This is a genomic window from Lelliottia jeotgali (assembly GCF_977070485.1).
In genome coordinates this window covers 56,568-171,910 of record NZ_CDRVFO010000010.1, presented here as the reverse complement: position 1 = coordinate 171,910, position 115,343 = coordinate 56,568, and the positions used below count along the sequence as shown (strand labels likewise).

Sequence of the window (115,343 nt, the reverse complement as noted above, 5' to 3'; positions counted from 1 at the left end):
GTTGTACATGCAATAGAGCAGCTCACCCACGCGACGCCGAAAGTCTTGGGGTTCTACGGCAAAGCGCTCGGAATGCAGCAACGCACTGAGAAAAGCGAAGAACTCTTCGCTGCCTTGTTCTTGAGCAAGCGCCTGCCAATACCTGCGTCGCGGCGCGGCTTCCCGCTCGGTCAGCCCTTCGAGCCACGGAGCGCTGCCCTCCTCCCCCTGCTGGATGGCTGCTACAGGCTCGACGGCAACCCGCTCGAGTGCAGCCGGTGAAAGTGGGTTGCCCTGCAAGCGCGCGCAGGCGGGGTTGGCGCGTAGCCAGCCGGCCTGCGCTTCACTGATGTCGACAATGCGATTGTTACGCAGATCGAGCTGCTCCAGTTGCTCTAGGGCGCTGGTATCAGGTATCGAGATCAGCCGGTTGGACGACAAGTCCAGGCGCCGTACATTGGGGAAACGGGAGAGCCAGCCCTCGCTGAGCGCCGTCAGATGAAGATTGCGCAGTACCAGTGAAGTCACATGGTCGAAGTGAACGCGTTCAGGCAGTTCGGGCAGGCTGCCCAAGGCAGATCCCTCCAGTATCAACGCAGGATGGCCGTCACCGTCGCGAGCGCGTCTTTGCCAGGCATGACGAATCCGCCGAGCCATGCGTGCTCGCCGGATCAACTGAATCGGCCCCGACGATTGCCGACGCCACAACCCCAAAGCCTGATCAAGCGTGCGCAGCTCTTCACACAGGCGCAGGTAGTGATTCCAAGGTGTCAGCCCAAGCGTGCGGGCGTTCTGCGTAAACTGCTCCATCGCGTTTTCGTCGGAATCGGGGAACAGCCGTTGGATACCCCGACGCAACGCGCGATTGCTGCTTTCACCACGGCCACTCAAGGGGTAACCCAGGCGCCCGTCGCCCAGCCGTACCGGCGGCCTGAAACCAAGGCCGACTGGCGCCATGCGCAAAATTGAAGCGGAGAGCTCGCGCTCTTCGCTGGCCCACTGCGACATGGCCTCAGCCAGTGCTTCGGGGGAATCGCTGGCATCGCCCAACATCCTTTTCTGCCAGGGATCGAGCTGCTGCAACAGGGCCTGGAACAGGCTGTCATCAGCTCTGGCCAACGGCAACGGGTTTGCGCGCGCATCCAGCGCCTGATAACCCTGGGCAGTTCGAAGCACGGTGAGTACCTCGCTGGCCGCTTGCGTTCCGGCCCACGCAGTCATTTCACCCGACAGCGTGTCACCGCGCAGCTCGATGCGCACCCCTCGCCAGGGCGCGCGCTCGGCGATCAGGCCCAATGCCAGTTGCTCGGTGTCACGATTGATTGCTGCGGCTTGAAGCAGGCCCGCACAGGCGCGGTCCAGGCGGGTATCGCGCACGTACCACCGCGCCTGCTCGGCCAAGGCCAACGGCACACGCTGGTGCGCAAGCATATGCTCCACCTGGTCCTCGGGCGCATGTTCGATGATCTCACGCGCGCCCATTACCGAGAGGCCGGGAAAGTCCCGGCGAAGCAGGGTTTGCGCTTCGCCGGGCAGGGGCTGCTGAGCCTGTAGCTGTCGCTCGAAGTCCACCCCTTTCAGCTCGGGCCGCCGAGCGTGCAACTGCTGCCTCTGCACCGCATCGCGCAAGCGCGCCGGAGCCTGTGCCTGGTCTACGTGCAAGCGGCGCAGTTGATCTTGGTTGAACCCCGTTGCCCGCATCACCGCGTGTATGGCCTGTTCATCGAGGTGCGCCCAGCCCGCATCGAGGTCCTGAAACAACTCAGCGCTGCCCTGCCATTCGTGGGGCGTCTCCAGTTCATGCTGCCAGCCAGCGCCCTCACTGCCCTCAAGCAGCGGTGCATAACCGTTGGGACGCACGGGATGGCGGATGCGACGCTGCTGTGTTTGAGCCTCCAAGTAGGTCAAATGGCTGGCCAAGGGTGTACGCACATATTCTGTGCCTTGCAGGCTGATCAGCTCGCCGACGGCTCCTCGGTCTTGGACGGCATAGCCTGGCAGCCTGGGGTCGCACAATTTCACGGTGTGCTCATCCGTGTACACCGGCACCAGGTCTTCGACGCGAGCGCCCTCCATCAGGTGGTGCGATGCCGCGCCTGCACCGACATTGACGGCCGTCATGCCCACGGTTTGCGCTACGGAGTACATGTGCTCCAGCGCACCCTGCCGGTCCCCCAGGCGCCAATCGGCATAGCCCTCGTAAACATCGTCAGCCACCTGCAACGCGGTGATTCCCAGCAATGGCAAGGCAAGTGCAGGTAGCGCAAAGCTCGCCAGGCCCAACGCATCCAGGCCAAAGCTGAGGTAGAAATGCAGGCGCCTGTCGCGTTGCTGCGCGTCCACTTCGGCGGTGGGTATGGCGTGCACTTTGGCGTTGTCCAGCAGCGTGTCGATCAGTTGCCGGCGCAGGTATTCGAACAACGGCTGCTCGATTGGTGCGTAACGCCCATCGAGCTGGACCGGCACATCCTCGCCAGTATCGTTCAGCGCTTCGGTCAAGGCACGGGTGTAGGCAGCCCGGTCGCGTTCACCGATAAAGCGCTGGAAGAATTCGACGTAGCCGGGCAAACGGAACTGTTTACCCACCGTCAGGAACAGCGATGCCCACGAGGTATACCAGGTCAGCGGGCCTTGAGGATCATCAGGGATCCAGCACAATATCCCCTCGAACACGTCACCGGTCGTACGCTGATGGGTTATCTCGAACGCCACTGCGCCTCGCACAAGCCGACCGAACACACGCAATTGCATTGGCCGCAGCCCAGGGATCGATGGAGGTGTAACAGAGATCAGATCAATCAGCGGGGCACAATGTTCATAGGCATGCCTTGGTATTTCACCATTGACCAGTGCCAGCCGCAGCGTCGCCTCAAGGCTCGCGCGATAGCCTGCCTCGATCAGCGTGCCCAGTTGTTTTCCCGCTTCACCGCCGGGTGCCAGCTGCGCGCGCAGGTACGCCTGGTAACGCCCCCCCAGGTCGAGCGAGCGGCACAGGGTAAAGAATGCCTTGGCCGAGAGCGCGTACGCATTCCCTGCTGCATCCAGCACCGCAGAGCCCTGCATGATGCTGGTGGCGAATGTTTCACCCTCGGTAAAGTTATGCAACGCCGATTGCAGCAGGCTGTGCTGGTAAATCTGCTCCTTGATCCCATCCGGCACCTGCGCAACATGCGAGGGATATCGCTGCAGGGTCCTGCGCCGTAGCGTGGCCCGGCGCACATCGATGGTAAGTTGATGCTCCGCCTGCAGAGCTTGTTGCAGCAGCGGTTCGGCAAATGCATCGAGTGGAGTGATCCGCGCCAGCCATTCGTGCAACTGATGCTGTAGCTGCTGCTGTCGCTGCTGGCTCTCGTGCAAGCTGTGGAGGGTGTCGGACGGAAGTTCGGTCAGCCAGGCGGGCAAGCGGCTGGCAATCAAGGCGTTGGTGGAGTCATCGGTGAACGGCTGACTTGGCATCGCGGGCTCCTGGGGCGTAAAACCGCGATTGCACCACCGCGTAACGAGGTTTTTGCGTTAACTATTGCAACCTGCCGCCATGACAGAAGTTCACGTTTGCACAAGCGCTGCCGATAACAGTTACATCTGATGACCAGAAAGGAAGCTGGCGATGAGCCCGATTACCTCAGTGGTGCGCCTGACCTCCGTCGCACACATCACCCACCGTGCGCCTCAGGTACCCACCACCCTGTCGGCAGACGCGCCGATGACATCACCGAGCACGGTGGTAAGCCTTGGCCAGCAAGAAAGCCGCGTCGATACCCAGACCTACACGGTCAAAGGTACCCTCGGTGAAGCGCAGACCCGGTATGTGTGGGAGCAGGACGGCATCGATAAACTCAGCATGTACATGCTGAGTGCCATTCAGGCCTCCTCCCCGGCAGCGCGCTTCCAGGGGCTCGGTGCTGCCCTGCTGGAGCAACTGGCAGCCAGCGGTGGCCAACGTATTTCGCAATCCGGGCTGGCGATCGATGATGGCGCGACAAACGACCCGTTGTTGCTGGCCATGCAGCAGGCCAGGCTGCGCGAACACGCAACCAGCAGCGTCAGCTTCAATCTCACTACCGGCTCAGGCGCCACCGTGACGGTGGGCCTCTACAGCAGCACCAACGGCCTGGCGGTGGATGCCGACGTGCAAGGCGGTACGTTGACCAGTGAGGAACTCAAAGGCTTGGCAGCGCTTGCGAACAGCTTCCAGGCTGCCCTCAACGGGCTGACCCAGGAACCACCCAGCCTGCAGCTGGGCGCACTGGTAAAGCTCGACCCGGCGCTGTTCACCGGTTTGCAGTTGAATGCCAAATTGCAGACCGCTAGCGGCGAACAGCAAACCTTCGACCTGCAGCTGAACGAAGATTCCCGCAAACTCACGCTGCAAGGCGCCAACGGCACGGTCAAGATGAACCTCGACACCCAGGACGGTGCGCTGCTGGGCAGCCAGGCTCAGCGTCAGGCAGCCGTGGCCAACTACCTGCTCCAGTTCGACGCTGCACAAAAGCGCGGCCATGGTGACGTGCAACTGATGGCACTGTTCAAAGATGCCTTCAGCCAGCTCAACAGCGTGGACGATACCAGCAAGCGCCCTGCAGGCCATGACCTGGCGCAGAGCACGGCCAGCCGCCTGCTGTTGAGCGGCCTTGCCGACTTCGATGCCTCGATCACGCAGACCGAACAGAAGATCAATCCGATGCGGCCTGAAGAAGTGGACCACTTCGACTACAAGGTTTCGCAATCGACCACTCTGCAAGGCCCGGCAGCGGACCTGGCCGTGGAGCAGGAGCAACGGGCAAGCATGAAAGCCGCCTGGCATGAAGGCCTCAATCCGCTCGTCGGCCTGACCCTAACCCGCGACAACAAAACGCAGAACTACAGCTATCACACGATCGACGACCAATCGCGCAGCAGCACTCGCCTGGCGTTCTCCAACAACGCCCTGGTCGAGGCGACCGCGACTCAAGAGGCCAGCCAGAAAGAGCGCGTGCGCACCTATCAGGAGGGCGTGCTGCAGGACGATACGACCAATAGCGCAGCGGCCGCCCAAGCTCGCGAACTGCTGGACGTGCTTGACGAGCTGCTCAGCCAGGATCGGGCTGTGCGGCGCGCAGGGCTGGCCTCTACGCTGCAAGAGCAACTGGCGGGGTTGAGCCATCAGTGGTTGCTGCAGTCGGCGCCAGGACAAATTGCAACGTGAACCAAAGGTAGCCAGGTTTTTTACAGCACCTGAATCACAAGCCAACGGATGACTCGTGATTTCAGGTCAAAAGACCTTGGCACTGTCCCGTCTTAATCAAAGCCTGCAAAACCCCCACACTGCTCCCCATTCGAACGAGGTCGGCAGCAGGGCACCTAAGCTCTGGTTCAACCTCAGTCACTCAGCAGGAGCAGCCCCATGAGCATTCCATCTTTCGGCCTTGGCACCTACCGCCTCACCGGCCAGGCCGTCATCGACTCGGTCAAGTCCGCCCTGGCGCTGGGCTACCGCGTCATCGACACCGCGCAGATCTACAAGAACGAAGCCGACGTAGGCCAAGCCATTGCCGAAAGCGGCGTACCGCGTAGCGAACTGTTCATCACCACCAAGATCTGGGTCGACAACCATGGCGCTGACAAACTGGTCCCCAGCTTGCGCGAGAGCCTGGCCAAGCTGCGCACTGACCACGTCGACCTGCTGCTGATCCACTGGCCAGCCCCAGGCAAGGGCATCGAACTGGCCGAGTACATGACAGCTTTGGCCGAAGCCAAAAAACTCGGCCTGACCCGTCAGATCGGCGTGTCAAACTTCAACATCGAACTCACACGCCAAGCCATCGAGGTGGTCGGCAAAGGCGAAATCGCCACCAACCAGGTCGAGCTCAGTCCCTACCTGCAAAACGCCAAACTGGCTGCCTACCTCAAGGACCAGGGCATCACCGTCACCTCGTACATGACCCTGGCCTACGGCAAAGTGCTGAAGGACCCGGTGCTGGTCGAGATCGCCGCCAAGCACAAGGCCACGGTCGCCCAGGTGGCCCTGGCCTGGGCCATGCAGCTGGGTTACGCAGTGATCCCCTCCTCCACCAAGCGCGAAAACCTGGCCAGCAACCTGCTCGCCTGCAGCCTGAGACTGGATGCCGACGACATGGCGCGCATCGCCTCGCTCGAGCGCAATGGCCGTGAAGTCAGCCCGGATGGCCTGGCGCCCGCCTGGGACTGATTACCCACTGCATGTCGGTACCGGCTTGTTCGTGGCCGGTATCACTGCTCATTGACCTTTGAACCGGAGCTCCTGATGAGCACGCTTTCCCCAAAACGGGTTCTGTTTGCCCTGGCTATCGGCGCCTTCGGCATCGGCACCACCGAATTCACACCGATGGGTCTGCTGCCGGTGATCGCACAAGGCGTCGATGTCAGCATCCCCAGCGCGGGCATGCTGATCACCGCCTATGCCATCGGCGTAATGGTCGGCGCACCGATCATGACCCTGCTATTCAGCCGCTTTGGCAAACGCGCCGCACTGATGGCGCTGATGGCCATCTTTACCCTCGGCAACCTGCTCTCGGCACTCTCGCCGGACTACTACACATTGCTCGCCTCGCGGCTGGTCACCAGCCTCAACCACGGTGCCTTCTTCGGCCTGGGCGCAGTGGTCGCAGCCAGCGTGGTCCCCAAGGACAAACAAGCCAGTGCCGTGGCAACGATGTTCATGGGCCTGACCATCGCCAATATCGGCGGCGTACCTGCGGCGACCTGGGTCGGCCAGCAGGTCGGCTGGCGCATGGCCTTTGCCGGTACTGCGGCACTCGGGCTGCTGGCCATGGCCGCCCTGTGGTACGCGCTGCCCAAAGGTGAGCGTGGCAGCGTGCCCCACGTGCGCAAAGAGCTGGCGGTCATCGCCCGCCCCAACGTGCTGCTGGCGATGGCTACCACCGTGCTTGGCGCCGGCGCCATGTTCACCCTGTACACCTACGTAGCACCGGTACTGGCTGAACTGACCGGCGCTTCAGACAGCTTCATCACCCTCGGCCTGGTGCTGATCGGTGTCGGTTTCACCCTGGGCAACAGCCTGGGTGGGCGCCTGGCCGACTGGTCGCTGGACGGCGCTGCGCGCATCTTCCTCGGTACACTGGCGCTGATCATGTTGCTGATGCCGCTGGTACTGGGCAGCCACATTGGTGCGGCCATCGCGCTGCTGGTCTGGGGCGTGTTCACCTTCGCCGTCGTGCCGCCCTTGCAGATGCGCGTCATGACTGCCGCCATCGAGGCACCAGGGCTTGCATCGTCGATCAATGTCGGCGCATTCAACCTTGGCAATGCCGTTGGCGCGGCACTGGGTGGCACGGTAATCAGCCTGGACTTGGGCTATGCCGCAGTGCCCATGGCCGGCGGCGTGCTGGCGGCGACGGCCCTGGTGCTGGTATGGCTGGGCGGGCGCGGCAAGGCTGTCGACAAGGCCTTGGGCGCCGCGGTTTAGGCACTGGCGTAAGCGCTGCACTCTTGCAACGGGCGCAATTATGAAGGGCCCGTTGCAGCCATTCCCCCCAATGCCGCTGCAGCAGTACTCTCCTCTACGCTAACCACCGCCAAGGAGTCCCCCATGTCCCGCCCTCCATTGCCTCCCTTTACCCGCGAAAGCGCCATCGAAAAAGTCCGCCTGGCCGAGGATGGCTGGAACAGCCGTGACGCGGCCAAGGTATCGCTGGCATACACACCCGATACCGTATGGCGTAACCGTGTCGAGTTCCCCCGGGGGCGTGCCGAGGTTCACGCCTTTCTGACCCGCAAGTGGAACCATGAACTGGAGTACCGACTGATCAAGGAGCTGTGGGCATTCACCGACAACCGCATTGCGGTGCGCTATGCCTACGAGTACCACGACGACAGCGGCCAGTGGTTCCGCGCCTATGGCAACGAAAACTGGGAGTTCGCCGCCGATGGTTTGATGCACAATCGCCACTCGAGCATCAACGAGCACCCTATTGCCGAAGCGGACCGCAAGTTCCGCTGGCCTTTGGGTCGTCGCCCGGACGACCATCCCGGCCTCAGCGAACTGGGGCTCTGACCCCGGGAAGGCCCAAGCGGCCGGTAGCCTGAGTGTGGCCTGAAGGCCAGACAAAAAACGCAGGCACCGGCCAGATCGCGCAGGCTTTTACGTTCCACCCTGGTATGTAACATTCAGTTTCATGTTGCCCGCGGAGAGTAGCCACACCACGTACTCCTCAGAGGCCTCTGCCGTGCTGCAACGTCTGTTCTGCTCCCTGTCCCTGCTCACACTCGCAATCTCCGCCGCCCACGCCGCCGATGCGCTCGATACGCCGCACCTGGCTGGCATTGACAATTTCCGCGACATCGCCGGCACCACATCGGCCTACGGCACAAGCCACGACGGGGTGATGCGCACCGGTGTGTTCTATCGTACCAATGCCCTGACCCCGACTGCCGCCGACCTTGCCGTGCTCAACGGCCTTGGCATAAGCGATGTATACGACCTGCGCACCGCAAGCGAAATCGCCGCCACGCCCGATACCCTGCCCGCCGGCGCCAGCTATACCAACATCGACATCATCGGCAGCACCACCTCGGGCTCGAACATCACCGACATCTCGTTCACCAGCGCTGCCCAGGCACGCGCCATGATGCAGGAGACCAACCGCGCCTTCGTCAGCGATGCCGGCATGCGTGGGCAATTCTCGGTGCTGTTCAACGAACTGGCCAGTGCCGACGGCGCCGCATTGTTCCACTGCACCGCCGGCAAGGACCGTACGGGCTGGACCGCCGCCGTGTTACTGAGCATCGCCGGTGTAGACGACGCGACAATCATGAACAACTACCTGGCCACCAATGAGTACACCGCCGCCCGTGTGGCCGCCACATTGGCAGCCATGCCGGCCAGCATGGCCGAAGTCTACGCCCCACTGCTGGGCGTAGAGGCCAGTTACCTGCAGGCCGGCCTGGATGAAGTTACGGCCGCATATGGCAGCATGGACAACTACCTCAAGCAAGGCCTGGGGCTTACCCAGGAAACGATCTATGTGCTGCGCGGCAAAATGGTGCGTTACGGCACGCTACCCGGTGAAGCTGGCCTGGTCGGTAACGCCGCAGCAGGCGCGCAACTGCTGCGCCAACTGCAGGACACGTCGCTGTCAGGCACCTACAGCGCCTACAACTACTACCTGCAGTCGGCCATCGATGCCGGCACGCTGGGCGGCGTGGAGTCCACTGTGGGTGGCCAGGTTCATGCCGATGCCGCCAGCTACCTGCTGCGCCTGGGCGTCATGATCGACAGCGCCGCAGCACCTTTCGCCGACGGTACCGACCTGAAGGTTGGCCAGTCGCGCCTGTGGAGCAGCACCCTGGCCGGTTATCTGGGCACCGACGGCTCGTCCAGTGTCGCCAGCAGCAACGAACACAGCCAAGGCCTGATGATCGGCATGACACAGCGTTTCTCCGAGCAGCTCAGCGCCCACGCAGGTTTCGGCTACAGCAGCGGTAACGTTGGCGGCGCAGGCGGCGAGGTTGACACGGACCTGACGTTCCTGAGCCTGGGCGCCCGTTTCGCTCCGGGCGGCCTGGAACAAGGCCTGTTCATCGACACAGATGCCAGCGCCGGCTACCTCGACTATTCCAGCAGGCGTGATCTGACAGGTGGCCTGGGTACGGCCAAGGGCGACAGCCACGGTACCCTGGCCGGTGCCAGCCTGGCCATGGGCTATCGCCTGAACACAAACCGCGTGGTGCTGGAACCGAGCCTGGGTGTACGCATAAGTCGCGTGGACGTGGCCGGGTTTACCGAAAAAGGCAGCGAACTGGCGCTAGAGGTGGACAACCTGCAGCAGACGCGCCGTAGCGCGACCGCCAATTTCAAGGCGTCTTTCGTGCCGTTTGCCATGGGCCGTTGGCAACTGGTACCCAGCGTGCAAGTGGGCTATGAGCATGCACTGGGCGACCACGAGGTGGAAAGCGAGGGCCACTTGCTGGGGCTGGACATCGAACAGCGAGCCGCCTTCGACGATCGTGACCAGTTCAACGCTGGCGTGAGCCTGATGGCCAACCTTGGCGCGCTGAGTGTTGGCGCCGATCTGTCAGCATTGGGCGGTGGTGACAGCCACGGGGCTAGTGGCAGCCTCAAGGCCAGCTACGCGTTCTGACAGTTACCGGCGCTGCTGTGCGGGCCCCATTGCTGCATTTTGCTCCCGCCTATGCTTCACAGCACTGACGGCTTTGCAGCATGTTTTTCAACCACAGCGGCACCGCCCCGATCCTTGATGACAAGTGCCAAGGCCCCCTCCATATTGAGCCGTGCATACACCTCTGCCTCGCTGCCTGCTGCCAACGCGTGCTCGGCGGGTGTGAGCGCAGAGGTCAGATCAATACCCCGGCGTTGCGCTTCATCTCGGGCCGCCAGCGGCAAGGCGCTTCTGCGCAACAGTGCCCGTATCTGCCTGGGCTCCAGCGCAGGATCTACCGCCAGCATGGCGGCCACCGTACCGGTCACCAACGCAGCGGCATAGGAAGTACCACAGGCCCCCCTGCCTTCTGTACGGCTGCGGCTCGTAGGGCGTTGGGGGCATGCGGCGGCGGTGATATCGACGCGCTGCCCGATATTGGAGGAATCACGCATAGTCACGAAGCGCGGTTCACGTATGTTTGCATCCTGCCTGGTACGTTGGTGCGCGCCGACAACCAGCAGCTGTTGCGATTGCAAACCTGCTGGCAAATGCTCATCGGTGGTAGAAAAACTGTTACCGGAAGAGTTGACGACCACAACATTGGGGTGGTTGCGTTCGAGCCACCTGAAGAATCGCGTCAACAACTGCTCATAGCCTTTGAAGGCCAAGTCAGACCGCACATTGGTTTCGACACGCTCACCTCGCAGATTGGTCGTACCCATGCGGTGGATGCCCCAACTCCAATTGAGCACGTGCGCGCCATCCTCCACCATGTTGACCGATGCCGCTACACGACCTGTCACGCCGGCGAGTGAGCCGCGGTCCACAATGATTTTGAAGCGTCCACCTGCGTCCCCCAACTGGCTCAGAAAGCCCAGATGGTCGACTGGCTGCCGGCCTGCTGCCAGCAGCCCAGTGACCAATGTTCCATGCCTTGCTTGTGGGCTGTGCCGCGCATAAAGGCAAGTCTGCTCCATGCTGCATGGCCTGAGGTAGCTTACGAAGTCGGGGGTATCGAAATTGACTGCCTTCTCCACCACCCCTATTACCACGGCACCCGGATTCGGGTTTGAAGACGCGCTAGCAACGTACTGCCGATACAAGTCGACAGCCGGGAAGAACCGGTTGGCGACCCAACCGTCCTCATCTGCAGGTTCCACCACCCGATCGGGGTCTCGTGGCACTTCAGGGTTGTCATCCTCCACGACCACACCAACAATCACAGGGTCGGTCTTCAATGCAGCCACCAGGGCATCCCGTGCGGCCAGATCACTGACGGGTAGGCGCACCTGGAAGACGTTTAACGGCGCAATCGCACCGACGATTTCCACGCCGTACTGGCGGGCCATCCGCTGCGCTTGTGCCGCGCCGTCGACCCCTTCATGAAAGATCAGGCTGACCAGATCCAGAGCTGTCACCACGCGGTCAGAGAGCCGGACTTGATGCTCGCGGCTCACGGACTGCACGCGGCTTGGCCGCAAGGTAAGCCAGACAGCATTGCTGCTACGCCGTCCTTGAGACACCCAAACCGGACCACTGACCTTTTGCCCCTGCGCGAGGTTAAAACGCAGCGTCGCCCCTTGCCGACTGACTGCGCTGGTGGGCAGGACACTGCCATTGAACACGACCCTGACAGGGTGTCCCTTCATGCCGCTGACCTGCATGCACCATGTTTGCGGCTCGCCGCCGGACCAGCTTTCGCAAGGTGCCAGGCTTTCAATGTGTAACGCGCTTGCAGGCTCGGCAGCCATGAACCACGGTATGACCAACAACGCAAACAGACGCTTCTTGAACGTGCCCATATCCATGTTCCCGTTTCGCCAACATCAGCCACTAGTTGCGCAGGCTTTGAGCCCGTCCGTGCTGACGCATTGACAATGAAACAAGACCCTAAAGGCTGAGCTTCAATGTGCCTACTGGCAAAAATGCCAGGTCATTCAATAGCGATAATGTCGAACAGCTACTGCCAAAAATGACAGTTTTCCGCTTCTGACCCTTCTATTACGCTTCTCCGCGCAGTACTTCCCACCACAAAAGGACAGCGCTCATGGAAAAGCGAGCAATCATCACGTTAGTTGCCGGACTCTTTATTGCAGTACCCCACGCGCCGGCCGCCGAACTGCCTGGGCGTATTGAAGCCGTCGAACATCACACCGCACTGTGTCATGCAACTGACACCGCCGTAGACTGCGATGTATCAGCGGTGGTCAAAGCCGATGGAAAACTGGTTTTCGCCAACGATAAAGGCTTGCCAGCCATTGGCGACCCGGCCATTTTTACATTTGATTTTGCCGGGGGAACTATCAGTGGTAACCCCGAAGTTCTCAAAGGTAGTGTGCTGGAAAAAGCAGATAAATACGAAGCCATGACCACGACGCTGGATGGCCAATACATTATCGCCAGCACCGCCTTCAATAAGGTCGGCACCGAGCAGGATCCAAGTAAAGACGCACTCAACACCCTTGTTTACTGGCCGGTAAATGACCCGAATACCGCAAAAGTCCTGGCGCAATCGACACGAGGCGGGATCAAAAGCTCGATCATGTTGCGTAAACAGATTGGTGAAGTCATAGGGTCCCCCTACTTTCAAGTCGAAGGCATCACCATGGCCCCAAGCGAACCGGGGCGGGAGAAAGATACAGACGGCCAGTTGATCGTCGGCATCAGCAAGCATGGGAATAGCAGTGCGACTTCTAACCCTGCTTTTCTGCTCATCTCGGCGCATGTGAAGTTCAACGATGCACGGATGGAGCTCGTGGACGGGTTCAAGTCGATTCAGAACTTCAACCTGGAAGCACAAGGGCACCCACTTGCGCTAACTGGCATCGAATATGACCGTTTCAATAAAGACCGGCTGTATGCGGTCACCAGCTTTGAGACGCCATCCGCTGAGGGTGAGGGCAACAAAGGTATCGAAACGGGCGGGGTTCTTTGGGCAATACCTTTCACGGCAGGTAAACCGGGCACCCCACAGCTGGTGAACCGAAAGGATGGCAGCCCCCTGTTGTTCAGCAACCAGCCCGGCGGCGTAGAAGTGCTGGGAGCCAAACAAATTCTGGTGGTTCACGACGATGACCGCGTTGAGGTGAAAACCTCCGAAGCAGGTATCAAGCGAGGTAAAAACGAATTTGCCTACAGCAAGATCACGCTCCCCTAAGCGCATCCATGGCATCCACCACATTATCTGATTCGCAGGTAGGCCCCTTACCGCAGGTCATGCGTCATGCCTACGCCTGACCTGTGCCGGGCGCAGCCCAAACGCCTCTTGAAAATACTGGGCAAACCGCCCGGCATTGGTGAAACCGAAACGTAACGCCACCTGTTCCACCGAAGCACCCTGCTCGCTTGCCAGCACCTGACGCGCCTGCTCCAGCCGCACCTGCCGCTGATACCCGACTATCGAAATGCCCGCAAACCGGCGAAAGCCCTCCTGTAACGCCCGCACGCTGACATTGGCCAAGCCCGCCAACTCACTGCTACTGCTAAGGCTTGCGGGATTTTCACGGATATAGGCCATGGCCAGTTTCACATGGCGCGGTGCAAGCAAGGGGGCTGGCCTGTGCAGCGCTTCGCGGTAATTGTGCGGCCAGGTTTCCAGCAACGCGTCGACCAGCATTTCCTGCAACCGCAGCGGCATCAACAGGCCCGTATTGATCAATTGATCGAACTCAGTGCCCGTGGCCAGCTCGAGCAAGGCACGGATGCCCTGGAAACCTGGCGCGTTGAGGTCCACTACCGGCGCAAAACGAATGGGGGCCACCAAGGGCCGCTCCAGCAGTGCCGACAGGCGCTCGGCGAATACGCCCCGGCGAATCGACATGCCACACTGGGCATGACCATCGGCAATGCGTACCGAGCGTATCTCGAGCTTGTCGACAGCCAGCCCGACCTGCGCGCCGCCGATCGACTCGCCGCGATGGTCGAAGATGATCTTGCCCGCAGTAGGTAGCACAAAAGTGATCTCGTCCTGCGGGGTGGGCAGGACGATGCGAAAGTCGCCGTGGTAGTGCAGGCGCCTTACGCTCATGCTCTCGAAGCGGCCATATACACCGCCGATGGAAATACACTCGCCCAGTGGCGCCATGTCGGCATACAGGTTGCCGTAGAACTGCGTGAACAAGGCGCCGAAATCGTCGCTGTGCATGTCGGCGCTACGGAGCAAGAAGGGCTTGCGAGGCGTGGCGGGGTGCACCTGATGGCTCTCCTTTTGCTGCGGGGGGACCGGCACGCTAGCAGTCATTCATTACACAGGTATGACGCCCGCTTTCGCCACACCGACGCCCCCGAACATCCCCCGGCAATCCCCAGGATCCGGACTATGCTTGAACCAGCCCGGTAGCGAGGATCAACCCAGCCACCGGCTATGGACAATTGCATCGGTGTCGCCGCTTTCCATTCATATGCACGGGCAAGCCACAGCCCCGACCTCTTCACCCGCCACTGCCCCCTGTGCACATCAGGGGGCACTCGAAAAACATTGACCCAGAGCGGTGCAGGCAGTGTCAAACACTGATAGAACGAGGCCAGAGCGCAATTGCAAGAGGGGGGCAACAGCCCATGAACTTAACAAGGCTCAATCTCATTAACTCTTATCGGCTCCAGCCAAACGCTATTAATTATCATTACTAAAATTACAATCTGTTACCACCCACAAGAAACATAATTGACAAAACCAGGCCCAATCCCCGAATTTCAGGGCTTTCAGCCAGTTACGAGCGTGTTTTGTTCTTAATCCTACGAATAAATTTGCGACAGAAATTTTACTTGCACCGGGTTTACCCATAAAATCAGCGCGATTGATTCAGCTGCGACATTTGGTCACTGCACCTGCGACACCACGTCGCCGCTCTACTTATTTCAGACTGCAGAGCTGGGTCTCTGTATAAGGATCTCTAGCATGTCCGATTCGGCAGGACTCATCGCCCACAACTGGGGCTTTGCCATCTTCCTCCTGGGTGTCGTCGGCCTGTGCGCCTTCATGCTCGGCCTGTCCAGCCTGCTCGGTAGCAAGGCCTGGGGCCGCGCCAAGAACGAACCCTTCGAATCCGGCATGCTGCCCGTCGGCAGCGCCCGCCTGCGCCTTTCCGCCAAATTCTATCTGGTCGCGATGCTGTTCGTGATCTTCGATATCGAAGCCCTCTTTCTCTTTGCATGGTCTGTGTCCGTCCGCGAAAGCGGCTGGACCGGATTCGTCGAAGCGCTCGTTTTCATAGCAATTCTGTTGGCAGGTCTTGTCTACCTTTGGCGCGTCGGGGCACTTGATTGGGCTCCCGAAGGTCGTCGCAAGCGGCAAGCGAAGCTGAAACAATGAGGCTTTGGCAATGCAATACAATCTCACCAGAATCGATCCGGATGCGCCCAACGAGCAGTACCCGGTCGGCGAACGGGAAACCGTTACCGATCAACTGCTAGAGGACCAGGTCCACAAGAACATCTACATGGGGAAACTCGAAGATGTGCTGCGTGGTGCGGTCAACTGGGGGCGCAAGAACTCCCTCTGGCCGTACAACTTCGGCCTGTCCTGCTGCTACGTGGAAATGACCACGGCCTTCACGGCGCCCCACGACATCGCCCGCTTCGGCGCCGAAGTCATCCGGGCCTCGCCGCGTCAGGCCGACTTCATGGTCATCGCCGGTACCTGCTTCATCAAGATGGCGCCGATCATCCAGCGTCTGTATGAGCAGATGCTCGAACCCAAATGGGTCATTTCCATGGGCTCGTGCGCCAACTCCGGTGGCATGTACGACATCTACTCGGTCGTTCAGGGGGTCGACAAGTTCCTCCCCGTGGACGTCTATGTGCCTGGCTGCCCGCCACGCCCTGAAGCTTTCCTGCAAGGCTTGATGCTGTTGCAGGAGTCGATCGGCCAAGAACGACGCCCGCTTTCCTGGGTTGTTGGTGATCAAGGTATTTACCGTGCCGAGATGCCAGCCCAGAAAGACCTGCGTCGCGAGCAGCGCATTGCAGTAACCAACCTGCGCAGCCCCGACGAAGTCTGATCCAGCGACCTGCCGCCCGCTCCCCAAGGAGCCGGCGGCCTGGCTTCATTCTTAACGTTGACCCAAAGCGACCGAGACCATGACAGCGGACAACGCTATTTTCATTCCGCCTTACAAGGCTGACGACCAGGATGTGGTCGTCGAACTGCACAACCGTTTTGGCGCCGAAGCATTCGTCGCCCAGGAAACCCGCACCGGCATGCCCGTGCTGTGGGTCAAGCGCGCCCAGCTCAAAGAGGTGCTCAGCTTCCTGCGCGGTGTTTCCAAGCCTTACAGCATGCTGTACGACCTGCACGGTGTCGATGAACGCCTGCGCACCCAGCGCCGCGGCCTGCCTGCCGCCGATTTCAGTGTGTTCTACCACCTGCTGTCGGTCGAGCGTAACAGCGACGTGATGATCAAGGTGTCGCTCAGCGAAGGCGACCTGAACCTGCCGACCGTGACCGGCATCTGGCCAAACGCCAACTGGTACGAGCGCGAAGTCTGGGACATGTTCGGCATCGACTTTGCCGGCCACCCGCATCTGAGCCGCATCATGATGCCGCCCACCTGGGAAGGCCACCCGCTGCGCAAGGACTACCCGGCCCGCGCCACCGAGTTCGATCCCTACAGCCTGACACTGGCCAAGCAGCAGCTTGAAGAGGAATCGGCACGCTTCAACCCGGAAGCCTGGGGCATGAAGCGTCAGGGTGCCAACGAGGACTACATGTTCCTCAACCTGGGCCCCAACCACCCTTCGGCGCACGGTGCGTTCCGTATCGTCCTGCAGCTGGACGGCGAAGAGATCGTCGACTGCGTACCGGACATCGGCTACCACCACCGTGGTGCCGAGAAGATGGCCGAGCGCCAGTCCTGGCACAGCTTCATCCCCTACACCGACCGTATCGACTACCTTGGCGGGGTGATGAACAACCTGCCGTATGTCCTGGCGGTAGAAAAGCTGGCCGGTATTCAGGTGCCGCAGAAGGTCGACGTGATTCGCATCATGCTCGCCGAGTTCTTCCGCATTACCAGCCACCTGCTGTTCCTGGGTACTTACATCCAGGACGTGGGCGCCATGACTCCGGTGTTCTTCACCTTCACCGACCGCCAGCGCGCCTACACCGTGATCGAAGCGATCACCGGTTTCCGCCTGCATCCGGCCTGGTACCGCATCGGCGGCGTCGCCCACGACCTGCCTCGTGGCTGGGAAAAGTTGGTCAAGGACTTCGTCGAGTGGCTGCCCAAGCGCCTGGACGAATACACCAAGGCCGCCCTGCAGAACAGCATCCTCAAGGGCCGTACCATCGGCGTGGCTGCATACAACACCAAAGAAGCGCTGGAATGGGGCACCACCGGTGCCGGCCTGCGTGCCACCGGCTGCGACTTCGACCTGCGCAAAGCGCGCCCCTACTCCGGCTACGAGAACTTCGAGTTCGAAGTCCCGCTGGCCCACAACGGTGATGCCTACGATCGCTGCATGGTGCGTGTCGAGGAGATGCGCCAGAGTATCCGCATCATCGATCAGTGCCTGCGCAACATGCCGGAAGGCCCGTACAAGGCGGACCACCCGCTGACCACGCCGCCGCCGAAAGAGCGCACTCTGCAGCACATCGAAACCTTGATCACGCACTTCCTGCAAGTCTCGTGGGGCCCGGTCATGCCGGCCAACGAGTCGTTCCAGATGATCGAAGCGACCAAGGGCATCAACAGTTACTACCTGACGAGCGATGGCGGCACCATGAGCTACCGCACCCGGATCCGCACCCCGAGCTACCCGCACCTGCAGCAGATCCCTTCGGTGATCAAAGGCAGCATGGTCGCCGACCTCATTGCGTACCTGGGCAGTATCGACTTCGTTATGGCTGACGTGGACCGCTAAGCATGAACAGCACGCTTATCCAGACAGACCGTTTCGCCCTGAGCGAAACCGAGCGCTCGGCCATCGAGCACGAGATGCACCACTACGAGGACCCGCGCGCGGCGTCCATCGAAGCCTTGAAGATCGTTCAGAAGGAACGCGGCTGGGTGCCGGACGGCGCCATCTACGCCATCGGCGAAGTACTGGGCATCCCTGCCAGCGACGTCGAGGGCGTGGCCACCTTCTACAGCCAGATTTTCCGCCAGCCTGTCGGCCGCCACATCATTCGTGTGTGCGACAGCATGGTCTGCTACATCGGCGGCCACGAGTCGGTGGTCAGCCAGATCCAGAGCGAACTGGGCATCGGCCTGGGCCAGACCACTGCGGACGGGCGTTTCACCCTGCTGCCGGTATGCTGCCTGGGCAACTGCGACAAGGCCCCGGCGCTGATGATCGATGACGATACCTTTGGCGACGTGCAGCCTGCTGGCGTTTCCAAGCTGCTGGAGGGTTACGTATGACCATCACTTCCTTCGGCCCGGCCAACCGCATCGCGCGTTCGGCCGAAACTCACCCGCTGACCTGGCGCCTGCGTGACGACGGCGAGCCGGTGTGGCTCGACGAGTACCAGGCCAAGAACGGCTACGCTGCCGCCCGCAAGGCACTGGCAGAAATGTCCGCCGACGACATCGTGCAGAGCGTCAAGGACTCCGGCCTCAAGGGCCGTGGCGGCGCGGGCTTCCCCACTGGCGTGAAGTGGGGCCTGATGCCCAAAGACGAATCCATGAACATCCGCTACCTGCTGTGCAACGCGGACGAAATGGAGCCCAACACCTGGAAGGACCGCATGCTGATGGAGCAACAGCCCCATCTGCTGGTCGAGGGCATGCTGATCAGCGCCCGCGCCCTGAAGGCCTACCGCGGCTACATCTTCCTGCGTGGCGAGTACACCACTGCGGCGAAAAACCTCAACCGCGCCATCGATGAAGCCAAGGCTGCCGGCCTGCTGGGCAAGAACATCCTCGGCTCGGGCTTCGACTTCGAACTGTTCGTGCACACCGGTGCCGGGCGCTACATCTGCGGTGAAGAAACCGCACTGATCAACTCGCTGGAAGGCCGCCGCGCCAACCCGCGCTCCAAGCCGCCCTTCCCTGCCGCCGTGGGTGTGTGGGGCAAGCCGACGTGCGTAAACAACGTCGAGACCCTGTGCAACGTGCCGGCCATCGTCGCCAATGGCAACGACTGGTACAAGTCGCTGGCCCGCGAAGGCAGCGAGGACCACGGCACCAAGCTGATGGGCTTCTCCGGCAAGGTCAAGAACCCGGGGCTGTGGGAGCTGCCGTTCGGCGTGACCGCCCGTGAGCTGTTCGAAGACTACGCCGGCGGCATGCGCGACGGCTTCAAGCTCAAGTGCTGGCAGCCAGGTGGCGCCGGTACCGGTTTCCTGCTGCCCGAGCACCTCGACGCGCAGATGTACGCCGGCGGCATCGCCAAGGTCGGTACCCGCATGGGTACGGGCCTTGCCATGGCGGTCGACGACAGCGTCAACATGGTTTCGCTGCTACGCAACATGGAAGAGTTCTTCGCCCGCGAATCGTGCGGCTGGTGCACGCCCTGCCGGGACGGCCTGCCGTGGAGCGTGAAAATGTTGCGTTCCCTGGAAAATGGCCAGGGCCGTGCCGAAGACATCGAGACCCTGCTGGGTCTGGTCAACTTCCTCGGCCCAGGCCGTACCTTCTGCGCTCACGCACCCGGTGCCGTCGAGCCGCTGGGCAGTGCCATCAAGTACTTCCGCTCGGAGTTCGAGGCCGGTGTAGCGCCTGAAAGCGCTGGCACCCTGCGCCCGAACCTGGCGAAGCCAATCCAGGCCGGGCCGATTGTAGTCGGCGCATAAAAAGATAGAACGCGGGTGGTCCGTGCCATCCGCCAGCCTGCAGGCCGGCCCGAACGATTCGCGGCGGGCCGCAGGCTTACAGATTTCCATTAGCCACGCCCGCTCACGCGGGCCAACGAAGAACTTTGAACAATGGCCACTATCCACGTAGACGGCAAAGCGCTCGAAGTCAACGGTGCAGACAACCTGTTACAGGCGTGTCTGTCGCTCGGCCTCGACATCCCCTATTTCTGCTGGCACCCGGCGCTTGGAAGCGTTGGCGCCTGTCGGCAGTGTGCGGTCAAGCAGTACACCGACGAGAACGACACCCGTGGTCGTATCGTCATGTCCTGCATGACCCCTGCCTCCGACGGCACCTGGATTTCCATCGACGATGACGAATCCAAGGCGTTTCGCGCCAGCGTCGTCGAATGGCTGATGACCAACCACCCGCACGACTGCCCGGTGTGCGAGGAAGGCGGCCACTGCCACCTGCAGGACATGACGGTAATGACCGGCCACAACGAGCGCCGCTACCGTTTCACCAAGCGTACCCACCAGAACCAGGACCTCGGCCCGTTCATCGCTCACGAGATGAACCGCTGCATCGCCTGCTATCGCTGCGTGCGCTACTACAAGGACTACGCAGGCGGTACCGACCTGGGTGTCTATGGCGCCCACGACAACGTGTACTTCGGCCGCGTTGAAGACGGCGTGCTGGAAAGCGAGTTCTCCGGCAACCTGACCGAGGTCTGCCCGACCGGCGTGTTCACCGACAAGACCCACTCCGAGCGCTACAACCGCAAGTGGGACATGCAGTTCGCCCCGAGCATCTGCCACGGCTGCTCCAGCGGCTGTAACATCAGCCCGGGCGAGCGCTACGGCGAGCTGCGCCGGATCGAAAACCGTTTCAACGGCTCGGTCAACCAGTACTTCCTGTGCGACCGTGGCCGCTTCGGTTATGGCTACGTAAACCGCACCGACCGCCCACGCCAGCCACGCCTGGCCGATGGCACCAAGCTGGGCCTGGACGCTGCCCTGGACAAGGCCGCCGACCTGCTGCGCGGCCGTACCATCGTAGGTATCGGCTCGCCCCGCGCCAGCTTGGAAAGCAACTACGGCCTGCGCGAGCTGGTCGGTGCCGACTACTTTTACTCGGGTATGGAAGCCGGTGAGCTGGCCCGCGTACGTCTGGCCCTGGACGTGCTGAACAACAGCCCGCTGCCGGTGCCGACCCTGCGCGACATCGAAGACCACGACGCAGTGTTCGTGCTCGGCGAAGACCTGACCCAGACCGCCGCCCGCGTTGCCCTGGCCGTGCGCCAGGCCACTAAAGGCAAGGCAGAAGCCATGGCCGAGGCCATGAAAGTGCAGCCTTGGCTCGACGCTGCAGTGAAGAACATCGGCCAGCACGCGCTGTACCCGCTGTTCATCGCCAGCCTGGCTGAAACCAAGCTGGACGACGTCGCCGAAGAATGCGTGCACGCCGCCCCCGCCGACCTTGCGCGCATCGGCTTCGCCGTGGCCCACGCCATCGACCCGAGCGCCCCGGCCGTTGCAGGTCTGGACGACGAAGCCCTGGCCCTGGCCAAGCGCATCGCCGACGCCCTGGTCGCCGCCAAGCGCCCGCTGGTGGTGGCCGGTACTTCGCTGGCCGACCCTGCGCTGATCGAAGCTGCCGCGAACATCGCCAAGGCCCTGAAGCTGCGCGAGAAAAACGGCTCGCTGAGCCTGGTCGTACCTGAGGCCAACAGCCTTGGCCTAGCCATGCTCGGTGGCGAGTCCGCCGATGCCGCGCTGGATGCGGTCATCAGCGGCAAAGCCGACGCCATCGTGGTGCTGGAAAACGACCTGTACACCCGCGTACCGGCCGCCAAGGTCGATGCCGCCCTGGCAGCTGCGAAGGTCGTCATCGTCGCCGACCATTCCAACACTGCCACCCTGGAGCGTGCCCATCTGGTGCTGCCGGCGGCCTCGTTCGCCGAAGGCGACGGTACCCTGGTCAGCCAGGAAGGCCGTGCCCAGCGCTTCTTCCAGGTGTTCGACCCGCAGTACCTGGACAGCAGCATCCTGGTTCACGAAGGCTGGCGCTGGATGCACGCCCTGCGTGCCACCCTGCTGAACAAGCCGGTCGACTGGACCCAGCTGGACCACGTCACCAGCGCCTGCGCCGAAGCCGCCCCGCAACTGGCCGGCATCGTCAACGCGGCACCTTCGGCGGCGTTCCGCATCAAGGGCATGAAGCTGGCCCGTGAGCCGCTGCGCTACTCCGGCCGTACCGCGATGCGCGCCAACATCAGCGTGCACGAGCCACGCACCCCGCAGGACAAGGACACCGCGTTCGCATTCTCCATGGAAGGCTACTCGGGCTCCGCCGAACCGCGCCAGCAGGTGCCGTTCGCCTGGTCGCCGGGTTGGAACTCGCCGCAAGCCTGGAACAAGTTCCAGGACGAGGTCGGCGGCCACCTGCGCGCCGGTGACCCAGGCGTACGCCTGATCGAATCGCAAGGCGACCGCCTGAACTGGTTCGACGCCATTCCGGGCGCCTTCAACCCGGCACGTGGTACCTGGACCGCAGTACCGTTCTTCCACCTGTTCGGCAGCGAAGAAAGCTCCTCGCGCGCTGCACCGGTTCAAGAGCGCATCCCTGCCGCCTACGTGGCACTGGCCAAGTCCGAGGCCGACCGCCTGGGCGTCAACGAAGGGACTCTGCTGAGCCTGAACGTGGCCGGTGTGGCCCTGCGCCTGCCGCTGCGCATCAATGAAGAACTGGGCGCTGGCCTGGTCGCGCTGCCCAAAGGCCTGGCCGGCATCCCGCCGGCCATCTTCGGTGCATCCGTCGAAGGTCTGCAGGAGGCAGCACAATGAGCTGGTTCACCCCCGAAGTGATCGATGTGATCATCCAGGTCGTCAAGGCTATCGTGGTGCTGCTGGCCGTAGTGGTCTGCGGCGCACTGCTCAGCTTTGTCGAGCGCCGCCTGCTGGGCTGGTGGCAGGACCGTTACGGCCCGAACCGTGTCGGCCCGTTCGGCATGTTCCAGATCGCCGCCGACATGCTGAAGATGTTCTTCAAGGAAGACTGGAACCCGCCCTTCGTCGACAAGATGATTTTCACCCTGGCGCCGGTCGTGGCCATGAGCGCGCTGCTGATCGGTTTCTCGATCATCCCGATCACACCGGGCTGGGGCGTTGCCGACCTGAACATCGGCCTGCTGTTCTTCTTTGCCATGGCCGGCCTGTCGGTCTACGCGGTGCTGTTCGCCGGCTGGTCGTCGAACAACAAGTACGCCCTGCTGGGCAGCTTGCGTGCGTCGGCACAGACCGTGTCGTACGAAGTGTTCCTGGGCCTGGCGCTGATGGGCGTGGTGGTGCAGGTGGGCTCGTTCAACATGCGTGACATCGTTGAATACCAGGCCCAGAACCTGTGGTTCATCATTCCGCAGTTCTTCGGCTTCTGCACCTTCTTCATCGCCGGCGTCGCCGTGACTCACCGTCACCCGTTCGACCAGCCGGAAGCGGAACAGGAACTGGCCGACGGCTACCACATCGAGTATGCCGGCATGAAATGGGGCATGTTCTTCGTCGGTGAGTACATCGGCATCATCCTCATCTCGGCGCTGCTGGTGACCCTGTTCTTCGGTGGCTGGCACGGCCCGTTCGGCATCCTGCCGCAAGTGCCGTTCCTGTGGTTCGCGCTGAAAACCGCGTTCTTCATCATGCTGTTCATCCTGCTGCGCGCTTCGATCCCGCGCCCACGCTATGACCAGGTGATGGACTTCAGCTGGAAGTTCTGCCTGCCGCTGACCCTGATCAATTTGCTGGTGACCGCTGCGATCGTGCTTTACAACACGCCAGCCGTCGCGGCCCAGTGAGGATTTGACCCATGTTCAAATATATCGGCGACATCGTTAAGGGCACCGGCACTCAGCTGCGCAGCCTGGCAATGGTGTTCTCCCACGGGTTCCGCAAGCGCGACACCCTGCAGTACCCCGAAGAACCCGTGTACCTGCCGCCGCGCTATCGCGGGCGCATCGTCCTTACCCGCGACCCCGACGGCGAGGAGCGCTGCGTAGCGTGCAACCTCTGCGCGGTGGCCTGCCCGGTCGGCTGCATCTCGCTGCAGAAGGCCGAGACCGAGGACGGCCGCTGGTACCCGGAGTTCTTCCGCATCAACTTCTCGCGCTGCATTTTCTGCGGCCTGTGCGAGGAAGCGTGCCCGACCACCGCGATCCAGCTGACTCCGGATTTCGAAATGGCCGAGTTCAAGCGTCAGGACCTGGTGTACGAGAAAGAAGATCTGCTGATCTCCGGCCCCGGCAAGAACCCTGACTACAACTTCTACCGTGTTGCGGGTATGGCGATCGCTGGCAAGCCGAAAGGCTCTGCACAGAACGAAGCCGAGCCGATCAACGTGAAGAGCTTGCTCCCATAAGGACAGAAAGATGGAATTCGCTTTCTACTTCGCATCCGGGATCGCCGTGGTTTCCACCCTTCGGGTGGTGACCGGCACCAACCCCGTGCACGCCCTGCTCTACCTGATCATTTCGCTGATTTCCGTGGCAATGATCTTCTTCGCCCTGGGTGCGCCGTTCGCCGGCGCCCTGGAAGTGATCGCCTACGCCGGCGCCATCATGGTGCTGTTCGTCTTCGTGGTGATGATGCTCAACCTGGGGCCGGCCTCGGTCGCCCAGGAACGCGGCTGGCTCAAACCCGGCATCTGGGCAGGGCCGGTGATACTCGGCACCCTGCTGCTGCTGGAGCTGCTGTACGTGCTGTTCGTCACCCCGAGCGGTGCCGGCATCAGCGGCACCACCGTGGGCCCGAAAGAAGTGGGTATCAGCCTGTTCGGCCCGTACCTGCTGGTGGTCGAACTGGCCTCGATGCTGCTGCTCGCCGCAGCCGTCACCGCCTTCCACCTGGGCCGCAATGAGGCGAAGGAGTAAATCATGGGTGCTATCCCTCTCGAGCATGGTCTGGCCGTCGCCGGCATCCTGTTCTGCTTAGGTCTGGTTGGCCTGATGGTCCGCCGCAACATCCTCTTCGTGCTCATGAGCCTGGAAGTCATGATGAACGCCTCTGCCCTGGCGTTCATCGTCGCCGGTGCCCGTTGGGTCCAGCCCGACGGCCAGGTGATGTTCATTCTGGTGATCAGCCTGGCAGCCGCCGAGGCCAGTATCGGCCTGGCGATCCTGCTGCAGCTGTATCGCCGCTTCCACACTCTCGACATCGATGCTGCCAGTGAGATGCGCGGATGAACCTTCTCTTCCTGACTTTCGTCTTCCCCCTGATCGGCTTTTTGCTGCTGTCGTTCTCGCGCGGGCGGTTCTCGGAGAACCTGTCCGCCCTGATCGGCGTCGGCTCGGTCGGCCTCTCGGCCGCCGTGGCGGCTTACGTCATCTGGCAATTCAATGTCGCCCCGCCTGAAGGCGGCGCGTACAGCCAGCTGTTGTGGCAGTGGATGTCGGTGGACGGCTTCGCGCCGAACTTCACCCTGTACCTGGACGGCCTGTCGGTCACCATGCTCGGCGTGGTCACCGGCGTGGGCTTCCTGATCCACCTGTTCGCCTCTTGGTACATGCGTGGCGAAGCCGGTTACTCGCGCTTCTTCTCGTACACCAACCTGTTCATCGCCAGCATGCTGTTCCTGATCCTGGGCGATAACCTGCTGTTCATCTACTTCGGCTGGGAAGGCGTGGGCCTGTGCTCTTACCTGTTGATCGGTTTCTACTACAGCAACCGCAACAACGGTAATGCAGCACTCAAGGCTTTCATCGTTACCCGTATCGGCGACGTGTTCCTGGCCATCGGCCTGTTCATCCTGTTCGTCCAGCTGGGTACCTTGAATGTGCAGGAACTGCTGGTGTTGGCACCGCAGAAGTTCCAGGCGGGCGACACCTGGATGGTCCTGGCAACGCTGATGCTGCTGGGTGGCGCGGTCGGTAAGTCGGCCCAACTGCCGCTGCAGACCTGGCTGGCCGATGCGATGGCAGGCCCGACCCCGGTTTCGGCACTGATCCACGCCGCCACCATGGTGACCGCAGGCGTGTACCTGATCGCCCGTACCAACGGCCTGTTCCTGTTGGCCCCGGACATCCTGCACCTGGTCGGTGTGGTCGGTGGTGTGACCCTGGTGCTGGCCGGTTTCGCCGCGCTGGTGCAGACCGACATCAAGCGTATCCTCGCCTACTCGACCATGAGCCAGATCGGCTACATGTTCCTGGCGCTGGGCGTGGGTGCCTGGGACGCGGCAATCTTCCACCTGATGACCCACGCCTTCTTCAAGGCCCTGCTGTTCCTTGCTTCGGGTGCGGTGATCGTTGCCTGCCACCACGAGCAGAACATCTTCAAGATGGGTGGCCTGTGGAAGAAACTGCCGCTGGCCTACGCCAGCTTCGTGGTCGGTGGTGCCGCCCTGGCCGCCCTGCCGATCCTGACCGTAGGCTTCTACTCCAAGGATGAGATCCTCTGGGAAGCCTTCGCCAGCGGTAATACCGGCCTGCTGTACGCCGGCCTGGTCGGTGCGTTCATGACCTCGCTGTACACCTTCCGCCTGATCTTCATCGCCTTCCACGGCGAAGCCAAGACCGAGGCCCACGCCGGCCACGGCATCAGCCACTGGCTGCCGCTGGGCGTGCTGATCGTGCTGTCGACCTTCGTCGGCGCCTGGATCCACCCGCCGCTGGCAGGCGTGCTGCCTGAAAGCGCAGGCCATGCCGGCGGTGAAGCCAAGCACTCGCTGGAGATCGCCTCAGGCGCCATCGCCATCGCCGGTATCCTGCTGTCGGCCCTGCTGTTCCTGGGCAAGCGCCGCTTCGTCAGCGCCGTCGCCAACAGCAGCATCGGCCGCGTCCTTTCGGCCTGGTGGTTCGCCGCCTGGGGCTTCGACTGGATCTACGACAAGCTCTTCGTCAAACCTTACCTGCTGATCAGCCACATCCTGCGCAAGGATCCGGTTGACCGCAGCATCGGCCTGATCCCTCGGATGGCGCGTGGCGGCCACGTCGCCATGAGCAAGACCGAGACCGGCCAACTGCGCTGGTACACCGCCTCGATCGCTGTCGGCGCCGTGCTGGTACTCGGTGCTGTGGTAGTGGCTGCGGTATGACTATGAATCTTGCGACTTTGCCAAAGGAAACCAACCCGTCATGATTTTGCCTTGGCTGATCCTGATCCCTTTCATCGGCGGCTTCCTGTGCTGGCTGGGTGAGCGCTTCGGCTCCACCCTGCCGCGCTGGATCGCGCTGCTGACCATGTCCCTGCTGCTCGGCATCGGCCTGTGGCTGTGGGGCACCGGCGACTACACCCTGGCCCCTGCACCGGGCGCCGAACCTGCCTGGGCACTCGAATACAAGCTCGAGTGGATCAAGCGCTTCGGCATCAGCATCCACCTGGCCCTGGACGGCCTGTCGCTGCTGATGATCCTGCTCACCGGCCTGCTCGGTGTGCTCTCGGTGCTGTGCTCCTGGAAAGAAATCCAGCGCCACGTCGGCTTCTTCCACCTCAACCTGATGTGGATCCTGGGCGGCGTGGTCGGTGTATTCCTGGCCCTGGACCTGTTCCTGTTCTTCTTCTTCTGGGAAATGATGCTGGTGCCGATGTATTTCCTCATCGCGCTCTGGGGTCACAGCTCGGCAGACGGCAAGAAGACCCGGATCTACGCCGCCACCAAGTTCTTCATCTTCACCCAGGCCAGCGGCCTGATCATGCTGGTGGCGATTCTTGGCCTGGTGCTGGTCAACTACAACACCACCGGCGTGCTCACCTTCAACTACAGCGACCTGCTCAAGGCCGAACTGCCGGCTGGCGTCGAATACCTGCTGATGCTGGGCTTCTTCATCGCCTTCGCGGTGAAGCTGCCGGTGGTGCCGTTCCACTCCTGGCTGCCTGATGCGCACGCCCAGGCACCGACCGCAGGTTCCGTAGACCTGGCGGGCATCTTGCTGAAAACAGCGGCCTACGGCCTGCTGCGTTTCGCCCTGCCGCTGTTCCCGAACGCTTCGGCAGAGTTTGCACCGATCGCCATGACCCTGGGCCTGATCGGTATCTTCTACGGTGCCTTCCTGGCCTTCGCGCAAACCGACATCAAGCGCCTGATCGCCTTCTCCAGCGTCTCGCACATGGGCTTCGTACTGATCGGTATCTACTCCGGCAGCCAGCAGGCCCTGCAAGGCGCGGTGATCCAGATGCTGGCCCACGGCCTTTCGGCTGCCGCGCTGTTCATCCTGTCCGGCCAGCTGTACGAGCGCCTGCACACCCGTGACATGCGCCAGATGGGTGGCCTGTGGCACCGCATCGCCTACCTGCCTGCCATCAGCCTGTTCTTCGCTGCTGCATCGCTGGGCCTGCCAGGCACCGGCAACTTCGTTGGCGAGTTCCTGATCCTGATCGGCAGCTTCGCCAGCGTGCCGTGGATCACCGTGATCGCTACCACCGGCCTGGTCTTCGGCTCGGTCTACTCGCTGATCATGATCCACCGTGCCTACTTCGGCCCAAGCAAGAGCGACACCGTGCTGGCCGGCATGGACGGCCGCGAGCTGATCATGGTACTGGGCCTGGCGGTGCTGCTAATCGTGCTTGGTGTGTACCCGCAGCCGTTCCTCGACACTTCTGCCGCCACCATGAGCGGTGTGCAGCAGTGGCTTGGCTCCGCTTTCACTCAACTCGCTTCGGCCCGGTAAGAGCGCTATGGAATTCACCACTCAACACTTCATCGCATTGGCGCCGATGCTGATCACCACCATCACCACGGTGGTGGTGATGCTGGCGATCGCCTGGAAGCGCAATCACTCGCAGACCTTCCTGTTGTCCACCGTGGGCCTGAACCTGGCCCTGTTGTCGATTCTGCCGGCGCTGAAGGTTGCGCCGCTGGCGGTCACCTCGCTAATCACCATCGACAAGTTCGCCTGCCTGTACATGGCCATCGTACTGGTGGCTACGCTGGCCTGCGTCACACTGGCTCACGCCTATCTCGGTGAAGGCTCCAAGGGTTTCCCGGGCAACCGTGAAGAACTTTACCTGCTGCTGTTGATGTCGGCTCTCGGTGGCCTGGTGCTGGTCAGCGCCAACCACTTGGCCGGCCTGTTCATCGGCCTGGAGCTACTGTCGGTACCGGTCTACGGCCTGGTGGCGTACGCCTTCTTCAACAAACGTTCGCTGGAAGCCGGCATCAAGTACATGGTGCTGTCGGCCGCAGGCTCGGCCTTCCTGCTGTTCGGCATGGCCCTGCTGTATGCCGATGCCGGCAGCCTGAGCTTCGACCAGATCGGTAAAAGCCTGGCCGCCACCAGCATGCCAAGCCTGGTGGCCCAACTGGGCCTGGGCATGATGCTGGTCGGCCTGGCCTTCAAACTGTCGCTGGTACCCTTCCACTTGTGGACCCCGGACGTGTACGAAGGCGCCCCGGCACCGGTCGCCGCATTTTTGGCCACCGCGAGCAAGGTCGCAGTGTTCGCCGTGGTCGTACGCCTGTTCATGCTCTCCCCTGCTGCCAGCAGCGGCGTGCTGAGTACTGTTCTGGCGGTGATAGCGGTCGCATCGATCCTGGTGGGTAACCTGCTGGCGCTGACCCAGAGCAACCTCAAGCGTCTGCTCGGTTACTCGTCCATCGCCCACTTCGGTTACCTGCTAATCGCCCTGATCGCCAGCAAGGGCCTGGCCATGGAAGCGATGGGCGTGTACCTGGTCACCTACGTGATCACCAGCCTGGGTGCGTTCGGTGTCATCACCCTGATGTCCTCGCCTTACGGCGGCCGTGATGCCGATGCGCTGTACGAATACCGCGGCCTGTTCTGGCGCCGCCCGTACCTGACTGCAGTACTGACCGTGATGATGCTGTCGCTGGCCGGTATCCCGCTGACCGCTGGCTTCATCGGCAAGTTCTACATCATCGCCACTGGCGTCGAGTCGCACCTGTGGTGGCTGGTCGGTGCCCTGGTGGTCGGTAGCGCCATCGGCGTTTACTACTACCTGCGCGTGATGGTCACCCTGTACCTGGTCGAGCCGAACCTGCGCCGCCACGATGCGCCGCTGAAGTGGGAACAGCGTACTGGCGGCGTGATGCTGCTGGCGATCGCCATTCTCGCTTTCGTACTGGGTGTATACCCGCAGCCATTGCTGGAAATGGTCCAGCAGGCTGGCCTGCAACTGATCGGCTGATCGAACAGGCAATACCAAACACCCCGCTCATGCGGGGTGTTTTTTTATCTGCGCTGCAAGCAGTGCCGGCTACGCTACCGTTCCGCTTGCCTGCCAGACGCAACATCTTCACTGCGGCGCAGTGCCGTCCTGCGTAAATCACTGCTGGCCGATGGCAAGTACACATCCGGATTAGGCATTCCACTGGGTGACAGTTCATGGGTCATTTCGAACTCGGCCCTCACCGACCAGCCACACGCCTCCGTGGTGCATTGCAAATAGGCCACTCTGAGGAAAATGTGGCGCCCTTCGCTGGTGCGTATGCGCATCCGGCTATGGCAGTGGGGACAGACCAGTTTGTAAGTACTCACGGTAGATACCTGTAAAGGCCGAGCAATGGCAAAGGCTGTAAGGTTGATCGTCCGTTTGTGTCAGTATTGTCTACGGTATTAGAAGGGGTTTTCATCAAACTGCTGTTCATGCCGATAAAGTTCCTCATATTGCAGGGTTAATATTCGTAACGAGTAGTTTAAGCCTAGGGAATGTCATTAAACCAGCCATGGATATCTGTCATGAGTAGCCGTTTTTTCGCCTCGGTGCTGGCCCGCCTCAAGCAACTTACCCAGTCAGAAAGCGACGCCCAGCTGGCCAGGGCGCTTGATGTAAGCCCGCAGACACTGAGCAGCTGGAAGGTACGTGACAGCATCCCATACTCATTGTGCGTAGAAATGGCTCGTCAGCATGCTTGCTCGCTGGACTGGCTGCTGATGGGTGAGCGCAAGGGTACCTCGCACACCGGTGAAGACTGGGAAGTTGACATCCTCGAACGCTTGCGCAGCCTTTCATACGCCGATCGCGAGGCAACGCTGCTATACATCAAGGACAAACAGCGCATCCAGGAGCTGGAGAAGAAACTGGATGCACTTGCCTACCGTGTGCAGGATACCTCCGAGGGCTAACTGCGACGGCGCCAACGCTGCACGATTTCTCGAAGGTCCACCGCATCCAGCCACACCATGACCTTGAGGCTGATCGGGACCACCACGACCGCAGCAACGAAAGCAGCCATGCCCCGGGAAAGCATGGGAGCCAAAGCTTGCAACAGCGGCTCGAACAGGTAGCCCACGCCAACGGTGAGAAGAGCCAGCAAGGCTTGCTTGCCCAACGTAAGCCGCTTGCGCGAAATGATGACCAGCCGATCACGTGCCGCGCTCACCAGTAAAGCGCCCAACACTGCACCGAAAAGCACCCGCCCGTCGCGTTCGAGCCACTCCACAACGCTGGACAAGGCACCATCAATCAATGCGACTTCATTCATGAGTGCCTCACTGCTCTGCGAGCATGCCGTAGCGAATGGCCTTGATCACGGCGGCGACGCGCGTTGATACATCGAATTTGCGCAGGATGTTGCCCACATGGAAATTAACCGTCGATTCCTGGCACTGCAGGATCTGACCGATTTCCCACGAACTCTTGCCATAGGCGCACCACAGCAATACCTGCTGCTCTCTCGGGGTCAGGCGAATAGGCGTATCCGCTTGGCTATCTTCGATCTGTTGCGTGTTGGCTTTCATCACCGAACTCCAAAAAATCATCGCCAGTTCACGTCAGCTATCGGGCTGACGCGGTAGGACTCCACCTTACGAATCCCAAAACACGTGTGCCATTCATACGGGTTGTAGATCGCCGTCCTACACAGCCGTCCTAAAATGGCTGCTTTCAATTAACTGAAACTCTCCGTGCTCTGCACGGCGTTTCGCTCGTCACAACGCCGTTGCCTGCCCTTTTCACCTGGAGTTGTACGATGCGCCCCGTGTTGCCCCCCTCACCCTGCATTGGCTTTGTTGCCCTTTTCACTGTCGCCCAGCACGTGTCTGCCGCGCCTGCGGTCGAACTGGGCGAGGTGCTGATCAGTGACGAAGCACAAAGCGAAATGGAAGACGCCCGCGAGCGCCTGCAGGCAGTGCCCGGTGCCAGCAATCTGGTTGACATGCAGCGCGTGGGGCAAGGACGGGTGGCCAGCAACCAGGACGTGCTGGCCTACCAGCCGGGGGTGTTCGCCCAGTCTGCTGGTAACGATGGCATCAAGCTTTCCATCCGCGGATCAGGCATCAACCGTGCGCCAGGAGCCCATGGTTCAGGGGTGTACACGATGTTCGACGGCCTGCCGCTGACTGGTCCGGGCGGTACACCTTACGAGCTGTTCGAGCCGCTGTGGCTGAGCCGCGCCGAAGTGCGGCGAGGGGCCAACGGCTTCGATCAGGGCGCGCTGGCGCTGGGTGGGGCAATCAACTATGTGACGCATACCGGCTACGATGCCGCGCCGTTACAGGTGCGGTACGAGGCCGGCAGCCGCGGTTATCAGCACAGGCACGTCAGCTCGGGTCAGGTGTTGGGCAACCTCGACTACTACGTAGCCCTCACCGACTCGGAATATGACGGCTACCAGACGCATAGCAGCGGCAGCGCCAAAGGCATCGCTGCCAACGCTGGTTATCGCTTCAACCCCAACCTGGAAACGCGCTTCTACCTGCGCTACCGGGAAACCGAGAACGAGCTGGCCGGGCGCCTGACCAAGGACCAGATCAAACACGACCCTCGTGCCGCCAACGCCGCCTACCTGGCGCGCGACGACAGCCGGCCGCAACCGGGCAGCACCTGGGTGGCCAACAAAACCACCTTCTACCTTGAGGACGATGCCCGGGTGGAAGCCGGGCTGGTGTACCACGACTTCCCCATGGACCTGCGCGAAGGCCCGATGCGCCTGAAGGTCGCCTACACGGATGTCAGCGGCACCCTTAACTACGTGCGCCGCGACACCTTGCTGGGCCATCAGAGCAACACCACCGTGGGCTGGCGAACCACCAAGCACCTGCCCAACAGCGGCGCCTCGCAGTTTGCCCGCACCACTGGCGACAACTTCGGCGCACGCAGCCGCGACTTCAGCTATCAGGGGTCGGATACCGTCCTGCATGTCGGCAACGATCTGGAGCTGATCCCGGACCTGTGGCTGACCACTGGCCTGGCGATGATCTATACCCGCCGTGAAAGCGCAGTCACCTATCCGCAGAGCGGTGGAAAGGTCAGCCAGCATGACTGGGACTACGCACCGCGCCTGGGCCTGCGCTACGACATCAACCCGCAACTGCAGGTGTATGGCAACCTGAGCCGGTCCGTCGAGCCACCCCACCCATGGTCACTGATCTGGAGCTCCACGGTCGCCACGCAGCCGATCGAACTGCAAAACCAGACAGCCACCACGCTGGAACTGGGCGCGCGCGGCGATTCGGCGCTGGGCCGCTGGGACCTGGCCTGGTACTACTCGCAAGTGCGCCATGAACTGTTGGCCGTTGAAATCGAGGCAGGGCTCCCGGCCAAGGAGGTCAATGCCAGCGCCACCTTGCACCAGGGCGTCGAAGCCGGCCTGGACAGCACCCTCTGGGAGCACCCTGGCACTGGCAAGCTCAGCTTGCGCCAGGCCTACACGTTCAGTGATTTCCACTACCGGGACGATGACACCTTCGGCGATAACCGCCTACCTGGCATTCCCGTGCATTACTACCAGGCCGAACTGCGCTACGACTGGCCAAGCGGCTTCCATGCCGGAATCAACACGCAGATGGCGTCCAAGGTGCAAGTCGATTACGCCAACAGTTACCACGCCGATGCCTACGCCCTGCTCGGTGCGCGCCTGGGCTGGGACTCGCCGAAACAGGACTGGCAGACCTGGCTGGACCTGCGCAACCTGACCAATAAACGCTATGCGGCGACGGTAACGCCGGGGTACGACGATGCAGGGCAGGACATTGCCCGGTCGACGCCAGGGGAAGGGTTTGGCGTATATGCCGGGGTTTCATACAGTTTCCGTTGAAGCGCTGCCTGGGCTGCGCAACAGTCCCCTATTGAGGCAACTGCACCTGCGGTTTGGTCGCGGCGAAAATGCCCCAGCTCGACATGAACAGCGCCGCGATCAGCGGCCCGATCACAAACCCGTTGAGCCCGAATACGGCCAACCCACCCAAGGTGGACACCAGGATCAGGTAGTCGGGCATCCGCGTATCCTTGCCCACCAGGATCGGCCGCAGCAGGTTGTCCACCAGACCAATCACCAGCACGCCAAACGCGGTCAGGATCACCCCTTGCAAGATCGCCCCGGTCAACAGGAAATACGCCGCCACCGGCGCCCAGATGATCCCCGCGCCCACTGCCGGCAGCAGTGACAGAAACGCCATCATCACCGCCCAGACCAGCGCGCTGGGAATATCCAGCACCCAGAAGATGAAACCACCCAAGGCGCCTTGGGTGATCGCCACCAGCACATTGCCCTTCACCGTAGCGCGCACCACACGGTTGAACTTCAACTGCAGGCGGCGCTTCTGGTGCTCTGGCAGCGGCACGGCCAGGCGTACCCGCCGCGCCACGTCCGCGCCCTCACGCAGAAAGAAGAACAGCAGGTAAAGCATGATGCCGAAACTGATCAGAAACTCGAAGGTGCCCTGGCCGAAACTGAAGGCCTGGGTGGCCAGTATCTGGCTACCCTGGGTAGCCCATTTGGTGATCTTGTCGCGCAACCCTTCCAGGTTGCCCATGCCCATGCTGTCCAGGCTGTGCTGCATGAAAGGCGGCAGCATGTTCATGCCGCGCTCGACATAGCCGGCGATATCCAGTTGCCCGCTCTCGATGCGCTGATAAAGGGTGGCGCCCTCCTGCACCAACAAGGCGCTGGTGATGATCACTGGCAAGATGGCCACCAACAGGCAAATCAGCAAGGTGGTCGCCGCCGCCAGGTTACGCCGCCTGCCAAAGCGCATCAGCAGGTTTCGCTGCAGCGGCGCGAACAGTATGCCGAGGATCACCGCCCAGAAGATGGCGCCATAGTACGGCAGCAGGATCCAGCCGAAGGCAATGGTCACCAGCGCCAGCAATACTGCCAGGGCCTTGTTCTGCAAAGCGGTTTGGTTCATGGCGGTTCCTCGTGAGTGCTGGACATTAGTGCACACCACTTTGGTAAAAGTGCCATGCCCACCTTGATTCAAATCAATACGCGCAACGCAGGCTGGCCTTAGCATCCGCGCCTTTGCCCCGGTGCGCACATGAACATCCCCGCCAAGCCTGAACTGCTGGCCCCTGCCGGCACCCTCAAGACCATGCGTTATGCATTCGCCTACGGCGCCGACGCGGTTTACGCCGGCCAGCCACGCTACAGCCTGCGGGTGCGCAACAACGAATTCGACCATGCCAACCTGGCGCTGGGCATCCAGGAGGCCCATGCACAGGGCAAGCGCTTTTACGTTGTGGTGAACATCGCGCCGCACAATGCCAAGCTCAAGACTTTTCTCAAGGACCTGGCGCCGGTGATCGACATGGCGCCCGATGCGCTGATCATGTCCGACCCCGGCCTGATCATGCTGGTGCGCCAGCACTTCCCGCAGATGCCTGTGCACCTCTCAGTACAGGCCAATACGGTCAACTGGGCCAGCGTGCAGTTCTGGCAGCAACTGGGCTTGAACCGGGTGATCCTGTCGCGGGAGCTGTCACTCGAAGAAATCGACGAAATCCGCCAGCACGTGCCTGACATGGAACTGGAAGTGTTCGTCCACGGCGCCCTGTGCATGGCGTACTCTGGCCGCTGCCTGCTGTCGGGCTACCTCAACAAGCGTGATGCCAATCAGGGCACATGTACCAACGCCTGCCGCTGGAAGTACAGTGCCACCCCAGCTATCGAGAACGCTGCTGGCGACATCGTGCGCGAGGTCGAGCCGACGTTGGGCCAGGGCGCACCGACCGATCAGCTGTTCCTGCTGCACGAAAGCAATCGCCCCGGTACCGAGATGCCCGCCTTCGAAGATGAACACGGCACTTACATAATGAATGCCAAGGACCTGCGCGCCATCCAGCACGTCGAGCGGCTGGCGGCCATGGGTGTGCACTCCTTGAAGATCGAGGGCCGCACCAAGTCGCACTTCTACTGCGCCCGTGCGGTGCAGTCGTACCGCCAGGCCATTGACGATGCCGCTGCCGGGCGCCCCTTTGACAGGGCCCTGATGGACAACCTCGAATCGCTGGCCCAACGAGGCTACACCGAGGGTTTCCTGCGGCGCCATGTGCATGACGAGTACCAGAACTACCAGCGGGGCAATTCGCTGTCCGAGCGCCAGCAGTTCGTCGGCGAACTGACCGGTGCACGGGTGGACGGCCTGGCCGAGGTCAAGGTGAAGAACCGCTTCGCAGTAGGCGATCATCTGGAGCTGATGACCCCGCGCGGCAACTATCATTTCGACCTGCACAACCTGTATGGCCGCCACCAGCAGGCCATCGACGTGGCGCCCGGGGACGGCCATGTGGTCTACCTGCCGATCCCGGAGCAGGTAGCACTGGAATACGGCTTGCTGATGCGCGACCTGTGCCAGGACGAACTGGCTGACAAAGGTGTAATGTCCAGTTCAGCCAGCTGACAGTTGCTGGCCAGTACCCTGCCAGCGCATATCGCGCCTGCAAGCCGCCTGCGCTATCCTGCAGCTCATTCGCATGGCGGGCGGGGCGCCTGCCTACCCACAGGAGTCGTTCGACCATGCTGCATAAACACCTGATCGCGCTCGGCCTGCTGGCCATCACCGGCCTGGCCCAGGCTGCCGAAACCATAGACGTCTACCGCGACCCCAACTGTGGCTGCTGCAAGGCCTGGATCAGCCACCTTCGTGACAACGGCTTTACCGTCAACGACCATGTCGAACCGAACATGAGCGCCGTCAAGCAGCGGCTGGGCGTGGCGCCGCGGCTGGCTTCATGCCACACCGGGGTGATCGACGGCAAGTTCGTCGAAGGCCACGTCCCGGCCGAGCAGGTGCGCCTGCTGGCCAAGCGCAACGACCTCAAGGGCCTGGCCGTGCCTGGCATGCCGGTGGGTTCGCCAGGCATGGAAATGGGTGATCGCAAGGACGCCTATCAAGTCATCGGGGTAACCCGGGATGGCCAGGACACCGTAGTCGCCAACTACTGATGCTGAGCCTCTGGGCGCTGTTTCTCAGCGCCTTTGGCGCCGCCACACTGCTGCCGCTGCAATCGGAGGCGGTACTGGTGGGCCTGCTGCTGCGTCAACCCGACGCCTGGCTGACCCTGTTGCTGGTCGCCACCCTGGGCAACGTCCTCGGTTCGGTGGTCAACTGGTTGCTGGGCCGGGCCATCGAACACCTGCGCGACAAGCGCTGGTTCCCGTTCAGCGCCCGTCAACTCGAACGCGCCCAGCAGCGCTATCAGCGCTGGGGGCAATGGTCGCTGCTGCTGAGCTGGATGCCGGTGATCGGTGACCCGTTGACCCTGATTGCCGGGATCATGCGTGAGCCGTTCTGGCGTTTCGTGCTTCTGGTCACGCTGGCAAAGGGCGGGCGTTACATGGTGGTAGCCGTGATTACCTTGGGCTGGTTTCATGCCTGGTAACACCTTTAACGTTTAAGGTGCTTCTGCGGCTGCTAAAGTCGCCAATTCCTACATGGTCCTACACGGAGTGCCCCCATGCTGCGCGCAACCGCCCTGGCCTTGGCCTGCCTCATCGGCGCCCCCGCCATCGCCGCCGAATCACCCACCTACGGCAAGCAGCTCGAAGGCTTTAGCTACCCGCACCCCCTCAAGCATTTCGACTTCCAGTCCCAAGGGCAGAGCCTGCAGATGGGCTACATGGACGTGCCTGCCAAAGGCCAGGCCAACGGCCGCAGCGTGGTGCTGATGCATGGCAAGAATTTCTGCGCCGCCACCTGGGAAACCACTATCGATGCATTGAGTCAGGCCGGTTACCGAGTCATCGCGCCCGACCAGGTCGGCTTCTGCACTTCAAGCAAGCCAGGGTATTACCAATACAGCTTCCATCAGTTGGCCAGTAACACCCATGCCCTGCTGGAGCAGCTGGGCGTCAAGCAAGCGATCATCCTCGGCCATTCCACCGGCGGCATGCTCGCCACCCGTTACGCGTTGATGTACCCGCAACAGGTCGAGCGCCTGGCCATGGTCAACCCGATCGGCCTGGAAGACTGGAAAGCCCTCGGCGTGCCCTACCGCACTGTGGACCAGTGGTATGCCCGCGAACTCAAGCTCGATGCCGACGGCGTGCGTGAGTACGAGCGCAAGACCTACTACGCCGGGCGCTGGAAACCTGAGTACGAGCGTTGGGTCCAGATGCTGGCCGGGCTGAACAAGGGCCCTGGGCATGAAGCCGTGGCGTGGAACTCGGCGCTGATCTACGACATGATCTTCACCCAGCCGGTGTACCACGAGTTCAAGAACTTGAAGATGCCGACCCTGCTGCTGATAGGCGACCAAGACAGCACAGCCATTGGCAGTGACATCGCACCACCCGAGGTCAAGGCGCGGCTGGGCAAGTACAAGGAGCTGGGGCCGCACGTGGCCAAGCTGATTCCACAAGGCGAGTTGGTGACCTTCGAGGGCATGGGGCACGCGCCGCAGATCGAAGAGCCACGGCGCTTCAACAACACCCTGATCGAGTGGCTTGGGCGCTGAAGCTTTAGTGGGGGGCGCCTTGCGCCCCCTTGGCAAACAAGCGGTGCCGGTCAACCCTTGCCGCTTTTCAACCGGCTGAACGCTCGGGTCAGCTCACGGTTGAACGCCTTGCTGTTGTCGTTTTTGCCATACAACCGTGCCCTCACCTGCGCGGGCGGATAAGTGCCCGGCGCATTGCGAATCTGCGCATCCACCAAGCCGTCCGCAGCCGTGATGGCGTTGGCGTAATGAATGGTATCGGTAATCGGCGCAATCACCTCCGGCCGCATCAGGTAGTCCAGCAGCTTCCAGGCTGCCTGGGGATGCGGGGCATCCTTGGGTACCACCAATGCATCCAGCCAGATAAGCGTCCCTTCCTCAGGGATGCTGTACGCCAGGTTGAACGCCTTGCCCGCCTGCTGCGCCTGGGCTTGGGCGATCGCCACGTTGCCGTTCCACGACATAGCCACGCAGGTCTCTGCGTTGGCCAGGTCGTTGATGTTGCGGTCATTGTCGAAGTAGCGGATATACGGGCGAATCTTGCGCAGCTGCAGCTCTGCAGCCTTGAGGTCCTCCAAGCGTTGCTGGTTGATGTCCAGGCCCATGTAACGCATCACCGCGGCGAACACCTCGTTGGGGTCGTTGAGCAGGCTGACCCCGCAGTCGGCGAATTTGGCCACCACCTGCGGGTCGAACAGCATCGCCCAGCTGCCCACTGGCGCCTCGCCCATGCGCGCCGCCACCGCCTGCTGCTGATAACCCACGCCGGTGGTGCCCCAGGCGTAGGTCCCGGCATACCGGTTGCCAGGGTCATACAGTGCCATGTGCTGGCGAAACTCCTCGCCGACACCCGCCAAGTGCGGTAACTGCGCCTTGTCCAGCGGCTGCAGGGCACCGCTGGCAATCGCCCGGCTCAAGTGCTGCCCGGCACTGAGCACCACGTCGTAGCCACTGCCGCCGGTAAGCAACTTGGTCTCTGCGGTTTCCAGCGAGTCGAAGTGGTCGGCAACCACCCGAATGCCGGTTTCCTTCTCGAAGTTGGTCAACGTGTCCGGGGCAAGGTATTCGCCCCAGATATACAAGTTGACGGTCGGCTGTTGTGCGTCGGCCGCCTGGGCCACCGACGCCACGCAGCCCAAGGCGAGTGCTGCCGCGAGCAGGGTCAGGTTCATCAGCGGCGGCCTCCGGCGTATTGAGGCATGGTGATGCAGGCGACATTGCCGCCACCGAGCAGGATTTCCCGCGAATTGTCGATGCCAATGATACGGTGGCCGGGGAACAGTTCAGCCAGGGTGGCCTGGGCTACGCTGTCGTTGCGGTCACCGAACAGCGGCACGACGATGGCCGTGTTGCCGGCGTAGTAGTTGATGTAGGAGGCACAGATCCGGGTGCCGGCCTCCCGCACGTGCGTGCCTTCGACCTGATCCAGCCCGGCAGCTTCCTCGGCCGTCCACTGCAGCACCTCGGGCTGGGGCAGCTTGTGAACTTTGAGTTCCCGCCCGCGAGCATCGCGGGTGCTGCGCAATATATCGTAAGCCTCCTGGTAGATCTCCCACTGTGGGTCTTCACGGTTGTCGGTCCATTGCAGCACCACTTCACCGGGCCGCGCGAAACACGCCAGGTCGTCGACGTGGCCATCGGTTTCGTCGAACTTGCAACCGCGCGGCAGCCAGATCACCTGGTCGGCACCCAGGTAGTCCTCAAGCCGGCGCGTGACTTCATCCTTGCCCAGGTGGGCATTGCGGTTACGGTTGAGCAGGCACTGTTCGGTGGTCAAGAGGCTGCCCTGGCCGTCGCTCTGGATGCCGCCGAGTTCGGCAATCAATGGCGCACGATAGCGGTCCAAACCTTCGATTTCGAGGATTTTCTGGGCGATCTGGTCGTCCTTGTCCCACGGGTAATAAAGGCCGCCGTCCAGGCCGCCGTAGGCATTGAATTCGAAGTCCACACCGCGCACTTCGCCGCTGCTGTCGTTGACCACGAAGCACGCGCCGCTGTCTCGGAACCAGGTGTCGTTGCAGGTCATTTCCACCACCCGCACCTGCGCTGGCAGCAAGCGCCGGGCATTGGCGTACTGGGCAGCAGACGCGCAAACCGTGACCGGTTCGCTGGACGCGATGGCGGTGGCAATTTCGACCCAGACCTTTTGCGCCGGCTTACCGCCATTGCGCCACACATCTGGCCGCTCGGGCCAACCGAGCCAGCAGCCTGCCTTATGTTCGAATTCGCCAGGCAAGCGGAAACCATCGCCCTTGGGCGTGGTGGTGAGCGAACGTGCCATGGGTCAACCTCATGTCGGTGAGTGATGCCTGCACGCTACGCTGGCCGGCCTGACTCATCCAACGATGAAAACTCAGCGATAGTTGAATTCAATTCAGCTATCACCCAACTGTTCAATGAACCATTCGATGAAGTGCGCCACCGCAGCACGCTCCAGGCGCAACCGCTCGCACACCAGTGCGTATTGCCCCTGCGCGGTGACACTGGCACCGAAAGGCCGCACCAGCCTGCCGCTTTGCAAATCGCTCTGGCAGGTCAGGTTGTCCCCCATGGCCACGCCCTGCCCAAGCAGCGCCGCCTCCAGCGCCAGGGCCGCATGCGGGAAGTACAGCTGGCGAGTGGGCAAGGCATCGTCGGCATGGGTAGCCAGCCAGGTGGTCCAGGTCCGGCCATCCTGATCGTCGTGCAACAGGCAGTGGCGCACCAAGTCGCGCGGGCGCTTCAGGCCGCCCTGGTTGAACAGGCCTGGGCTGCACACCGGGAAGAATTGCAGCAGCGGCAAGGGCCTGACGAAGTGGGTACTGGCGTCGAGTGTGCTGGTGCCATAGGTGATGGCCAGGTCGACATCCAGCGCCGGGGCTCCTGCGGCGATGGGCTGCTCGAGCAGGTGCAGAGTGATGTGCGGGTAACGGCCACTGAAGTCGGCGAGCCGCGCCACCAGCCATTTCTGCGCAAGCTCGGCAGTCACCGCCACCCGCAGCACCGCCTGCGATGCCGGGTCGCGCAGTTCGTCACAGGCCTTGCCGATCAGTTCGAAGGCCTGCTGCAGGTGATGCAACAGCCGCTCGGCCTCGGCGCTGGGCCGCACCTGGCGGCCAATGCGTTCGAACAGCGTGACCCCAAGCTGCTCCTCGAGCTGGCGGATCTGGTGGCTTACCGCGCTGTCGGTGACACACAGTTCGGCGGCGGCACGGCCGAAGTGGCCGTGGCGGGCGGCGCACTCGAACGTGCGCAGGGCAGTCAGGGAAGGCAGGCGGCGCATAGGTAGTCCTGGCAGGTGCGTGGAGACGCTGTACGGCCACCCGATCATATCGCCAACGCGACTCGACTGGCGCGATGAAAATTCCCTGCTAAATTTTCATGAAAATAATCATTAAAAATTTCATGAGACCAAGGCATGTTCAAGCAATCCGCCCAGCACGTCGCCAGTTATTACGCCTGCACCTACCCTGCCAGCATTCCCCTGCGCCCTACCCTGCAAGGCCGGCACGACACCGACGTGATCATCATCGGCGCCGGCTTCAGCGGCCTGCACACTGCCCTGCGCCTGGCCCTGGCCGGCAAGCGTGTGACCCTGCTGGAAGCCAGCAGGGTGGCCTGGGCCGCATCCGGTCGTAACGGTGGCCAGGCGCTACTGGGCTGGTCGTGCGACATGCCGCCCATCGAGAAGGCCTTGGGAGTGGAGCGCAGCCGACGCCTCTGGGACAGCATGTGCTGGGCTGCCGACGAAATGCGTGAATTGCCGCAACGGCACGGCTTCGATATCGATTATCGGGTCGGCAGCCTCTGGACATCGGTGCTGCCACGCCGGGTGAGAATGCTGGAACACGCCCTGCATGATGCCGAACAGAAATGGGGCTACGATGCCCTGCGCCTGATCGGCCGTGACGAGTTGCCCCAGTGGATCGACAGCCCGCGCTACCAGGCTGCCTTGTACGACGCCAGGGGCGCGCACCTCAACCCGCTGAAACTGGCCCAGGGCGTGGCCAGCGTGATCGAGGCTGCCGGCGGGCAGATCTTCGAGCAAAGCCAGGTAATCGGATACCAGCAGAGCGCCAATGGCTATGTTGCCCGCACCGACCATGGCGAAGTGCACGGTGATGTGCTGGTGCTGGCCTGCAACGCCTACATCGACCGCCTTGACCGCAACCTGTCGCGCCGGCTGCTACCGGTCGGTTCCTATCAAGTGGCAACCGCGCCACTGGACGCAGATTTCGCCCGGTCGCTGCTGCCACGCAACAGTTGCGTGATCGACAACCAGTTCGTACCGGACTATTTCCGCCTCACCCCGGACCACCGTCTGCTGTTCGGCGGCGGCTGCACCTACCTGGGCGGCATTCCCAAGGACGTGGCCAGCGCCACCCGCCCGTACCTTGAGCGTGTTTTCCCACAACTGGCGGGCGTTACCATCGACTATGCCTGGGGCGGGCATATCGACTGCAGCATCCAGCGCACCCCGGACATTGGCCGCGACGCCCAGCGCTACTGGCTGCAGGGCTTTTCCGGCCATGGCGTACTGCCAACCCTGGCAGCAGCACGCGCGGTCAGCGACGCGATCCTGGGCGACGACGACCTGCTGGCGTTGTACCAGGGCATCGACAATGGTCGCTTCCCGGGCGGTGACCTGTTGGCTGCCCCGCTGGAGGCCGCGGCCAAAGCCTGGTACCGGATGCGCGATCATGTCTGAAGACGCCCAGGCCCTGGCCCTGCTGATTCGTGGCCTGCGCAAGCACCGCGGGCTGACGCTCGGCGAATTGGCGATCAAGGTCAAGCGCTCGCTGGGCTTTCTCTCCCAGGTCGAACGCGGCCTGTCGCAGCCGACCGTAGCCGACCTCACTGCGATCAGCGAGGCGCTGCACGTACCCACCACCTACTTCTACCAAGCCAGCCAGCCGCGCGAACTCGACTGGGTCACCCGCCCCGGTGAACGGCGCACGATCTACTACGCCGAAGGCATCAGCGATGTGCTGGTCTCGCCGACCCTCAACGGCAGCTTTGCCATGCTCGAAAGCCACCTGGCGCCCGGCGCCAGCAGTGGCGAGGGGCATCTGGACGACAGCGCCGAACAAGGCGGTTTCGTCCTTGAAGGCGCGCTGACCCTATGGCTGGATGGCCACCCGGACGCCGTCACACTCGGCCCCAATGACAGCTTCCAGCTCCCTGCGCACAGTCATTTCCGCTACGCCAACCTGACCGACCAGACGACCCGTGTCCTCTGGGTATTCCGATGAGAGCACAGCATGACAACAACAACGACAGGCTTTGCCGATCTGCTCAGTGAAGTCCGCGCCTTCCGCGCCCGTTACCCCGAAGTACGCCACGTCGACCTGCTGAGCCTGGACATCCCCGGGCATTTCTACGGCAAGCGCTACCCCATCGACATGCTGGAAAAGGTCGCCGCCGGCAGCCCGCTGAAACTGCCGCAGAACTGTGTGCTGCTGGGCGTGCAAGGCGGGCTGTTCCCGATTGGCGACTACTGCTTCAACGACGGCGACCCGGACGCCCTGCGGCGCCTGGTGCCCGGCACACTCAAGCCGGTCAGCTGGGAGCGCGAACCGCTGGGCCAGATGCTGATCAGCTCCGACGGCACCGCCGCGCCCATCGAGTTCGAGCCCAGGGAGGTGCTCGCCCGCGTGCTGCAGCGCTTTGAACGGCGCGGCATTCGCCCGGTGGTGGCGTTCGAGCTGGAGTTCTACCTGTTCGACCGGGCACTCAAGCAGGGGCTGCCGCAGTTCCCCCGCGACCCGTTCAGCGATGACGCGGACGACCAGCCCAACATGCACATCGAACGGCTGTCGCGGTTCAGCGACGTGCTGCGCGACATGGTCGATACCGCCAACGCGCAAGGGGTCGACGCCAACGTCATCACCGCCGAGCTGGGTCCTGGCCAGTTCGAGATCAACTTCGGCCACTGCGACGACGGCCTGCGCGCCGCCGACTGGGCTGCCCTGTTCTGCCGCAGTACCCGCGGCGTGGCACTCAAGCACGGGCTGCGCGCCTCGTTCATGAGCAAACCCTACCTGCAGGCGCCAGGCAGCGGCATGCACGTGCATGTCAGCCTGTACGACAAGGCCGGCAACAACCTGCTGGCGGCCGACCAGCAGCGCCCGCTGCGCCATGCCGTGGCCGGTTGCCTGGCCTTGCTGCCGCACTGCATGCCGATATTCGCCGCCAACCACAATGCCTTTCGCAGGTACGGCGCCATGGTCAATGCCGCCAGCCGCGCCAGCTGGGGCTTTGAAGATCGTGATGCGTGCATCCGCATCCCGGAATCGGATGCGCGCAACGTGCGTATCGAACACCGGCTGGCGGGTGCCGATGCCAATCCCTACCTGGTGCTGGCAGCGATCTTGTGCGGGATGGAGCATGGACTGGATGCCGCGCAAGAGCCGATCGCGCCGCTCAATGAAGATCGCGCCAGCGGGGTCGACTTTCCCAAGGACATGCTTGGCGCAGTCACAGCCATGCGTGGGCACCCGGCCGTGAATGAAGGGCTGGGGGAAGAGTTCGTGATGGTGTATTGCGAGAACAAGCGCCAGGACCATCTCGCGTTCATGCAGGAGGTCAGTGCCCGGGAGTACCGGTGGTTCCTTTGAGACAGATGCCAGTGAAGAGGCCGGTACTGACAACACAGAAAACTCTCCTATTCTGAATAGCTCAATTGGCAATCCCCCTGCACAGAGGAGACGCGACCATGAGCTACGTGACCACGAAGGATGGTGTTCAGATCTTCTACAAGGACTGGGGCCCGCGCGATGCGCAGGTCATCCACTTCCATCACGGCTGGCCGCTCAGTGCCGACGACTGGGATTCACAACTGCTGTTCTTCCTCGCCCAGGGCTTCCGTGTCGTGGCCCATGATCGCCGCGGCCACGGCCGCTCCAGCCAGGTATGGGACGGCCATGACATGGACCACTACGCCGATGACGTGGCCGCCGTGGTCGAGCACCTGGGTATACAGGGTGCGGTGCATGTCGGCCACTCCACCGGAGGCGGCGAAGTGGTGCGCTACATGGCCCGCTACCCAGGCGACAAGGTGGCCAAAGCGGTGCTGATCGCCGCCGTACCGCCCTTGATGGTGCAAACGCCAGACAACCCCGGCGGCTTGCCCAAGTCGGTGTTCGATGGCTTCCAGGCACAGGTGGCGAGTAACCGGGCACAGTTCTACCGCGATGTGCCGACCGGGCCGTTCTATGGCTATAACCGGCCCGGTGCCGAGCCGGCCGAAGGGGTCATTGCCAATTGGTGGCGCCAAGGCATGATCGGCAGCGCCAAAGCGCACTACGACGGAATCGTGGCGTTTTCCCAGACTGACTTCACCGAAGACCTGAAGAAGATCCAGCAACCAGTGCTGGTGATGCATGGCGATGATGACCAGATCGTTCCCTATGAAAATTCCGGCCCGCTGTCGGCCAAGCTGCTGCCCAATGGCACATTGAAGACCTACAAGGGCTTCCCGCACGGCATGCCGACAACCCATGCCGATGTGATCAATGCGGATTTGCTGGCCTTTATCCGAAGCTGACGTGACCTTCCACGCCGGCCTCATCGCCGGCAAGCCGGCCCACAGGACTATCACCGGTCTTGAGCACTGTGCAAAACCTGTGAGGGCGGGCTTGCCAAGCGAAGAGACCGGCACTGGCAACGCATCCCGCCCGGGATTACCATGGTGCCCTTCTAGCGCGGCAGTTTGCCGCACCCTGCCTGCCTCCTGCCTGCCAGACACCCATGCCCTTCGAACTCACCGTAGAACCACTAACCCTGCTGATCCTCGCCCTGGTCGCCTTCGTCGCCGGTTTCATCGACGCCATCGCCGGCGGAGGTGGCCTGCTCACCACCCCGGCACTGCTCACCGCCGGCATGCCGCCACACCTGGTGCTGGGCACCAACAAGCTCAGTTCGACCTTCGGCTCGGCCACCGCAGGCTTCACCTACTACAAGCGCAAGCTGTTCCACCCGGCGCAGTGGCGCCCGGCCTTGTTCGCCACGCTGGTCGGCGCGCTGATCGGGGCGGTCGTCGCCCACTACATGCCGGCCGAATGGCTGAACAAGATGCTGCCGGTGATCGTCTTCGCCTGCGGCATCTACCTGCTGTTCGGGGGTACGCCCAAAGCGCCGCTGGATGCCGATGCGCCGATCAGGAAGAAGTGGCAGTTCCCGCAGGGCTTCACTCTGGGCTTCTACGATGGCGTGGCCGGGCCCGGCACCGGTGCTTTCTGGACCGTGAGCACCCTGCTGCTCTACCCCATCGACCTGGTCCGCGCCAGCGGCGTGGCGCGCAGCATGAACTTCGTCAGTAACATCGCGGCGTTGACGGTGTTCATCATTTCCGGGCAGGTGGATTACGTCGTCGGCCTGTGCATGGGCCTTTCGGTGATGGTCGGCGCGTTCTTCGGCGCACGCACGGCGATCAGTGGCGGCAGCAAGTTCATCCGCCCGGTGTTCATCACCGTGGTGCTGGCGCTGACCGTGCGCCTAGCGTGGCAACACTGGTTCGGGCAGGCCTGAACGTCTGGCGACATACAGATCGATCAGGTACCGGGCGATGGAGCGCCCGGCTGGCAGCGGTGGCAGGTCGTGCACGTTGAACCACCTGGCGTCTTCGATCTCGTCCGGCTGCATGACGATCTCGCCGCCGGCATACTCGGCATGGAAGCCCAGCATCATCGAATGCGGGAACGGCCAGCACTGGCTGCCGACGTACTGGATGTTGGTGACCTCAACCGCCACCTCTTCACGCACTTCCCGCACGAGGCAGTCCTCGGCCGACTCGCCTGGTTCGGCAAAGCCTGCGAGGGTGCTGTAAACGCCAGTGACGAAGCGCGGCGACCGGGCCAGCAGGATTTCGTCGCCACGGGTCACCAGCACGATCATGCTCGGCGAAATGCGTGGGTAGCTGCGCAGGTCGCAGGGCTGGCAGTACATCGCCCGCTCCCAGCGGATCTGCGTCATCGGTTGGCCGCAGCTGCCACAGAAACGGTGCTCACGCGCCCAGGTGCCGATCTGCGCGGCGTAGCCAAGCACTTTATACAGATCGAAATCACCTTCGAGCATGAACGACCGCAGGCCGCGCCAGCCGCAACCGGGCACCTCGGCGGTGCTGCGCAGCTCCAGCAGGAACACCGGCTCGCCGTCGAAATGGCCGATGCCGTGCTCGGCCAGCACATCCAGGTCCTGGCGCTTGAGCCAGTCGCGGGGGAACAGCGCGCCGTTGGCGTCCACCAAAAACCCTTCCGGGCTGCGGGCGACGGCCCAGCCCCCGGTGATCTGCGGGTCGAGTACTGCGCTAGTCCAGCGTGCTGACATTTCGGGGTTCCTCTACTGCGTCCCCCGGCCCGGTCAGTCGGCGAACGTCGGTTTCTGTTTGCTCATGTGCGCCGCCACAGCCACGCGCAAATCTTCGGACTGCAGCATGGCGGCGTTCCAGGTGGCGATGTACTCCAGGCCATCATCGATGCGATGGTCACGCATGTAGCTGAGCATCTCCTTGGTGCCCGCCACAGCGATCGGTGATTTTGCGGCAATCTCGCGGGCAATGGCAAAGACCCCGTCGAGCAATGCAGCCTGATCATCATAGACCCGGTTGACCAGGCCGATGCGCAGCGCCTCATCGGCCGCAACGTTACGCCCGGTGAAGGCCAGCTCGCGCATGATGCCGTCGCCGATGATACGTGGCAAACGTTGCAGGGTGCCGACATCTGCGGCCATGCCCATGTCGATTTCCTTGATCGAGAACTGCGCGTCCGTGCTGCAATAGCGCATGTCGCAGGCCGATACCAGGTCGATGGCTCCACCAATGCAGTAGCCCTGGATGGCCGCCAGCACGGGCTTGCGGCAGTTGTCCACGGCATTGAAGGAGGCCTGCAGACGCAGGATGGTGCGGCGCAGCAGGCGCGCGTTACGGCCAACGTCCTTGCCCATCTGGCCGGCCAGCGAGGCCAGCATCATCAAGTCGATACCCGAGGAAAAATGCTTGCCCGCACCGCTGATGACCACGGCGCGCACCGCATCGGTGTCGTCGATCCACTGGAAGATATCGACGATCTCTTCCCAGAAGGCAGCATTCATGGCGTTGATCTTTTCAGGGCGGTTGATCTGCACATGGGCGATGTTGTCGGTCAGTTCGACCTTGAATGCGCTGTACTCGGTCACGGGCTGCACTCCTGCGGAGAAAAAGGTTCACTGCGAGGATGTTAACTCAGCCTGGTTGCCGTACTTGTGCCAAAAACGGGACTTGCCCGGGTTGCTCGGGTGCGTGTCGATAGAGGTTTGCCCTGCACAAAAAAACCATACAACTTTTGCCCCGCACACGCATCGAAACACAGGTAAGCTCTTCATCCCTTTCCAGGAGGTTTGCCATGGCGATGCGTACAGCCCTGATTGTTTCCTGCATGACACTGGCCCTGGCGGGCTGCGCCGGTTCGAGCGATGAGCATCGCGCGCCACCGACCACACAGCAGGTCGACCTGCAGCGCTACCAAGGTACCTGGTACGAGCAGGCGCGCTTGCCGATGTTCTTCCAGCGCAACTGCGTGCAGTCTGAAGCCAACTATGGCTTGCGCGAAGACGGTCGCATCGATGTGACCAACCGCTGCAAGGAAAAGGACGGCCAGTGGAACGAGGCCAAAGGCATTGCCGAAGCCCAGCAGCCGGGCAAGACCGACAAGCTGTGGGTCACCTTCGACAACTGGTTCAGCCGCCTGGCGCCAAGCTTGACCAAGGGCGAGTACTGGGTGCTGTATCACGACAAGGACTATCGCGTAGCACTGGTCGGGCATCCCAACCGCGAGTACCTGTGGCTGCTGTCGCGCACCCCGGTCATCAACGACCAGACCCGCGAGCAGATGCTGGCCATTGCCCAGAAACAGGGCTATGACACCAGCGAGCTGATCTGGCGGCAGGGCGATGATGCAGTAAAACCCTGATTCATCGACGCCCTGGTTAGTTCGGGCCAGGGTGAGCGCCTAATCAAACTTGGAGTCAGTCATTGGACCTGCTGTTTCTGGGCACCTCGGCCGGGGTGCCCACCAAGGCGCGCAACGTCAGTGCCACCGCCGTGATCGAAGCCAGCGGCAGCCACTGGTACCTGGTCGATTGCGGCGAAGGTACGCAGCATCAACTGCTGCATACCCCATTGTCGGTCCGCGACCTGCGCGCCATTTTCATCACCCATGTACACGGCGACCATTGCTTCGGCCTGCCGGGCCTGCTGGCCAGCGCCGGCATGAGCGGGCGCACGGCGCCGCTGGACCTGGTGCTGCCGGCCGCCTTGCACGACTGGGTGCGCCTGAGCCTGGCCGCCAGTGATTCCTTCCTGCCGTTCGAGCTGCGTTTGCTGGCGGTCGAGCAGCTGGGCGAATGGCGAAGCGATACGCTTGCGGTCAGCACCGTACAGCTGTCGCACCGGGTGCCCAGCGTTGCTTTCGTGTTCACCGAGCTGAACCCCGAGCCGCGCCTTGACGTGCAGCGCCTGGATGCCGAAGGTATCCCGCGTGGCCCGCTGTGGGGCGAGCTTGCCAAGGGCCTGACGGTAGAACACGCGGGGCGAATGCTGCATGGCCGGGACTACCTGCGCGCCTCGCGGCCGGCACGGCGGGTGATCGTCTGCGGCGACAACGACAACCCCGAGCTGTTGGCCGAGGCAGCGAAAGACGTTGATGTGCTGGTGCACGAAGCGACATTCACACAACCGATCATCGCCCGCACAGGTGTCAGCTTCGGCCACAGCAGTGCGGCAGCGGTGGCGCGCTTTGCCGAAACGGCCGGTGTGCGCAACCTGGTGCTGACGCACTTCAGTGCCCGCTATCAGCCGGACCCTCGGCGCAGCCCGTGCATTGACGAGGTAAGGGAAGAGGCGCAGGTCCATTACAGCGGCAACCTGACCCTGGCCCAGGACCTGCAGCGTTACCACATCGGGCGCGATGGGTGCCTGGGCCGCGTCACGGGTATCTAGCAAATCACAATCGACATGATCGTCGTTCTCCATCGGTTTTAGGATTACGGGCCGGTGATGGGACGCTCAGGCATCAAGCCGCCAGCCGCCCGCTGGCGATCGCCTCCGACGCCGCCAGCATGGCCCGCAGCAACACCGCACAGCCCGCGGCCAGGTCTTGCGGGGTGGCGTTCTCGATTTCGTTGTGGCTAATGCCGTTTTCACAAGGCACGAAGATCATCCCCGCCGGCCCCAACTCGGCCAGGAAGATCGCGTCATGCCCTGCCCCGCTGACGATATCCATGTGCGGCAGGCCCAAGGTCTGCGCAGAATCGCGCACGGCATCGACGCAACTGCGGTCGAAGTACAGCGCTGGAAAGTCGGCCGTAGGGATCAGTTCATGGCTCAGCCCGTGCTTGGCACAGGTGGCCTCAATCACTGCCCGCACGTCGGCGATCATCGAGTCCAGCCGCTCACCTTCGAGGTGACGAAAGTCCAGGGTCATGCGCACTTCGCCCGGGATCACGTTGCGTGAGCCGGGGTAGGCCTGCAGGCAACCGACCGTGCCACAGGCATGCGGCTGATGGCCCAGCGCTGCCCGGTTGACCGCCTCCACCACTGCCGCAGCGCCGACCAGTGCATCCTTGCGCAGGTGCATCGGCGTAGGACCGGCATGGGCTTCAACGCCGCGCAGGGTCAGGTCGAACCACTTTTGCCCCAGCGCCCCAAGCACCACACCGATGGTCTTGGCCTGGTCTTCAAGGATCGGTCCCTGCTCGATATGGGCTTCGAAATACGCGCCTACCGGGTGGCCAAGCACTGCCCGCTGGCCGGCGTAGCCGATGGCAGTCAACGCCTCGCCCATGCTCACGCCCTGGGCGTCACGCTTGGCCAAGGTTTCCTCCAGGGTGAATTTGCCGGCAAACACCCCCGAGCCCATCATGCAGGGCGCAAAGCGCGAGCCTTCCTCGTTGGTCCATACCACTACCTCCAGCGGTGCTTCGGTCTCGATGCCCAGGTCATTGAGCGTGCGGATCACCTCAAGGCCCGCCATCACCCCAAAGCAGCCATCGAACTTGCCCCCGGTGGGCTGACTGTCGATGTGGCTGCCGGTCATCACCGGTGGCAGCTTGGGATTGCGGCCTGGGCGGCGGGCAAAGATATTGCCGACGGCATCGACACTGACGCTGCAACCGGCAGCCTCGCACCACTCGACGAACAGGTCGCGGGCCTGGCGGTCGAGGTCGGTCAGCGCCAGGCGGCAGACACCACCCTTGGGTGTGGCACCGAGGCGGGCGAGGTCCATCAGCGATTGCCACAGGCGCTCACTGTTCACGTGCCGTTCAGTCGATAGCAGGGCTTGTTGGGCTGCGGTCATAGGTCAGGCCTCCTCAGGCGTTTTTGTTGTCTGCATTGATCACAGGCTGCACTGGCCCACGCACCGCCAAGCCGCCCAGGGCGTAGTACAGCACCCCGCCAAGCAGCGACCCGGTGAACCAGCCATAGTCGTAGAACCAGCTGAAACTGCTGTTACCAATGGCCATCACGGTCAGTGCCACAGGCAGCGCAAAGGCGGCAAACCCTGCCCAGTTCCAGGCCGGATAGATGTCATCACGGTACAGGCCGGCCAGATCCAGCTTCTGCCGACGGATCAGGAAGTAGTCCACCACCATGATCCCGGCAATCGGCCCAAGCAGGCTGGAGTACCCCAGCAGCCAGTTGGAATAGACGCTCTCCAGGCTGATGTCGGAAACGATCCAGCCGAGTTTTTTCAGCAGCTCGTGGCTCATCAGCGCCAGGCCGATGAAGCCTGTCAGCCACACGGCGCGGCTGCGCCCGATCAGGCGCGGGGCAATGTTCTGGAAGTCGTTGGTCGGCGAAACGATGTTGGCCGCAGTGTTGGTCGACAGCGTGGCGATGACGATCAACGCCATGGCCAGTGCCACCCAGCCCGGGCTCTGGATCTTGCCGATCAGGCTCACCGGGTCGGACACCGTTTCACCTACCAGCGACGCCGAGGCGGCGGTCATCACCACCCCCAGGGAGGCGAACAGGAACATGGTCAGTGGCAGGCCGAAGATCTGCCCGAGAATCTGGTCTTTCTGGCTCTTGGCGTAGCGGCTGAAATCCGGAATGTTCAGTGACAGCGTGGCCCAGAAGCCGACCATCGCAGTCAGCCCGGCGCAGAAATAACTCACTACGCTCGCCCCTTCCGGGCGCTTGGGTGGCTGGGCCAGCAGCTCGGTCATCGACATGTGCGGCAACGCCCAGAACAACAGGCCAAAGCCGACTGCCACCAACAGCGGCGCCGACAAGGTTTCGAGCCATTTGATAGATTCTGCGCCGCGCAACACCACCCACAGGTTAAGGGCCCAGAACACCATGAAGCCGATCACTTCGCCCGTGCCACCCAGCGCTTTCCAGCCATCGAAGATCGAGCCCAGGAACAGGTGAATGGCCAAGCCGCCGAACATCGTCTGGATACCGAACCAGCCACAGGCAACCACCGCGCGTATCAGGCACGGCACGTTGGAGCCGAAGATACCGAACGATGAACGCAGCAACACAGGGAAGGGAATGCCGTACTTGGTGCCTGGGAAGGCGTTGAGGGTGAGCGGGATCAGCACGATGAGGTTGGCCAGCAGGATCGCCAGCAGCGCCTCGCCCACACTGAGGCCAAAGTAGGCCGTGAGCACGCCGCCCAGGGTGTAGGTAGGCACGCAGATGGACATGCCCACCCACAATGCGGTGATGTGCCATTTGTTCCAGGTGCGCTGGTGCACTTTTGTGGGGGCGATGTCGTGGTTGTAGCGCGGGCTGTTGAGCACGTCACTGCCTGCGGACAGCTCGAACAGGCCATCCTGCTCGATCACTTGCGATCTGCTCTGTTGCATGGGGCCTTCTCCAGATTTTTCTAATTGTCTGCTCATCGGGCTAACGCGATGGCCGGAGTACATACACCACCAGTACTGCTCCTGCGGTCCGGCCTGGCGGTTGTGGCCGTACTCAAAATACGTGCCGGGCCGGCCTTCGCCTACCCGGCCGGCCGCCGCCGACCACAGGTAATCAACTGATCTGCAAGGCATTAATCCGCTTGAGGCGATGGCACGGTCTTCCATCGCCTGCCGCTTTCAGCGCCATGGGCCGGCCCTGGCTTCTGCATCAGGTTTCAAACTGGTGCAGCCTGTTTTTTCAGTGGCGCTCCCTGCGCCTCCCAGCCAGGTTTCAAGCAGCTGATTTTGCATGGAAAATCTTGACCAATTTGGCTTCTTGTCAAGTGCGTCAAAATGGTGAAAGGCCTCACCATTTTGGTGATTATTGAAATTAATCTTTAAAAAACAATTACTTATAGACGTTATAAGCTCATAAATTATTTTCTTGAACAATCCACAATGAGCATCTAAATTCCATTCTTGTCAGGTCTGACAGGATTGAAATTCATCCTCCAGCCACTGGCGCATAACAATTGAAGAACCGGCACAGACCGGTCAGCCTGCGAGGAAGACGGCATGTCCCTGTTGATCCGTGGCGCCACCGTGGTCACCCACGACGAGAGCTACCCCGCTGATGTCCTGTGTGTCGATGGCAAGATCAGCGCCATTGGCAAAGACCTCCAAGCCCCTACCGACTGCGAGATCCTCGACGGTAGCGGGCAGTACCTGATGCCCGGCGGCATCGACCCGCACACCCACATGCAGCTGCCCTTCATGGGCACAGTGGCCAGCGAGGACTTCTTCAGCGGCACTGCCGCAGGGCTGGCCGGCGGCACCACTTCGATCATCGACTTCGTCATCCCCAACCCTCAGCAGTCGCTGCTGGAGGCCTTTCACACCTGGCGTGGCTGGGCACAAAAGAGTGCGTCCGATTACGGCTTTCACGTTGCCATCACCTGGTGGAGTGAGCAGGTCGCCGAAGAAATGGGCGAGCTGGTCACCCAACATGGCGTGAACAGCTTCAAGCACTTCATGGCCTACAAGAATGCGATCATGGCGGCCGACGACACCCTGGTCGCCAGCTTCGAGCGCTGCCTGCAACTGGGCGCGGTACCCACCGTGCACGCCGAGAACGGCGAGCTGGTCTACCACCTGCAGCAAAAACTGCTCGCCCAAGGGCTGACAGGCCCCGAGGCGCACCCGTTGTCGCGCCCCTCGCAAGTCGAAGGCGAGGCGGCCAGCCGCGCCATCCGCATCGCCGAAACCATCGGTACGCCGTTGTACGTGGTACACATCTCCAGCCGTGAAGCGCTGGACGAAATCACCTATGCACGGGCCAAGGGCCAACCGGTCTACGGTGAAGTGCTGCCCGGGCACCTGCTGATCGACGACAGCGTCTACCGTGACCCGGACTGGGCCACCGCCGCCGGGTATGTGATGAGCCCTCCCTTCCGCCCGCGCGAGCATCAAGAAGCCCTGTGGCGCGGCCTGCAGTCGGGCAACCTGCACACCACCGCCACCGACCACTGCTGCTTCTGCGCCGAGCAGAAAGCCATGGGCCGCAACGACTTCAGCCGCATCCCCAACGGCACTGCCGGCATCGAAGACCGTATGGCGGTGTTGTGGGACGCTGGCGTCAACAATGGGCGGCTGTCGATGCATGAATTCGTCGCGCTGACCTCCACCAACACCGCGAAGATCTTCAACCTGTTCCCGCGCAAGGGCGCCATCCGCGTCGGCGCCGATGCCGACCTGGTGCTGTGGGACCCACAGGGCACGCGCACCATCTCCGCGCAAACCCACCACCAGCGTGTTGACTTCAACATCTTCGAAGGCCGCACCGTGCGCGGCATTCCCAGCCACACCATCAGCCAGGGCCGCGTGGTCTGGGCCGATGGCGACCTGCGTGCCGAACCTGGCGCGGGGCGTTACGTGGAGCGCCCGGCGTACCCCTCGGTGTACGAGGTACTGGGCCGCCGCGCCGAGCAGCAGCGCCCGATACCCGTCCAGCGCTGAAGCTGTTGGGGCTGCTGCGCAGCCCATCGCCGGCAAGCCAGCTCCTACAGGGGAAGCATCGCTCCCAGGGACATCACTGTACCTGTGGGAGCCGGCTTGCCGGCGATCGGGGCGCATGGTGCCCCCACCTCAAGCCCGATAAAAAAAGAGAGGCTACAACCGTGATCGATGCCCTGAACCACTTGCCGCGCCCCCGGGCCGGCGCCGACCAGTTGGCCGAGCAATTCAGCGACCTCGCGCCGCCCCTCACCGCCCGCCAGGCAGCGGTGGAAAGCGCTCGCTGCCTGTATTGCTACGACGCACCCTGTGTCAATGCATGCCCCAGCGAGATCGACATTCCCTCGTTCATTCACCGCATCAGCGACGAAAACCTGCAAGGTGCCGCCGAGCGCATCCTTTCGGCCAACATCCTGGGCGGCAGCTGCGCCCGCGTGTGCCCCACCGAGATTCTTTGCCAGCAGGCCTGCGTGCGCAACAACGCCCAGGAATGCGCACCGGTATTGATCGGCCAGCTGCAGCGCTATGCCCTGGACAATGCAGGGTTCACAGAGCACCCGTTCAAACGCTCGCCAGCCACCGGCAAGCGTATTGCCGTGGTCGGCGCGGGCCCCGCCGGGCTGTCCTGCGCACATCGCCTGGCCATGCATGGCCACGAGGTAGTGGTGTTCGAGGCCTGCGACAAGGCCGGCGGCCTGAACGAGTACGGCATCGCCCGCTACAAGCTGGTGGACGACTATGCCCAGCGCGAAGTGGAATTCCTGCTCGGTATCGGCGGCATCGAAATGCGCCACGGCCAACGCTTGGGCGACAACCTGAACCTGACAGAGCTGCGCGATCAGTACGACGCGGTATTCCTCGGCCTTGGCCTGAACGCCATACGCCAGCTCGGCCTGCCTGGCGAAGAGGCGCCCGGCATGCTCGCCGCCACCGACTACATCCGTGAGCTACGCCAGGCGGATGATCTTTCGCAACTGCCACTGGCAGAGCGTTGCCTGGTGATCGGAGCCGGCAACACCGCTATCGACATGGCGGTACAGATGAGCCGCCTGGGTGCCCGCGATGTCAACCTGGTATACCGCCGCGGCTACGCCGACATGGGCGCAACCGGCCACGAGCAAGACATCGCCAAGGCCAATCAAGTGCGCCTGCACACCTGGGCCCGCCCCGACGCCGTACTGCTGGACGACGACAACCGCGTGCGGGGCATGCGCTTCGCCCGCACCGAATTGGCTGATGGCCGCCTGCGCGACACCGGTGAGACCTTCGAGCTGGCCGCCGACGCCATCTTCAAAGCCATCGGCCAACGCTTCGACGAACAAAGCCTCAACGACCCGCTAGCGGCGCAACTGGCCCGCGACGGCGAGCGCATTCGCGTCGACGAGGGCATGCGCACCAGCCTGCCGGGCGTCTACGCCGGTGGTGACTGCACCGCCCTGGGCCAGGACCTTACCGTCCAGGCCGTGCAACACGGCAAGCTGGCCGCCGAAGCCATCCATGCCCAACTCATGCTCAATGTGGAGGCTGCATAAATGGCCGACTTGTCTATCGTATTCGCCGGCATCAAGGCACCCAACCCCTTCTGGCTGGCCTCTGCACCACCAACCGACAAGGCCTACAACGTAGTACGCGCCTTCGAGGCCGGCTGGGGCGGCGTGGTCTGGAAGACCTTGGGCGAGGACCCGGCAGCGGTCAACGTGTCGTCGCGCTACTCGGCGCATTACGGCGCCAATCGGCTGGTGCAGGGCATCAACAATATCGAGCTGATTACCGACCGCTCGCTGGAAATCAACCTGCGTGAAATCACCCAGGTGAAGAAAGATTGGCCAGACCGTGCGCTGATCGTCTCGCTGATGGTGCCGTGCATCGAAGAATCATGGAAATTCATCCTGCCGCTGGTGGAAGCCACCGGCGCCGACGGGATCGAACTGAACTTCGGCTGCCCGCATGGCATGCCCGAGCGCGGCATGGGCGCGGCGGTCGGCCAGGTGCCGGAGTACGTGGAAATGGTCACCCGCTGGTGCAAGACGCACTGCGCGTTGCCGGTGATCGTCAAGCTCACGCCCAACATCACCGACATCCGCCAGTCGGCGCGTGCGGCTCATCGCGGTGGCGCCGATGCCGTGTCGCTGATCAACACCATCAACTCCATCACCAGCGTCGACCTGGACCGTATGGTTGCCCACCCGATCGTCGGTGATCAGAGCACCCACGGCGGCTACTGCGGCTCGGCGGTCAAACCCATCGCCCTGAACATGGTCGCCGAGATTGCCCGCGACCCACAAACGCGCGGGCTACCGATCTGTGGCATCGGGGGTATCGGCAACTGGCGTGACGCGGCCGAGTTCATTGCCTTGGGCAGTGGCGCGGTGCAGGTGTGCACTGCGGCGATGCTGCACGGTTTTCGTATTGTCGAGGACATGCAGGACGGTTTGGCGCGCTGGATGGACCAGCACGGGCACCAGAACCTCGAAGCATTCCGCGGCCAGGCCGTGGCGCACACCACCGACTGGAAGTACCTGGACATCAACTACAAATCGGTGGCGCACATCGACCAGGATGCCTGCATCGGTTGCGGGCGCTGCCACATCGCCTGTGAGGACACATCGCACCAGGCCATTGCCAGTACGCTGAAGGCTGACGGGACCCATGCCTATAGCGTGATCGAAGACGAATGTGTGGGCTGCAACCTGTGCCAGATCACCTGCCCGGTGGAAAACTGCATCGACATGGTGGCGCAGGATACCGGCAAGCCATACCTGAACTGGACGCAGGACCCGCGCAACCCCTACCGCGAAGCGAGCTGACGCCTGGGAATCGCTGGGGCCGCTTTGCGGCCCTTTCGCGACACAAGGCCGCTCCTACACGAAACCGCGATGCACTCATCAAGGCTCCAGGCCGATACCGCGCAGGATCACACTCGTCACCGTCTGTACCGCACTCTCGAACGCCAAGTCCGACAACGGCTCACCGCCATTGAGCACAGCCACCTGGTAACCGAAGTCGGCATAGTGCTGGGTCGAAGCCCAGATCATGTACAGCAGCGCCGAAGGCTCCACCGGGAGGATGCGCCCCTCCTCCACCCAGCGGCGAATCTTGTCTACCTTCAGCTTCGCCCAGGGCACCAGGCTGTCATCCAGGCTCACCCCAAGCAGCGGCGCGCCATGCAGCATCTCTTCGGCCCAGATCTTCGAGCCCAGCGGGCGTGAGCGCGAATGGCCCATCTTGGCGCGAATGTAGCTGGTCAGCACCACTCGCGGGTCGTCGAAGTTCTCGAAGCACAGCGCATCCTGTTTCCACACATCCAGCAGGTCCTGCAGCACCGCGCGAAACAGCTCATCCTTGGTGCTGAAATAGTAATGCAGGTTGGAGCGCGGCAGCTCGGCCTGTTCGGCGATATCACCCATGGACGTTGCGCCGTAGCCTTTCTCGGCGAACACCTTTTCTGCGGCCACGAGGATTTTCTCGATATTGCGACGGCGAATTTCGATCTTGTGGTTGGCCATCAGAATTGCGATGCCCTGACTGCCAGCCTATGGCGACGAACGCTCATGCGTATTCCTTGTCGATTGCTCTTGGCACTAGTCTACTCCGGTCATTTCGCTGAATACGAGTAGCCATGCCCTTCAACCACACTGGGCCCGATCCCTTGCCGGGCACTGCGCCCGGTGCAGGTTCAACGCCGTGTTGATGATGCCGATGTGGCTGAACGCCTGGGGGAAGTTGCCCAGCATGCGCTTGCCTGCCGGGTCGTACTGCTCGGCCAGCAGGCCCACGTCATTGCACAGCCCGGTCAGCTTCTCGTACAGCGCCTGCGCCTCACCCTGGCGCCCCAACAGCACATACACATCGGCCAACCAGAAGGAACACACCAGGAAAGTCCCTTCACCCGGCGTCAGGCCGTCACTGCAGCGGTCACTGTCATAGCGCATCAGTAAGCCGTTTTTCAGCAGGCGCTGCTCGATCTGTTCGAGCGTGCGCAGAAATCGCTCATCCTGGGCCGGCAGGAACCCGGTGAGGGCGATCTGCAGCAGGCTGGCGTCCATTTCGCTCGAGCCATAGGCCTGGACGAAATGCAGGCCTTTGGCATCGAGCCCCTGCTCACACACCTCACGGCGGATCTCATCTGCCACCTGCCGGTAATACTGCCCGCGCTCACTGCCCTCCTCGGTGGTCTCAGCCAACCCCGCCGCGCGGTCGAATGCGACCCAGGCCATGACCTTGGAATGCACGAAGTGCTGCCTGCCACCACGCACCTCCCAGATGCCTTCGTCCGGCTCACGCCAGATGCGCTCCAGGTAGGGCATGATCAGGCGGGAAATCGCCGCACTGCGTGGGTGCCTGGGCAATCCGCCCTTTATCGCCTGGGCCATGGCGTCGGCGACCTCGCCGTAGATGTCCAGTTGCCTCTGCTGAGCGGCAGCGTTGCCCACCCGCACCGGCTGCGAGTGCTCATACCCGGCCAGCCACGGCAGGGTGTATTCCTGCAGGTCTCGCTCGCCCGCCAGGCCGTACATGATCTGCATCTGCTCCGGGTTGCCGGCCACCGAACGCAGCAGCCACTCACGCCAGGCCTGCGCTTCGTCGAAGTACCCCAGGTTCATGAACGCCAGCAGGGTCATGGTGGCATCGCGCAGCCAGCAGAAGCGATAGTCCCAGTTGCGCTCATGGCCGATGCTTTCGGGCAGCGAGGTGGTGACGGCCGCAACGATGCCACCGGTAGGGGCATACGTCATGGCCTTGAGGGTGAGCAATGAACGGCGCACGCTCGCGCTGTAGGGGCCGACGTCCGGGCAGCGGGCGGCAAAGGCCTGCCACTGGCTGACGGTGTGCTCCAGGGCATGTTCGATATCGCAGTCGGGTTGTACCGGCAGGTGCGAAGGTTGATGCCGCAGGCTGAACACCTGGCGCTCACCGGCGCACACCCGAAAGCGCGCGACAGTGTGGTGGTCGCGGGCGTGCGAGGCCACCGTGCTGCACAGGATCAGCCGGTCGGGACCGGCGACGGCGCTCAGGGTCAGGGGGTCGAGCTTTTCCACCCAGGGTACGCTGCGGCCGTAGTCGAAGCGCATCACCAGGTCCATTTCAAAGTTGGTTTCGCCGGCAATGCCGTCGACGATGCGCACGACCGAATTGATGTCGTCCAGCGGCATGAAGTCCAGCACACGGGCGCGGCCACTGGCAGTCACCCAGGTGGTTTCCAGCACCATGGTATCTTGCTGGTAGCGCCGGCTGACATGCTCGATGGAGTCGCTGGGGGCCAGGCGCCAGCGACCGTTTTCTTCATTGCCCAGCAGCGCCGCGAACACGGCCGGGGCATCGAAGCGTGGCAGGCACAGCCAGTCGATGGAACCGTCACGGCTGACCAGGGCGGCACTGCGGCAGTTGCCGAGCAGCGCATAGTCTTCGATGTGGGCAGGCATTGGATCTCCTTAATGCAACTGTCTGGCCCACACAGTGGGCCGTGCGATCATCCCAACCGGTGCCACTCGCGCTTGTCACGGGTCAGCAACTCATTGCCAGCCTCTGGCCCATCCTCGCCCGCCGGGTACTCATGCACCTCGCCGTCCTGCGCCCAGGCATCCAGAAACGGCTGCACCGCACGCCAGCCGTTCTCGATGTTGTCGGCACGCTGGAACAAGGTCTGGTCGCCGGTCAGGCAGTCGTAGATCAAGGTCTCGTACCCCGTGGCCGGGGTCATCTTGAAGAAATCCTTGTAGGCGAACCCCAGCTCGACGTTTTCCATCACCAGTTCCGGGCCCGGGCGCTTGGCTTGCAGGTCGAACCACATGCCTTCGTTGGGCTGGATCTGGATCTTCAGGTAATTGGGCTTGGGCCGCTCCAGCTCGGATTCGCGAAACTGAGCATAAGGCGCAGGCTTGAAGCAGATGGCAATCTCGGTATCGCGCACGCTCATGCGTTTGCCGGTTCGCAGGTAGAACGGCACGCCAGCCCAGCGCCAGTTGTCGATCATCACCTTCAAGGCCACGTAGGTTTCGGTCTGGCTGTCGGCCGCCACCCTGTCTTCCTGGCGATACCCGGCCAGGCGCTTGCGGCCCTGCTTGCCCGCGGTGTACTGGCCGCGCACGGAGTTCTTCAGTGCCATCTTCGTCGACCAGGGACGGATAGCGCCGATCACCTTGGCTTTTTCGCCGCGCACGGCATCTGCGCCAAAAGCTGCAGGCGGCTCCATGGCAACCATCGCCAGCAACTGGAACAGGTGGTTGGGCACCATGTCGCGCAAGGCACCGGTGTGGTCATAGAACCCACCGCGAGTCTCGACGCCCACCGTTTCGGCGGCCGTGATCTGCACATGGTCGATGTAGTGGTTGTTCCAGAACGACTCGAACAAGCCATTGGAAAAACGGCTGACCAGGATGTTCTGCACCGTCTCCTTGCCCAGATAATGATCGATGCGGTAGATCTGCCGCTCGCTCATCACTTTGAGCAGGCAGGCATTGAGCGCCTCGGCACTGGCCAGGTCGGTGCCGAAGGGTTTTTCCACCACGACCCGGCGGTAGCCACCACCAGACTCGTCGAGCAAGCCGGCATCACCCAGGCGCTGGGCAACCTCGGGGAAAAAGCGTGGCGAGGTGGCCAGGTAGAAAATGGCGTTGCCATGGCTGGTCTTGTCGATGCGCTTGGCCAGCGCGGTATAGGTGGCCGGGTCCAGGAAGTCGCCGGTCTGGTAGTCCAGGCGCTTGGCCAGGCGCGCCCAAAGTTTTTCGTCCAGGCACTTGGCAGCGCCCTCGCCGCCCTTGTCGCGTTCACGCATGAACGCATGCAGACGCTCGGCGAACTCCTCGGCAGTGGCGGCATTATGGTCCACACCAACGATGCGCAGGTTGCGGTCGAGCAGGCCATCCCGGCCCAGGTTGTACAGCGCCGGCATCAGCAGGCGCTTGACCAGGTCACCGTTGGCACCGAACAGGAACAAGGTACAAGGGCCAGCTGCAGGAGTGGTCTGTTCGGTCATTGGCCTTTCTTCTCGACGTGGCCACCGAAGCCCAGGCGCATGGCCGAGAGGACCTTGTCGCCGTAGGTGCCTTGCTGCTGGCGTGAGCGGAACCGGGCGAACAGCGCGCTTGACAGCACCGGTACCGGCACGGCCTGCTCGACTGCTGCGTCGATCGTCCAGCGGCCTTCGCCACTGTCCGACACCGAGCCGCTGAACTGCGCCAGGTTCGGGTCGGCCACCAGGGCATCGGCGGTGAGGTCGAGCAGCCAGGAGGTGACCACGCTGCCACGGCGCCAGACCTCGGCGATTTCGGCGACGTTCAGGTCGAAGCGCTGTTCTTCCGGTAGCTCATCGCCGCCTTTGCTGCGCAGCAGGTCAAAGCCTTCAGCGTACGCCTGCATCAACCCGTATTCGATGCCGTTGTGCACCATCTTCACGTAGTGCCCGGCGCCGGGCGGGCCTGCATGGATGTAGCCATGTTCTGCGCGGTCGTGCTCACCTTCGCGCCCCTGGGTCCGCGGAATGTCGCCAACGCCCGGCGCCAGCGCCTTGAACAAAGGCTCCAGGCGCTCGAACACGTCTTTCTCACCGCCGATCATCATGCAGTAGCCACGGTCCAGGCCCCACACACCGCCAGACGTACCGACGTCCAGGTAATGCAGCCCTCGCTTGGCCAGTTCGGCGGCGCGTCGCATGTCGTCCTTATAGAAAGTGTTGCCACCGTCGATGATCGCATCGCCCGGCTCCAACAGTTCGGCCAGTTGCGCGATGGTCTGCTCGGTAGGTTCGCCCGCCGGCAGCATTACCCATACCGCCCGCGGTGCCTTGAGCTTCTGCACGAGTGCACCAAGGTCATGAGCACCTTGGGCGCCCTCGCCCTCCAGCCCGACGACTGCATCACGGTTACGGTCGTGCACGACCGTGCGGTGCCCGGCGCGCATCAGCCGCCTTGCAATATTGCCGCCCATGCGGCCCAGCCCGACGATTCCCAGTTGCATGAGCCGATGCTCCCCTTGAAAAAATGAATGACAACACAGTCCAGCGTTTCAGATTAGTCCAGCACACCGCCCGAGGGTTCAGCGACGAACGGCGAGACAACGTTAAACAAAAAAGTTCCAATGAGCAGTGAAAGAATTCAGAATGCCGCCGCGTGAAGCGACTACGCTTTGATTGTCACCAGCCAAAACCGCGAGGTGTTTACATGGGTACCTTGATGCCTGCCACTCCAACCCAGACCCTCTATGTCTCCGTGCGCCGTGATGAGCTGCGTAAATTGAAGGACGAACGCGATCAGCTGCGCCAGCAAGTCGCTCAGTTGCACATGCAACTGGAGCGGGCGCGCTCCGGCGATGAATCTGTAAGCCTCTGATTCATTCTCTCCCCTGGTGGGGGCGTTAACGCTCCCACACTGCTGGCCCCACAGAAAAAAGTTTGAATTGGGAACGATTCGCGTTTATCGTGCGCGCTTTCTCCTTTCACCTGGCCGGGGCGTTGCATGGCAGTGCATGAAACGGATGCGATCATTCCGCTTGAGGTCCTGTATGACGCCCAGCGCGGCTGGCTGCACAGCTGGCTGAAGCGTTCCCTGGGCTGCTCGCAGCAGGCCGCAGACCTGGCCCAGGACACGTTCGTACGCCTGTTGGTGCGCAACCAGCCGATCAGTACCCAGGCGCCCCGCGCTCTGCTGGTACGCATCGCCCGCGGCCTTGTGGTCGACCATTGGCGGCGCGACGCACTGCAGCGCGCCTACCTGCAAACCTTGGCGCAGTTGCCCGAGGCCAGCTACCCCTCCCCGCACCTGCGCCACGAGGCCATGCAGTGCCTCGAGCGCATCGCGCAAATGCTCGATGGCCTCAAACCCACCGTGCGCGACGCCTTCCTGCTATACCAGCTGGGTGGCCTGACCCATGCGCAAATAGCCGAACGGCTAGGGGTTTCCAGCCGCACGGTAGAGCGCCACGTGGCCAACGCGCTGCTGCACTGCTACCGGCTGTGCTTCGAGTGACCGCCGCGCCAGAGCGGCTGCCTGAAGCCATCGTGCGTACGGCCATCGAGTGGCAGATGCGCTTGCGGGCCAGCCCGGGCAATGTCGAGGTGTTCAGCCAGTTCAATGCCTGGCGGCTTTGTGATACACGGCATGAACTGGCCTGGCAGCGCATGCAGCAGGTCAGCGGGCACTTTCACAATGGGCATCTGCCCGATGCCACTTGCACGGCCGCTGTGCTGCGCCAGGCCGACATCGACCTGAGCCGCCGCCGCACCCTCAAGCTGCTGGGCCTGGGCCTGACAGCGGGCGGCGCCACGCTGCTGATCGGCACTGCGCCCCCCGCGTGGCGTAGTGACGTCACCACCGGTGTTGGCGAACAGCGGCAGTTGCGCCTGAACGGCGACCTCCAGTTGCAATTGAACACGGACAGCGCCGTTGACCTGCATGGCAGGGAAATCCGCCTGCGCAGTGGCGAAATGTTGGTCGATGGCGCCGACTGGCGCGTGCGCTGCCAGCAGGGCGTTTGCGACGGCCACCAGGCGCGTGCCGTGCTGCGCGAGCGCGATGGTTACAGCGAGTTGCACGTCGAGCGTGGTGAAGTGCTGGTAACTGCCGCTGCCGGCCGGCAGCGGGTGCAGGCTGGCAGCGGCCTCGCCCTCTACCCCACGCGACTGGCGTCTCTGGACGCCGGCGTTCTTGATCCGTTCGCCTGGAGCCGCGGCCTGCTGATCGTCAACGACATCCCCCTGGCCGACTTCCTCGCCGAGGCAGCTCGCTACCGCCGTGGCTGGCTGCGCTGCGACCCGGCAGTGGCCGACCTGCGCCTGTCGGGGGTGTTCCACCTCGACCAGCCGGGGGCACTGCTGGACAACATCGCCCACTTGCTGCCTGTACGTATCGACCAACGCACACGCTGGTGGGTACGTATTTCAACCCAGGCATGAAAAATCTGTCGGACTTCACGCGCTCATCCGGTTAGGGATGATCACCCCTTGAATGGATCGCTTCATGCTGCCTGCCCGACCGCCCCGCTGCTCCCGAACCTTGTCACGTGCCGTGTACCTTGCGTTGGCCCTGCACGCCGGTGGTGCGCTGGCCGCCACAGCGACCGCGCCGAGCATCCCGGCAGGCCCGCTGGGGCAGGCGCTGAGTGCCTTCGCTGAACGTGCCGGGATCACCCTGTCCTTCTCGCCGGAGGCCGTGCGCGGCCTGAACAGTCCCGGGCTGGCCGGTGGTGGCCCGCTGGAAGACGGGCTAAACCAACTGCTCAGTGGCAGTGGCCTGCAACTGCACAAGTCCAGCGCCGGTTATGTGGTGCTGCCCAGCCAGGGCGACGCCAGCTTGCAACTGGAGCCGATCAGCATCGACGCAACCGCCTCGCAAAGCGCCTTCGCGCCCGTCGAGGGCTACTTCGCCAGCAACGCCAGCAGCGCCACCAAGACCGACCGGCCCATCCTGGAAACCGCGCAGAGCATCAGCGTGGTCACCGCCGAGCAGATCGCCGACCGCAAGGTCGACCGCGTCGAGGATGCCGTGGCCTACACTGCCGGTGTACGGGTAGGAGCATCAGGCCTGGACCCACGTTTCGACATGATCAGCATCCGTGGCTTCGAAACCACCATGGGCGCGGACTTTCTCGATGGCCTGCGCCAACCCGGCAGCGGCTGGTTGTCGCTATACCAGACCGAAGCCTACAACCTGGAGCGCATCGAAGTGCTCAAAGGCCCGTCGTCGGTGATGTACGGGCAGATCAGCCCCGGCGGCATGGTCAACCGGGTCAGCAAACGCCCTGGCCTGCAGGCAAAAAACGAAGTGCAGATCCAGTCGGGCAACTACAACCACCAACAAGGGCAATTCGACCTGGGTGGCAAGCTGAACGAGTCCGGCGACCTGCTATACCGCGTTGTGGGTGTGTACCGCGATGCCGAAAACTATATCGAGCAGTTGAACAACGACGTGCGCCTGATCGCACCCTCGCTGACCTGGCAGATCGACCCAGACACCAGCCTGACCCTGCTGGCGCAATACCAGGAACGCGAGACAGCCGCCTCACCGATGCTCTACCAGCAGGGCGAGCACCTGAGCAATTTCTGGCAGGGTGACGAGTACTTCGACAAGCTGCAACAGCGCCAATGGACCTTTGGCTACGAATTCGAGCACATCTTCAACGACACCTTCAGCTTCCAGCAGAACCTGCGTTACGGCCAGGTCGATACCACCAACCAGTACCTGCAACCTTATCAGGAGCGCGAGGGGCACATTCTCGACCGCGATGCCATCGGTGTGTACGAAGACATGTCGAGTGTCTCGGCCGATACGCGCCTGGTCAGCCGTTTTGCGACCGGCACCCTGCACCACACCTTGCTGACCGGCGTGGACTACGGCTGGATCGACACCTCATTGCTGTATGCCAGCGGCCCGGCGCCGTCGATCGACCGCTTCGCGCCCGACTACCACCAACCTGTCGCCAAACCGGGTACGCCGCTGGCGGACGAAGATGGCCTGGAGCAACGCACCGGCCTGTACCTGCAGGACCAGATCGACCTCGACCGCTGGCGGCTTTCGGCCGGCTTGCGCCGCGACTTCGTGCATGTGCGGCGCAGCGACAACCTCAGCGGCATCAACCGCAAGACCAGTGATTCAGCCACCACTGGCTCGGTCGGCGCGCTCTACCTGTTCGACAACGGCCTGGCACCCTACGCCAGCTACGCCACCTCGTTCCAGCCACAGAGTGGCAGCGGTGCCTACAAACCCACCGAAGGCGAACAATACGAAGTGGGCTTGAAGTACCAGCCACCAGGCAGCGCAACGATGCTCACCGCCTCGCTGTACCACCTGACCCAGAAGAACGTGCTTACCCGCGACCTGGCCAACCCGATCAACAGTATCGCCACTGGCGAGCAGGTCTCCAAGGGCTTGGAACTGGAAGCCGTTTCCGATCTCAGCGACCGGCTGAAGATGACCGCCAGCTACAGCTTCAACGACCCCGAAGTGACTGAAAGCAACGATGGCAATGAAGGCAAGCAGCCACTGGACGTTCCCCGCCATCTTGCTTCTGTCTGGCTCGACTACCGCCTGCCGATGGGCGTAGGCGTCTCTGGCGGTGCCCGCTACACCGGCAGCAACTACGGCGATGCACAGAACACCGTGAAGAACGAAGGCTACACACTGGTCGATGCCGGCGTGCACTACGACTTCGGCGGCGGCCTGGATGGCGTTCGCCTGGCGCTCAATGCGCGCAACCTGTTCGACAAACGCTATATCAACTGCCAGCAGGGCTACTGCTACCGGGGTGAAGCGCGCAGCGTGGTCACCAGTCTGAGTTATCGCTGGTAAGGGGTGGATGAACATGCGCACATTAATGATTTGGCTGGGCACTGTGCTGCTTGCCAGCCTGGCCCACGCCGCGCCAGTGGCGCTGGATGGCACCGAGCAATGGTCGATGAAAAGTGCCGAGGGCCGCGAATACCGGATCATGATCAGCCTCCCGGAGGGCGATGTGCCCTGGACCGGCGGCTACCCGGTGATCTACCTGCTTGACGGTAACGCCTACTTCCCGGCGTTTCATGCCGCCAAGCGCGCTCAAGACCGGCTGCGCGGCGCGATACTGGTCGCCATCGGCTACCCCAGCGACACCCCACTGGACTTCGAACGCCGCGCCTTCGACCTGTCGCCACCGCAACCTGCCGAGCGCAACAAACCACCCCAAGGTGGCCAGGACCTGTTCCTGGACTTCATCGAAAAACGCCTGATGCCAAAGGTCAATGCCCGTTTCAAGGTCGATCAGGACCAGCGCAGCCTCATCGGGCATTCGTTCGGTGGCATGTTCGGCGTGTATGCACTGTTTACCCGACCGCAGCTGTTCCAGCACGTGATCGCCATCAGCCCGAGCCTGTGGTGGCGTGACCGCTACCTGATGGCCCATGAGCGTACATTCACGCGGCGTGCCCATGCCGGGCAGCTGGACCTGACCCACAGCAGCCTCACGTTGTTGATCGGTGACCGCGAGATGCCCCAGGAGATTCAGGATGCCCGGGCCCTGCAATTACGCCTGGAGGCACTCTCGCAGTACGGACTGCGCAGTGATTTCCAGCTCGAGGCTGGGGAAGATCACATGTCGGTGCCGTTCAGGGTGCCGACACGGGTCCTGGATGAGTTGATCAGTACCCGCAGGTTCTAGCTGCAGGTGTCGGCCTTTTCGCAGATCGACCTGCGAGAAGGCCAATATGGGTAAGCCCCACCACGCACCATAACGGTGCATGCACCCTTTTTCGCCACAAAATGGCCCCCCAAAATTTGCCTGCGCCCTCTCTTGGAACACCCCCTCTCAAAGCGAAGACACACGCCAACGTTTGCGTCTAACTCGCGTCATAACGAAAGTGACCAGTGGGTCACCCTTTTTACTTCCGGTCTCCTACACTCAGCTTTCGGCCCGCGATTTGCTCAGGGAAGAGGCGACATGAAAAAAGTCGAACTTTTGCAAAAGGCGACGGGTCAGGAACTTAAGTAGGCCAAAGCAATGGGGCACCCCTCGCTGCAGCCCGCTCACTCCTTCCAGACCAAACGCTTTCGGCGGGAATGCCGATCGCGCCGTGCCTGCGCGCACGACCTTGGGGCAAGGACCGCACTACGAACACACGAAACAGAGATAACCAGCACGAAATAAAGCAAACGGGTGCCAGCACTCGGCCACACCATAGGGACGGAGAGAAGTATGATCAGTGCCGCTGTCGAACCTCACGTAGATTCATTCAAACCGGAAAACCGCGAACCGCTCACACCGGATTTCGCCACGACAGTCAAGGCACCCGGCGCGCAGCGCCAGCACAACCCCAACAAACGCAAGATCCTGTTCGTCACCTCCGAAATTGCCGACCTGATCAAGACCGGCGGCCTGGGCGACGTTTCGGCTGCACTGCCGCGAGCATTGGCGCACCTGCACGATGTTCGTGTGCTGATCCCCGGCTACAGCCAGGTGATGGAAAGCGACAACCCCATTCATATCGTCGGCGAACTCGGCGGCCACGCTGCCCTGCCGCCGTGCAAGATCGGCCGTATGGACATGGCTGACGGCCTGGTCATCTACGTGCTGATCTGCCCCGAACTGTACCAGCGCGACGGCACACCCTATGGTGCCAACAACGGCCGCGACTGGCCCGACAACCACATCCGCTTCGCCCGGCTTGGCCTTGCCGCAGCCGAGATCGCGGCCGGTGAAGGCAAGATCCACTGGAAGCCCGAAGTGGTGCACGCCCATGACTGGCCCGCAGGCCTGGCCCCGGCCTACATGCACTGGCGCGGGCTGAGCACCCCGACCCTGTTCACCATTCACAACCTGGCCTACCAGGGCGTGTACAGCCGCGCCTGCAGCCCGGAGCTGGCGATCCCTGACCATGCAATGCAGCAGGAAGGCATGGAGTTCTACGGCAAGCTGTCCTTCCTCAAAGCCGGCCTGGCCTACTCCAGCCATATCACCACCGTCAGTGCCACCTACGCCCGCGAAATCACCACACCAGAATTCGGCTGCGGCCTGGATGGCTTCCTCGCCAGCAAGGCCCAGCAAGGCCTGCTCGGCGGCATCCCCAACGGCATCGACGAAAGCTGGGATTCGGCCACCGACCAGCATCTGCAGCACAACTTCAGCATCAACGACTGGGATGGCAAGGCGCGCAATGCTGAAGAAGTCCGCCGCCTGTTCGAGCTCGACTCCAGCGAAGGGCCATTGTTCGCCGTGGTCTCACGCCTGGTATTCCAGAAAGGCCTGGACCTGACCTTGGCCGTGGCCGACTACATCGTCGAGCAGGGCGGACAAATCGCGATCATCGGCCGTGGCGAGCCTGAAGAAGAGCAGGCCATGCGCGAACTGGCCCTGCGTCACCCTGGCCGTATCGGCGTGCGTATCGGTTTCAACGAAACCGATGCACGGCGCATGTTCGCCGGCAGCGATTTTCTGCTGATGCCCTCGCGTTACGAGCCCTGTGGGCTGAGCCAGATGTACGCACAGCGTTTTGGCTCGTTGCCCGTGGCGCGCAACACCGGCGGGCTGGCCGACACCATCGAGAACGGCGTCACCGGTTTTCTGTTCAACGAATCGTCCGCTGATAGCTACCGCGAGGCGCTGAGCCGTGCCTTCTATATCTACGGCAAGAAGGACTTGCTCAATGCCATGCGCTGCCTGTCGATGACCCAGCCGTTCAACTGGTGCCAGGCGGTCGAGCCCTACGCCCGTCTCTACGAGGACCTGGTCAAACAGGCACAGTTGAACCACTACTGAGCGGGGATTCGAAGATGCACAGGCATGGCGCACACCTACTGGACGCCACGTCGGCGCGCTTCGCCCTGTGGGCGCCGGATGCGCGCAACGTGAGCTTGGAACTGGAGCAGCAGCCCCCTGTCGAGTTGCTGCCCGACGAAGATGGCTGGTACACGGGGATTGCCCCGTGCAAGGCAGGCGATCGTTATAAGTACCGCATAGACGGCAAGCTTCTGGTGGCCGACCCGGCCTCGCGCTATCAGCCGGACGGCGTGCAGGGGCCGAGCCAGGTGGTTGATACCCAGGCTTACGCCTGGCAACACTCCTGGCTAGGCCGCCCTTGGCACGAAGCGGTGATTCAGGAACTGCACGTCGGCGTGCTCGAGGGCTACCCTGGTGTCGCCCGGCATCTGCCGCGCCTGGCAGAGCTTGGCATCAGCGCCATCGAGCTGATGCCGCTGGGGCAGTTCCCTGGCGAGCGTAACTGGGGCTACGACGGCGTGCTGCCATACGCGCCGCAGCACAGCTATGGCAGCCCTGAGCAATTGTGCGCGCTGGTCGACAACGCCCACGGCGAGGGCCTGATGGTAGTGGTGGATGTGGTCTACAACCACTTCGGGCCGGACGGCAACTACCTGCACCAGTACGCCAGCCCGTTTTTCCGAGAGGACCGGCAGACGCCCTGGGGCGCAGCCATCGACTTCCGACGGCCAGAGGTGCGCGAGTTCTTCATCCAGAACGCCCTGATGTGGCTGTGCGACTACCGCTGCGACGGCCTGCGCCTGGATGCAGTGCATGCCATAGACCAGCCCGACTTCCTGGTCGAGCTGGCGCAACGGGTACGCGCTGCGGTGGAACCTGGCCGGCAGGTATGGCTGATGCTGGAGAATGAACACAACCAGGCGTTCTTGCTGGAACAGGGCTTTGATGCCCAGTGGAACGACGATGGTCACAATGCCCTGCACGTGCTGCTCACGGGTGAAACCGAAGGGTACTACGCCGACTATCAGCAACAGCCAATCAACAAGCTGGCCCGCTGCCTGTCCGAAGGGTTCGTGTTCCAGGGACAGGCCAACCGCCATGGCCAGCCGCGCGGCGAACCAAGTGGCCACCTTGAGCCCAGTTCGTTCGTACTGTTTCTACAAAACCACGACCAGATCGGCAACCGCGCCCTGGGCGAACGTTTGACCCGCCTGTGCCCGGTCCCTGCCCTGCGCGCCGCTACCGGCCTGTTGCTGCTGTCGCCGATGATCCCGCTGTTGTTCATGGGTGAAGAGGATGGCAGTTGCCGGCCGTTTCTGTTCTTCACCGACTTCCATGACGAGCTGGCCGATGCCGTGCGCGAAGGTCGGCGTGGCGAATTCGCCCACTTCACCGCCTTTGCCGACCCCGAGCAGCGCGAGCGCATCCCCGACCCCAATGCCGAGCAGACATTCCAGGCCTCACGGCCACAGCGTCAGGAAGTCATCGCCGGCTGGCACGGCCTTTATCAGCAACTGCTCGAACTGCGCCGGCGCCATGTCATACCGCACCTGCCAGGCAGCCGTGCGCTGGGCGCCGACGTGCTGGGCGACAAGGCGCTGACCGCACGCTGGCGCCTGGGCAATGGCAACACCCTGCGCATCGACCTGAATCTGGCCGCCACGCCACAGCCGGTCGAACTGCCCGCTGCCGAACACCGCCTGTTCGACAGTAGCGACACCACGCACCCCGACACCGCACTGTCTGCGTACAGCTGCGTGGTCAGCCTGCTTGCACCTGGCCAGGAGCGCCCATGAGTGAAACCGCATTACACCGCCTGGCTGCCCGTGTAGGGCTGGCCCGCGACTGGATCGACGCCAACAACAGGCCGCAACAGGTCAGCGACGAGGTGCTGCGCAAGGTCCTTGAAGCGCTCGGCCACCCGGCCAGTGACGACCGTGCCATCCAAGACAGCCTGCGCGCCGTGGACGCCGCCGAAGACAGCGAACACTTACCGCCGCTGTTGACCGCCGACCTTGGCCAGCCTTTGGCACTGGCGCGCTACTTCAGCGCAGGCAGCGCCGCCCGCTGCACCCTGGAAGACGACAGCCAGCTCGATCTGACCCTCGACAACCAGGCACAACTGCCTGGCGCATTGCCCTTGGGCTATCACCGCATCGCTATCGATGGCCGTACTTTCACAGTGGCCGTGGCGCCGCTGCGTTGCCACAGCCTGGAGGACGCTGTCGAACAGCCGCCACCGCGCTGCTGGGGCATTGCGGCGCAGCTTTACAGCCTGCGCCGCCCAGGTGATGGCGGCTACGGCGACTGCCTGGCCCTGGAGCAACTGGCGCGCAGCGCGGCAGAACGTGGTGCCGACGCCCTCGCCATCAGCCCGATCCACGCCCTGTCAGCGTTCGACCAGCAACACTACAGCCCCTACTCACCCTCCAGCCGCCTGCTGCTCAACCCCCTGTATGCCAGCCCCGCTGCCGTGCTCGGTGAACGTGCCGTGCGCATGGCCGTCGAGGCCTGTGGCCTGGAGCAAACCCTGGAAGACCTCGAGCAACGCCCGCTGGTCGACTGGCCACGCGCCGCCGACGCCCGCCTGCGCCTGCTCGACGCGCTGTACCAGAGTTTCATCCAGGCGGATCACCCCCTGCGCAAAGACTTCGAGAGCTTCCGCGAGGCCGGTGGCCAGGCGCTGGAGCACCACTGCCGCTTTGAAGTGCTGCAGGCACACGCCGTGGACGACGGCCTGGGTGCCGACTGGCGCAACTGGCCGAGCGCCTGGCACGACCCCTATCACCCAGAAGTGGAGGCCTTCGCCAGCGCGTATCCCGCCAAGGTCGAGTTCCATGCGTTCTGCCAGTGGCTGACCGAGCGCAGCCTGCAGCGCGCGCAGGAAGCCGCCCGTGGCAACGGCATGGCGGTCGGCCTGATCGCCGACCTGGCGGTGGGCGCCGACGGTGCCGGCAGCCAGGCCTGGAGCCGCCAGGACGAGTTGCTGGCCAACCTGAAGGTTGGCGCCCCGCCGGACATCCTCAACCGCAGCGGACAGGACTGGGGCATCTGTGCATTCTCGCCCGAAGGCCTCAAACGCAATGGCTACCGCGCCTTCATCGAAATGCTGCGGGCCAACCTGGCCCATGCCGGCGGCCTGCGCATTGACCATGTGATGGGCCTGCGCCGCCTGTGGCTGATCCCGCGTGGCTGCAAGCCCGACGAAGGGGCCTACCTGCAGTATCCGCTGGAGGACCTGCTGCGCCTGCTGGCCCTGGAGTCGGTGCGGCACCAGGCAATCATCCTCGGTGAAGACCTGGGCACCGTGCCTGAAGGCCTGCGCGAACAACTGGCGGCCAAGGCCGTGCTGGGCATGCGCGTACTGCCTTTCGAGCAGGCTCAGCCCGGCCACTTCACGCCGATTCTCGACTGGCCGGACAAAGCCTTGGCCACCACCGGCACCCACGACCTGGCACCTCTGGCCGGCTGGCTGCAAAACCGCGACATCGACTGGAGCCAGCGCCTGCAACTGATCGATGACGCCACCGAGCTGCACTGGCGTCAGGCGCGACAGAAAGAGCGTGACGGCCTGCGCCGCACCCTGGAAGCCAATTACGGCCCACTAAAGGACAACGACCACTTGATCGATGCTGCCATCCGTTACGTTGGTCACACCCGCGCACCGCTGGTGCTGATCCCGCTCGAAGACCTGCTCGGCAGTGAAGAGCAACCCAACCTCCCCGGCACGACCGAAGGCCACCCCAACTGGCGCCGGCGATTCGAGCACCCGGTGCGCGAACTGCTCGACGATGAAGATGCCGCGCGCCGCCTGGAGCTGTTGGCCCAGGCCCGCGAACAAGCCTGGGAGCGTGACCGATGAAGCCGTTGTCCGCCACACTGCGTCTGCAGTTCCACAGCGATTTCACCCTCGACCATGCACTGCCGCTAGTGCCCTATTTTGCCCAGTTGGGCATCAGCCACCTGTATGCCTCGCCGATCCTCAAGGCCCGCGCCGGCTCGCGCCACGGTTACGATGTGGTCGACCCGACCCAGGTCAACCCGGAGCTCGGTGGCGAGGCCGCCCTGGAGCGGCTCGTGGCCGCCTTGCGCCAGCACGGCATGGGCCTGATCCTGGACACCGTCTCCAACCACATGGCTGTCGGCGGCGCCGATAACCCCTGGTGGCAAAGCTTGCTGGCGTGGGGGCGGCGCAGCCCCTACGCCGAGTTCTTCGATATCCAGTGGCACTCCAGCGACCCCCTGCTGGCCGGCCAGCTGTTGCTGCCGTTTTTGGGCTGCGACTATGGCGCAGCGCTGAAAAATGGCGAAATTCCGCTGGAGTTTGACCAGCAACACGGCGTGCTGCAGGTGGCCCATTACGAGCACCGCTTCCCGATCTGCCCGGTTGACTATGGCTGGATTCTGTCCCTGAGCCCCGAACCTGTCCTGCAGCGCCTGGCCGAGCACTTCACCGCACTGAACGATGCAGCCGACCCGCTGACAGCGGCTTTGCCGGTGCAGGCCGAGCTGGCCCGCCTGGTGCGCGAGGGCGCCGACCTGCAGTCTGCAATGCTTGCCTTCGATAGCCGCACCGAGAGCGGCTTCAAACGCCTGCACCTGCTGCTGGAACGCCAAACCTACCGCCTGGCCAGCTGGCGCACCGCCGCCGACGACATCAACTGGCGGCGTTTCTTCGACATCAACGAGCTGGGCGGTCTGCGCGTAGAGCGCTCGGTGGTATTCGAAGCGACCCATGCCAAGCTGTTCGAGCTGATTGAACGCGGGTTGGTCGATGGCCTGCGTATCGATCATATCGACGGCCTGGCCGACCCACGCGGTTATTGCCGCAAGCTGCGCCGGCGGGTCGACGGTCTGCTTGCCAGGCGCCCCCTCAATGCGGCGCTTGAGCATTTCCCGATTTACGTCGAGAAGATTCTCGGCACCGATGAACACCTGCATCGCGACTGGCTCACCGACGGTACCACCGGCTACGAGTTCATGAATCAGGTCTCGCTGCTGCAGCACGACCCCGCCGGCGAAGCGCCGTTGACCGAGCTGTGGGCCACTGTCAGCGAACGTCCGGACTTCCCGGAGGAAGTCCGCCAGGCCCGGCATCTGGTGCTCAATGCCAGCCTGGCCGGCGACTGCGAGTCGGTGGCCCAGGCGCTGCTGCAAGTCGCGCGCGACGACTTGATGACCCGCGACCTGACCCTTGGGGCGATCCGCCGCGCGTTGCAGGCGCTGGTCGCCCACTACCCGGTGTACCGCACGTATTTCAATGCTTGCGGCCGCCCGGCCGAAGACGAGAAATTCTTCCAGCAGGCCTTGGCCCATGCCCGCCACGACCTCAGCGAAGCCGATTGGCCGCTGCTCGAGCAGCTTGAACAATGGCTCGGCGGCCAGGCATGGCGCACGCTGCCCCCCGGCCGGCCGCGCAAGCACCTGCGCCATGCCTGCGTGCGCTTTCAACAGCTCACCGCGCCCAGCGCCGCAAAGGCCGTCGAGGACACCACCTTCTACCGCTCGGCCCGCCTGCTGTCGCGCAATGACGTAGGCTTCGAGGCCGAGCGTTTCAGTGCCGGCCCCGAACACTTCCACAACGAGGCCCAGCGCCGCCTGCGCGACTTCCCCGACAACCTGCTGGCCACCGCCACCCATGACCACAAACGCGGCGAAGACACCCGCGCGCGGCTGGCGGTGCTGAGTGAGCGCGGCCCCTGGTTCGCCAGCCGCGTGGAGCACTGGCGCGAGCTGGCTGCACCGCTGCGTGAACAGCTGGACGACGGCGTTGCGCCGAGCCCGGGCGACGAGTTGCTGCTGTTGCAGACGCTGCTGGGCAGTTGGCCCTTGGACCTTGACCTGCACGACGATAACGCCCTGCAGCACTATGCCGGGCGCATCCGCCAATGGCAGCAGAAGGCGCTGCGCGAAGCCAAGCTGCGCAGCAGCTGGAACGCTCCGAACGAGGCCTACGAGGCCGCCTGCGCCGCCTATGTCGACGGCCTGTTGCTCGACCGCGAGAACCAGCAGTTACGCCATTCCGTGGCCGACGCGGCGCAGTCGATCGCCACCCCCGGCGCCCTCAATGGCCTGGTCCAGGCCTTGCTGCGCAGCACCGTGCCCGGCGTGCCAGACCTTTATCAGGGCAATGAGTACTGGGATTTCAGCCTGGTCGACCCCGACAACCGCCGCCCCGTGGACTACGCTTGCAGGCGTCGCACGCTGGACGACGCCCTGCCCGTGGGAGAGCTACTGGCGCACTGGCGCGACGGCCGCATCAAGCAGGCGCTGGTGGCGCGGCTGCTGGATTGCCGGCAGGCCCACGCCGAGCTGTTCCGCCGCGGTGCCTACCTGCCGCTGAACGTGCAGGGCCGCCATGCCGACAAGGTCGTGGCCTTTGCCCGGCTGGGTGAGGAACACCGTGCCATCGTCGTCGCCCCGCGCCTGGCCAGCGGCCTGCTGGGCGGCGCTTCTACACCGTTGATCCCGGCACAGAACTGGGACGACACCCGGGTGATTCTGCCGTTTGCCTTGTCGCCTGCCAACTCGATGGGACTTTTCCCAAGCGCGGTGGTCAGCCCTTCAAAGGAGCTGATGTTGAGCGCCGTGCTGTCGGAATTTCCGGTCAATGTGTTGATACAACAATCTTGAGCATCAGGAGCGTCATGATGAGTGTCGATGAAAAGCGTATTCGCGAATTTGCCTACCAGATCTGGGAGTCTGAGGGTAAGCCTGTAGGCGAGGAAGAGCGCCACTGGGACATGGCCCGCAAGCTGGCCGAGGCCGAGGCGCTGGCGCCCAAGGCCGCGCCGCGCAAGAAGGCCGCCGCTAAACCCAAGGTCGCGGCGGCGCCAAAAGCGCCTGCCGAGCCCAAGGCGGCGGCGCTGCCAGGGGTGAAACCGGCCGCTGCGAAAAAGCCCAAGGCGGTGAAGAAGCCGGCTGCTGGCTAAGCCGGTCCCGGCCCTATCGCCGGCAAGCCGGCTCCCACAGAGATCTCAAAGACCCTGGGATTGCGGTGGCAGCCGGCTTGCCGGCGATGGGGCCGGGGCTGAACGACCATCCGTCCCCTTCCCTACGGCCACCCGAGGACCACCATGAGCCCCCGCATTCCCAAGAAAACCCGCTCCATAGCACCATCCCGCCTGCGCGAGGGCATGCCCTTCCCGCTCGGCGCCACCTGGGATGGGCTGGGGGTCAACTTCGCCCTGTTCTCAGCCAACGCCACCAAGGTCGAGCTGTGCCTGTTCGACTCCACAGGGGAGCAGGAGCTCGAGCGCATCGAGCTGCCGGAGTACACAGACGAGATCTACCACGGCTACCTGCCTGACGCTCACCCTGGCCTGGTATACGGCTACCGTGTCTACGGCCCCTACGAGCCAGAGAACGGCCACCGCTTCAACCCCAACAAACTGCTGATCGACCCCTACGCCAAGCAACTGGTGGGCAGCCTGAAATGGTCCGAGGCGCTGTTCGGCTATACCATCGGCCACCCCGACGGTGACCTGTCGTACGACGAGCGCGACAGCGCGCCCTTCGTGCCCAAATGCAAAGTCATCGACCCGGCCTTCACATGGGGCCGCGACCAGCGTGTACAAATCCCCTGGGAGCGCACCATCATCTATGAAGCGCATGCCCGCGGCATCAGCATGCGCCACCCGGCCGTGCCGGAAAATCTGCGCGGCACGTTCGCCGGCCTTGCCAATGACGAGTTGCTCAAGCACATCAAGGACCTTGGCGTGTCGAGCATCGAGCTGCTACCGATCCACGCCTTCGTCAATGACCAGCACCTGCTGGACAAAGGCCTTAACAATTACTGGGGCTACAACAGCATCGCCTTCTTCGCGCCGCACCCGCGTTACCTGGCCAGTGGCAAGATCGCCGAGTTCAAGGAAATGGTCGCGCACCTGCACGACGCCGGCCTCGAAGTGATCCTCGATGTGGTCTACAACCACACCGCCGAGGGCAACGAGCGCGGCCCCACGCTGTCCATGCGCGGCATCGACAACGCCTCGTACTATCGGCTGATGCCCGATGACAAACGCTATTACATCAACGATTCCGGCACCGGCAACACACTGGACCTCAGCCACCCGTGCGTGCTGCAACTGGTGACCGATTCGCTGCGCTACTGGGCTGGCGAGATGCACGTGGACGGCTTCCGCTTTGACCTGGCAACCATCCTGGGCCGTTACCACGACGGCTACAGCGAACGCCACGGGTTCCTCGTCGCCTGTCGTCAGGACCCGATGCTCAGCCAGGTCAAGCTGATCGCCGAGCCATGGGACTGCGGCCCAGGTGGTTATCAGGTGGGCAACTTCGCACCGGGCTGGGCGGAATGGAACGACCGCTTCCGCGACACCGTGCGCGCCTTCTGGAAAGGCGACGAAGGCCAGCTGGCCGACTTCGCCTCGCGCATGACCGCCTCGGGCGACATGTTCAACAACCGCGGCCGGCGCCCCTATGCCTCGGTCAACTTCGTCACTGCCCACGACGGTTTCACCCTGCGCGATCTGGTGTCGTACAACGGCAAACACAACGAAGACAACGACGAGAACAACCAGGACGGCACCGACAACAACCTGTCGTGGAACTGTGGCGCGGAAGGCCCCACCGACGACCCGGAAATCAATGCCCTGCGCATGCGCCAGATGCGCAACTTCTTCGCCACCCTGCTGCTGGCCCAAGGCACGCCCATGATCGTCGCTGGCGACGAGTTCAGCCGCACCCAGCACGGCAACAACAATGCCTATTGCCAAGACAGCGAGATCGGCTGGGTCAACTGGGACCTGGACGAAGAGGGCAAAGACCTGCTGGCCTTCGTCAAGCGCCTGACTCGCCTGCGCCTGGCCTACCCGGTGCTGCGCCGCTCACGCTTTCTGGTCGGCGACTACAACGAGGCCATCGGGGTCAAGGACGTGACCTGGCTGGCGCCTGACGGCAGCGAGATGAGTGTGGAGCAGTGGGAAGATCCGCATGGGCGCTGCCTGGGCATGCTGATCGACGGCCGCGCCCAGGTCAGTGGCATCGCCCGGCCGGGTTCGGAGGCGACTGTGCTGCTGATCGTCAATGCGCATCACGATGTGGTGCCGTTCCTGCTGCCGACGGTACCGGACGGTGACTACTGGAGCTGCCTGGTGGACACCGACCGGCCGGAACTGCGCAAGGGCCAGCACTTGCCGTTCGACAGCACGTTCCAGGTCCAGGGGCGCTCGATGCTGCTGATGGTGCTGCAGCGCGAGGAGGACTGAGCCGGCGTTGGCTCACCGGCCCTGGATCGAACGGATCTCAGGGCCTGCTGTGCCTTGCCACCTTGGACGCACGGCCCGGACCCGGCGTAACAGCGATGCTAGCAATGATTCGGCATAGCCAGGGTGCAGCAAATAGCGAACGCCGCTATGCAAGCAGGGTTTTCGCTGAAAATCATGGCGTTAACGCTGCGCCCCAATACCCCTCGCCTGTTTAACACTTTCTTGACGCAAGCCCTTACCTCTCCTTAGCTAAAGATTATCTAGTCGTAAAAAAATTGCGCCGGGCCTTTAGCTCGCGCCTTCGTGCGTGCTTGAGAAGGCTGGCGTACTGGTTTGGGTCGCCCTGTGTTTTGCCGTACAGCTCGTGACAACAGGCCAGGTCCTTGGGCTGTACAACAAAAACACAGGAGATCCGCCATGAAAAGCACCTCGAACCCGATGCGCTTCGACCGTATTTTCTACGCGGTTTCCACGTCGATGCTTCTGGCAACCCCGGTGGAAACCTTCGCCTTCCCATTGCTGGACGACCCCAGCTCGCCCCTGTTCCTGCAGCAACCGGCAATGGCGCAACTGTCGCTTGACCCGGTCAGCGCCAGCGGCCTGAGCCTGGGTACACTGACAGCCTTCAGCAACAAGATGGCCGAGCGACATGGCCCGCTGGCTCCCGACCTGATTGCCAGCCAATGGGCGCAGTTTTTCCCGGGCACACCTCGCCCGGGTGCTCAGGCCCCCGAACAGCTGGAAGCACCCAGCCAGCAACTGACGATTGGCCCGGACCTGTTCGTGCGTGAAACAAGCGGCGGCAATGTGCACCGTGCGGGGATTTTCGTGGGGCATAACAATCTGCAAAGCAGCTTGAAGGGCAGCCGGGTGCTGCTCGGCGACAAGCAGCGCAACGCAGTCAACCTCAGCGGCGAAAGCCTGGGGGTGTACTGGAGCATGACCCATGAGCAGGGCTGGCACGTGGACGCTGTAGCCATGGGCACGCGCATCGATGTGCTGGGCCGGGGCGAGACTGGGCAGCGAGTGAACGACAGCGGCCATGCGATGACCTTTTCTGTGGAGGGTGGTTACCCGATCCGCCTGGGCGGCAGTTGGGTGATCGAGCCGCAGGCACAGCTGATCAACCAGCAGTTCTTCCCTGGCAACCAGGTGCAGGAAGAGACGCTGAAGGCGTTCGACAGCCAACCTACCTGGAGCGGCCGAGTCGGTGCCAAGTTGTCCGGGCGCTACGAAGTGCGGGGCATGCCCATCGAACCCTACGTGCGCACCAACGTCTGGTATGACTTCAGCGATGCCGACGAGGTCAAGCTGGACCAGGTCGACAAGATATCCGGCTCGCGCTATTCGACCACGGTGGAACTGGGGTTGGGCCTGGTGGCGCGGGTGACACCTTCCATGGCGTTGTTTGTCAGTGCCGATTACAGCAGTGATGTGGATGACAACGATCTGAATGGGTTGATCGGCAGCCTGGGGGTCAGGATGCGCTGGTGATCAGTGTGGCCTTTTCGCGGGGCAAGCCCGCGAAAAGGCCGACTCAGGCCAAGGATCAGGCGGGTTTCATCACCAGTACCCCCAGCGGCGGCAGGTTCAGGGCGAGCGACAGCGGTTGCCCGTGGCTGGCGACCTCGTCGCTCTGCACCGCGCCCAGGTTGCCCACATTCGACCCGGCATACAGCTCGGCGTCGCTATTGAGCAGCTCTTGCCAGCGCTCACCGAACGGCACGCCGATCCGGTACCCCTCGCGCGGTACCGGGGTGAAGTTGGCCACCACCAGCAGCGGCTCGCCGTTGCTGCTCCAGCGTAACCAGGCATACACACAGTTTTGCGCGTCATCACCGATGAGCCACTGGAAACCCTGCGGTTGGCAGTCCTGCTCATGCAACGCCGGCAGTTCACGGTACATCCGGTTCAGGTCACCCACCAGGCGTTGCACGCCCTGGTGCTCGGGGTACTGCAACAGATACCAGTCCAACTGGTGGTCATGGTTCCATTCCCGCCATTGCCCGAACTCACAGCCCATGAACAATAGCTTCTTGCCCGGGTGGGTCCACATGAAGGTCAGGTAAGCCCGCAGGTTGGCGAACTTCTGCCAACGATCACCGGGCATCTTGTCGATCAGCGAATGCTTGCCATGCACCACTTCATCGTGGGAAATGGGCAGGATGAAATGCTCGGAATAGGCATAGATCAGGCCGAAGCTCATCTCGTTGTGGTGATAGCTGCGGTGCACCGGGTCGTTCTGGATGTAGTGCAGGGTGTCATGCATCCAGCCCATGTTCCACTTGTAGGCGAAGCCCAGGCCACCTTGCTGGGTGGGCTGACTGACACCCGGCCAGGCGGTGGATTCTTCGGCGATGATCAGCGCGCCCGGCGCTTCATGGGCGGCCACACCGTTGAGGTGGCGGATGAAATCGATGGCCTCCAGGTTCTCGCGCCCGCCATGGCGGTTGGGCACCCACTCGCCAGCCTTGCGCGAATAGTCGCGGTACAGCATCGAGGCCACCGCATCGACCCGTAGGCCATCGATGTGAAAGTGTTTGAGCCAGTGCAGGGCTGAAGCCAGCATGAAACCGCGTACTTCGTTGCGGCCCAGGTTGTAGATCAGCGTGTTCCAGTCCTGATGGAAACCCTCCAGGGGGTTGTCGTACTCGTAAAGGGCGGTGCCGTCGAAGCGCGCCAGGCCATGCTCGTCCGTAGGGAAATGCGCCGGCACCCAGTCGAGGATCACACCGATACCGCCCTGGTGGCAGGCGTCGATGAACGCCGCAAAGTCTTCTGGCGTGCCGTAGCGCGAGGTCGGTGCGAACATCGACAAGGGCTGGTAGCCCCAGGAGCCACCGAACGGATGCTCCATGATCGGCAGCAACTCGATGTGGGTGAAGTTGAGCTTCTGCACGTAGGGGACCAGGCGCTCGGCCAGTTCGCGCCAATTGTAGAAGCGCGACACTTCACCCAAGTCATCCAGCTCGCACTGCCAGGAGCCTGGGTGCAGTTCATAGATCGACAGCGGCGCACTGTAGGCATGGCGCTGGGCGCGGTGTTCCATCCACTCCTGGTCTTGCCATGAATGGCTGAGTTCGCCGGCCACTTTCGATGCCGTGCTGGGCGGCAGCTCTGTGGCACGGGCCAGAGGGTCGGCCTTCAGCGGCAGCACGCCCTCCTTGCCCAGCACCTCGAATTTGTAGGTTTCGCCTACGCCCAGGCGCGGCACGAACAGCTCCCACACCCCGGCACTGTGCCGTAGACGCATCGGGTGACGACGGCCATCCCAATTGTTGAAGTCGCCCACCACCGACACGCGCCGCGCATTGGGCGCCCATACCGAAAAGCACACCCCATCCACGCCGTCGACCTGAATGGGCTGGGCGCCAAAGCGCCCGGACAGGTCGCGGTGGTTACCCTCGGCAAACAGGTGGAGGTCCATGTCGCCCAACTGCGGGCCAAAGCTGTACGGGTCTTCGGTCACCTGCTCGCCACCGGCCCAGCCGATCTGCAGCAGGTACGGCTGTGCATCATCGAGGTGCGCGGTGAACAGCCCGGGCAGGCTGCCCTGCTGCATTTCGGCAAGCACCCGCCCGTCATTACGAGCCAGCACCCGGGCATTCAGAGCAGTTGGCAGGAAGGCCCGGACCCACAGTCCGCCCGCGCCATCGCCATGGGGGCCAAGTACTGCAAAAGGATCGGCGTGCTCGGCGCGGGCAAGGGCATCGAGCTCCCGCTGCCGAAGGCCACCGTTATCACGCGTGGTTGCATTCATCTATGACTCTCCCCAGGTACTGATCAATCCATGCAAGCCATGCAAAGGCACGGCCAGCCAACTTGGCCGGTTTTCGGCTTCATAAGTAATCTCGTAGGCGGCCTTTTCCAGGCAGAACAGTTCCAGTGCGGCGCGCTCGCCCTCGGCCTGTTGCCAGGCGTGAGGCATGGCGGCGGTGGCCAGGCCATAGGCTTCGACGAAGGCGTGGCGCGACTGGTGCAGGTACTGCCGGGCGACCCGCTGACGAGCCTGCCGTGCTGCCTCGGACACGTCTACCGCCGAGGTGCTGCGCAAGATCATCGCAGCAGCATAGTCGAAGGATCGCAACACGCCGCTGACATCCTTGTACGGGCTGTGCTTGGCACGCCGCTCTTGCAGTGCACGCGAAGGCTCGCCTTCGAAATCGATGAGGTAGGCATCCCCTTGCACCACCAGCACCTGGCCCAAGTGCAGGTCGCCGTGAACCCGCATCAGCAGGCCACCCTGGGCCTGCCTGGCCAGGTTGGCGATGTGCTGGGCAAGGCCTTCACGTTGCTGTTGCAGGTCGTCGACCAACGCCTGGCTGTCGTTGTCCAGTCCGTCGCGGTGCTGCGCCAGCAAGTCCAGGGCATGGCAGAGCTCGCTGCTGATCTGTTGGGCCCAGCGCTCGCTGTCTTCGCCATCGCTGCTGCGCGGCCGGAAGGCGGGGTCCTCGGTCGGGGCGGCAAGCAGCAGGTGCATCTCGCCCAGGCGCTGGCCAAGCAAGGCAGCAAAACCGTTGAGCTCGGTAAGTGCGTCGGTATGCGCTTCACCATCGTTGCTGGACGGCTCCATCTCGTCGCGGATGGCCCGCTCCAGTGTGTTCTGCGTCCAGGCCCAGGCATCCCCCTGGTTGCTCAGGTAACCCTGGGCGATCATCAGCAGGTGCGGTGCGTCCGTTTCATCCACCCGGCTGACCCAGGCCAGCAGTGGCGAGATATTGGCGAACCCGGCGGCGGTGAGGTAGGCGCTCATTTCCAGCTCCGGGTGAACCCCCGGGTTGACCCGGCGGATCAGCTTGAGCACTACGCGATCGCCCACCACTACCGAACTGTTGGACTGCTCGGCGCTCAGGTAACGCACAGCGCTGTCTTCATCGAGGCCCAGGCTGGCCAGCGCCTCGGTGCAGTGGAAGCGTAACTCGCCCTGGCCATTGCCACAGGGCAGGCGCAGACCGTCCTGGCAGGCGCGCAGCACGGCGCGAATGAAGGGTTCGAGCACAAAGGCATCGGTGATCAGGCCCACCTGACGGCCACGGCGTACCCGCGACATGGCCAGTTGTTGCGGCAACGCACTGTTGATCTGGTCTTCAGGCAGCAGCCCGAACGGCAACTGGTAACGGTTGGCCACGCCATCGCCCAGCACTTCGATTTCGCTGAGCAGCACGGGTGTCGTGGCGGTGCCCAAGCGCACGCCGTAACACAGGCGCACCTGGTCGACAGGCCCTTCCTTGCCGGCGAACCAGCGTCGTTTGGGCAGGTATTGCGGCAGGATCGCGTCTTGCAATGTATCGCTCGAAGGCGTTTCGAGCAGCTCTTCCATGCGTTTGCGCAGCACTAGCGTAGTCAATTCCGGCAATCCCTCGGTAGCTTGAACATGCCAGCTGGGCATGCGGTCGTGCGCTGCCAGCAAGAACCAGTAGAAGGCATAAGGCGGCAACGTCAGCAGGAACGGCAGTTGACCGATAGGCGGGAAGGCGCTGCCGCCGAGCATCTCCACTGGCACCTTGTCGGCGTACTGGGACAATTCAAGTTCGGCGGCCTGCGCCGCACGCGACACATTGGCAACACACAGAATGACTTCGCTGTTGCCCTCGGCATCGGTGTACTCGCGGATGTACGCCAGGATGCGGCGATTGCTCGGGGTGAGCGTACGCAAGGTGCCGCGGCCGAAGGCTTTCTGCTGGTTGCGCACCGCCAGCAGGCGGCGGTTCCAGTTGAGCAGCGAATGCGGGTCGTGGGCCTGGGCCTCGACGTTGACAGTCTGGTAGCCGTACAGCGGGTCCATGATCGGCGGCAGTACCAGGCGCTGCGGGTCGGCTTTGGAGAAACCGCCATTGCGGTCCGGCGACCACTGCATGGGGGTACGCACACCGTCGCGGTCGCCCAGGTAGATATTGTCACCCATGCCCAGTTCGTCACCGTAGTACAGGGTCGGCGTGCCGGGCATCGACAGCAGCAAGCTGGTGAGCAGCTCGATGCGCCGGCGGTCACGTTGCAGCAACGGCGCCAGGCGGCGGCGAATACCCAGGTTGATACGCGCGCGGCGGTCTTGGGCGTAGTAGTTCCACAGGTAGTCGCGCTCGCGGTCGGTGACCATCTCCAGGGTCAGCTCATCGTGGTTGCGCAGGAAGATGGCCCACTGGCAATTGGCCGGAATTTCCGGCGTCTGGCGCAGGATGTCGGTGATAGGAAAGCGGTCTTCCATGGCCAAGGCCATGTACATGCGCGGCATCAACGGGAAGTGGAAGGCCATGTGACACTCGTCGCCATCGCCCTCGCCAAAGTACGGGCGCGTGTCCTCGGGCCACTGATTGGCCTCGGCAAGCAGCATGCGGTCGGGGTAATTGGCATCGATCTCGGCACGAATCGCCTTGAGCACCTTGTGGGTCTCGGGGAGGTTCTCGTTATTGGTGCCATCGCGCTCGATGAGGTAGGGGATAGCGTCCAGGCGCAGGCCGTCGACGCCCAGGTCGAGCCAGAAACGCATCACCCCGATCACGGCCTTGAGCACTTGGGGGTTGTCGAAATTCAGGTCCGGCTGGTGCGAGTAGAAGCGGTGCCAGAAGTACTGGCCCGCCACAGGGTCCCATGTCCAGTTGGACTTCTCGGTGTCGAGGAAGATGATCCGCGTACCGTCGTATTTCTGGTCGTCATCCGACCACACGTAGAAGTCGCGGGCCTTGCTGCCACGCTTGGCATGGCGAGCACGCTGGAACCAGGGGTGCTGGTCGCTGGTGTGGTTGATGACCAGTTCGGTAATCACCCGCAACCCGCGCTTGTGCGCCTCGGCGATGAAACGCCGGGCATCGGCCATGCTGCCGTAGTCGGGATGTACGGCTTTGTATTCGGCGATGTCGTAGCCGTCATCGCGCCGTGGCGAGGGGTAGAACGGCAACAGCCAGAGGGTGTTGACGCCAAGATCGGCGATGTAGTCGAGCTTGCTGATCAGGCCGGCGAAGTCACCTATACCATCGTTGTTGGCATCGAAGAACGACTTGATGTGCAACTGGTAGATCACGGCATCCTTGTACCACAGCGGGTCGTCGAGGAAGGCTGCCGGGCGGGAACGCTTGGCCATGTGCGACTCCTTTCAATTGCGGGTTCAGCGCCGCCCTGGGGCTTATCGGGCCTTTTCTATGCGCCAGATACCAAATGGCTGATGCCATGGTTCGATACGCATCCATTGGGTCTTGCCATGCCAGGTCCAGCGATGGCCGTTCATCAGGTCTTCGCCCAGAGTGTCGGCGTCATCGTCCAGCCCCAGCTCCCACAGCGGCAGTTCGAAGCTGGCCTCCTGGGCGTTGTGCGGGTCGAGGCTGACCGCTATCAGGATGTAGTTGTCGCGCTCAGGCGTGCGCTTGGCGAAATACAGGATGTTGTCGTTCCAACAGTTGAAGAACGCCACCCCCAGGTGCGTCTGCAGGGCGCGGTTCTGCCGGCGGATGCGGTTGAGCTGGGCGATTTCGGCAATGATGTTGCCGGGCTGGGTGAAGTCGCGCGGCCGGATCTCGTACTTCTCCGAGTCCAGGTACTCTTCCTTGCCCGGCAGGGGTGTGCCTTCGCACAGTTCGAAGCCCGAGTACATGCCCCACAGCCCCGACCCCATGGTCGCCAGCGCGGCGCGGATCAGAAAGCCCGCACGGCCGCTGGTGTGCAGGAAGAACGGGTTGATGTCCGGCGTATTGACGAAGAAGTTGGGACGGTAGCACAGGCTCCAGGGCGGCTGATTGAGCTGCTCGAAATACTCGCGCAGTTCCTGTTTGGTATTACGCCAGGTGAAATAGGTGTAGCTCTGGGCGTAACCCACCTTGCCCAGGCGCGCCATCATCGCCGGTTTGGTGAACGCCTCGGCGAGGAAGATCACGTCCGGGTACTGGCTGCGCACATTGGCGATCAACCATTGCCAGAACGGCAGGGGTTTGGTGTGCGGGTTGTCGACGCGGAAGGTTCTTACCCCCTCCTCGACCCAGCCCACCACCACATCGCGCAGGGCCAGCCACAGCGACGGCACGGCGTCGGCGGCGTAAAAGTCGACGTTGACGATGTCCTGGTACTTCTTCGGCGGGTTCTCGGCATAGCGGATGGTGCCGTCGGGGCGCCAGCTGAACCAGCCGGGGTGCTGCTTGAGCCACGGGTGGTCCTGGGAGCACTGGATGGCGAAGTCCAGGGCGATCTCCAGCCCGTGCTCGGCGGCGGCAGCCACCAGGCGGCGAAAGTCCTCCCGGGTGCCCAGCTGCGGATGAATGGCATCATGCCCGCCTTCGGGGCTGCCGATGGCGTAGGGGCTGCCCGGGTCGTTGGGCTCAGCCTGCAAGGCGTTGTTGCGGCCCTTGCGGTGCTGCTTGCCGATCGGATGAATGGGCGGGAAATACAGCACGTCAAAGCCCATGTCGCGAATCATCGGCAAACGCTCGTGCACGTCGTTGAAGGTGCCGTGGCGCTCTGGACTGTCGGTGATCGAACGTGGAAACAGCTCGTACCAGCTGGCGAACTGCGCGGCCGGGCGGTCGACATCTACCGGGAACTCGCGGCTGCAGGTGAGGTAGCTGCGGTGCTCGGCCTCGGTCATCAGGCGCGACGCCTGTGCCCCCAGTAACAGCGCCACCTGGTCAGCCTGCGACAGCGCGGGCAGCTGCGCCTGCAGCGCCTTGATCTGCTCGCGCAACTCGCCCTCGCTGCGCTCTGCGCCTTTGCCAAGCAACAAGCGGCCCTCCTCCAGCTCCAGCTTGACCTCGACGCCAGCATGGAACTTCTTCTCGAGGTCGTGGCAATAGGTGGCGAACGGGTCGATCCAGGCCTCGATGCTGAAAAGGTGCGGGCCGAGTTCGGTGGGAGTGAATGCGGCCAGCCACAGATCATTGCCCGGCGAATGCATGGGCACGCAGTGCCATCGCCGACTATCGGCCTGCCGCCAGTTGAGCATCACGGCCAGGCGATCGTGGCCGTCGCTGTACACCTTGCTACTAACCGCAACCGGCAGGCCGCTGATGGCCTTGACGGCGAAACCACCACCGTCAAGTGCGGGCTGGGTATCCTCGATCACGATGCGCGGCGCCAGCAGCGCCTGGGACAGGCTGATGGCCTGGTCGGGGTGATCGTTCGCCATCGGTACGCTTTCGAAGGGCTCGTTGCGCGACATCGGTCCTGGCTCCCTGTTGGCATTGGCGGTAAGGGTTCAGAGCCATCATCCACGCAGGGGGTTCAAAAAAATTGAGCAAACGGCGCAGCCACGTATCAAAGCCTGCACCACCCTCTCATTCACCCTGCGAGGTCAGGCCATGAACATTCCCATTCCACCAGAGACACCCGACCCGAACATCGACGACCCGAGCCTGCCGCCGCCGGTGCCGGAAGAAGATCCGGACGAGCTGCCGATCAAGCCGACCGAGCCGCCTACGGTGGGCGACCCGCCGAGCCAGGAGCCACCGGTGAAGGCTTAAGAATAGACGAGGGAAACCGATGCACCCGCAACGGTGGTGCCGGCCGTGCACGGGTACCCGGCGCGGCCAGCACCATAGCTGAATCACCCAGCCGGTACTGCTGAAAGCGTGGCCGCGCTGATTTCGCGCATCTTGAACTTCTGCACCTTGCCGGTCACCGTCATGGGAAACTCGTCAACGAAACAGAAGTGCCGTGGCACCTTGTAGTGCGCGATGCGTGCCTTGCACCAGCCCTGCAACTCTTCAGCCGTTGCGCTGTGGCCGGGATGCAACTTGATCCAGGCCACCACTTCCTCGCCATACCTATCGCACGGGATGCCGATCACTTGGGCGTCCGCCACTGCAGGGTGGGTATAGAAGAACTCCTCGAGCTCGCGCGGATAAATGTTTTCGCCACCGCGAATGATCATGTCCTTGTTGCGCCCGACGATGCGCACATGGCCATCTGCGTCCATCACTGCCAGGTCGCCCGAGTGCATCCACCCTGCGGGATCGATGGCATCCGCCGTGGCCTGCGGGTTGTCCCAGTAACCGAGCATCACGCTGTAACCCCGTGTGCACAATTCGCCGATCTCGCCCCTGGGCACAATGCAGCCGTCGGCATTCACCAGTTTGGTCTCCAGATGGGGCTGGGTGCGGCCAACCGTGGTCACCCGTAGCTCCAGATCATCGTCGGGGCCAGTCTGCAGGGACACCGGGCTGGTTTCCGTCATGCCATAGGCAATTTGCACTTGGGCCATGTGCAGCTGGTCGATGACCCGGCGCATGACCTCGATCGGGCAGGTAGCACCGGCCATGATGCCGCTGCGCAGGGTCGAAAGGTCCAAGTGCTGGCGCGACGGGTGGTCGAGCATGGCGATGAACATGGTAGGCACGCCATAGAGGATGCTGGCGCGCTCCTCGGCAACAGCACGCAGAGTGAGCTCGGCATCGAAGGCGTCGCTGGGGTAGATCATGGTGCTGCCATGGGTGATGCAACCAAGGTTGGCCATGACCATGCCGAAGCAGTGGTACAGCGGCACCGGGATCACCATACGGTCGGTGTTGGTCAGGCCCAGACTTTCCCCGACCATGAAGCCGTTGTTGAGAATGTTGTAATGGCTGAGCGTGGCCCCTTTGGGTGCGCCGGTGGTGCCGGAGGTGTACTGGATGTTCACCGGCTGGTCGAACTGCAGCCCGCGCTGGCGCGCCTGATAAGCCTCATCAGCCGTCTGCGCTGCCCGCGCCGCCAGCGCAGGCCATGGCAGGAAGCCCGGTGGCGGGTTGCCGGCCAGGCTTATCACCCCACGCAGCTCGGGCAGGCGTTCGCTTGCCAGATAACCAGGCGCCACTGCCGCCAGCTCCGGCAGCAGCTCCTGAACCATGGCGTGGTAATCAGAGGTCTTGAAGGCATCGGCGCACACCAGCCAACGGCAGCCGGACTGACGCACTACATATTCCAACTCGCCCACCCGGTAGGCCGGATTGATGTTGACCAGAATCGCACCAACCTTGGCGCTGGCCAGCTGCAGGATGCACCACTGGGCGCAGTTGGGTGACCAGATGCCGATCCGGTCCCCCCTGTCGACACCCAGCGCCATCAACGCCCGGGCATGGACATCGACCTGTTCGGCCAACTGCTGCCAGGTGAAACGCAGGCCCTGATGGCGCACCACCAACGCCTCGTCATCGGCGTAACGGGCCACTGTGGCATCGAAGGCCTGACCGATGGTCAGGGTCAGCAAGGATTGGTCCTGACGACCGCGGGTGTAACTGGGTTGACTCATAGGTGTCCCTTCTTGTGGTTGTTCTGGGCACGACTGAAGCAAGCGACAAATACTGTGGCGCAGATTTACGTTTACGTAAAGGTGATGAACGGATTGACACTAACGGGGTGCAGGTTTACGTTAACGTAAAGGTGAAAACGACATAGCGCTCATCGCCAATGGCTACCGCTTCATGAGCTACGGTGTTTCCTAATTTCAAGAACAAGAAGGTGCCCCATGCATTACCCCTCCCTGAACTTCGCCCTGGGCGAAACCATCGACATGCTCCGTGACCAGGTGCGCACCTTCGTCGCCGCAGAGCTGGCGCCACGCGCCGCACAGATCGACCACGACAACCTGTTCCCTGCCGACATGTGGCGCAAGTTTGGCGACATGGGCCTGCTGGGCATCACGGTACCGGAAGAATACGGCGGCGCCGGCCTGGGCTACCTGGCCCACGTGGTGTCGATGGAAGAAATCAGCCGTGGCTCAGCCTCGGTGGCGCTTTCGTACGGCGCCCACTCCAACCTGTGCGTCAACCAGATCAACCGCAACGGCACCCACGAGCAGAAGCTCAAGTACCTGCCCAAGCTGATCAGTGGTGAACACATCGGCGCCCTCGCCATGAGCGAGCCAAACGCTGGCTCCGACGTGGTGTCGATGAAACTGCGCGCCGAAAAGCGCGGCGACCACTACGTGCTCAATGGCAGCAAGACCTGGATCACCAACGGCCCGGATGCCAACACCTACGTGATTTACGCCAAGACCGACCTGGACAAGGGCGCGCACGGCATCACAGCCTTCATTGTCGAGCGCGACTGGCAAGGCTTCAGCCGCAGCAACAAGTTCGACAAGCTGGGCATGCGCGGCTCCAACACCTGCGAACTGTTCTTCGATGACGTCGAAGTACCGGAAGAAAACATCCTCGGCCAGCTCAACGGCGGCGTGCGCGTACTGATGAGCGGCCTGGACTACGAGCGCGTGGTGCTCTCCGGTGGCCCCACCGGCATCATGCAAAGCTGCATGGACCTGGTGGTCCCCTACATCCACGACCGCAAGCAGTTCGGCCAGAGCATCGGTGAGTTCCAGTTGATCCAGGGCAAGATCGCCGACATGTACACCCAACTGAACGCCAGCCGCGCCTACCTGTACGCCGTGGCCCAGGCCTGCGACCGTGGCGAGACCACACGCAAGGACGCCGCCGGGGTGATCCTGTACACCGCGGAGCGCGCCACGCAGATGGCCCTGGAAGCGATCCAGATCCTCGGCGGCAACGGCTACATCAATGAATTCCCGGCGGGCCGCTTGCTGCGTGATGCCAAGCTGTACGAGATCGGCGCCGGCACCAGCGAAATCCGCCGGATGCTGATCGGCCGCGAACTGTTCAACGAAACCCGCTGAGCACAAGGGACGGGCGCACATGGCTACCTTGCACACCCAGATCAACCCGCGTTCGGCGGAATTCGCCGGCAACAGCGCGGCCATGCTCGAACAGGTCCAGGCCCTGCGCGGCCTGCTCGCCCACATCGCCCAAGGCGGCGGGCCCAAGGCCCAGGAGCGGCACACCTCCAGGGGCAAACTGCTGCCGCGCGAGCGTATCGATCGCCTGCTGGACCCGGGCTCGCCGTTCCTCGAAATCGGCCAGCTGGCCGCCCATGAGGTGTACGGCGAAGACGTGCCTGCTGCCGGCGTCATCGCGGGCATCGGCCGTGTCGAAGGCGTGGAATGCATGATCGTGGCCAACGACGCCACCGTAAAAGGCGGTTCGTACTACCCGCTGACGGTCAAAAAGCACCTGCGTGCGCAAACCATCGCCCAGCAGAACCGCCTGCCGTGCATCTACCTGGTGGACTCGGGCGGCGCCAACCTGCCGCGCCAGGATGAAGTGTTCCCGGACCGCGAGCACTTCGGGCGGATCTTCTTCAACCAGGCCAACATGAGCGCGCTGGGCATCCCGCAGATCGCCGTGGTCATGGGCTCGTGCACCGCAGGCGGCGCCTATGTGCCGGCCATGGCCGACGAAGCGATCATGGTCCGCCAGCAGGCGACCATCTTCCTGGCGGGCCCGCCACTGGTGAAAGCCGCGACGGGTGAGGTGGTGAGCGCCGAAGACCTCGGCGGTGCCGATGTGCATTGCCGCACCAGCGGCGTGGCTGACCACTATGCCGACAATGATGAACACGCCCTGGCCCTGGCCCGGCGCAGCGTGGCCAACCTCAACTGGCACAAGCTCGGCAAGCTGCAACGCCAGGCGCCGGTTGCGCCGCTGTATCCCGCCCAAGAGCTGTACGGCGTGGTGCCGGCTGACGCCAAGCAACCGTTCGATGTGCGTGAGGTGATTGCGCGTCTGGTCGACGGGTCGGTTTTCGATGAATTCAAGGCACTGTTCGGCACCACGCTGGTGTGCGGCTTTGCCCGCCTGCACGGCTACCCGGTGGCGATACTGGCCAACAACGGCATCCTGTTCGCCGAAGCCGCGCAAAAAGGCGCGCACTTTATCGAACTGGCCTGCCAACGCGGCATCCCGCTGCTGTTCCTGCAGAACATCACCGGCTTCATGGTCGGCAAGAAATACGAAGAAGGCGGCATCGCCAAGCACGGCGCCAAGCTGGTCACCGCCGTGGCCTGCGCCCAGGTGCCGAAGTTCACGGTGATCATCGGTGGCAGCTTTGGCGCTGGCAACTACGGCATGTGTGGCCGCGCCTACGATCCGCGCTTCCTGTGGATGTGGCCCAACGCGCGGATTGGCGTGATGGGGGCCGAACAGGCCGCCGGAGTGTTGGCCCAGGTCAAGCGCGAGCAGAGTGAACGCAGCGGCCAGGCCTTCAGCGCCGAGGATGAGGCCAGGCTCAAGCAGCCGATTCTCGACCAGTACGAACACCAGGGTCACCCCTACTACTCCAGCGCCCGGCTGTGGGATGACGGCGTCATCGACCCGGCGCAGACCCGTGACGTGCTTGGCCTGGCGTTGTCCGCCGCGCTGAACGCACCGATCGAACAGAGCCGCTTCGGCATTTTCCGGATGTGACCCATGAGCGATTTCAGCACCCTCGAAGTGATCCGTGACCCGCGCGGCTTCGCCACCCTGTGGCTGAGCCGCGAGGACAAGAACAACGCATTCAATGCACAGATGATCCGCGAGCTGATCGTCGCCCTCGGGCAACTGGCCGACGACGCCAGCCTGCGCTTCATGCTGCTGCGCGGCCGTGGCCGCCATTTCAGCGCTGGCGCAGACCTGGCGTGGATGCAGCAATCGGCACAACTGGACTTCAACACCAACCTGGATGACGCCCGTGAACTGGGCGAACTGATGTACGCCCTGCATCGCCTGAAGGTACCCACCCTGGCCGTGGTGCAGGGCGCGGCCTTTGGCGGCGCCTTGGGGTTGATCAGTTGCTGCGACATGGCCATCGGCGCCGAGGATGCGCAGCTTTGCCTGTCCGAAGTACGCATCGGCCTGGCCCCGGCGGTGATCAGCCCGTTCGTGGTCAAGGCCATCGGTGAGCGTACCGCGCGCCGTTATGCCCTGACCGCCGAACGCTTCAGCGGCGTACGGGCCCGGGAACTGGGGCTGTTGGCAGAGGTGTACCCGGCCAGTGAGCTGGAAGTGCAGGTACAGGCCTGGGTAGACAACCTCTTGCAGAACAGCCCGCAAGCACTGCGCGCTACCAAGGACCTGCTGCGCGAGGTCGATGACGGTGAACTCAGCCCTGCCCTGCGCCGCTACTGCGAAAACGCCATTGCCCGTATCCGTGTCAGCGCCGAAGGTCAGGAGGGCCTGCGCGCCTTCCTGGAAAAACGTCGCCCCGCTTGGCAGACCGAGCCCAACAAGGAGCCGCGCCCATGAGCCGCCCGCCATTGACCACCCTGCTGGTCGCCAACCGTGGGGAAATCGCCTGCCGGGTGATGCGCACCGCCAAGGCCATGGGCCTGACCACCGTGGCCGTGCACAGCGCCACCGACCGCGACGCCCGCCACAGCCGCGAGGCGGATATCCGTGTCGAGCTGGGCGGCAGCAAGGCCGCTGACAGTTACCTGGTGATCGACAAGCTGCTCGCTGCGGCCAAAGCCAGCGGCGCCCAGGCCATTCACCCAGGCTACGGCTTTCTTTCGGAAAACGCAGGGTTTGCCCGAGCCATTGAAGACGCCGGGCTGATCTTCCTTGGCCCGCCGGCCAGCGCCATCGATGCCATGGGTAGCAAATCGGCGGCCAAGGCGCTGATGGAAGCGGCCGGCGTACCGCTGGTACCGGGTTATCACGGCGACGCCCAGGACCTGGAAACCTTCCGCGCCGCCGCCGAGCGCATCGGCTACCCGGTGCTGCTCAAGGCCAGCGCCGGGGGGGGCGGCAAGGGCATGAAAGTGGTGGAGGAAGAAAGCCAGCTGGCCGAAGCCCTCGCCTCGGCCCAGCGTGAAGCGCAGTCGTCATTCGGCGACGCGCGCATGCTGGTGGAAAAATACGTGCTCAAACCCCGCCACGTTGAGATCCAGGTGTTCGCCGATCAGCACGGCAACTGCCTGTACCTTAATGAGCGCGACTGCTCTATCCAGCGCCGCCATCAGAAAGTGGTCGAGGAAGCGCCTGCACCGGGGCTCTCCCCTGAATTGCGGCGGGCCATGGGCGAAGCGGCGGTACGCGCGGCCCAGGCCATCGGTTATGTCGGTGCCGGCACCGTGGAGTTTCTGCTCGACGCCCGTGGCGAGTTCTTCTTCATGGAGATGAATACCCGCCTGCAGGTCGAGCACCCGGTTACCGAAGCTATCACCGGCCTCGACCTGGTGGCCTGGCAGATCCGCATCGCCTGTGGCGAGCCGCTGCCGATTACCCAGGCGCAGGTGCCGCTGATCGGCCATGCCATCGAGGTGCGCCTGTATGCCGAAGATCCGGCCAACGACTTTCTGCCAGCCACAGGCACCCTGACGCTGTACCGCGAGTCTGCACCAGGCGAAGGTCGCCGGGTGGATAGCGGGGTAAGCGAGGGGGACGAGATCTCATCCTTTTATGACCCCATGCTGGGCAAGCTGATCGCCTGGGGCGAAAACCGCGAACAGGCACGCCTGCGCTTGCTGGCGATGCTGGACGAGTTCGCCATCGGCGGGCTGAAGACCAACATTGCCTTCCTGCGCCGCATCCTCGCCCACCCCGCATTCGCGGCGGCCGAGCTGGATACAGGCTTTATTCCACGTCATCAGGAGGTACTTCTGCCGGCGCCACAGCCATTGCCCGCAGGCTTCTGGCAAGCCGCAGGTAAAGCCTGGCTGAAGGGCCAGGCGCCGCATCAGCGTGACGACGACAGCTGCTCGCCATGGGCTGAGCGCTCAGGTTTACGCCTTGGCCTGCCGGCACACAGCTGCCTGCACCTGCGCAGTGGCGGAGAGTGCCAGGCGATTGCGCTTGAGCAAAGTGTTGTCTCGGCCTGGCAACTGGACGGCGAACAGCTAGGCCACGATGAAGGCGGCGTGCGCAGGCGTTATCTGGCGGTGCGCCGCGGTGGCACGCTGTATCTGCGCTGGGATGGTGAAATGCATGCCATTGAGGCCTTCGACCCGATCGCCGAGGCCGAAGCCAGCCACAGCCATCAGGGCGGACTGGGCGCGCCCATGAATGGCAGCATCGTGCGGGTGCTGGTGGAGCCGGGCCAGGTGGTGGAAGCCGGTACGGCGCTGGTGGTGCTGGAAGCCATGAAGATGGAACACAGCATTCGCGCTCCGCATGGTGGGACGGTAAAGGCGTTGTTTTGCCAGGAAGGGGATATGGTCAGCGAAGGGACGGTGCTGGTCGAACTGGTGGAGTGATGTAAACACGGGCCGCTTTGCGGCCCAATCGCCGGCAATCTAGAAGGTGCCGTGCACCCGCACAACCACCCCGAGAAACTCACACCCGTCCTCACACACCAACGCCGGGTAGCTGCTGTTCAGCGCCTTCAGATACCGCTGCCCACCCTCTTCGGCCAGCTCGCGGAGAATCGCCGATTTGCCAGGTTGGCGCGCAATTACCAACCTCCCAGGCTCAGCCTCCAACCCCGGGTCCACCAGAATGCGCATACCCTGGGGCACGCTACGGCCACTGGCAGTACTCATGGCATCGTTCTCTACGGTCAACCAGAACGCTTTACCTTGGGCCAGGTACTCGGTCTGCTCGAACACCGTGCCCTGCTCGTGCGCTGAGTCAGCCAACGCATCCCAGCCACGCACGGGGTAACGAAAACACACGATGTATTGCATCAGGTCTACATCGTCATCCTCTTCATCCAGCACATAGCGGCCACTGTCTTCACCCACCTGGCCCAGTACCCGCAGTTGCATGCTGACGTGGTAGTGGGGCATGCCCAGCTCGACGAAGACGCGGTTCATCGACTCGACCTTGGGCTGGCGCCGCTTGTTCACCCAATGCCCCACGCTGCCCTGGGAAACCCCAACGCGTTCGGCGAGCTGTTCTTGGGAGATATCGAGCTCCTCCATCCGGTCACGGACGAGGGCAATCCATTTATCCATATTCATCGCTGGCACGATACGGACTGCCTTCTGGCGCTCAATAAACATTCAGTATTATTTCTCAGAAAGCACAAAAATACTTTAGGTATTAATATCAGTCCGGACCTTTTCCCTCTTGGCATGCGCAGGTATCAGGATGAAACCACCGAAAAACGACGAAACAGAACTCGACAGCGAAGCAGCCCGCCGCGCCCTCGACTACTACCTCAACCCCAACCCGCCGCGCCCCAGCATCGACAACAAGATCTGGACACTCCACGAAGGCGTCACCGCAGACCAGGCCCAGGAGCACGCCATCGCGCTGCTGCGCTGCGCCGCCGCCACCGCACACGAAACCGCCACCCATCAGGAAGGCAGCCACCGCGAGCTGACCTTTGCACTGATGCACATGATGGACATGGCCAGGGCGCTCTTGGAGCACAAGCGCACCCTACAGGGCGGTCGGTAGACAGGTTCGAAAAAGGGAGAGACGTGGTGGCCAGGTACGGCAAAGGCCCCGATTGCCGGGACCCAGGAAGTGCTTCGGTCAATATTTTTCAGCGAACACGTGAAAAATCATTTGACTGCCAAATGATAACGATTATTATTGCACTCAGCTGATCGCGAGATCTGCTGGATAACCTGGAGCTTAGGTCGCTCTCAGATTATCTCCTCATCAGGCTAATCACGGTTTTTGACCCGGCTTTTTGCCGGGTCTTTTTTTTGGCTCTTCAGGCTAATGAAGATCGTTGATGGCCGCGATGATAGCAAAAGTGTTTCAGGGCGTGAACGCTCATTACAAAACTTTGCGGAATCAGCACTTGAGAATCAATCTCGTTTCTACTAATCTGGTTTCGCATCACGGAAGATGCCCCCACCCCCACTCTTGAGCAAGGAGCTGACCATGAGCCGCCTGCTGCTGCCTTTTGAGCACCCAACGCCCGCAACCGGCCACGACGCCGAGGATGCCCTGCTGCACGGGCTCAAGCGCTTGCCACGCCGCGTTCAGCAAGTGTTCCTGCTCAACCGCTTGGACCAGCTGGACTTCGCCGGCATCGCCAGGCGCCTCGACTTGCCCTTGCTGAGCATCGAACGGCACATGAACCAGGCCCTGCAAACGGCCCGCCCGCAAGGTGATGCTGTGGCCAGCGTTGCCAGCCAATGGTATGTACGGCTGCAGAGCCCTGAGGCCACCGCCTGCGAGCGCATTGATTTTCGGCGCTGGCTGGACGCCGATGCAGCGCACCTGCAAGCCTTCCATGACACCGAACTGCGCTGGCGCAGCCTGCTCGCCCCAGCGAGGGAGCTGGGGCACGATGGCTGGTATCGGCAAGGGCGAGCGGCGATTTCGTTGGGTGGGTGTTCGATTGCGGTAGGGCTAGGCGTGGCGGTGCTGGTGCTGTTTGGCTACTGGGCGTAAGCCGCCTGGGTCGGCAGGACGCAAAGCCGGTATTTCTGCCAAATCAAGCCCGATGTCCGAATGGCCTGGACACGTAGGCAAGGAGCAACCAGCCTGACAGGCAAGAGGCTATAAAAATCGCTGCCAGGCCCATTGCCAAACTCTCCTCGCCTGAGGACGCCACCAGCAGGCTAACGCACCCACCACACGCAAAGAGTAGAGTGTTGCTGACCGAGGCAGCAGCCCCTGCGCGATCGGGATACCGACTGAGTGCGTATGTGGTTGCAGCCGGGCGGACGATCGTCGTGCCGATTGTGCATAACGTTAATGGCAACACCAGATTGATGAGCACCAGTTCACCGCTTGAAATGGCAAGATGCAGGGCTACGCCAGCGGTTCCTATCAGTGCAAATCCACAACCAATCTGCACCTGTGTACTCAGACTCCGATTCAGCGAATTGGCAATGACACCGCCGACCATGTAAGCCAATCCGTAGAAGAGGAACACCATGGAGAAGGCGAACTCCGTCAACCCTAGCGGGCCCATGAGCAACAAGGGGGACACAACAACAAATGAAAAATGACAAGAAAATGCCAAACAGGAAAATAGCGAATACACAAGAAACTTTCTATCTTTCAGAATCTGGCAATAGCCATGCAAAAAACCTCCCCGATAGCGGGAGCCTCCACTTTCATTCAATAACATTAAACAAAGTAAGAGTACCAATACTGCCAGCATGACAAACGCCTGAAAACTCCCCTTCCACCCCCAATATTGCTGAAGCACGCTGCCTGCTAACGGCGACATCGCTATAAAGACGCCGCTTGCACTGGTCAGAAGGATTCGCATTGCATTGCGCTGCTGGCCACTGTAACTGTCCTGCACCAGCGCTTGGCTTAGTACGAAACAGCCACAGCCCATGGCCTGCAACAGGCGAAACACCATGAAGGTCTCATAGTGGGTGGTGCGCATGCAGCCGATTGCCCCTGCAATGCCCATCAAGAGCCCAGCGATCAGCAACCGTTTTCTTCCCACACAATCGGAAAGCGGGCCGATCACCGCTTGGGATAGAGCCACACCCAGCGCAAATAAACTCACCGAATAGGCAATGCGCTTTGTATCGACTGCAAAATATTCAGCCATCTGCGCAACGGAAGGCAAAATGACGTCGAGTGGGAATACACCCAGCAGGCTGATAAGAATGAGCAAAATCGACAGGGAAGTAGTTTTAGCAGGCACACCATCACTCCGGTTACTGACAACAGGCGCTGACTAACACGCCTTCCGTTCCACCATCTTTTTCAAGGCATATACGAACCCACACAGGCAAGACATACAATAGGAATTACTGAATGAAATACCTCAAATACGTGTAGGACTTTTGAACCCAACGTAGTGCTAGTCCGTCCTGGCAAGCCCATTCCACTCCGTTCCATCAGCAGCGTACTCAAGCCTGCAATCAACTTCTCAACAATAGGAAATCATTGAGGGTGCCGGTTTTTGTACACAGCCTCCCCCGTGAGGGGTGTACAGTACCCCCCACAACAAAGCCCAAGGAGCCACGCCAATGACCGTGACGCTGTCCCCTCTGCAGATCGACTGCGCTTTCGATTCCGGCAACATCCAGGTCCTGGATGCCAGTAACCCTGCCCAGGTCCACCTGGCCATTCGCCCGGACACCCACAGCGGCCACTTCCAGTGGTTCCACTTCAAGGTCAGCGGCCTCACGCCCGGTCAGGTCCATCGCTTCAGCCTGGACAACGCCAGCGAGTCTTCCTACAAGAGCGCCTGGGCCGGCTACAACGCCGTGGCGTCGTACGACCAGCAAACCTGGTTCCGTGTGCCCAGCCAGTTCGATGGCAAGGCACTGGCCTTTGAAGTGAAAGCCGAGCAGGAGCAGATCTGGTTCGCCTACTTCGAGCCCTACCCGCGTGCGCGCCACAACCAGTTGATCGAGCGTGCCCAGCAGATTCCCGGTGTCGAACTGCTGGCCCATGGCCGCAGCGTGCAGGGCCGCGACATCCCGCTGTTGCGCGCAGGCAACGGAGCCACCGGCAAGCGCAAGCTCTGGCTGATCGCCCAGCAGCACCCGGGCGAGCACATGGCCGAGTGGTTCATGGAGGGGGTAATCGACCGTCTTCAAGCCAATGACGCAGTCGTCCAGCAACTGCTGGCCAAGGCTGACCTGTACCTGATCCCAAACATGAACCCGGATGGCGCCTTCCTCGGCCACCTGCGCACCAACTTCAAAGGCCAGGACCTCAACCGGGCCTGGCAGGACGCCAACCTCGAGGCGAGCCCGGAGGTGTTCTTTGCCCAGGCGCAGATGAAGCAGTACGGGGTGGATGCGTTCATCGATGTGCATGGGGATGAAGAAATCCCGCACGTGTTCACCGCAGCGTGTGAGGGTAACCCGGGGTACACGCCACGCCTGGCCAAGCTTGAGGAGCAGTTCCGTAGCACCTTGTGCAGCGTTACGCCTGACTTCCAGACCAAGTACGGCTACACCCGCGATGAGCCGGGGCAGGCCAATACGACGCTGGCGTGCAATGCGGTGGGCATGGCGTACGACTGCCTGTCGCTGACCCTGGAGATGCCATTCAAGGACCATGACGATGCACCCAACCCGTTTACCGGCTGGTCGGGAGAGCGGTCCAAGGCATTGGCAGGGGCGGTGCTGGAGACCTTGCTGAAGATTGCTGACGATTTGCGCTGATCAGTGCCGGCCTTTTTCGCGGGGCAAGCCCGCGAAGAGGCCGGCACAGGCATACCCGGTCAAAACTGCACATCGAGTATCACATTGTCGGTATAGGTCGCCGCCGGCGGTGTCGCCTGGTCGGTATAGACCTTGGCGTTGTAGTTGAACACCTGGCTACCGGTGCCAGTCCCAGCCCCGGGGTTGATATTGGCATCGCTGCTGGAACGCCGCGCGCTGCCCACTGCTCCCCAACGTACCGCGCCCGCGCTCTTGAAGATGTCGTAGGCCAGGTAGTTGTTGGCAGCAGACTTCATCCTCCGACGCCCGCCAGATGCGTTCTGCCCGTCATCCAGCCCGACCGTGTAGCTGCTGCCCTTGGTGCAGGACAGGTTCACGCTCTGGTTCACCGTGCCGAACCCCGCCACTACCGGTGCGCTGCCAAAGCTGATGGTGGGCGTTGTGATCTGGCAATCATTACTTACCGTCAGGGTCACCGTGAGGGTCTGGTTCCCCGCGCCTGTGTCGCGCCCCAGGCACAGATTGCCCAGGCCAATGCCCGAGCAATAGTTCCAGACCCAGGCAAGGTTCAGCGTCTCGGTATAGACGCCGGCGGCCACGTTGGCGCCAACCGAAGTTTTCAAATACAGCGGCACAGACTTCGGGGAATTGCCATTGAGCAGGCCCAGGGCGTCGATCAGGCCATTGCGGGCGAAATCGAACTGCGCGCCGCGAGTGATGGGGTAGCTGGTCGTATTATTGGCATAGATCGTATAAGGGATGACATCCCCGCTCGGCCCCACCAGCCCGCTGGTAGCTGAGGTGATGGTGAGGTAGAAGTGGTCACTGCTCACCAGCAGGGACAACAACGAACCGGTGCACTGCAAACCCGCATTGGTGGTGGAGGCACTCTGGATGCCAGTGCGCACCAGCGTTGAGTTGACGGTACCGAACGCCGCTGGCGCGGTCGCGACGGACGAGCATAACGCCCAAGCCGAACCCACCGGCAGCCATAGCATTGCGATCAACAGGCCGCGCAATACGCTCCTCATCGGCACACCAACGGGCCGATCAACGGGATGGAGCCTTCTGCCTGCGGCAAGTCGAACTCGACCTGGCACTGCCCTCCTCCCTCCAGCACGACCTGCAGGTGGTTGTGCGCTGAGAGGTTTTCCAGATACACCAGCCCGTCCCAGCCCACCACCGCCTGGCTGCCACTTTCACGGTGGCTGACCGTACTGCCCAGCTTGAGCGGCTGCTGCTTGCCATCGACCAGCTCAATGCTCGCCGCCAGCACGCGCTTGAGCGGGAACTCCAGCAAGTAGCCGCTGCCACGGCGCACCGCTACCCGCTGCTCCACCTGCGCCGCCAGCACATCGGCGGCAGGTCCATGGGGTCGATCTCGTACTTGCCGCGGTAGTAGCCGCTGCTGTACGGCACCAGCAAATGGCCGTTGCGGTCGGTACGGCCGATCTCCTGATTTTCGTAACGCACGGGCACATCGGCATAGCCGCCGGTGCTAACCACCACAAAGGCATCGTCGATACGGTTGGCAGCGAACAACCCGGCGTCCATCCACACCAGCGAGCCGCTGGCATCGGCCCAGCGGGTCATTTCGCCGCTGCTGCCGTACACGCCGGCCTGCAATTGCACCGACTGCAGGCGCCAGGTGGCGTCGGCCTGGCGGTAGGCATCGCGATCACCTGCGGTGGCGTAGCCAAGGTTGTAGCCAACACCGCCGCCCACCGGTACCGCACGGCTGTAGTTGACCCGCTGCAGGTCCTCGCCTTCCTTGCTGCGTTCCATGCTCACGGCAAGGGTACCGCTGAAGTCGATCGGGATCACCCACTGTGCCTGCACCGCCCACTGGCTGTCGCCGACCTCACGGTTGGCCGACAGGTAGACACTGCTGTTGCCCCACAGCGGTTTGCTCCAGCTCAGGTTGATCAGCCGGGTGCGCGAGCCGTCACCGGCGCGCACATCGAAGTAGCCCGCGCCGAGGCTGCCGAAGCGGTCGAGGTTCAGGCTCAGGGTGACCTGCTCGCTACGCTGGCTCAATTGCATGTCCGGGCTGTCGACCCGGCTCAGGTCGGCGTAATGACCATGGCGATGCAAGCGCTGATAGCTGAAACCGAGGCGCTGGCTGTTGTACTGATAGCCGAGGGCAACCTGGTGGCCCTTTTCACTGTCGAACTGGCTCTGCGCCATGGCAGCGTTCAGTACACCGAAAGTGCCCAGGCGCACATTCGCACCCAAACCCCCAAGCAGCAACGATTCTGCGGTTTCGACATGGCTTTCGAGGGTGAAGAAATCGCTGACGCCATGACGCAGGCTGGCCGAGGCGACGCCGGGCCCGTAGCTGAAGTCGCGCACTGCATAGTCTCGGCGCAGGCTGCCGGCGGCCATCGAGAAATCCGAAAGGCCTTTTTGCAGCAGGCTGCTGGTGACGTAGAACGGCAACGTGGTGGACACCTGGCGCCCAAGTGCATCGGTGGTAACCACCACGGCCTCGCCGGCACCGTTGATGAACGGCACGTTGGTCAGGGTGTAGGGGCCTGGCTGCAACTCGGCGGTGCTGGACTTGTAGCCGTTGATGAACAGATCCAGTGAGGTCGGCACCGCCGCCTCTCCCGCGAAGGCAGGCAACGGATAAGTGACCAGGTCAGGGCGGACAGCAAAGTCACGCGACAACTGCAGGCCGCCCACCCGTACCGAACTGGTCCAGGGCAACGCCCCGGTGACGAAGTCGCCCGCTTCGTAAGTCAGCAGGCGCTGCTCGTCGGTGAAGCGCCAAGTAGTGTCGTAGCGCAGGAAACCCTGGCGGCTGTCGTCGGCCGCGGCGCCGTTGAACGACTGCCGCCACTGACCGGTGGTGGCAAAGGTGCCCCAACTGTCGAACAGGCGTAGCTCATTCCACGCAGCCAGGTAAGTGCCACCCTCGTCGGTGTCGTTGAGGTACAGGTCATAGTTGAACAACGCACCGAAACTGCTGCGTGCATCGCTGGCCGGGTACAGGTTACGGTTGCCGACTTGCTGGTCCGGGAGCCAGGCCGGTGGGACTTGCAGCAACAGGCGCTGGTTCTGGCTGTCGTAATCGCAGTGCAGGCCCGCTACGGCATCCAGGGCCACCTCGCCTTGCGGATTGCCCGGCAGGGCGATGCCGGCAGCGCGTAGCACCTGGCTGTCGAGGAACAGCCCCCCGGCACGCTGCTGCACCGGTACCAGCTCAGCCCTGGGCACCTGGTTCACCAGCAGGTCCAGATACAGTGTGGCGTCGGCAATGGCGGCGGCCTCGGTGGGCGGCGGCGGCAGCTCGTCGGCCACCGCCAGGCCGGGGCCGATAACCGCCAGCCCCAGGCACCAGCGGCGCGTCGCACGCGACAGCCATTTCACACACGCATTCCGACCATTGCCGGGTCCTCCCTGGCCCCTGACATTCATTCAATAGTGACTTCATTGCCCTTGGCGGATCGCCTCGGCCACCTCCTGACCGTTCACCCTGCCCTTGAGTACGCCACTGCTGTTCGGTGCAACCGGTGCCGGCCAGCGCATGCTGGCCCCGGGCAGTACATAGCCAAGCAGCCCCTCGGCCAGTGGCCTTGCCTGGCCGCCCTGCTGTACCACCACATCGGTCAGCCGGGCATGCACAGGGCCAGTGTTGCGCAGTTCTACATAGGGCTTGCCCTGCACCGTCACTGGCCGCCAGCTCAGTTGCGGCTTGCCTACACCACTGGCGCTGCGCTTGCCCTCCGGATCCGGCTTGCCCCACAAGCCTTCGCCATAGACGAACAACGGTACCGAATAGCGCATCTGCAGGCGGATGGCCGCAGTGGCGCCCTGACTGGCGTTATCCGACGGCAGTGGCGAGGGTATTTCGTCGATGATGATGCGGTAAGCCTGCTCCTGACCGACCGGTGAGCTGCCGGTGCGGGTCAGGCGGATCAGTTGTTTCTGGCCGGGGGCAATGGTGGCGACCGGGGGGCTGCCGATGATCTCCCGCTGGGCCTGGAACTGCTCCTGGTTATCGCCCTGCCGCCAGGCGAATACCCGCACCTGCAGGCTCGCCGGTGCGCTGCCGCGGTTCTCCAGCCACAGCGCACCGGCCTTCTGGTCAGCCTCCAGCACCGGGTCGATCGGCCAGATCAGCACCGAGGTGGCAGCCCCCGCCGGCAAGCTCGCCAGCAGCAATGACCCGATCAAACCCCGCGCCCACTTCGCGCCTGCCCGCATACCGCTCTCCTTGGTAGATTGTCGGGGGCCCGGTTGTTTCACCAGGTCACCGCCACTTGCACAACGTCGCTGTAGGTCCCGGCCGGCACAAGGCCGGTGAGTTGCGTACGGCCATACACCGACAGCTTTATCGCCGTCGGGTCGCTGTTGTTCAGCGCCACGCTCTGGCCCACAGCGATGCTCTGGCTGTAGGCAGCGTCCTGGTACAGCTGATAGGCCAGCAGCTGCGTACCGCCGCTGCGTTTGAGGTAGCGCGTGCCGGTGATCCCGTTCTGGCCACCGTCCAGGCTCATGCTCAGGCTCACGCCGGGCGTGCACTGGAAGGTCACTGTGGCGCCCCCCAATGAGGTACTGAGTGTCCCGGTCGACAAGGCCGACTGCGTACCGTAGTCGAGCACGCCATACTGGGTGGCGCCGCCCACCACCAGGCAGCCTGCGGTGATCGTCGCCGTGACCTGGAAGGTGCTGCTGGTCGCGGCATACAGGGGCGTCGCCAACAGGATACCCAGGCCTGCAAAGGAGCCACCCAGCCAATAGCGCATGGCCGCGGCTCAGAACGACAGCTCGACGGCCACCGTATCGGTGTATACCCCTGCTGGCAGGCCCGCCTTGCCGCGCGCCTGACCGTAGAGGTTGACGGTCTGAGCAACCCCGGTGCTGGTCGGCAGTGTGATGGTGCCGTCGATGGCCAGCAGTTGGGTGCGCCCGGTGTCGGTATAAAAGTCGTAAGGTACGAAGTTGCCGTTGCCGTCTGCCAGCGCCCGCGTGCCGCCAGTCGATGCACCGTCGTTGGCCCCCGCTCGCACGCGAATGGCTGGCACCGTACCTGCGGAGCACAGGATGCTCATCGCACCGCCACCGCCGCCGAGCACCTCACCGTTGGCGGTGGTGAACAGCGCCTCCTGGGTGCCGAAGCTGAGGGTACCGAAGTTCAACCCCGAGGTGCCTGTGGTGCCATTGACCTGGCACGCCGACGTCAATGTCAGGGTGGAACTGATGGTCCCGGTCACCGTGGCGGCCTGGGCGTGGAATGCCATCGCCAGGCCAAGGCCAGCGAGCATGCAGTGGGTGAGGTTCGTTCGCATCGGGATCTCCTTGCGGGGGTTACCAGTCCAAAGTCACTCTAAGCGTGTCGCGGTACAGCCCGGCCGGCAGCGCGCGCGGTTGCGCTACCACTACGCCGAAGATGGGAATCGGAATCTGTTCGGTGCTGCTGATGGTGAAGGCGCGAGCCTGGCCGATGCCATAACGGCTGTTACCGCCTGGGTCGAGCGCCAGTTGATAGGGGATCATTTCACGGCCATTGCTGAGCCGCCGTACGCCATCGCTGCCATTGAGGCCGCCGTTGATGCGCACATTGAAGGCCCTGACCTGGGGCGTGCAGCTGATTTGCAGACTGCCCTCGCCGCCTGCCTCGTCAACCCGGCTGCGCAGCGGCTGGTCCCAGTTCGGACCACGCTCGCCGAAGTCCATCAGCCCCGGGTTGCCGAGCGTGGCCGGGGGTTGGTCGCCACTGCTGATCTGGCACGCTGCACTGATTACCAGGCGGGCCTGGATAAAGCCGGTGGTCGTGCCATGTGCTGCACCACTGGGCAACAGCAGCGGGCCCAGGCTGAGCAACAGGATGGATGTACGGTTCATGGCGTGACGTCCTTGTGCATGTTGCCTCGCTACCAGGTGACCGTGACTTTGAGCAAGTCGACATACGTACCGGCGTGCGGCACCCAGGCCAGCTTGTCGATCCGGGCGTACAGTGGCAGTTCGACCGTACCGCTGTCCGGCACACGTGCGGCGTGGGGCTGGCCCACGACCACAGGCTCGCGCCAGGCCGCGTCGCGGTACAGGCGATAGGGAATCAGCCGGGCCCTGGCGTCGCCACTGGCCAAAAAGCGCAGTTCACCGGCACCCCCGTGCTGGCCACCATCGACCCGTACCTGGTAGGGCGTGTCGGGGTTGCATTCCAGTCGCGGTGGGCGCTGGTTGAGCAGCACTCCACTCAAGGGTGCACCAGGCCCATCCAGACGTGCGGCAGCGCCCAGGTCGATCCGACCGAGGTCCTGCGCTCCCGCCTCGCGCTGCTGGTTGACCAGCATGCAGCCCCGTTGCACCTGCACCCGCACCTCCACGAGGAAGTCCGCTGCCACAGCACTGCCACTCAACAACAGGCCCCACAGTGCGGCCACCAAGCGTCCCGTCACTGTCACGTCCCTTGTTCCTCTGTCCTGACTCTGAGCGTAGCAGCCGGTGGCTTGCCCGTGGCCGCTGCCCGCCACTCTTTGGTAGTAACAACAAAGGGTTAGATCGATCCCCCAGCCACGGCAAAGAAATTTTCGACTGGCGTCGAACCCAAGCGCCTCCAGTGCCTCCAATGGCCATAGGCCGGCAAAGCTGTGCGCATTCTGTTACGGTGCGCAGCAGCCACCAAGCCCGCATCAGACGCATGCGCGCCATGCATGGACGAACATGACAGGAGCGTATCCATTGACGACCACAGACATCGCACTCGCCGAAGCCGTGGAACGCTGCGCCCAGGAGCCGATCCAGGTACCTGGCAGCATCCAGCCCCACGGCTTTCTGCTGGTGCTGGACGAACAGGACCTGCGTATCCTCCAGGCCAGCGACAATGTCGAACGCTGGCTAGGCGTGCCCGCCCGTGAACTACTGGGGTGCACCTTCGCCGACGTGGTCAGCGACAGTTTCGACCTGCGCGCCCATCTTGAGCGCCTGCCCGGCGACGACGTGTTCCCCTTCCATATCGGCGATGTCCACCTGCGCAACGGGGCACCCTGCGGCGACCGGCTACGCCTGCTGACCCATCGCCATGATCAGGTACTGATCGCAGAGTTCGAGCCCGTGCGTCAGCCTCTCGGCCCGGTCGACCAAGGCGACTATTACCCACTGGTGCGTGGTTTCGTCAGTAGCCTCAACAACGCCGCAACCCTGGAAGAGTTGCTGCAGCAGACTGTATTGCAGATAAAGCGAATCACGGGGTTTGGCCGGGTCAAAGCTTACAGCTTCGATACCGAGGGTAATGGCCAGGTGCTGGCTGAAGTGGCCGATGCCGGCTACCCCCGCTACCTGGGCCTATGCTTCCCGGCCTCGGATATCCCCCGCCAGGCCCGCGAGCTTTATAGGGTCAACCGCATCCGCGTGATCGAGGATGCCAACTACCAGGCCGTACCCCTGGTGCCGGCGGCCAACCCGCGCACCGGCAAGCCGCTGGACATGAGTTTTGCCGCGTTGCGCAGCGTGTCGCCGGTGCACCTGCAGTACATGCGCAACATGGGCACCATGGCGTCGATGTCACTGTCGATCGTGGTCGGTGGGCAACTGTGGGGGCTGGTGTCATGCCACCACGAGCAACCTCGCCCGGTCGACCTGCGCACCCGCACAGCCTGCGAGCTGCTGGCCAGTGTGCTGTCGCTGCAGATCGAGTCGCGTGAGTCCCACGCCAATACCCGAAAACTGCTCGACCTGCGCCAGCACATCGTACGGATGATCTCCTCGATGGCCGACCATGACAGTGTCAGCGAGGGCCTGCGCGCCCTGCCCGAGGTGCTGCTGGCCTTCGCCGGGGCGAGCGGCGCGGCGGTCATTTCCGCCGAGCGCTGCGACCTGATTGGCCAGACACCGCCGGCAGCGCAGGTCACGGCACTGGTGCACTGGCTGGCCCAGCGTGATGATGAGACGGTGTTCCACAGTGACAACGTACGCCGTGACATCGACGAACTGCCCGAGCTGGCCGAGCATGTCGGTGGCGTGCTGGCAGTGGCCATTTCCCAGATCCACTCACACTACCTGCTGTGGTTCCGGCCCGAGCAGGTACGCACAGTCAACTGGGCCGGGCGGCCCGACAAACAGATAGGCCCGCAGGGGGCGCTAAACCCGCGGCACAGCTTTGAACACTGGCAGGAACAGTTAGGCGGTTACTGCGAGCCGTGGGACCCGCTGACGATCGAAGGCGTGGTCGAACTGCGCACCGCAGTACTCGGCATTGTCTTGCGCAAGGCAGAAGAGATGGCGCAACTGGCAAATGAACTACGCCGCTCGAACAAAGAGCTCGAAGCCTTCAGCTACAGCGTGTCCCATGACCTGCGCGCACCCTTGCGGCATATCGCCGGCTATACCGAACTGCTCGGCGAAATCGAAGGCCAGGGCCTGAGCGAGCGCGGCCGGCGCTTTCTCAAACACATCGAGGAGGCCGCGCAGTTCGCCGGTAGCCTGGTGGATAACCTGCTCAACTTCTCGCAGATGGGCCGCTCGGCGCTACGCCTTTCGGATGTCGACCTCAATGCCTTGGTCGAAGCCATCCGCCAGGAACTGGCGCCTGATTACGAAGGGCGTGAGATCATCTGGGACGTGGCACCGCTGCCCAAGGTGATCGGTGACCCGGCTTTCATCAACCTGGCGCTGCACAACCTGATCGCCAACGCCATCAAGTACACCCGTGGTCGCGAGCCTGCACGCATCGAAATCGGCGCACACCAGCACGAAGAGGAAATCGAAGTCTATATTCGCGATAATGGCGTGGGCTTCGACATGGCTTATGCCAACAAACTCTTCGGTGTGTTCCAGCGGCTGCACCGCATGGAGGACTTCGAGGGCACCGGGATCGGCCTGGCCAGCGTGCGGCGGATCATCGAACGTCATGATGGACGAGTCTGGGCCCAAGGCCAGGTCGACCAGGGCGCCAGCTTCCATTTCACCCTTCCCCGTCATCCAGAAACAAACTGAGGCACCCGTACAATCATGCTCAAGCCTATCCTGCTGGTAGAAGACAACCCCAGGGACCTGGAACTCACGCTCCTGGCTCTGGAGCGTAGCCAGTTGGCCAACGAGGTCATCGTTCTGCGCGACGGCGCTGATGCCCTTGACTACCTGCTGCGCCGCAACACCTATGCCGAGCGCGCCGACGGCAACCCTGCGGTGCTGCTGCTGGACCTGAAACTGCCCAAGGTCGATGGCCTGGAAGTGCTCAGGGAAGTACGCGCCACGCCCGAACTGCGCAGCATCCCGACGGTGATGCTGACTTCTTCGCGGGAGGAGCCCGACCTGCTGCGTGCCTATGAACTGGGGGTAAACGCCTACGTGGTCAAACCCGTGGAGTTCAAGGAGTTCGTTGCAGCGATTTCCGACCTTGGGGTGTTCTGGGCCGTGCTCAATGAACCACCACCCGGCTCGCTGCGCCTTAACCGGCGCGGCAGCAACTGAGGCCAACCGCAAAGATGCTGCCAACGCCGCTCAAATTACTGATGGTCGAAGACAGCTCGCTGGATGCCGAGCTGACCCTGCTGAGCCTTGAGCGCAGCGGCTTGCAGCTGCAGTCGCAGCTGGTGTTCGACCATGTCGCCGCCGAGCATGCCCTGGGCGAAGCCCGCTATGACCTGATTCTGTGTGACTGCGTGCTGCCGGGCTCGTCCGGCACTGACGTACTGGCCATCGCCCAGCGCCTGGCGCCGGACACGCCGTTCATTTTCCTTTCGGGCATCTACGGTGAAGAACACGCGGTGGAGATGATCCGCCTGGGTGCCACCGATTATGTCCTGAAAAAGAACCTGCCCTTGCTGCCCAAGGCAGTGCGCAGAGCGCTTACCGAAGTGCAAGAGCGGCAACGGCGGCGCCGTGCCGAGGAAGCCCTGGCGGACGTGGAGGCACGCGCACGGATCGCCATCGATGCCGCCGGCATGGGCACCTGGGACTTTCGCCCCGAAGAAGGGCTGCTGATCTGGGACGACCGCTGCAAGACCCTGTTCGGTCTGCCGGTAGACACAGAGATGAGCCTTGACGTTTTTTATGACGGCATCTATCCCGAAGACGTACCCCGGGTACGCGAAGCGGTGGAATACGCCATGCGCCCGGACAGCGACGGGCTGTACCGGGCCGAATTCCGCATTGCCCAACCAAACGGTCTGGAACCGCGCTGGCTGCTCAGCAGTGGCCAGAGCCAGTTTGTCGATGGCCGCTGCACACGCTTTTCGGGCGTGCTACAGGACATCCACACACAGCGCCTGGCCACCCAGGCGCTCAAGCAACTCAACGAAATGCTTGGCGAACGAGTGGAGCGCCGCACCCGCGAGCGCGACCGTGCGTGGGAGCTGTCCCAGGACTTGCTCGCGGTACTCAACAAAGACCTAACGCCGGTCGCACTGAACCCTGCCTGGGAGGCCAGCCTGGGTTTCTCGCGCGAGCGACTGAGCCAGACCTCGTTATTGCAATTGCTGCCCGAACCGGACCAGGAAGCGCTGCTGACCGAACTGGCCGCCCTCGCCCATGGCCGCACCAGCGCGCGCTTCGTCGGCCGCATCCAGCATGCAGGCGGCCAGTTGCGCTGGCTGTCATGGGTGGTGGTGCCGGAAGACACGCTGCTCTATGTGGTAGCCCGTGACATCACCAGCGAGCGCGAAGCAGCCATGGGCCTGGCCGACGCCAACGACCGCCTGCGCGAACAGATCACCGAGCGCGAGCGCATCGAGGCGGCGCTGCAGCAGATGCAACGGCTGGAGGCGGTCGGCCAGCTCACTGCGGGGGTTGCCCACGACTTCAATAATCTGCTGACAGTCATCCTTACAGGCTCAAGCTTCCTTGAGCGTGACCTGGACAAAGGCGACCTGGAAAAAGCGCGCAAACGCCTGACGCATATCCGCGAGGCCGGTGAACGCGGCGCCAAGCTGACATCACAGCTGCTCGCCTTCTCCCGCCGCCAGCGCCTGGAACCGGTACCGCTGAACCTCAACCGCACCTTGGGCGGCCTGGAGGAACTGCTGCGCCGCACCCTGGGCGGGAGCATTTCTGTGCGCCTGGACCTGGACCACAGCCTGTGGCAAGCGCTGACCGACCCGACCCAGACCGAAATGATCATTCTCAACCTGGCGATCAACGCCCGCGACGCCATGCCCGATGGTGGCCAGTTGACGCTGGCCACACGCAATACCCGGATCAAGGCCCGCCCGCAGCGGCCGGAAGACCCGGAGCCGGGCGAGTACGTGATGCTGAGCATCCGCGACACCGGCTGCGGCATGAGCGAAGAGGTGGTGGCCAAGGTGTTCGAGCCCTTCTTCACGACCAAGGACATCGGCAAAGGCTCGGGCCTGGGGCTGGCCCAGGTGTTCGGCTTTGCCAAGCAGTCCGGTGGCGGTGTGCGCATCGACACCGCGCCTGGGCATGGCACCCAGGTTGCCGTTTACCTGCCCGCAGTGAAGCATGAGCTGGCTGCGGACCCGGTGATCCCGGCTGCATCGCAGTCAATCAGCGACAGTGGCCGCGACCGTATGGTGCTGCTGGTGGATGACGACCACCTGGTGCGCGACATGCTCGGTGATGTGTTGCGCCAGTACGGCTATCAGGTACGCCAGGCACACAGCGGCGAACAGGCATTGGCCCAGCTGGACGACGAGATCGACCTGTTGCTGACCGACTTTGCCATGCCCGAATTCAACGGTGCCCAATTGGCATTGGCCGCACGTGAACGGCATCCGCGCTTGCCGGTGGTTTTTCTGACCGGCTATGCCGAGCTGGAAGGGCTGGATCTACCGGACAGCCTGGTGATGCAGAAACCGGTGCAGGCTGAGGAGTTGGCCCGCGTGCTGGATGAACTGCTGCGGGTGAACAGGTAATAACGCTATAGCGGTAGAGGCCCATCGCCAGCAAGCTGGCGACCGGCCTCTACGAACGCCAGAAACGAAGAAACCCAGCGCGGATAGTCATCTGCACTGAATCAAGAATTTTTGTGGTGATGCTGAAAATGGCAGGGGCGGCTGGATTCGAACCAACGCATGGCAGGATCAAAACCTGCTGCCTTACCGCTTGGCGACGCCCCTGTATCGGATGCAGCGTTAACTGCTCTGACCATTCCAAATGAGTGACAACTGGGTTGTTGTCTTGGAATGCGCGGCACTTTAACAACATTCCTTGCGCCTGGGAAGCCCCTTGTGCAAAAAAAATGCTTTAAAACAGCAGGTTAGTGTTTTTCGGGCCTTTCACAGGCCGCAAAGTGACCATCCGTCGCTTTTATACCGCCTCGCTTCAACACAATCGCATTCCGCCCTTCCAATCAGATAAGCAATTTGCATTGACCAAGGAGGATGCCATGCCTGTTTCCCACGACCTGTACCAGGACCTGCACTACCCTCGCGAAATCGTTCAGCAGCGCCGTCAACAGGACAAGACTCTTGACCGAATGCTTGACGAATACGTCGACATCGACAACCAGGTACTGGCTGCCGAGGCGATTTCAGCGGGAAACTTTCAGGACGACGATCTGCGCCGACTCAAGGAACGCCGGCTGGCCATCAAATACATGATCGAGCGTCAACTGGAACGCAGGGTTTGAGTTATCCGCTCAACTGATAGAAGCCCCGCACTTTTTCTATTGGTTAAAAGGGCCGACCTGGGGCAAGCTGCGCGCTGACCTTCCTTTGCCCAAGGAGCTTAGCTTTTGTCAGCCTGGATCCCTTCCCCCCTGCGCCAGCTGGGTCAACGCCTGCGAACCGCCACCTCCAACCAGAGCGAACTGCTGGCATGGTTCGAAGACAAGGCGCGCAGCCGTGGCTATCAGCTCAGTGAGGACCAGCGCCGGGTCATTCAGGCCATGGCCGAGCAGCTTGCCCGCTTGCCAGGCGGCGAACCACGCAGCCTTTACTTGTACGGCTCGGTGGGCCGCGGCAAGAGCTGGCTGCTGGACGGTTTCTTCCAGGCAGTGCCGATCGAGGCGAAAAAACGCCTGCACTTCCATGATTTTTTTGCCCGCCTGCACCAGGGCATGCACTGTCACAGGCTGCTTGACGATGCCCTGGGCGCGACGCTGGACGCATTGCTGGGCGACTGCCAGGTGCTGTGTTTCGACGAATTCCATGTGCATGACATCGGTGATGCCATGCTCCTCACCCGCCTGTTCAATGCCTTGTTCGCGCGCGGCATCTTCCTGCTGGTGACCTCGAACTACGCACCCGAGGGGCTGCTGCCCAACCCGCTCTACCACGAGCGATTCCTGCCGGTGATCCGCCTGATCAATGGCCGTATGGAGGTACTTGAAGTTGGCGGTGACACAGACTTTCGGAGCCTGCCGGCCAACCGTGAACATCAGCGCTTTACCCAAGGCCATTATGTATGGCCAGGCGATGCGGCCCAGCGCCTGGCGCTGAAAGTGCCGGCCGCGCAACCGCTGACGCTGGAGGTGAACAAACGCAATCTTCGCGCGCTTGCCAGTGATGACAGGCAAGTGATGTTTGCGTTTGACGACCTGTGTGAGCAGCCCACAGCGGTGGTCGATTATCTGCAGCTTGCCCAGCGCTATGAGGCGTGGATCATCGACGGGCTGGATGACCTCTGCGAGTGCTCATTGGCCGCACAGCAGCGCTTCGTCAACCTGGTGGATGTGCTCTACGACCAGGACCGGCAGGTAACGGTGATCGGGCAGCGGCCGCTGAGCGAAAGCCTGGGCGGGGCTATTGCCGACCTGATGCGCACCCGCAGCCGGCTGGGGCAGTTGCATCAGGTGGGGCCGGAGGATGTCAGCGGCTGAACCCCTCACATTCCCAGGCTAGCCAGGCAACCCGGTCAGCCTGCCCTGGGGAGATCCGCCAGCACCGCTTCAATCTCCCGCAATACCGCTGGATCAT

The 115,343-nt window shown here is 62.9% G+C and carries 93 protein-coding genes and 1 tRNA gene (2 of these 94 cut by a window edge); 60 read left to right on the top strand and 34 right to left on the bottom strand.

What is annotated here, in order from left to right; all coding sequences use genetic code 11:
• Positions 1 to 3,435 carry the 5' portion of an NEL-type E3 ubiquitin ligase domain-containing protein gene (locus ACW4TB_RS16755; RefSeq protein ID WP_279928547.1) on the bottom strand. Its footprint begins 1,800 nt before the window's first position, so only the first 3,435 of its 5,235 coding nucleotides appear in the window; its start codon is at positions 3,433 to 3,435; its stop codon lies off the left edge, out of view.
• Positions 3,436 to 3,586: 151 nt separating this feature from the next.
• Here ACW4TB_RS16755 and ACW4TB_RS16750 point away from each other — a divergent pair, with 151 nt between their 5' ends.
• The 5 genes from ACW4TB_RS16750 (at position 3,587) to ACW4TB_RS16730 (ending at position 10,097) form a co-directional block, all read left to right on the top strand.
• The gene (locus ACW4TB_RS16750; protein WP_279928545.1) at positions 3,587 to 5,164 is read left to right on the top strand and encodes a hypothetical protein; all 1,578 of its coding nucleotides are present in this window, start codon (positions 3,587 to 3,589) and stop codon (positions 5,162 to 5,164) included.
• 198 nt (positions 5,165 to 5,362) lie between these two features.
• Positions 5,363 to 6,166, top strand: coding sequence for a 2,5-didehydrogluconate reductase DkgB (dkgB, locus tag ACW4TB_RS16745; RefSeq protein ID WP_254467495.1), 804 nt, complete (start codon positions 5,363 to 5,365; stop codon positions 6,164 to 6,166).
• A 75-nt stretch (positions 6,167 to 6,241) separates the two neighbouring features.
• Entirely contained in the window at positions 6,242 to 7,423 is a 1,182-nt protein-coding gene (locus ACW4TB_RS16740; RefSeq protein WP_012313775.1) for an MFS transporter, read from the top strand.
• 123 nt (positions 7,424 to 7,546) lie between these two features.
• Entirely contained in the window at positions 7,547 to 8,011 is a 465-nt protein-coding gene (locus tag ACW4TB_RS16735; protein WP_012313774.1) for a nuclear transport factor 2 family protein, read from the top strand.
• 172 nt (positions 8,012 to 8,183) lie between these two features.
• On the top strand, positions 8,184 to 10,097 hold the full coding sequence (locus ACW4TB_RS16730) for a tyrosine-protein phosphatase (protein ID WP_279928539.1): 1,914 nt from the start codon (positions 8,184 to 8,186) through the stop codon (positions 10,095 to 10,097).
• A 56-nt stretch (positions 10,098 to 10,153) separates the two neighbouring features.
• Here the strand turns inward: ACW4TB_RS16730 and ACW4TB_RS16725 are convergent, their stop codons facing one another.
• On the bottom strand, positions 10,154 to 11,920 hold the full coding sequence (locus tag ACW4TB_RS16725; protein WP_012313772.1) for a S8/S53 family peptidase: 1,767 nt from the start codon (positions 11,918 to 11,920) through the stop codon (positions 10,154 to 10,156).
• A 245-nt stretch (positions 11,921 to 12,165) separates the two neighbouring features.
• Between ACW4TB_RS16725 and ACW4TB_RS16720 the strand changes: the two genes are divergently transcribed.
• Positions 12,166 to 13,275 carry a hypothetical protein gene (locus ACW4TB_RS16720; RefSeq protein WP_279928535.1) on the top strand — a complete coding sequence of 370 codons (1,110 nt, stop codon included), beginning with the start codon at positions 12,166 to 12,168 and terminating at the stop codon, positions 13,273 to 13,275.
• A gap of 57 nt (positions 13,276 to 13,332) precedes the next feature.
• Here the strand turns inward: ACW4TB_RS16720 and ACW4TB_RS16715 are convergent, their stop codons facing one another.
• Positions 13,333 to 14,262, bottom strand: coding sequence for an AraC family transcriptional regulator (locus ACW4TB_RS16715; RefSeq protein WP_279928533.1), 930 nt, complete (start codon positions 14,260 to 14,262; stop codon positions 13,333 to 13,335).
• A 753-nt stretch (positions 14,263 to 15,015) separates the two neighbouring features.
• Here ACW4TB_RS16715 and ACW4TB_RS16710 point away from each other — a divergent pair.
• The 13 genes from ACW4TB_RS16710 (at position 15,016) to nuoN (ending at position 29,985) form a co-directional block, all read left to right on the top strand.
• Positions 15,016 to 15,429, top strand: a complete 414-nt coding sequence (locus tag ACW4TB_RS16710; RefSeq protein WP_003251427.1) for an NADH-quinone oxidoreductase subunit A — start codon at positions 15,016 to 15,018, stop codon at positions 15,427 to 15,429.
• Between the two features lie 10 nt (positions 15,430 to 15,439).
• A complete protein-coding gene (locus ACW4TB_RS16705; protein ID WP_012313769.1) occupies positions 15,440 to 16,117 on the top strand; it encodes a NuoB/complex I 20 kDa subunit family protein in 678 nt (225 codons plus the stop codon).
• Positions 16,118 to 16,196: 79 nt separating this feature from the next.
• Entirely contained in the window at positions 16,197 to 17,978 is a 1,782-nt protein-coding gene (nuoC, locus tag ACW4TB_RS16700; RefSeq protein WP_012313768.1) for an NADH-quinone oxidoreductase subunit C/D, read from the top strand.
• Between the two features lie 2 nt (positions 17,979 to 17,980).
• On the top strand, positions 17,981 to 18,478 hold the full coding sequence (gene nuoE / locus ACW4TB_RS16695; RefSeq protein ID WP_012313767.1) for an NADH-quinone oxidoreductase subunit NuoE: 498 nt from the start codon (positions 17,981 to 17,983) through the stop codon (positions 18,476 to 18,478).
• Complete coding sequence (gene nuoF, locus ACW4TB_RS16690) at positions 18,475 to 19,851, top strand: NADH-quinone oxidoreductase subunit NuoF (RefSeq protein ID WP_012313766.1); 1,377 nt, start codon at positions 18,475 to 18,477, stop codon at positions 19,849 to 19,851. The genes nuoE and nuoF overlap by 4 nt, the downstream gene beginning before the upstream one ends.
• 132 nt (positions 19,852 to 19,983) lie before the next feature.
• On the top strand, positions 19,984 to 22,698 hold the full coding sequence (gene nuoG, locus ACW4TB_RS16685) for an NADH-quinone oxidoreductase subunit NuoG (RefSeq protein ID WP_279928530.1): 2,715 nt from the start codon (positions 19,984 to 19,986) through the stop codon (positions 22,696 to 22,698).
• The gene (nuoH, locus tag ACW4TB_RS16680) at positions 22,695 to 23,702 is read left to right on the top strand and encodes an NADH-quinone oxidoreductase subunit NuoH (protein ID WP_012273297.1); all 1,008 of its coding nucleotides are present in this window, start codon (positions 22,695 to 22,697) and stop codon (positions 23,700 to 23,702) included. The genes nuoG and nuoH overlap by 4 nt, the downstream gene beginning before the upstream one ends.
• Before the next feature lie 11 nt (positions 23,703 to 23,713).
• Positions 23,714 to 24,262: an NADH-quinone oxidoreductase subunit NuoI gene (nuoI, locus tag ACW4TB_RS16675; RefSeq protein ID WP_003251442.1), complete on the top strand. Its 549-nt coding sequence runs from the start codon at positions 23,714 to 23,716 to the stop codon at positions 24,260 to 24,262.
• 10 nt (positions 24,263 to 24,272) lie between these two features.
• Positions 24,273 to 24,773, top strand: coding sequence for an NADH-quinone oxidoreductase subunit J (gene nuoJ / locus ACW4TB_RS16670; RefSeq protein WP_012313764.1), 501 nt, complete (start codon positions 24,273 to 24,275; stop codon positions 24,771 to 24,773).
• 3 nt (positions 24,774 to 24,776) lie between these two features.
• Positions 24,777 to 25,085, top strand: a complete 309-nt coding sequence (gene nuoK, locus ACW4TB_RS16665; protein WP_008096201.1) for an NADH-quinone oxidoreductase subunit NuoK — start codon at positions 24,777 to 24,779, stop codon at positions 25,083 to 25,085.
• The gene (gene nuoL, locus ACW4TB_RS16660) at positions 25,082 to 26,935 is read left to right on the top strand and encodes an NADH-quinone oxidoreductase subunit L (protein WP_012313763.1); all 1,854 of its coding nucleotides are present in this window, start codon (positions 25,082 to 25,084) and stop codon (positions 26,933 to 26,935) included. The genes nuoK and nuoL overlap by 4 nt, the downstream gene beginning before the upstream one ends.
• 40 nt (positions 26,936 to 26,975) lie before the next feature.
• Positions 26,976 to 28,508 carry an NADH-quinone oxidoreductase subunit M gene (gene nuoM / locus ACW4TB_RS16655; protein ID WP_012313762.1) on the top strand — a complete coding sequence of 511 codons (1,533 nt, stop codon included), beginning with the start codon at positions 26,976 to 26,978 and terminating at the stop codon, positions 28,506 to 28,508.
• Positions 28,509 to 28,515: 7 nt separating this feature from the next.
• Positions 28,516 to 29,985, top strand: coding sequence for an NADH-quinone oxidoreductase subunit NuoN (nuoN, locus tag ACW4TB_RS16650; protein WP_012313761.1), 1,470 nt, complete (start codon positions 28,516 to 28,518; stop codon positions 29,983 to 29,985).
• 74 nt (positions 29,986 to 30,059) lie between these two features.
• On the opposite strand, the gene ACW4TB_RS16645 is transcribed toward nuoN, so the two are convergent.
• Positions 30,060 to 30,335 carry an ogr/Delta-like zinc finger family protein gene (locus tag ACW4TB_RS16645; RefSeq protein ID WP_012313760.1) on the bottom strand — a complete coding sequence of 92 codons (276 nt, stop codon included), beginning with the start codon at positions 30,333 to 30,335 and terminating at the stop codon, positions 30,060 to 30,062.
• 201 nt (positions 30,336 to 30,536) lie between these two features.
• Between ACW4TB_RS16645 and ACW4TB_RS16640 the strand changes: the two genes are divergently transcribed.
• Positions 30,537 to 30,923: a helix-turn-helix domain-containing protein gene (locus ACW4TB_RS16640; protein WP_254467488.1), complete on the top strand. Its 387-nt coding sequence runs from the start codon at positions 30,537 to 30,539 to the stop codon at positions 30,921 to 30,923.
• Here ACW4TB_RS16640 and ACW4TB_RS16635 read toward each other — a convergent pair.
• Both ACW4TB_RS16635 and ACW4TB_RS16630 read right to left on the bottom strand, forming a co-directional pair.
• A complete protein-coding gene (locus ACW4TB_RS16635; protein WP_012313758.1) occupies positions 30,920 to 31,282 on the bottom strand; it encodes a hypothetical protein in 363 nt (120 codons plus the stop codon). The genes ACW4TB_RS16640 and ACW4TB_RS16635 overlap by 4 nt on opposite strands.
• Positions 31,283 to 31,289: 7 nt before the next feature.
• On the bottom strand, positions 31,290 to 31,538 hold the full coding sequence (locus ACW4TB_RS16630; protein ID WP_012313757.1) for a response regulator transcription factor: 249 nt from the start codon (positions 31,536 to 31,538) through the stop codon (positions 31,290 to 31,292).
• 230 nt (positions 31,539 to 31,768) lie between these two features.
• On the opposite strand from ACW4TB_RS16630, the gene ACW4TB_RS16625 reads away from it, so the two are divergent.
• Positions 31,769 to 33,835, top strand: a complete 2,067-nt coding sequence (locus ACW4TB_RS16625; RefSeq protein ID WP_279928519.1) for a TonB-dependent receptor family protein — start codon at positions 31,769 to 31,771, stop codon at positions 33,833 to 33,835.
• 28 nt (positions 33,836 to 33,863) lie between these two features.
• Here ACW4TB_RS16625 and ACW4TB_RS16620 read toward each other — a convergent pair whose 3' ends face one another.
• The gene (locus tag ACW4TB_RS16620) at positions 33,864 to 34,928 is read right to left on the bottom strand and encodes an AI-2E family transporter (RefSeq protein ID WP_012313755.1); all 1,065 of its coding nucleotides are present in this window, start codon (positions 34,926 to 34,928) and stop codon (positions 33,864 to 33,866) included.
• Positions 34,929 to 35,057: 129 nt separating this feature from the next.
• Between ACW4TB_RS16620 and trhP the strand changes: the two genes are divergently transcribed.
• From trhP to ACW4TB_RS16600, 4 genes are all read left to right on the top strand, one after another.
• Entirely contained in the window at positions 35,058 to 36,419 is a 1,362-nt protein-coding gene (trhP, locus tag ACW4TB_RS16615; RefSeq protein WP_012313754.1) for a prephenate-dependent tRNA uridine(34) hydroxylase TrhP, read from the top strand.
• Positions 36,420 to 36,535: 116 nt separating this feature from the next.
• Positions 36,536 to 36,964: a DUF411 domain-containing protein gene (locus ACW4TB_RS16610; RefSeq protein WP_012313753.1), complete on the top strand. Its 429-nt coding sequence runs from the start codon at positions 36,536 to 36,538 to the stop codon at positions 36,962 to 36,964.
• Entirely contained in the window at positions 36,964 to 37,401 is a 438-nt protein-coding gene (locus ACW4TB_RS16605) for a YqaA family protein (RefSeq protein WP_039604685.1), read from the top strand. The genes ACW4TB_RS16610 and ACW4TB_RS16605 overlap by 1 nt, the downstream gene beginning before the upstream one ends.
• A gap of 75 nt (positions 37,402 to 37,476) precedes the next feature.
• Complete coding sequence (locus ACW4TB_RS16600; protein WP_012313751.1) at positions 37,477 to 38,475, top strand: alpha/beta fold hydrolase; 999 nt, start codon at positions 37,477 to 37,479, stop codon at positions 38,473 to 38,475.
• Between the two features lie 50 nt (positions 38,476 to 38,525).
• Here the strand turns inward: ACW4TB_RS16600 and ACW4TB_RS16595 are convergent, their stop codons facing one another.
• The 3 genes from ACW4TB_RS16595 to ACW4TB_RS16585 all read right to left on the bottom strand — a co-directional run bounded on the left by ACW4TB_RS16595 (position 38,526) and on the right by ACW4TB_RS16585 (position 41,716).
• Complete coding sequence (locus ACW4TB_RS16595) at positions 38,526 to 39,626, bottom strand: extracellular solute-binding protein (protein ID WP_012313750.1); 1,101 nt, start codon at positions 39,624 to 39,626, stop codon at positions 38,526 to 38,528.
• Positions 39,626 to 40,735 carry an agmatine deiminase gene (gene aguA, locus ACW4TB_RS16590; protein ID WP_012313749.1) on the bottom strand — a complete coding sequence of 370 codons (1,110 nt, stop codon included), beginning with the start codon at positions 40,733 to 40,735 and terminating at the stop codon, positions 39,626 to 39,628. The genes ACW4TB_RS16595 and aguA overlap by 1 nt, the downstream gene beginning before the upstream one ends.
• A gap of 93 nt (positions 40,736 to 40,828) precedes the next feature.
• On the bottom strand, positions 40,829 to 41,716 hold the full coding sequence (locus ACW4TB_RS16585; protein WP_012313748.1) for a LysR substrate-binding domain-containing protein: 888 nt from the start codon (positions 41,714 to 41,716) through the stop codon (positions 40,829 to 40,831).
• A gap of 135 nt (positions 41,717 to 41,851) precedes the next feature.
• Here ACW4TB_RS16585 and ACW4TB_RS16580 point away from each other — a divergent pair, with 135 nt between their 5' ends.
• From ACW4TB_RS16580 to ACW4TB_RS16560, 5 genes are all read left to right on the top strand, one after another.
• Positions 41,852 to 43,141 carry an NAD(P)/FAD-dependent oxidoreductase gene (locus ACW4TB_RS16580; RefSeq protein ID WP_254467484.1) on the top strand — a complete coding sequence of 430 codons (1,290 nt, stop codon included), beginning with the start codon at positions 41,852 to 41,854 and terminating at the stop codon, positions 43,139 to 43,141.
• Positions 43,134 to 43,685: a helix-turn-helix domain-containing protein gene (locus tag ACW4TB_RS16575; RefSeq protein ID WP_279928503.1), complete on the top strand. Its 552-nt coding sequence runs from the start codon at positions 43,134 to 43,136 to the stop codon at positions 43,683 to 43,685. Before ACW4TB_RS16580 ends, ACW4TB_RS16575 begins: the two co-directional genes overlap by 8 nt.
• A 9-nt stretch (positions 43,686 to 43,694) precedes the next feature.
• Positions 43,695 to 45,050, top strand: a complete 1,356-nt coding sequence (locus tag ACW4TB_RS16570) for a glutamine synthetase family protein (RefSeq protein ID WP_254467483.1) — start codon at positions 43,695 to 43,697, stop codon at positions 45,048 to 45,050.
• Positions 45,051 to 45,148: 98 nt separating this feature from the next.
• Positions 45,149 to 45,979: an alpha/beta fold hydrolase gene (locus ACW4TB_RS16565; RefSeq protein ID WP_012313744.1), complete on the top strand. Its 831-nt coding sequence runs from the start codon at positions 45,149 to 45,151 to the stop codon at positions 45,977 to 45,979.
• A 203-nt stretch (positions 45,980 to 46,182) separates the two neighbouring features.
• A complete protein-coding gene (locus ACW4TB_RS16560) occupies positions 46,183 to 46,962 on the top strand; it encodes a TSUP family transporter (RefSeq protein ID WP_012313743.1) in 780 nt (259 codons plus the stop codon).
• On the opposite strand, the gene nudC is transcribed toward ACW4TB_RS16560, so the two are convergent.
• Positions 46,930 to 47,760, bottom strand: coding sequence for an NAD(+) diphosphatase (gene nudC / locus ACW4TB_RS16555; RefSeq protein WP_012313742.1), 831 nt, complete (start codon positions 47,758 to 47,760; stop codon positions 46,930 to 46,932). The genes ACW4TB_RS16560 and nudC overlap by 33 nt on opposite strands.
• 33 nt (positions 47,761 to 47,793) lie before the next feature.
• A complete protein-coding gene (locus ACW4TB_RS16550) occupies positions 47,794 to 48,606 on the bottom strand; it encodes a crotonase/enoyl-CoA hydratase family protein (RefSeq protein WP_012313741.1) in 813 nt (270 codons plus the stop codon).
• A 206-nt stretch (positions 48,607 to 48,812) separates the two neighbouring features.
• Between ACW4TB_RS16550 and ACW4TB_RS16545 the strand changes: the two genes are divergently transcribed.
• The gene (locus ACW4TB_RS16545) at positions 48,813 to 49,379 is read left to right on the top strand and encodes a lipocalin family protein (RefSeq protein WP_012313740.1); all 567 of its coding nucleotides are present in this window, start codon (positions 48,813 to 48,815) and stop codon (positions 49,377 to 49,379) included.
• 62 nt (positions 49,380 to 49,441) lie between these two features.
• The gene (locus ACW4TB_RS16540; RefSeq protein ID WP_012313739.1) at positions 49,442 to 50,407 is read left to right on the top strand and encodes a ribonuclease Z; all 966 of its coding nucleotides are present in this window, start codon (positions 49,442 to 49,444) and stop codon (positions 50,405 to 50,407) included.
• Between the two features lie 73 nt (positions 50,408 to 50,480).
• Here the strand turns inward: ACW4TB_RS16540 and ACW4TB_RS16535 are convergent, their stop codons facing one another.
• Positions 50,481 to 51,764 carry a Zn-dependent hydrolase gene (locus tag ACW4TB_RS16535; RefSeq protein ID WP_279928494.1) on the bottom strand — a complete coding sequence of 428 codons (1,284 nt, stop codon included), beginning with the start codon at positions 51,762 to 51,764 and terminating at the stop codon, positions 50,481 to 50,483.
• A 13-nt stretch (positions 51,765 to 51,777) separates the two neighbouring features.
• Positions 51,778 to 53,280: an NCS1 family nucleobase:cation symporter-1 gene (locus ACW4TB_RS16530; protein WP_279928492.1), complete on the bottom strand. Its 1,503-nt coding sequence runs from the start codon at positions 53,278 to 53,280 to the stop codon at positions 51,778 to 51,780.
• A gap of 615 nt (positions 53,281 to 53,895) precedes the next feature.
• On the opposite strand from ACW4TB_RS16530, the gene hydA reads away from it, so the two are divergent.
• The 3 genes from hydA (at position 53,896) to preA (ending at position 58,139) form a co-directional block, all read left to right on the top strand.
• Positions 53,896 to 55,335 (top strand): dihydropyrimidinase, encoded by a 1,440-nt coding sequence (hydA, locus tag ACW4TB_RS16525; RefSeq protein ID WP_012313736.1) that lies wholly within the window; start codon positions 53,896 to 53,898, stop codon positions 55,333 to 55,335.
• 161 nt (positions 55,336 to 55,496) lie between these two features.
• Positions 55,497 to 56,864, top strand: coding sequence for an NAD(P)-dependent oxidoreductase (locus tag ACW4TB_RS16520; protein WP_012313735.1), 1,368 nt, complete (start codon positions 55,497 to 55,499; stop codon positions 56,862 to 56,864).
• Positions 56,865 to 58,139, top strand: coding sequence for an NAD-dependent dihydropyrimidine dehydrogenase subunit PreA (gene preA, locus ACW4TB_RS16515; protein ID WP_012313734.1), 1,275 nt, complete (start codon positions 56,865 to 56,867; stop codon positions 58,137 to 58,139). It abuts the gene before it with no gap.
• 78 nt (positions 58,140 to 58,217) lie between these two features.
• Here the strand turns inward: preA and ACW4TB_RS16510 are convergent, their stop codons facing one another.
• The 4 genes from ACW4TB_RS16510 to gnd form a co-directional block, all read right to left on the bottom strand.
• Positions 58,218 to 58,838 (bottom strand): TetR/AcrR family transcriptional regulator, encoded by a 621-nt coding sequence (locus tag ACW4TB_RS16510; protein ID WP_012313733.1) that lies wholly within the window; start codon positions 58,836 to 58,838, stop codon positions 58,218 to 58,220.
• Positions 58,839 to 58,958: 120 nt separating this feature from the next.
• Positions 58,959 to 60,755 (bottom strand): glycoside hydrolase family 15 protein, encoded by a 1,797-nt coding sequence (locus tag ACW4TB_RS16505; protein ID WP_279928484.1) that lies wholly within the window; start codon positions 60,753 to 60,755, stop codon positions 58,959 to 58,961.
• 47 nt (positions 60,756 to 60,802) lie between these two features.
• On the bottom strand, positions 60,803 to 62,308 hold the full coding sequence (zwf, locus tag ACW4TB_RS16500) for a glucose-6-phosphate dehydrogenase (protein WP_012313732.1): 1,506 nt from the start codon (positions 62,306 to 62,308) through the stop codon (positions 60,803 to 60,805).
• Complete coding sequence (gene gnd, locus ACW4TB_RS16495; RefSeq protein ID WP_012313731.1) at positions 62,305 to 63,288, bottom strand: phosphogluconate dehydrogenase (NAD(+)-dependent, decarboxylating); 984 nt, start codon at positions 63,286 to 63,288, stop codon at positions 62,305 to 62,307. The genes zwf and gnd overlap by 4 nt, the downstream gene beginning before the upstream one ends.
• 203 nt (positions 63,289 to 63,491) lie before the next feature.
• On the opposite strand from gnd, the gene ACW4TB_RS16490 reads away from it, so the two are divergent.
• The 12 genes from ACW4TB_RS16490 (at position 63,492) to ACW4TB_RS16435 (ending at position 81,236) form a co-directional block, all read left to right on the top strand.
• Positions 63,492 to 63,659 (top strand): DUF6026 family protein, encoded by a 168-nt coding sequence (locus ACW4TB_RS16490; protein ID WP_012313730.1) that lies wholly within the window; start codon positions 63,492 to 63,494, stop codon positions 63,657 to 63,659.
• 126 nt (positions 63,660 to 63,785) lie between these two features.
• Complete coding sequence (locus tag ACW4TB_RS16485) at positions 63,786 to 64,295, top strand: sigma-70 family RNA polymerase sigma factor (protein ID WP_279928477.1); 510 nt, start codon at positions 63,786 to 63,788, stop codon at positions 64,293 to 64,295.
• Positions 64,292 to 65,221 (top strand): DUF4880 domain-containing protein, encoded by a 930-nt coding sequence (locus ACW4TB_RS16480; RefSeq protein ID WP_279928475.1) that lies wholly within the window; start codon positions 64,292 to 64,294, stop codon positions 65,219 to 65,221. The genes ACW4TB_RS16485 and ACW4TB_RS16480 overlap by 4 nt, the downstream gene beginning before the upstream one ends.
• A gap of 64 nt (positions 65,222 to 65,285) precedes the next feature.
• Positions 65,286 to 67,613: a TonB-dependent siderophore receptor gene (locus ACW4TB_RS16475; protein ID WP_279928473.1), complete on the top strand. Its 2,328-nt coding sequence runs from the start codon at positions 65,286 to 65,288 to the stop codon at positions 67,611 to 67,613.
• A gap of 13 nt (positions 67,614 to 67,626) precedes the next feature.
• Positions 67,627 to 68,457: an alpha/beta hydrolase gene (locus ACW4TB_RS16470; RefSeq protein WP_254467473.1), complete on the top strand. Its 831-nt coding sequence runs from the start codon at positions 67,627 to 67,629 to the stop codon at positions 68,455 to 68,457.
• 534 nt (positions 68,458 to 68,991) lie between these two features.
• Positions 68,992 to 70,551 carry a glycogen synthase GlgA gene (gene glgA, locus ACW4TB_RS16465; RefSeq protein WP_012313725.1) on the top strand — a complete coding sequence of 520 codons (1,560 nt, stop codon included), beginning with the start codon at positions 68,992 to 68,994 and terminating at the stop codon, positions 70,549 to 70,551.
• A 14-nt stretch (positions 70,552 to 70,565) separates the two neighbouring features.
• A complete protein-coding gene (gene treZ / locus ACW4TB_RS16460; protein ID WP_254467472.1) occupies positions 70,566 to 72,308 on the top strand; it encodes a malto-oligosyltrehalose trehalohydrolase in 1,743 nt (580 codons plus the stop codon).
• Entirely contained in the window at positions 72,305 to 74,374 is a 2,070-nt protein-coding gene (gene malQ / locus ACW4TB_RS16455) for a 4-alpha-glucanotransferase (protein ID WP_279928468.1), read from the top strand. The genes treZ and malQ overlap by 4 nt, the downstream gene beginning before the upstream one ends.
• Entirely contained in the window at positions 74,371 to 77,145 is a 2,775-nt protein-coding gene (locus tag ACW4TB_RS16450; protein WP_279928466.1) for a malto-oligosyltrehalose synthase, read from the top strand. Before malQ ends, ACW4TB_RS16450 begins: the two co-directional genes overlap by 4 nt.
• Before the next feature lie 17 nt (positions 77,146 to 77,162).
• Positions 77,163 to 77,444 carry a DUF2934 domain-containing protein gene (locus tag ACW4TB_RS16445; protein WP_455843023.1) on the top strand — a complete coding sequence of 94 codons (282 nt, stop codon included), beginning with the start codon at positions 77,163 to 77,165 and terminating at the stop codon, positions 77,442 to 77,444.
• 144 nt (positions 77,445 to 77,588) lie between these two features.
• Positions 77,589 to 79,742 (top strand): glycogen debranching protein GlgX, encoded by a 2,154-nt coding sequence (glgX, locus tag ACW4TB_RS16440; RefSeq protein ID WP_012313720.1) that lies wholly within the window; start codon positions 77,589 to 77,591, stop codon positions 79,740 to 79,742.
• Positions 79,743 to 80,159: 417 nt separating this feature from the next.
• Entirely contained in the window at positions 80,160 to 81,236 is a 1,077-nt protein-coding gene (locus ACW4TB_RS16435) for an autotransporter domain-containing protein (protein ID WP_254467468.1), read from the top strand.
• Positions 81,237 to 81,291: 55 nt separating this feature from the next.
• Here the strand turns inward: ACW4TB_RS16435 and glgB are convergent, their stop codons facing one another.
• The 3 genes from glgB to ACW4TB_RS16420 are packed head-to-tail and all read right to left on the bottom strand — an operon-like array spanning position 81,292 to position 88,881.
• Positions 81,292 to 83,502 carry a 1,4-alpha-glucan branching protein GlgB gene (gene glgB, locus ACW4TB_RS16430; protein ID WP_254467467.1) on the bottom strand — a complete coding sequence of 737 codons (2,211 nt, stop codon included), beginning with the start codon at positions 83,500 to 83,502 and terminating at the stop codon, positions 81,292 to 81,294.
• Positions 83,503 to 86,820, bottom strand: coding sequence for a maltose alpha-D-glucosyltransferase (gene treS / locus ACW4TB_RS16425; RefSeq protein ID WP_279928458.1), 3,318 nt, complete (start codon positions 86,818 to 86,820; stop codon positions 83,503 to 83,505).
• 42 nt (positions 86,821 to 86,862) lie between these two features.
• The gene (locus ACW4TB_RS16420; protein ID WP_279928456.1) at positions 86,863 to 88,881 is read right to left on the bottom strand and encodes an alpha-1,4-glucan--maltose-1-phosphate maltosyltransferase; all 2,019 of its coding nucleotides are present in this window, start codon (positions 88,879 to 88,881) and stop codon (positions 86,863 to 86,865) included.
• A 139-nt stretch (positions 88,882 to 89,020) separates the two neighbouring features.
• Here ACW4TB_RS16420 and ACW4TB_RS16415 point away from each other — a divergent pair, with 139 nt between their 5' ends.
• A complete protein-coding gene (locus ACW4TB_RS16415) occupies positions 89,021 to 89,182 on the top strand; it encodes a hypothetical protein (protein WP_012313715.1) in 162 nt (53 codons plus the stop codon).
• Between the two features lie 83 nt (positions 89,183 to 89,265).
• On the opposite strand, the gene ACW4TB_RS16410 is transcribed toward ACW4TB_RS16415, so the two are convergent.
• On the bottom strand, positions 89,266 to 90,948 hold the full coding sequence (locus tag ACW4TB_RS16410) for an AMP-binding protein (RefSeq protein ID WP_254467464.1): 1,683 nt from the start codon (positions 90,946 to 90,948) through the stop codon (positions 89,266 to 89,268).
• Between the two features lie 216 nt (positions 90,949 to 91,164).
• On the opposite strand from ACW4TB_RS16410, the gene ACW4TB_RS16405 reads away from it, so the two are divergent.
• From ACW4TB_RS16405 to ACW4TB_RS16390, 4 genes are read left to right on the top strand one after another with little or no spacing between them, the layout of a single operon-like run.
• Positions 91,165 to 92,328, top strand: coding sequence for an isovaleryl-CoA dehydrogenase (locus ACW4TB_RS16405; RefSeq protein WP_254467463.1), 1,164 nt, complete (start codon positions 91,165 to 91,167; stop codon positions 92,326 to 92,328).
• A gap of 19 nt (positions 92,329 to 92,347) precedes the next feature.
• The gene (locus tag ACW4TB_RS16400; protein ID WP_254467462.1) at positions 92,348 to 93,955 is read left to right on the top strand and encodes a carboxyl transferase domain-containing protein; all 1,608 of its coding nucleotides are present in this window, start codon (positions 92,348 to 92,350) and stop codon (positions 93,953 to 93,955) included.
• Positions 93,956 to 93,958: 3 nt separating this feature from the next.
• Positions 93,959 to 94,774: a gamma-carboxygeranoyl-CoA hydratase gene (locus ACW4TB_RS16395; protein ID WP_012313711.1), complete on the top strand. Its 816-nt coding sequence runs from the start codon at positions 93,959 to 93,961 to the stop codon at positions 94,772 to 94,774.
• Positions 94,771 to 96,723, top strand: coding sequence for an acetyl/propionyl/methylcrotonyl-CoA carboxylase subunit alpha (locus ACW4TB_RS16390; protein ID WP_279928449.1), 1,953 nt, complete (start codon positions 94,771 to 94,773; stop codon positions 96,721 to 96,723). Before ACW4TB_RS16395 ends, ACW4TB_RS16390 begins: the two co-directional genes overlap by 4 nt.
• 39 nt (positions 96,724 to 96,762) lie before the next feature.
• On the opposite strand, the gene ACW4TB_RS16385 is transcribed toward ACW4TB_RS16390, so the two are convergent.
• On the bottom strand, positions 96,763 to 97,428 hold the full coding sequence (locus tag ACW4TB_RS16385; protein WP_455843022.1) for a S24 family peptidase: 666 nt from the start codon (positions 97,426 to 97,428) through the stop codon (positions 96,763 to 96,765).
• Between the two features lie 130 nt (positions 97,429 to 97,558).
• On the opposite strand from ACW4TB_RS16385, the gene ACW4TB_RS16380 reads away from it, so the two are divergent.
• Both ACW4TB_RS16380 and ACW4TB_RS16375 read left to right on the top strand, forming a co-directional pair.
• The gene (locus ACW4TB_RS16380; RefSeq protein WP_012313708.1) at positions 97,559 to 97,870 is read left to right on the top strand and encodes a DUF6124 family protein; all 312 of its coding nucleotides are present in this window, start codon (positions 97,559 to 97,561) and stop codon (positions 97,868 to 97,870) included.
• 435 nt (positions 97,871 to 98,305) lie between these two features.
• Positions 98,306 to 98,821 carry a DUF4880 domain-containing protein gene (locus ACW4TB_RS16375; RefSeq protein WP_279928446.1) on the top strand — a complete coding sequence of 172 codons (516 nt, stop codon included), beginning with the start codon at positions 98,306 to 98,308 and terminating at the stop codon, positions 98,819 to 98,821.
• Positions 98,822 to 98,864: 43 nt separating this feature from the next.
• Here the strand turns inward: ACW4TB_RS16375 and ACW4TB_RS16370 are convergent, their stop codons facing one another.
• Positions 98,865 to 100,040, bottom strand: a complete 1,176-nt coding sequence (locus tag ACW4TB_RS16370) for an MFS transporter (RefSeq protein WP_012313706.1) — start codon at positions 100,038 to 100,040, stop codon at positions 98,865 to 98,867.
• Positions 100,041 to 100,368: 328 nt separating this feature from the next.
• Here ACW4TB_RS16370 and ACW4TB_RS16365 point away from each other — a divergent pair, with 328 nt between their 5' ends.
• Positions 100,369 to 101,517, top strand: coding sequence for a M14 family metallopeptidase (locus tag ACW4TB_RS16365; protein ID WP_279928442.1), 1,149 nt, complete (start codon positions 100,369 to 100,371; stop codon positions 101,515 to 101,517).
• A 59-nt stretch (positions 101,518 to 101,576) separates the two neighbouring features.
• On the opposite strand, the gene ACW4TB_RS16360 is transcribed toward ACW4TB_RS16365, so the two are convergent.
• The 8 genes from ACW4TB_RS16360 to ACW4TB_RS16325 are packed head-to-tail and all read right to left on the bottom strand — an operon-like array spanning position 101,577 to position 107,930.
• Positions 101,577 to 102,548 carry a Csu type fimbrial protein gene (locus tag ACW4TB_RS16360; RefSeq protein WP_012313704.1) on the bottom strand — a complete coding sequence of 324 codons (972 nt, stop codon included), beginning with the start codon at positions 102,546 to 102,548 and terminating at the stop codon, positions 101,577 to 101,579.
• Positions 102,545 to 102,871, bottom strand: a complete 327-nt coding sequence (locus ACW4TB_RS16355) for a FimD/PapC C-terminal domain-containing protein (protein ID WP_455843021.1) — start codon at positions 102,869 to 102,871, stop codon at positions 102,545 to 102,547. Before ACW4TB_RS16355 ends, ACW4TB_RS16360 begins: the two co-directional genes overlap by 4 nt.
• Positions 102,841 to 104,889 carry a fimbria/pilus outer membrane usher protein gene (locus tag ACW4TB_RS16350; protein ID WP_455843020.1) on the bottom strand — a complete coding sequence of 683 codons (2,049 nt, stop codon included), beginning with the start codon at positions 104,887 to 104,889 and terminating at the stop codon, positions 102,841 to 102,843. Before ACW4TB_RS16350 ends, ACW4TB_RS16355 begins: the two co-directional genes overlap by 31 nt.
• Positions 104,890 to 104,949: 60 nt before the next feature.
• Positions 104,950 to 105,726, bottom strand: a complete 777-nt coding sequence (locus tag ACW4TB_RS16345) for a fimbrial biogenesis chaperone (protein WP_012313702.1) — start codon at positions 105,724 to 105,726, stop codon at positions 104,950 to 104,952.
• A 38-nt stretch (positions 105,727 to 105,764) separates the two neighbouring features.
• Positions 105,765 to 106,268 (bottom strand): Csu type fimbrial protein, encoded by a 504-nt coding sequence (locus ACW4TB_RS16340; RefSeq protein WP_012313701.1) that lies wholly within the window; start codon positions 106,266 to 106,268, stop codon positions 105,765 to 105,767.
• A gap of 9 nt (positions 106,269 to 106,277) precedes the next feature.
• Positions 106,278 to 106,811: a Csu type fimbrial protein gene (locus ACW4TB_RS16335; RefSeq protein ID WP_012313700.1), complete on the bottom strand. Its 534-nt coding sequence runs from the start codon at positions 106,809 to 106,811 to the stop codon at positions 106,278 to 106,280.
• A gap of 19 nt (positions 106,812 to 106,830) precedes the next feature.
• Positions 106,831 to 107,367, bottom strand: coding sequence for a Csu type fimbrial protein (locus ACW4TB_RS16330; protein ID WP_012313699.1), 537 nt, complete (start codon positions 107,365 to 107,367; stop codon positions 106,831 to 106,833).
• Positions 107,368 to 107,396: 29 nt separating this feature from the next.
• The gene (locus ACW4TB_RS16325; RefSeq protein WP_455843019.1) at positions 107,397 to 107,930 is read right to left on the bottom strand and encodes a Csu type fimbrial protein; all 534 of its coding nucleotides are present in this window, start codon (positions 107,928 to 107,930) and stop codon (positions 107,397 to 107,399) included.
• A 277-nt stretch (positions 107,931 to 108,207) separates the two neighbouring features.
• Here ACW4TB_RS16325 and ACW4TB_RS16320 point away from each other — a divergent pair, with 277 nt between their 5' ends.
• From ACW4TB_RS16320 to ACW4TB_RS16310, 3 genes are read left to right on the top strand one after another with little or no spacing between them, the layout of a single operon-like run.
• A complete protein-coding gene (locus ACW4TB_RS16320; protein WP_455843018.1) occupies positions 108,208 to 110,460 on the top strand; it encodes an ATP-binding protein in 2,253 nt (750 codons plus the stop codon).
• A 15-nt stretch (positions 110,461 to 110,475) separates the two neighbouring features.
• A complete protein-coding gene (locus tag ACW4TB_RS16315) occupies positions 110,476 to 110,937 on the top strand; it encodes a response regulator (protein WP_012313696.1) in 462 nt (153 codons plus the stop codon).
• Between the two features lie 14 nt (positions 110,938 to 110,951).
• Positions 110,952 to 113,339, top strand: coding sequence for a hybrid sensor histidine kinase/response regulator (locus ACW4TB_RS16310; RefSeq protein WP_012313695.1), 2,388 nt, complete (start codon positions 110,952 to 110,954; stop codon positions 113,337 to 113,339).
• Between the two features lie 129 nt (positions 113,340 to 113,468).
• Here the strand turns inward: ACW4TB_RS16310 and ACW4TB_RS16305 are convergent.
• Positions 113,469 to 113,543 (bottom strand) — tRNA-Gln (locus ACW4TB_RS16305).
• A 269-nt stretch (positions 113,544 to 113,812) separates the two neighbouring features.
• On the opposite strand from ACW4TB_RS16305, the gene ACW4TB_RS16300 reads away from it, so the two are divergent.
• Positions 113,813 to 114,055, top strand: coding sequence for a hypothetical protein (locus tag ACW4TB_RS16300; RefSeq protein WP_012313694.1), 243 nt, complete (start codon positions 113,813 to 113,815; stop codon positions 114,053 to 114,055).
• Between the two features lie 105 nt (positions 114,056 to 114,160).
• A complete protein-coding gene (gene zapE / locus ACW4TB_RS16295) occupies positions 114,161 to 115,246 on the top strand; it encodes a cell division protein ZapE (RefSeq protein WP_012313693.1) in 1,086 nt (361 codons plus the stop codon).
• A 35-nt stretch (positions 115,247 to 115,281) separates the two neighbouring features.
• On the opposite strand, the gene ACW4TB_RS16290 is transcribed toward zapE, so the two are convergent.
• Positions 115,282 to 115,343 carry the final stretch of a propionyl-CoA synthetase gene (locus tag ACW4TB_RS16290; protein ID WP_455843017.1) on the bottom strand. The gene runs 1,888 nt beyond the window's last position, so 62 of the gene's 1,950 nt are visible here — the last part of the coding sequence; the start codon falls outside the window, past its right edge; it ends in the stop codon at positions 115,282 to 115,284.

What these genes read in the sequence shown, in the direction of transcription:
- ACW4TB_RS16410 (WP_254467464.1), bottom strand. Translation starts at nt 90,948, where the DNA reads ATGAGTCAACCCAGTTACACCCGCGGTCGTCAGGACCAATCCTTGCTG.
- ACW4TB_RS16490 (WP_012313730.1), top strand. Translation starts at nt 63,492, where the DNA reads ATGGGTACCTTGATGCCTGCCACTCCAACCCAGACCCTCTATGTCTCC.
- ACW4TB_RS16310 (WP_012313695.1), top strand. Translation starts at nt 110,952, where the DNA reads ATGCTGCCAACGCCGCTCAAATTACTGATGGTCGAAGACAGCTCGCTG.
- ACW4TB_RS16330 (WP_012313699.1), bottom strand. Translation starts at nt 107,367, where the DNA reads ATGAACCGTACATCCATCCTGTTGCTCAGCCTGGGCCCGCTGCTGTTG.
- nuoH (WP_012273297.1), top strand. Translation starts at nt 22,695, where the DNA reads ATGAGCTGGTTCACCCCCGAAGTGATCGATGTGATCATCCAGGTCGTC.
- ACW4TB_RS16405 (WP_254467463.1), top strand. Translation starts at nt 91,165, where the DNA reads ATGCATTACCCCTCCCTGAACTTCGCCCTGGGCGAAACCATCGACATG.
- ACW4TB_RS16625 (WP_279928519.1), top strand. Translation starts at nt 31,769, where the DNA reads ATGCGCCCCGTGTTGCCCCCCTCACCCTGCATTGGCTTTGTTGCCCTT.
- ACW4TB_RS16390 (WP_279928449.1), top strand. Translation starts at nt 94,771, where the DNA reads ATGAGCCGCCCGCCATTGACCACCCTGCTGGTCGCCAACCGTGGGGAA.
- ACW4TB_RS16530 (WP_279928492.1), bottom strand. Translation starts at nt 53,280, where the DNA reads ATGCAACAGAGCAGATCGCAAGTGATCGAGCAGGATGGCCTGTTCGAG.
- ACW4TB_RS16380 (WP_012313708.1), top strand. Translation starts at nt 97,559, where the DNA reads ATGAAACCACCGAAAAACGACGAAACAGAACTCGACAGCGAAGCAGCC.
- ACW4TB_RS16340 (WP_012313701.1), bottom strand. Translation starts at nt 106,268, where the DNA reads ATGCGCTATTGGCTGGGTGGCTCCTTTGCAGGCCTGGGTATCCTGTTG.
- ACW4TB_RS16735 (WP_012313774.1), top strand. Translation starts at nt 7,547, where the DNA reads ATGTCCCGCCCTCCATTGCCTCCCTTTACCCGCGAAAGCGCCATCGAA.
- nuoI (WP_003251442.1), top strand. Translation starts at nt 23,714, where the DNA reads ATGTTCAAATATATCGGCGACATCGTTAAGGGCACCGGCACTCAGCTG.
- preA (WP_012313734.1), top strand. Translation starts at nt 56,865, where the DNA reads ATGGCCGACTTGTCTATCGTATTCGCCGGCATCAAGGCACCCAACCCC.
- ACW4TB_RS16630 (WP_012313757.1), bottom strand. Translation starts at nt 31,538, where the DNA reads ATGAAAGCCAACACGCAACAGATCGAAGATAGCCAAGCGGATACGCCT.
- ACW4TB_RS16705 (WP_012313769.1), top strand. Translation starts at nt 15,440, where the DNA reads ATGCAATACAATCTCACCAGAATCGATCCGGATGCGCCCAACGAGCAG.
- ACW4TB_RS16725 (WP_012313772.1), bottom strand. Translation starts at nt 11,920, where the DNA reads ATGGGCACGTTCAAGAAGCGTCTGTTTGCGTTGTTGGTCATACCGTGG.
- ACW4TB_RS16600 (WP_012313751.1), top strand. Translation starts at nt 37,477, where the DNA reads ATGCTGCGCGCAACCGCCCTGGCCTTGGCCTGCCTCATCGGCGCCCCC.
- ACW4TB_RS16415 (WP_012313715.1), top strand. Translation starts at nt 89,021, where the DNA reads ATGAACATTCCCATTCCACCAGAGACACCCGACCCGAACATCGACGAC.
- malQ (WP_279928468.1), top strand. Translation starts at nt 72,305, where the DNA reads ATGAGTGAAACCGCATTACACCGCCTGGCTGCCCGTGTAGGGCTGGCC.
- dkgB (WP_254467495.1), top strand. Translation starts at nt 5,363, where the DNA reads ATGAGCATTCCATCTTTCGGCCTTGGCACCTACCGCCTCACCGGCCAG.
- ACW4TB_RS16335 (WP_012313700.1), bottom strand. Translation starts at nt 106,811, where the DNA reads ATGCGAACGAACCTCACCCACTGCATGCTCGCTGGCCTTGGCCTGGCG.
- ACW4TB_RS16560 (WP_012313743.1), top strand. Translation starts at nt 46,183, where the DNA reads ATGCCCTTCGAACTCACCGTAGAACCACTAACCCTGCTGATCCTCGCC.
- ACW4TB_RS16605 (WP_039604685.1), top strand. Translation starts at nt 36,964, where the DNA reads ATGCTGAGCCTCTGGGCGCTGTTTCTCAGCGCCTTTGGCGCCGCCACA.
- ACW4TB_RS16315 (WP_012313696.1), top strand. Translation starts at nt 110,476, where the DNA reads ATGCTCAAGCCTATCCTGCTGGTAGAAGACAACCCCAGGGACCTGGAA.
- ACW4TB_RS16635 (WP_012313758.1), bottom strand. Translation starts at nt 31,282, where the DNA reads ATGAATGAAGTCGCATTGATTGATGGTGCCTTGTCCAGCGTTGTGGAG.
- hydA (WP_012313736.1), top strand. Translation starts at nt 53,896, where the DNA reads ATGTCCCTGTTGATCCGTGGCGCCACCGTGGTCACCCACGACGAGAGC.
- ACW4TB_RS16400 (WP_254467462.1), top strand. Translation starts at nt 92,348, where the DNA reads ATGGCTACCTTGCACACCCAGATCAACCCGCGTTCGGCGGAATTCGCC.
- ACW4TB_RS16365 (WP_279928442.1), top strand. Translation starts at nt 100,369, where the DNA reads ATGACCGTGACGCTGTCCCCTCTGCAGATCGACTGCGCTTTCGATTCC.
- nuoJ (WP_012313764.1), top strand. Translation starts at nt 24,273, where the DNA reads ATGGAATTCGCTTTCTACTTCGCATCCGGGATCGCCGTGGTTTCCACC.
- nuoG (WP_279928530.1), top strand. Translation starts at nt 19,984, where the DNA reads ATGGCCACTATCCACGTAGACGGCAAAGCGCTCGAAGTCAACGGTGCA.
- ACW4TB_RS16580 (WP_254467484.1), top strand. Translation starts at nt 41,852, where the DNA reads ATGTTCAAGCAATCCGCCCAGCACGTCGCCAGTTATTACGCCTGCACC.
- ACW4TB_RS16385 (WP_455843022.1), bottom strand. Translation starts at nt 97,428, where the DNA reads ATGAATATGGATAAATGGATTGCCCTCGTCCGTGACCGGATGGAGGAG.
- nuoK (WP_008096201.1), top strand. Translation starts at nt 24,777, where the DNA reads ATGGGTGCTATCCCTCTCGAGCATGGTCTGGCCGTCGCCGGCATCCTG.
- ACW4TB_RS16300 (WP_012313694.1), top strand. Translation starts at nt 113,813, where the DNA reads ATGCCTGTTTCCCACGACCTGTACCAGGACCTGCACTACCCTCGCGAA.
- ACW4TB_RS16535 (WP_279928494.1), bottom strand. Translation starts at nt 51,764, where the DNA reads ATGACCGCAGCCCAACAAGCCCTGCTATCGACTGAACGGCACGTGAAC.
- ACW4TB_RS16565 (WP_012313744.1), top strand. Translation starts at nt 45,149, where the DNA reads ATGAGCTACGTGACCACGAAGGATGGTGTTCAGATCTTCTACAAGGAC.
- ACW4TB_RS16595 (WP_012313750.1), bottom strand. Translation starts at nt 39,626, where the DNA reads ATGAACCTGACCCTGCTCGCGGCAGCACTCGCCTTGGGCTGCGTGGCG.
- ACW4TB_RS16575 (WP_279928503.1), top strand. Translation starts at nt 43,134, where the DNA reads ATGTCTGAAGACGCCCAGGCCCTGGCCCTGCTGATTCGTGGCCTGCGC.
- treZ (WP_254467472.1), top strand. Translation starts at nt 70,566, where the DNA reads ATGCACAGGCATGGCGCACACCTACTGGACGCCACGTCGGCGCGCTTC.
- ACW4TB_RS16475 (WP_279928473.1), top strand. Translation starts at nt 65,286, where the DNA reads ATGCTGCCTGCCCGACCGCCCCGCTGCTCCCGAACCTTGTCACGTGCC.
- ACW4TB_RS16445 (WP_455843023.1), top strand. Translation starts at nt 77,163, where the DNA reads ATGAGTGTCGATGAAAAGCGTATTCGCGAATTTGCCTACCAGATCTGG.
- ACW4TB_RS16345 (WP_012313702.1), bottom strand. Translation starts at nt 105,726, where the DNA reads ATGCGGGCAGGCGCGAAGTGGGCGCGGGGTTTGATCGGGTCATTGCTG.
- trhP (WP_012313754.1), top strand. Translation starts at nt 35,058, where the DNA reads ATGAACATCCCCGCCAAGCCTGAACTGCTGGCCCCTGCCGGCACCCTC.
- nuoE (WP_012313767.1), top strand. Translation starts at nt 17,981, where the DNA reads ATGAACAGCACGCTTATCCAGACAGACCGTTTCGCCCTGAGCGAAACC.
- treS (WP_279928458.1), bottom strand. Translation starts at nt 86,820, where the DNA reads ATGGCCAAGCGTTCCCGCCCGGCAGCCTTCCTCGACGACCCGCTGTGG.
- nuoM (WP_012313762.1), top strand. Translation starts at nt 26,976, where the DNA reads ATGATTTTGCCTTGGCTGATCCTGATCCCTTTCATCGGCGGCTTCCTG.
- ACW4TB_RS16485 (WP_279928477.1), top strand. Translation starts at nt 63,786, where the DNA reads ATGGCAGTGCATGAAACGGATGCGATCATTCCGCTTGAGGTCCTGTAT.
- ACW4TB_RS16505 (WP_279928484.1), bottom strand. Translation starts at nt 60,755, where the DNA reads ATGCCTGCCCACATCGAAGACTATGCGCTGCTCGGCAACTGCCGCAGT.
- ACW4TB_RS16750 (WP_279928545.1), top strand. Translation starts at nt 3,587, where the DNA reads ATGAGCCCGATTACCTCAGTGGTGCGCCTGACCTCCGTCGCACACATC.
- ACW4TB_RS16620 (WP_012313755.1), bottom strand. Translation starts at nt 34,928, where the DNA reads ATGAACCAAACCGCTTTGCAGAACAAGGCCCTGGCAGTATTGCTGGCG.
- ACW4TB_RS16510 (WP_012313733.1), bottom strand. Translation starts at nt 58,838, where the DNA reads ATGGCCAACCACAAGATCGAAATTCGCCGTCGCAATATCGAGAAAATC.
- ACW4TB_RS16375 (WP_279928446.1), top strand. Translation starts at nt 98,306, where the DNA reads ATGAGCCGCCTGCTGCTGCCTTTTGAGCACCCAACGCCCGCAACCGGC.
- ACW4TB_RS16610 (WP_012313753.1), top strand. Translation starts at nt 36,536, where the DNA reads ATGCTGCATAAACACCTGATCGCGCTCGGCCTGCTGGCCATCACCGGC.
- nuoL (WP_012313763.1), top strand. Translation starts at nt 25,082, where the DNA reads ATGAACCTTCTCTTCCTGACTTTCGTCTTCCCCCTGATCGGCTTTTTG.
- ACW4TB_RS16360 (WP_012313704.1), bottom strand. Translation starts at nt 102,548, where the DNA reads ATGAGGAGCGTATTGCGCGGCCTGTTGATCGCAATGCTATGGCTGCCG.
- nuoN (WP_012313761.1), top strand. Translation starts at nt 28,516, where the DNA reads ATGGAATTCACCACTCAACACTTCATCGCATTGGCGCCGATGCTGATC.
- ACW4TB_RS16395 (WP_012313711.1), top strand. Translation starts at nt 93,959, where the DNA reads ATGAGCGATTTCAGCACCCTCGAAGTGATCCGTGACCCGCGCGGCTTC.
- zwf (WP_012313732.1), bottom strand. Translation starts at nt 62,308, where the DNA reads ATGACCGAACAGACCACTCCTGCAGCTGGCCCTTGTACCTTGTTCCTG.
- glgB (WP_254467467.1), bottom strand. Translation starts at nt 83,502, where the DNA reads ATGAATGCAACCACGCGTGATAACGGTGGCCTTCGGCAGCGGGAGCTC.
- nuoC (WP_012313768.1), top strand. Translation starts at nt 16,197, where the DNA reads ATGACAGCGGACAACGCTATTTTCATTCCGCCTTACAAGGCTGACGAC.
- ACW4TB_RS16545 (WP_012313740.1), top strand. Translation starts at nt 48,813, where the DNA reads ATGGCGATGCGTACAGCCCTGATTGTTTCCTGCATGACACTGGCCCTG.
- nuoF (WP_012313766.1), top strand. Translation starts at nt 18,475, where the DNA reads ATGACCATCACTTCCTTCGGCCCGGCCAACCGCATCGCGCGTTCGGCC.
- ACW4TB_RS16470 (WP_254467473.1), top strand. Translation starts at nt 67,627, where the DNA reads ATGCGCACATTAATGATTTGGCTGGGCACTGTGCTGCTTGCCAGCCTG.
- glgX (WP_012313720.1), top strand. Translation starts at nt 77,589, where the DNA reads ATGAGCCCCCGCATTCCCAAGAAAACCCGCTCCATAGCACCATCCCGC.
- glgA (WP_012313725.1), top strand. Translation starts at nt 68,992, where the DNA reads ATGATCAGTGCCGCTGTCGAACCTCACGTAGATTCATTCAAACCGGAA.
- ACW4TB_RS16715 (WP_279928533.1), bottom strand. Translation starts at nt 14,262, where the DNA reads ATGCACAGCGACGATTTCGGCGCCTTGTTCACGCAGTTCTACGGCAAC.
- ACW4TB_RS16450 (WP_279928466.1), top strand. Translation starts at nt 74,371, where the DNA reads ATGAAGCCGTTGTCCGCCACACTGCGTCTGCAGTTCCACAGCGATTTC.
- gnd (WP_012313731.1), bottom strand. Translation starts at nt 63,288, where the DNA reads ATGCAACTGGGAATCGTCGGGCTGGGCCGCATGGGCGGCAATATTGCA.
- nudC (WP_012313742.1), bottom strand. Translation starts at nt 47,760, where the DNA reads ATGTCAGCACGCTGGACTAGCGCAGTACTCGACCCGCAGATCACCGGG.
- ACW4TB_RS16585 (WP_012313748.1), bottom strand. Translation starts at nt 41,716, where the DNA reads ATGCGCCGCCTGCCTTCCCTGACTGCCCTGCGCACGTTCGAGTGCGCC.
- ACW4TB_RS16435 (WP_254467468.1), top strand. Translation starts at nt 80,160, where the DNA reads ATGAAAAGCACCTCGAACCCGATGCGCTTCGACCGTATTTTCTACGCG.
- ACW4TB_RS16720 (WP_279928535.1), top strand. Translation starts at nt 12,166, where the DNA reads ATGGAAAAGCGAGCAATCATCACGTTAGTTGCCGGACTCTTTATTGCA.
- ACW4TB_RS16570 (WP_254467483.1), top strand. Translation starts at nt 43,695, where the DNA reads ATGACAACAACAACGACAGGCTTTGCCGATCTGCTCAGTGAAGTCCGC.
- ACW4TB_RS16640 (WP_254467488.1), top strand. Translation starts at nt 30,537, where the DNA reads ATGAGTAGCCGTTTTTTCGCCTCGGTGCTGGCCCGCCTCAAGCAACTT.
- ACW4TB_RS16420 (WP_279928456.1), bottom strand. Translation starts at nt 88,881, where the DNA reads ATGTCGCGCAACGAGCCCTTCGAAAGCGTACCGATGGCGAACGATCAC.
- aguA (WP_012313749.1), bottom strand. Translation starts at nt 40,735, where the DNA reads ATGGCACGTTCGCTCACCACCACGCCCAAGGGCGATGGTTTCCGCTTG.
- ACW4TB_RS16710 (WP_003251427.1), top strand. Translation starts at nt 15,016, where the DNA reads ATGTCCGATTCGGCAGGACTCATCGCCCACAACTGGGGCTTTGCCATC.
- ACW4TB_RS16740 (WP_012313775.1), top strand. Translation starts at nt 6,242, where the DNA reads ATGAGCACGCTTTCCCCAAAACGGGTTCTGTTTGCCCTGGCTATCGGC.